This is a genomic window from Brevibacillus fluminis (assembly GCF_003710825.1).
Classification (GTDB): domain Bacteria; phylum Bacillota; class Bacilli; order Brevibacillales; family Brevibacillaceae; genus Brevibacillus_D; species Brevibacillus_D fluminis.
Genome location: NZ_RHHQ01000028.1, coordinates 57,672 through 173,014, shown reverse-complemented (window position 1 = coordinate 173,014; position 115,343 = coordinate 57,672). Strand labels below are relative to the sequence as shown.

Sequence of the window (115,343 nt, the reverse complement as noted above, 5' to 3'; positions counted from 1 at the left end):
TGCTTGACGGCCTCAGCCAAAAACGCGGTGGCGCGGCTGTCATCCTTCATTGAAGCCGAGCGGTCGATAACGAACACGACCGTTTCCGCCTTCACCGGATGGACGAGCTGTGTGCCCGCCACCGCCAAAATCAGCAGGCAAAACATCGCGGTACGCACGCCAGCGATCCATATCCGCCTTGCCTGTGCCATCCGCTTCTGCTGCCGCCACCAGTGATAGACCATGTACAGCGCAGGTAACAGAAGCAGCAAAAGATACGGTTGTTGAAAGCTAATACCCACGCTGATACACCCTCCATTCCGCAAAAACCACCAGCAGCGCCAATGCAGCCAGCCAAGTGGCCAGCTCCCGGCTGCCAGCCGTCGTGGCGGCCGACTGTGCCGCTTCGCCCTTTTGCTCGCCAGAGGAAGCGGAAGCCACGCTCATCGTCCGCGGAGTAATATCCGATTCTGCCAAGGCTGGACGTACAGAGAAATAGCGAGCCTGCTTGGCTCCGCCCACTTCCTCTTCCAACCGGTACAGCCCCGCTTGATGCGGCACTTGCAACAACCACGAGCTTCCCACTGCAGCGACCTTCTCTGCGCTTCCATCTGGCAGTACTAGCGTCCGCGACGATGCGCCCGGTGTTAGCGGGATCGTCACCGCTTCCCCCGGCTGGACGCCGGTAATCGGCGACGACTGCTTTGGCAGCAGCCACGAAAGCGCGTTTTGCATAAAGATCGGAAAAGCAGGGCGCAGCGGAAAATCGGAGTCATGCAAGTCAAAGGAAACGATGACCGCACGCTGGTTGTTGATGGTTCCGCTGCGCACGAGGTCGATTTCGCCCGACTTCACCAAGCTGTGCATGCCCGGCATCTCGCCCAGTGCCGTAGCCTGGGCCACGTGCACATCTTTCCAATCGACATACTTGAGAAGCGATTCGTCTGTCGCTGCCTGCACTTCATACGTAAGCTCCCGCTCGCCGATGACCGGTAGCCACGCCGTCTTGCGCTGCGGACCGATCAGCATGACGTTGCCCGGAGGCAGCACATCAGGCACCACCCTGTCGAATATCCATAGATCGGCTGCCCCGTCCGCCTTGGTCGGCTGCTTGTCCATCGTCTCGACCGATAATAAGGCCCCCGTCTTCAGCACCTGGCTCAAAAAGCGGTTGCCCTCCGGTGACACGAGTACAGCTCTCGCCTTTTGCGCCGCAAACGGGACGCTCCATGCCTCATTGTCCTGCGTCAGGCCATCGCCATCCACGTTAATGACCGCACGATACGCTGGGCCGGGCGGTAGGGAGTGGAATTGAAGCGAACGGCTGTCATTCGACTCCACGCTGAAATCGCTTGTCTCGACCAGCTTGCCCTCCCCATCATAGATGGTCGCCTTGCCCGTTTTTGCTTTATTTCCATAGTTGTCGATGCGGAGCAGCCCGTCGGTTCCTTGTTCACCGGGCTGTGTGACAAACGCTCCGATCGCGCTGTTTTCATCGGTGCGGCCCACCTGTACAAAGCGAAACGAGCTGCCGGCTGTGCCCGCATCCATTCCCGCGATCCGCTCGGCCCCACCGTCACCATACCAGATGATCCCGCTGCCCGCTTCGGTTGCCGCGATAGCCTGCGACAGCGAAAGCGCCGCGCGCAAATCGGACGTACCCAGTGTGGCTGTGAGCGAATCTAGTTTGCTCAGCAGCGCCGACTTGTCGCTGCTTTTGGATAACAGAACCTGCGGCTCGCGACCGGCGGCCATCAAGGTCACCGTCTGCTTGGCACCCATATTTTCGATCAATTTTCTCGCTCCGGCCTTTGCGAGCTCGATCCGCGTCGCATCGCCTTCGCGAGTCAGCATGCTTGCCGACACATCGATGACCAGTACCGTGTGGTCGTTGACCGCCCCCTCAGCCGGAATCGCCGGCCGGATCAGCGCCAGCACTAGCAATAGCGCTGCCAAGAGCTGCAAAAAGAGCAGCAGGCTGCGTCGCAGCTTTTGCCACGGCCGCGTTACCTCCCAGTTTTGCAGCGTCTTTTGCCAGAGCAGCGTGCTCGACACTTCCTGATCCTCGTACTTGCGCTTGAGCAGATACAGGGCAAGAATCACCGGGATGATCGCCAAAAATCCCAGGTTGCCTAAAGCCATCCACTGCATGATCACCGCTTCCTCCCCTCTATCGAATCAAGCCCGCCTGCCGGAAAATCCCGAACACGATCTGCTCGGGCGACTGCTCCGCTTCTACGCTGACATACGCGATGCCGCGCCCGAACGCATAGGCGGACAACTGCGCTTGATAGGCGCTCAATGTTTTCGCGTACTCCTCGATCATCACCGGAGAAAATGCAATCTCCTTGGCACTCCCTGTCTCGCTGTCGAGCAGCCGAAGCTCCCCTTGGTATGCGGGATTCCGCTCTTCCTCCGCCAGCACCTGCACCAAAGTCACTTCCTGTTTCGCCGCTTGCACGAATGCGACACCGCTCTCATACCCGTTTTCATAGAGAAAATCGGAAAGAATGATCGAGAGGCCCGGTTTGCCCGACACGGCCTGACCGGAGCGCAACGCTGCGTTCAAATCGCCCGCCCCCCCCGGCTCGATCGATTCGAGGAACGTAAACAGCTGCGCCGCCTTCGCTTTGCCCTGCAATCGCGTCATTGCCCCCCGGATCGACTGGTCAAACGCATACACTGATACGTAATCAAGGTGGCACAACGACAAATACCCGAGCGCTGCTGCAAGCTGCTTCGAACGGTGCAGCTTGCTCGGATGCCCGTAGCCCATAGAGCGGCTGCAATCGAGATAGATCGAGATGTGCAGCTCCTGCTCGTCCAAAAACCGCTTGACGAACAGCTTCCCCGACCGTCCATACGCATTCCAGTCAAGCTGCCGCAAATCGTCTCCCGGCGCATACGCCCGATAGTCGGCGAACTCGAGCGAGCTGCCGAGCTGCTTGGAGCGACGCTTTCCAGCATGCGCACCGCTCGCCAGACGGCGGGTCGTCATCTGCATCCGTTCGAGCCGTTGAAGCCAGGCGGAATCCAGAAGCCCGCTCATGACCGTTCCTTCCCGAGCGCATCGAGGATATCGCGGATGATCTGGTCCGGACGCACCCCGCCCGCTTCCCCTTCGAAATTGAGGAAAATCCGGTGGCGCAGCGCAGGCAACGCGACTGCATCGATGTCTTCATACGCCACGTTGTACCTTCCTGCGAGGAACGCCCGCACCTTCGCCAGCGACACCAATGCTTGCACGCCGCGCGGACCCGCTCCTGCGCGCACATACTGCTTCACCAGAGTGATCGCTGCCTCGCCCGGATGCGTCGCCACCAGCAGTCGGACCGCATACCGCAGCACCGGGTCCGCGACCAAAATGTCGCGCGCATTCTTTTGGATCTCGATGATTTCCGCGCCGCTCGCCACTTTTTCCACCAGTGTATTCGGTGCCATCGTCGTGCGCAGCACGATTTCGCGCAGCTCCTCCTCGGTCGGGAACGGCACTTCGATTTTGATCAGGAAGCGGTCCATCTGCGCCTCCGGCAGCGGATACGTCCCTTCCTGCTCCAGTGGGTTTTGCGTCGCCAGCACGAAAAACGGCTGTGGCAGCTCGCGCGTCACGCCCCCGGCAGACACCGTGCGCTCCTGCATCGCCTCAAGCATCGCGCTCTGTGTTTTCGGAGTCGCCCGGTTGACCTCATCGGCGAGGACCACTTGGGCAAAAACGGGACCCGGCTGAAACGAAAAGTACTGCTTCCCCGTTTCATCGACCCGCAAAATATTTGTACCCGTAATGTCCGCCGGCATCAGATCCGGTGTGAACTGAATACGTGAAAACGAAAGCTCGAACGCTTGCGCCATCGTTTTGACGAGCAATGTTTTACCAAGGCCCGGCACCCCTTCAAGCAAGGCATGCCCGCCGGCAAAAACCGCCCACAGCATCTGTTCGATTACATCCTTTTGCCCGACCAGGACTTTGCCGATCTCCTGCCGCACCCGCTCAACCCGGTCGAGACACTGCTCCACTGTCTGCTCCATGTTCACATCTCCCTACGGTTCAATGTTGCTGAAATAATCTTTGACGATATCTTGATAGTCGCCGGGTATGCTCCCTTTTTCCATGCTCTCCCGGGCAAACTGTGCATACTGCTGGTAAACCTCCTGGTAAGGTCGGGCTGTGCCAGCCGATACTTGTGTACTGCCGCTCTGACGCGTATCGGATGGACCTTCTCCAAGCGGCCCGCCTACCGTTTCCGTCGGTCCGCCCTGGGTTGCGATGCGCTCGGACGGGACCGAAACGAGCTCATGATTGCCGTCGCCAAGCCCGGCCCCGCTGCCTTTTCCGCTGCCGGAGCCTTGACCGTTTCCATTCCCTTGCCCTGCGCCTTGGCCATTGCCGTTTCCTTGGCCATTTCCTTGGCCGTTACCTTGCCCTTGCCCATTTCCATTGCCTTGCCCCTGCCCTGCACCTTGGCCGTTTGCCTGACTGTCTGATGGATTGCTCCCCGAACCCTGTGTTGCTGTCCCACTTTGTCCGGAGGGACTCGCTTGCCCGCTTGGCTGTCCGGTTGAAGTGCCGCTCTGCCCCGCCATCGCAGGAACTGCTGCTTGGCCGGTTCCACCCGCTGATGCGGCACCAGTTGCCCCGCCGCCTGCCTGTGCATTCGCGGCCGCCGCCAGTAATTGCTGCGACTGCTGCAACGCTGCCATCGTCTGAGCCGCAAATTGCATTGCCTGCTGCGATTGTTCGATTTGCTGCATCGCTTCCTTCATCGCTTGGCTGAGCTGCTCGGCCGCTTTCGGATTATTGGAGTCGCTCGCTTGCTTCAACAGCTCCATCATTTTTTTCAGTTCCTTCTGATCCGCGGCTGCGGCTGTTTTCGCCAGCGCTTCCGCTTCTTTTTGCAGCTCGCGGGCGAGCTTTGCCGCTTCATCCGGCTTCATTCCTTGCACGCCGTTCATGCCTTGCGCAAGCCGTTGCAGCAGCTCTTGCTTGGCGCCCTGTGCCTGCTTCCATTTCTCCAGTTGTTTTTCGGCGGCACGCAGTGCGTTCAGTCTGTCAGCGGTATCATTCGCCGAAGCCAGCTTGCGTTTGGCCTCGTCCATGATGTCAGCCGCCTTTTTCTTCTGCTCCGCACTCAATGATTTTTCGTTCGCGAGGGATTTTGTCAGCTCATCCAGCTGCTTTTTCGCTTCCGCCAGCTGCGCTTGCCCCTGCAGCTTTTGTGCGATCACCTGGTCCATGCCGTTCGGCCAGCAAAACAGTGTGAGCCAGCTCGCCAGCACCGCCGATAAACCGATCCATTTTATCCGGGAAAACCGGAACACCGCGATGCCGGAAAGCACCTGCGGCAGCACACCGCGCAGCCGAGACAGCGCATCTTCCCGCTGCCGCACTGCCAGCATCGAGGTTTGTGCCCGATTTTCCAGCGCGGTAACCGTCCGCTCTGCCAGCCCGTGCCGATCTGCTTCTTTGGCAGCCGCGACCAGCGTCGGCTTTTTCCGCAGCGTCCAGATCAGCCCGATCAAGAGCCCCAGCACCGGAAAGCTAACGGCTGCCCATTTGTAGTAAAAAATCGGCAGAAAGCGCGCAAAGAGGAGCAACAGCACGCCCGCCCCTAATCCGATGATGAGGGCGCCAGCCAGCCGCAAAACCAGCTTTTGGCGAAGCAATTTCCTTTGAATCGGCCCAAGCAGTGTCAACATCTCGTCATCTTGCCGTTTCAACATGATCGGAAGGCTCCTTTACGCGCGTTTGCCCAGACGCGGACGCACCGGTTTGACATAATAAATCGCCAGTCCAAGGAATATCACCGTCAACACTAGCAAAAATGCGCAATAGATCCAGTACGGGTCGACCGTCAGCTGCCCGTATTTCGCCATAGATCCCCCGCGGAATATGCGGATCGGCCCTTCTTCAAAAATGTTCAGCATACCGAAAAACGGATTAAGGCTGTTCAGGAAATCTGGCCAAGCCGAAGTGACCTGCGAGCTGCTCGCTCCCGAATTGCGCAGCTGGTAGCGGATGAACTGACGCACCACCTCGCCGATGACGGCGGTACCAGCGGTATAACCAAAGGCGATCGCATAGGTCAGCACCGTCGCAACCCCCGTCCGCTTGATCAGCGTGGACAGCAATACGCCGACACTGCCGAAGCCAAGCATTGTCACCAAGTAAAACCCGAATACTTTTACAAGCTGCTCCGGCGAGATTCCGCCGTACAGGAAAACGATTGTGTAGAGCGGCAGCGAGGCCACGATCAAAAACATCATAAAGCCGAGCGACGCCAGCCATTTGCCCAAAATCAGCTTGGTCGCGCTAACATTTGTCGTCAGCATGATCGGCAGCGTCTGCCTTTCTCGTTCGCCGGAAATGACGCCAGCCGTCAGCCCTGGAACGACGAAGCAGATCATTGCCAGCTGGAACATTGACAGCATCATGAACAGCTCTCTCGTCTGGTCGGGGCGATAGTATGTCCCACTCCCGGTGACCAGGAAGATCATCGTCAGCGAAATGCCGCCCAGCGCAAGCAAGTATAAAAAGATAATCCAGGGCGAACGCTTCGTCCTCATCCGCAGCTTCAGCTCATTGACCAGAACCGGGTTACGCAATCGACGGATGACATTCATGAGCCCACCCCCTTCGTAATTTCCAAAAAGATTTCTTCCAGATCGCCTTGCGCTTCATTGAACGCAGCGACCGGAAAATCGTTGACCGTTAAGTCGCGCAAAAGCTTCGCCTGATCGGCATCGTCCCCGCTAAATCCGACGACAACCCAGTTGCCTTCGCGCGTCACTCCAGCAACCGTTGGCACCTCGCGCAGACGGGCCATCGCCTCGTCGACGCGATCCAGGAGCCGGATGCGCAGCACCCGTTTCTCTTGCATGCGGGCGTAAATCTCCTCCACCTTGCCGAATGCTACCAGATTGCCCTCTTCGATCACTCCGATCACATCACACATTTCCGCTAGCTCCGGCAGGATGTGCGAGCTGATGATGATCGTTTTGCCCATATCTCGCAGCTCTTTTAAAATTTCACGGAGCTCGATCCGCGCTCGCGGGTCAAGACCGGAAGCCGGTTCGTCCAAAATCAGTACCTCCGGGTTATGGACCAGGCAGCGTGCGAGGCCAAGCCGCTGCTTCATCCCCCGCGACAGGGAATCGACATAGGCGTCGCGCTTGTGGCTCAAATTGACCAGTTCGAGCAGCTGCGGAATGATCGCCTTGCGCTCCTCGGGCGGAATATCGTAATTGGCGCCATAAAAGTCGAGATATTCTTCCGCGGTCAAATAATCGTACACGCCGAAAAAGTCCGGCATATAGCCGATCAGCTTTCGCACCTCGCGTGGGTGCTTGATGACGTCAAAGCCACCGACATATGCCTTGCCGCTCGTCGGCTCAAGGAGTGTTGCCAGAATCGACATCGTCGTCGATTTACCGGCGCCGTTCGGTCCAACGAATCCGAATACCGTGCCTTTTTCGATCGACAAGGACACACCTTTGAGCGCCTCCATCTTGCCGTATCGCTTCGTTAATTGTTCGATTTGAATCATGGTTTCACCAGCTTTCCTTCCACACCGACCACAGGTGTGCCGATATGACGGTATTCGTCTCGGGAATGGGAGAATTTCACCCGCAGCACGCCATCCGGTGAGAGGAACGTGCCGATTTTGGCGCTTTCCAGCTTGTTGTCGGCAAACGCCTGATCAAAAGGAACGAACGTCTTCGTCTGCCAGTTGTACACTTGCTTGTCAAACAAGGTCTTGTCTTCTGACCATGTATAGATGTAGAGCTTGGATACCTGCAGCTGCTGGTTTTCCTCCTGCAGATGGAATTCGAAGGTGATATCCCCCGCTCTCATCTGGTAGCCGTTATCCAGCTCATCTGTTTCAGCCGTGCTTTCCGTCATAATGGCTTGGAACGTTCCGGCCGGATAAAAGACGGTCCCATCTGGCGACGGCTTGATGGAAAGCGGTGAAGTGACCAGCGTCAAATGCTCCTTGCGAACGGTTTCCCGCTTCATTTCTACATCGTTGATCGGCATGTCGCTCCAGCCCATCAGCATCACACCGTTGGAGTTGTCGAGCGCATTCTGTCTGCCTTGATCCAAAATGTCGAGCATCATCCATTCCCTGCTGTCTTCGGCGTTACTGTTGTTTTGCACCGCTTGCGGGATCAGATTGTTTTTGCTGGAATACAGCCGGCGTCCTGGCGCGATTTGCGCCTGCGCATTGAAGGAAAGATCGACCTTCACGCTTGCTCCGGCCGCCAAATCCTCAATCGGCTGGATCGTCTGTCCCGCGATGATTTTCACATCGTGCAGCGGGTACTGGGTCCGGTTCGTCACGGTCCCGCTCAGCTTGCCGTCACGATAGGACAGGTCGGAGACGAATGAACCTGCATTCGGTATGCTGGTCATCATCCCCAGCTTGCGGACCGACCAGAACTCCACATCCCGAAACTGTGCTGTTGTATGATCATTTTGGGCCGAAATCCATACTTTCGGCTCCACTTCGTTACCGCGCCCATTGATGATCGGCCACACGCGCCCGCTTCCCTTCACCTCTGCCTCATAGTCAGCGCTGCGCGGCACGAAAGCCGACGCCACCTCAATCCCTTTCGCCTGCCCCGCTTGGGTAAATTGTAGGTAGCCTGTGCTGTGTAACACCACACCCGAACCGCGCTGGGCCGCACCATACGCAAAAATGCCGACGCCCGCCACAACCGCAAAGGCCGGAACAATTCCCCACATATAGCTCTGCTTCCGCTTTTTCCGCAAAACGTAGTAGAAGACCGGGCCGACGAGCAAAGCGTACAGTCCAAAATAGAGCGCCAGCCACGGCACTTCCGGAAGCTTCAGCGCCGGAATTCGGTCGGAAGCATTGTCGAGCGCCCAAATGTCGTTTGCCGGGTTGTTCATATGCGCATACAAGCTGCTGCCAAACGCTTTAGTCAGCAAATCAGCCCAATACCGGCTATTGCCCGACCAGCTTGCCACCGGCTCCTGTGCCAAGTCGTAGGCCACATACAACACTTTCCCCTGTCCAACCGAGCGGACTGCCGTCACAGGAACGGTGCCTTCCGCAGCGAGCAGCCTTCCTTCTTTCACTGTACCCATGCTCACGGTCAGCGGACTGGGCAGCTGCACTGGTTGCTCTTTTTCCACTGTCACGCCAGAGAGCTTGCTCACGCTCCCTACTCCGGTCACGGCGACCGGCGACAGCTCAGCCAAAGCGCCCGCCGACTTGGCATAGGTTGCACCGCCCGCAAGAATCAACATTCCGCCGTTTTGCGTCCATTCTTTAATCGCCTGAATCTGCTTTTCATTTAAAGAATCCAAGGCGAAATCATTTACGATCAGCATGTTGAGCATGCCAAGCTGCGCCTCTGCCTGCGGTACTTGCTCCGCTTTCATCGGCAGAACGCGCACCTGCTCGGAAAACTTATTTTTCGGCATCGTGCCCAAAAAATTGGCCGTATCCGGGTCGGATGCCAATACCCCGATCAACAAGGAGTCCTGACTATACCGTCTCCCACCGATCGTCGTTTTGGCGACGGTCTCCCCGTTTTGCTGCACGGCTACATAGCTGTTCGGCCCGATCTCTGTGCCAGGCACAAGGATCGTCACCTGCTTTGTCGCACCTTTTGCCACGGAAACCGGCTGATAATAAGCAGCCGAGAATAAATCGCTGCCATTTCCGGTCGCGATCACCACATTCCCTTCCACGTCGGTGCCGCCACCATTCATCACGGTCACCTGCACCGGAATCGTGTCGGACTCCCGATAATCGCCCCCAATGCCTGCCGTGACGCTGAGCTGAATCGCCTGCTCGGCGAATGCTCGCGGTAGCAGCGGGTCGAGCAAGCACGCGACAAGCATGGCGAACATGAGCAGCCGACTGACTGCTGACTGCCATTTATTCGACTTTTCTGCCATCATTGCAAACATACCTCCACCAACCAAATGTCAGATACTTTCTATCACACTCATAAGCTAAGACGAATCTTCTAGGAAAAAGATACAGTTTTGCTAGAGTTTTGCTTGGTAGCCGTGTTCCCGATTCTTGCGCTGGGCAGCTTTTGGCAAAAGAAAAAAGCCGACTCGTCAATTGAGTGGCTCATTTCAGCTTTGCTAAGATCGCCCAGCGGCGCTCCTGCCGTTTTTTGTATCGCGGCAGCCCGCGGTACACCTCCACAGCCTCGGCGAATGCACGTTTCGCTTCCGCCTGCTGCTGCAGCAGCACATAGAGGAGACCCATTTTGTAGATGACTTCCACCGACGACGAATGCAGCTTTTTACATTCCTCAAGGTAGGCCATCGCCTTGTTCACATCGGTTGCGGCGAATGCCTCGCTGAGATACAGATACGGCTCGCCGTATTTGACCCGCGGATTTTTGTCCAGGGCTTGCAAAATCAGTGCTTCCCCTGCTTCCCGTGCCCCTGTCTTGATAAGGCAAATGCCCAGATCGCAGAGGAATTCCGCCGAGTCGCTCATCACGTTCCGGATTTCTTGCAAATAGGGTAACGCCTCTTGGTAACGGCGCTTCTCCATATAGATTCGGGCGACCTCCAGCTTGGCGGAGGTGTCGTGCGGGCTCAGACGCAAATCCTGCTTCAGGCGGGAGAGTCGACGAGACATCTGGATTGGCCGGAACAGATTGGGCAGCAGGCGGACAAAGCGCAGATCGAGCAAATAAAGCACAATGAGCAGCACGAGGATGGCGAGGATCGGGCTGCCGGTAATGTACCAAAGAAGTGAAAAAAGCGCGAATTTAGCCAAAGAAAATTCCCCTTTTCCAGTAAATAACTTTTTGTATGATAGCACATTGGTGTGGGAATTGATAATTTTTCGTCAGAAGCGAAATAAAAACAAGCCGACACCTGTCCAAGGCGTCAGCTTGTTTTCCTGTTATCCTGCCTTACACCAGCAGGTTTCCTTTTTCCATGATCTTTTTGTCATCCAGATACACGTCTGGACTTTTCACGACGCAGTCAATATGTACGCCTGCTGCGATCGTGCCACCAAACGTGTTATTGCTGCCGAACGCGACGTGGATCGTGCCGTACACTTTTTCATCCTCCAGCACGACGCCGGTGATGCGCGCTTTGTCATTGGTGCCGATGCCGAACTCGCCCAGCATGCGGCCATCGCCAGTGCCCAGAATTTGCAGCAGCTTGTCACCGTCTGCACCTGTAGTCGCCACGATGCGGCCCTCTTTAACGGTCAAAAGCACGGGCTCATCCACTTTACCGATGCCAGAGATGGAACCATCGATGAAGATTTCCCCTTCAGCCGAGCCTTCGACCGGTGCAATGAACGCTTCCCCGGACGGCAGGTTGCCGGATTCACCTGGGTTGAGGTAGACACCTGTGCTCGGTACGCCCGGACGGCTCTCAATGGAGAAGGAGAACGATTTTCCGTCTTTTTCGATGCGCACACGCTGTGCGTCCGAGAGCAGCTGGGTCACTTTTTCCGTCAATGCTTTTACTTTTGTATAGTCGGCGGCAACTGCGCCCTCAAGGAACATGTCCTCCGTGATGCCCGGCATGGTGGCGAGGCGCACCCCTGCGGCGGCGGCTTCTTTACGCGCCTTCGTATGGGTGAGCGAATGTTCGGTGATGCAGATGACCACATCAGCGTTTTTCATCGCTTCGCTTACGGCTGTCGGCGGCTCTTGCCCGGATTTTTCACGTTCCTGCATGACCATGAGCATCGCTTCTGCGCCCAGCTCTCGACCTGCTTGCCATACCGCTTCACCAAGCGTCTTCTTCACATCATCTGCTACCACGAGGAAGCGCTCTCCTTGTTTCAATCCGAGGCATTGGACGAGAAGTCCTTTACTGACTGTGGTTACTGACACGTTCATCATTCCTTTGTGTGTTAGATCATTTCCGAAACGATTTTGGCCATGATGGCATTCGACAATATGACGGGCAGACCAGTCAAATCGGCAACCAATTGACGCGCCTCTTCCGTATAGCCCATGCAATCGAGGAGGATAAGGTCGACCTCACCCTTCAATTGGCTGGCGGCCGTCTGATACGCTTGCGGGTCATGCTTATATGGTGAAGCAACAGCGAACACCGGGTCAAGTCCATGCGGCGAATATTTATCGCGGAGAGCATCCACTTGCTCCGGCAGCGGGACGATAACGCCGAGTTTGCGCCCTTTTGCCATCGTCGCGACGACAGGCGGAATCACATGGTCCGGCTCGATGAGAAACGATTGCTCGGCGCGCAGGCCGGGGAACACACCTGTGCACAAAAGCAAAATGTTCGTGATGCCCCGCTCTTCGAAATCGTTGATCTTGCGCTGCAAAATCGGCTGGATCCGCTCGCGCGCCATCACCGCCGACTCGCCGGACACCAGCCGGGACGTCAGCACATAGTCGCCCGGCCCCGGCGACAGATTCGCATTGATCTCAGCCAACGCCATGCCGTCCAGTACGCCTGCCTGCACCAACTCAGCGCGGCCTTCGAGATACTTCTCCACAATCGGCGCGACGTCTGTGCGCGGCGCTTGCCCAATCGTAATCATGCCTACTTGTCTCATGCCCCATTCATCCCCCATGACGCTTATGCCTTTTCGCGTAAGCGCAGCTTTCGTTTCCGATTTCGCGAAAATTTTTTGTGTATTCAGCTCAGGAAAAGAGCAGGGAGAATCATGCCTCTCCCTGTCTTTTGGCAATTCGTTTTCTTACCCTTACACGTTGCCCATGGTTTGCAAAACTTTCATCGAGCCGTAGAGGGCTGTAATGTGCGCGTACTCGGCCTCATCGTAAAACTTGGTGACGCCATTGGTGTATTCTTTCGCCACTTCGACCGCGAATTTGACCGCAAGCGCGATGTCGGTTTCATGGCTTGCCCCGGTGCCGCAGCCCGGAACAGCTGATTGCGCAGTGATCGCGACGCCGACAACCGGTGCATCGGTGGCGACCGACGGCTGCAAAATGCTGTTAATATGGAACAGGTCATTGCCGTACGGCGTAATGTCCTGCATGGTGATCGGGAACGTCACTGGCAAAGCGCCTGTTGTCATTTCCATGACGCGCAGCAAATCTTCACTGACGCGCAGGATGTACCCTTCCTTCACGGTCGGGGAGATCGCGATGCCCTTGTGGTTGATCACGCGGTTGCCTTTTGTCGTATCGATGGAGAGGATTGCTTCCATCTCCGGAATGACCTCATGCTTGTTCATTGTCAAAATGCCAACCGGCGAGCCCATGAAATCGACCGGCTCATGCGGTTGTGTCGGCGCATCCGGGCAAATGTGCGTGCTTACGATCACATCGCCTGCCAGCACATCGCCGTTTTTTTGCATGTCCGCAAGCTTGAGTGCGCTCGCGACCGCTGCTACTGCTCCGTCCGCATCGGATACCATTCCGATCCGACTCGGACGGGCACCGATCCCGCCCAAGCGTCCGATGATTCCAAAGGTTGGCGCGTTTCCGCCTGTTGATTTGCCGTTTTTGCCTGGGATAACGATTTTGACGAAATCGGTTTTGCCTTGCTCGCCTGTGACGGTTTGTACCGTAACGGTTACTTGCGGATATTCTACAAACAATGCTTTGATGGTTTCCCCATTCACATACGCACTGTCCATGGTTTCAAATACAGTAATGGTTTGTTTCAACGACATGATTTGGTTCCTCCCTATGTTTACGCGAAGATGTATGGCAAGATTTGTTTCCCTACAGCGGCTTCCACTGAGGTCATCAGCTCGCGGTTACGCATGGTGGCGCTCAAGATCAGATTTTCTTTTGGCACATGGATGACAGCCAGGTGTTGCCCTTTTTCAATGGCGGCGGAAACGACTGGTCTCGCCGTTTTGGCATCAAGCGTCATGATCAGATCCGGGAAAGTTCCCAGACGCTGACCGTTTTGCTCGAGCGTCATATATTCGTTCCAGAACGTCATCTCGTGCCCCGCGATGACGACGCGGCCGACATCGAAGCCGCCTGTGGTTTCCAGTGTGAACTCGTCGACGGTGCCTGCCGTGACGATCCGTCCGCCAAGCTTTTGGCAAACGGCCTCGATCGCTGATTCGCCTTTGGAGCTGAGCAATGCGCGCCCGACCTCAATCGCTTGACTGATCGCGCCAGGCGCCCCGTTTTCGCGGGCATAGCCGACCGTAATCGGATTGCGCGCCACGACGACCAGTCCGCCTGCTTCCACGGACACCTTCCGTACCAGCGCTGCCGCCTGCTGCAGCTGAGCACTGATGCTCACCTCGTGGTAGCGCTCGTCTTTCCCGCCGACTGCGGCTTGGTGCGAAACGTAGCCATCGCACTCATGCAGGTTCATCGCCCCCATCACGCCGGTCGGATGTGCACGGCCGTTGCATGGAACATCGATGACGGGCAATCCGGTCACAGCTGCCTGGAACCAGCCGTTTACCGTCGTGCCAGCGCCGTTTTCATTGGTGATGATGCCGCGGATCGGCTGTGAGACGAGCTTTTCCAACAGCTGCAGCGCACGCACATAATGCATCGGCTTGGTGAATTGCTCTTTCGCAGCTGGCGCGCCGACCAGTGCGACGGTCGCCAGCAGATCGTGATCATCCATCTCCTCTGCGGTATACAGCTGCGGTGCGCCGACTTCAAGCGCAAGCCGCCCTGTTTCCAGACCTTCCTCGATCCAGCCGCCTCCTCCGCCGCCGAGTACGGCGCCTCCGAAGACAGCTGCCTCCATCATTTCTTTGGTCAACGTAATTTTAGCCATAGCCGTTTCTCCTCCAGGTTGTCTTTATTTCTTCGCGAATTTGAACACGGAGCTGAAGAAACTATAGATTGCATCACCGGCGATAAAGCCAGCGGCGAGAATGCTGAGCGTGCTTTCCGCGTCTTTGCCTTTCACCTTCAGGGCAATGGTGCGGATCAAGATACCAGCGAGGACGGCCCAGCCCGCATTCGGGTTGAGGATCAACAGACCGGTGGCGAACATGACGCCCAGCTGGCGGTTCGCCCCACCGATGAACTGCAGAATCGCGCCTGGAATCGCCCACAACAACAACTGCTTGGCAATCTCAGGGGAAGCGCCTGCCTCGAGGGTCGATGCATAAACCTTATCGACCGGTGGCACCAGGTTTTGTGCAAAGAATCCTTTATACGTGAACAAAACGGTCAACAGCGCTACACCGAATGCGATCATACCGGTGATGTACTGCTCTTTGCGCCCTTGCAGCTCCATCTCGCGGTCGCGGCCGTTGCCGCGCAGGATGTAACCGGTTTTCAAATCGTAGCCCATATCGGCAAAAGCAGGTCCTGTTGCTGCGCTAAAGCCGACAAGCAAACCGAGTGCGACCGGTGGGAAGCCGATCATCATGCCGACGATCAAGGTGATCAAGGCGACTGCGAATGCCGGGAACCAGCCGGAGTGCATCGCGGCAATCCCAACGATCAGTTCATGCACATAAGCGGCAAATGCGGCAAAAATCAGGAAACCGATAAACATGCCAACCGACATCTGTGTGATGATCCCGCCTGCGATCGCCACGATCAAGGCAACGATCAGGTAAGCGATGAAGCCGAGTCCGAGCACGCGGGACGTAGTTTTATCATCTTGCGTATACGTTTCCTCGACTGCGCCCGCAGCCGCCGGTTTTTTCTTTTTGAATATTACGAAAGCGACCTGGAACAAGGCGACAACCCCTGCACCGATCATGAAACCGTGTGGGATGAACAGTGTGTTCACGTCCACAGAGAAAAGCGTAACGGAATATTGGCGGAGCAAAAGCCCGATGCCGAACATCGCCAGCGCGAAAATGTTTCCGATGAAGGCAACCCCGAAAGCTGACATCGAAATGCCGAAATAAGAGCCGATCAAACCGATAACGGTCCCGATCCCGAGCAGCGCGCCGCGCTTGCCGCCCTTATCGCCCGCGATGATCGCTTCCGCCGTCGCTACACCTGGAGCCCATGTGCCCGATGCGGGGAATACTTTGGAATCAAACAGCTTGTACAGCAAAGCAGAGTCGACGAACATAGCGAGCGCGGCCCCGATCAACATCGGTACGATCAACTCCGGTCTGCCCATCGCAAACGGAATCCCGATTGGAATCAGCAAGCTGTTCGCTGCACCGAACGTCGCGGAAGAAATTGCGGTTTGTACAAGGTTTTGGCGGTGGACCGACTTGAATTTCATCAGAGCGGCGATTGGAATGCGCGCGATCAGCATCGCTGCCAATGCCCCAATGATCGATGTGCTCGGCGTAACCCCGAGCGAGGTAATCAGCTGCATCCCGATGATTGCCCCGAATACCGACAGGACAATGTTCAAGATGAGTGAGAACGGTTCAAAAACGGACGGATGTTTTTCTTTTGGTGTTTTGTCTTTTGCCATAGGTTGCTCCCCCATTTACATAATTTGCTGTACGATTTGATGAATGCTATCGATTGACTTCCGGAGCGCATCTACCATCTCCGGCACTTTTTCATCCGACATTCGGTACTTGGGGCCGGCGATCGTCAATGAAGCGACCGGCTTCCCGCTACTGTCAAAAATCGGCATGGCCACACCGAATGTGTCCTCCGTGTACTCACCGAGAGAATACGCCCATCCTGCTTTTTTTATTGTCTCTAGGTTTTGCAGAAGGGATTCCCGGTTCGCGATCGTATTGGGCGTTTTTGGCTGTAAGCCTTTTTCCAAAATCGCCTTGATCACATCGATCGGCATGTAGGCCATGATCACCTTATTGGATGCTCCGGCATACAGCGGCGTCCGGCTTCCTACGTTCAAGGCATACTTGATGCTCTGATTACTTTCCACGATCTCGGTACAAATGCCGTCTGAACCGTCCAGCCATGTAAGAAAAATCGATTCACCGGTTTTGTCTGAGAGCGCCTTCATAACTGGGTAGATGATATCGGTGATGTTGAGCTGGTCGCGGATAATCCCCCCGTATTCCAGCACCTTCAGGCCCAGTCGATACTTCTTGGTCTCAGGTTCTTGCGTCAAGAGACCGTGCCGTGTAAACGTAACCAACATGCGGTACGCAACGGTATGGCTCATCTCCATCTCGGCGGCTAACTCACGCACGCCCCACTGCGGGCGCTCCCGCGTGAAATATTGCAAGAGCTTCAACGCTTGATCCAGAGTCTTTAACATAAGACCGCTTCCCCTGTTCCGAATAAAGAACCAGTGGTTCTATATATACGCATGCTGCAACGCCCCCAATCGAAATTTACGTTTCTTTGTTTATATTCTGTGTATTTACACTTTAACAAAAACGAGCCGCTTCCCCCTATGGAAAGCGACCCAAAAGATCGTGCCCCTTTTTGGGCACGTTCACAAACAGCTGATCATATCAAGGTTTCACGGCTTACATAATCGAATGAACGTCTGCGCCTCGCGTTTTCCATGCACGCATGGCCACATCCAGGCGGAATCGCACCTCCGCATCATTCAGATCGGTTTGGAGAATCTCGCTGATCCGCTCCAGCCGATATAGCACGGAATTGCGGTGGATGAACAGCTCCTCCGCCACCCGCTTCGTATTGCCCCCCGATCGGAGAAACGCTCCCAGCGTCGCAAAAAGCTCGGTGCCGTACTCCTTGTCGTAGGCAACCACCGGTTCAATCAGCATGGAGGTCAAGGATGCAAGCACCGGATGGTCCGATACGTCCAACAGCAGATCCTCCACCAGTACCTCGTGGAAATGGATCACTTCCTGCTTGGGCAGCGTATGCTGGCCGATCGCGATTGCCTTTTGCGCCTCCTTGCAGCTTTCCGGGACGTCAGCAAGCTGTTCGCGCGTGCCGCCGATCCCGACAGACAGCTGAAAATGGGTGCCGATCTCCTCCGTCTTTTGTGTCAACTCCGCCAGCAGATGGCTGACCTCCTCCTTCTGCTTCTCCGCGTCGCTTTGGGCGGTGGCGCACAGGACGATGAGCGAGTCATTGATGATTACACCTTTTCGCGCATATGCGCCCAGCTTGTTGATCCTTTGTAAATAGTGGTTGTACAGCTTCGTTATCTCCTCGCCTTTGCTGTGGATGCGCATCACGATCACATATTGGTTCGTACCTGCGGGGATGCCGAGCTGCTTGGCACGATAGCGAAGCAAATCTTCCTGATGAGCGGAGCCGGAAAACAGCTCGACCAAAAACGATTCCTGCTCGCGCTCCCGATGCAGCTGCTGCGATTGCCGGATGGTAAACTCGATCGCCAGCACCGTAATCGCATGATCGAGGCACATTTGCTCAAAATGCTCGGAATCGGCCAGCGCCCGCGTGATCGCCAGGTAGCCGGTCACTCTGCTGCCCACCTGGATCGGCCGTTTTTCCACGATCGCTGCCGACACAAAGCGCGCCGTGCAGCTCTCGACTTCCTCATCTTGATTCAACACAGCCGCCTCGCACGAGAGCAGATGTCCGACCAGCACTACCAGCTCCGTCGTCCGCCGATTGAGCACCATGTTGGTGAACTGCTGATTGACCTCCCGCACTTCGCGGAGCATGTATGCCTGCCGCTGTAAAATCTTGTCCATCACCGTGTGCGTCATATCGATAAACGGCACCTCAAGCGGAATGTCAAATAGCGGAATGTTGTACAAATTGCTTTTTTGCAGCGCTTCCCCCGGTACTTCCTGCAAGACGCGCCGCGTTTTGATCCCGACCGCCGATCCGCCCACACGGTGCATTTCGTCGAGCAGGCGGCACAGCATCATCGGCTCGTGACGAAACGAATAGCCCGTTGTCAAAATCAGCTCGTTGGGGCGCAGCCATCCGGTCAAATCCGGCATTTCCATGCTGTCGATGTAATAAATCTCATTCGTTAAGCCCGCGTGGCCCGCCATCACCTTTGCGCCTTTAAAGACAGGCAGCTGCAGCAGCCGCTCTACGGTAAAAGGGGTATTTTCCATGTGTTCACCTCTTGTCTCGCGCTTCTGTCACCAGGTTGCGGCTGCGCTTCTCTTCCGCATACCTTCCGATAAACGTGCCTGCGACCATGCAGAAGCCGCCGACCCAGCCTAGAATAGACAGCTCCTCTCCGCCGAGCGCCACGCCGAACAGCGCCGCGAACAGAGGCTCCGTCCCGAGCAGCACCCCTGCCCTGGTCGGTGAGGTACGCCGGATAAAGGAAAGCTGGACATAGAACGCATAGATGGTGCAAAACAACGCCAAATAGAGCAATGCTACCCACAGTGTGCCCGTATGCGGCAGCAGATTTTCCATCTGGTAGGAAAAGAATGAGACCACTCCCGCCATCACCGCCACGCTGCCTAGCTGTACGACGTTCAATGCAGCGGAATCGACCTGCCGTCCGCGCGTCAGGCGCTGTGTCATAATCATGAAGCATGCGCGTGTAACGGCTGCCGCGAGGATCAAGACGTCGCCTATGTTGAATTGATAGCCTTGCTTGAGCGTCAATAGCCCCGTCCCCAAAACGGACAGCAGCACAGCGCCAAGCAGAAGCATACTGGGAAAACGCTTCTGGATGATGCCCTCGATCAGAGGCACGAGCACGACGCACAAGCTGATGATGAACCCCGCATTCGTCGCGGACGTGTACATGACCCCAAGCGTCTCCAGCACGAATATACCAAAGAGAAACGACCCGAATATCGTACCAATCCGCCACGTTTCCCGGGAAGCTTGACGTAATTGCCGCCAGGAAATCGGAATGAGCAAAAGGCAGCTGATCGAAAACCGGACAAACAAAAAGAGAAAAAGCGGATAGACGGCCAGCGCCTGCTTGGAAACGAGAAAGCTCGACCCCCAGAAAATCGCGACCAAAAGCACAGCCCCGTCAGCAAGCCATTGCGATTGGGGAAATTTGGCCGGATTTAAAACGGCTGGTTGGCTCATGTTCGCGCACCTCCTTCCATCATGTGGCTGATCAGGCGGATCGATTGCTTCGTGAGGGTCTGGTCGTCAATAATGACGGGCATGGTGGGGGAAAAAGCCTGAATCAAAGGGGCGACATAGCTGGAGCAAACGATGCATGCCGTCTGGCTCAACAGGAAGGGCAGTGTTTCCGGCGCTTCCCCGGCTCCTTCAACCAGCTCCACGTGATCCAGCCCTGATTGGATAATTGATTTGCGGATGTTGCCGGTTCCCTCCCATGTTGCGCAAGCGATGCCCACGCGGCTTCCTTTCGGCAAGCCTTGCAGCCGTTTCATGGCAAGAATGTTCGATTCCAGCAGACACGCCGCAACAGGCAGCCGCTTTTCCAGCGCAAGCTGTCCCAAGTATTCCTCCACCTCTTCCACATGCAAAAACGTGGTGACAATCAGATCGTAATCGCCGCTGCGGAAGCTCGCTTCCTGTGCAGACAGGTCACGCAGCACGCACGGCTTCACCACATAGCCTGTTTCCGTAGCCAGCTCGCTTGCCAGCTCCGCTGCCTGTGATGGAGTGCATTCAACAAACAACAAGACAGGTCGCATTCCCCGCTCTGCGCATCGCACCTGATGGCGAGCGAGCAACGCGAAGGCGAATTCCGAAATGTTGATCCCTTGCGCATCCAGCGCCAAGATCGTTTGATTGAGCAGCTCATCTTGCATCGCGTGGAACTTATCGGCGGCATCGGGAGCGACGAACATTCCGATGCCGCATCGGCTGCCGACAAAGCCATCCTGCTCAAGCTCTGTGTAGGCCTTTTGTACGGTATTGCGGTTGATCCGCAAAAACCCCGCCAGCTCACGGACGCTCGGCAGCTGGTCATTCGGCTGATACAAGCCTTGCTGGATCAAGCTTTTCAGCTGTTCCTTCAGCTGCACATGGATCGGCAGCGACAATTTTTCATCGATGGTAAAGCGCAAGCGGACCGGCCTCCCTCTTCTGTATGTATCAATCATCAATATGTGTGCGAGTTGCATAGTGTCTTATGACAGTATGACACTTCTTCGGAATGTTGGTCAACGAAAAAAAGAGCAACAGACATCGTCTGCCGCTCCTTTGTAATGTGTACGTTTCGTTGCTTACAGCGTGAGTCCGCCGTCAACCGCAATAATCGAGCCAGTCATGTAGCTGGACCCTGGCGAAGCGAGGAATACCACTACATTGGCGATTTCCTCGGAATCAGCCATGCGTCCGATGCGAGGGAATTGAATCTCCGGCACTTGGCCTGTTTCCTGAATCGTTTTCTCCAGGCCTGCCACCAGATTGGTCTGTACGCCTCCAGGGCAGACCGCATTGACGCGGATGCCTTTTTTCACATACTCCATCGCTGCCGATTTGGTGATCCCGACGACCGCATGCTTCGTCGCCGAATAAACCGCCAGACTATGCTCACTCTTCAGACCTGCCGTAGATGCGGTGTTGATGATGTTGCCCGAGCCTTGCTGCTCCATCACCTTGATCACGTATTTCAAGCCGAGGAATACCCCTTTCAAATTGACAGAGACGACACGGTCGAACTCTTCCTCCGGAATGTCCGCTAGCAAATACGGCTTTTGGATAATCCCGGCGTTGTTGAAGAACACATCGATGCGTCCATAGGTTTTGACCGCTTGGTTGACGTAGTTTTGCACATCCGCGCTATCAGCGACATTGGCCCGAACAAAAATGCCTTCGCCACCCTTTTCACGGACCATCGTGAGCGTCTCTTCGCCCGTCTGCTCATTAAAGTCAACGAGCACCATCTTCATGCCCATCTCCGCCAGCTTCAGGCTAGTTGCGCGCCCCATGCCGCTGCCCGCTCCGGTTACCAGCGCGACTTGGATCGGTTGTGTTTGTGTTGCTGTCATATTCAATCACTCCTTATGGCTGTCTTTGTATTGGTCCAGATTGGCGACCATCTTTTTATACAAGGAAAGAAGCTGTGCGTATTCGTCGTCGGAAAAGCCGGTCCACAGCGCATCGGTCAATGTGGCGTATTTCTCATTGACGACCGTCAGGACATCGCTGCCTTGTGGCGTCAGATGCAGCATCGTAACCCGCCTGTCATGCTCCGGCACAATCCGCTCGATGTACGACTTTGCCACCAGCTTGTTCGTCAAGTTCGTCACGGCGGGCAAGCTGATTTCAAGCCGTTCGGCCAGCTCAGAGCTTTTTTTGGCGCCCTCTGCCTCCAGAATTTGCAAAATGTATACTTGTGAACCGGATAGATCGCTGTCCAAAATTTTGCCGTAGGCCACTACAAATTTGTAGGACATAACTGACAGCAGCTTGGCTAGCTCTTCTTTCTCCTTCATAATGGCGTATCACCTCTTCATAATTCACAATATTAATAGTTAATATTTTTAACATTTTGAGTATACCTCTCCTTCGCGCATACGTCAATCACTTGCCAGCGGAAGATCTGCATAAAAAAAAGAAGCCTGACATTCGCATCAGACTTCTTCGTTTCGCGGCAAGCGCATGGGCTTATCCCACGTTTTCGATTTTCTTCACAGCTGGAGCAGGCTCCCACGCTTCGAGATCCAGACCCGGAATGCTGTCGCTGTAAAAGACCGGATCTTTGCCCGCTTTTTTCTGACGCTGATAATCGTGCAGCGCAGCAAACGCGACTTTGGACAGCAGGAAGATCGCGATCAGGTTGACGATTACCATCAGGCCCATAAACAGGTCGGCCAAGTCCCAAACCAGCTGCACTTTCGCCACTGCCCCGAACATCACCATGGCCAACACACAAACACGGTACAGCATGAGCCATGTTTTGTTCGTTTTCAAAAACTCGATGTTCGTTTCACCGTAATAGTAGTTCCCGATCAGCGTGCTGAAAGCAAACAGGAACACCATGATGGCAAGGAACGCGGATGCCCAGGAACCGATATGGGTACTGAGCGCCGCTTGGGACAGCTCGATGCCGCTCAAGCCTTGCTGTTTGTACGCTCCGGAAAGCAAGATGATGAACGCCGTGCTCGTACAAATTACCAGCGTGTCGGTCAATACGCCGAACGCTTGAATCAGACCTTGCTTCACTGGATGGCTTGTCGTCGCGGTTGCTGCCGCGTTTGGCGCGCTACCCATACCCGCTTCATTCGAGAACAGGCCGCGCTTCACCCCGTTCATCAGAGCCGCGCCGAGCGTACCGCCTGCGAATTGCTCGAAGCCGAACGCATTTTTGACAATCAACGCGATGACTTCCGGCATTTTGGTTATGTTCATCAGCATGATAAACATGGCCATGCCGATGTACAGAACTGCCAGCACGATGACGATGTACTCCGACCATTTGGCAATGCGTTTTACCCCACCAAAAATGATGCCGGCGAACGCGACCGTCATGATCAGCCCCATAATCAGGCGGTCGGAGCCGAACGAATTTTCGAATGCGATCGCCATGGTGTTGGACTGAACTGCATTAAAGACGAGACCGAACGACAAGGTGATCAACACCGCAAAAAGGGCGCCCATCCATCTTTTATTCAACCCTTTTTCCATATAATAGGCCGGGCCGCCACGGAAGCCGCCATTGTCCTTCACCTTATAAATTTGCGCCAGCGTGCTCTCCACAAAACTCGACGCGGAACCGATAATGGCAATCAGCCACATCCAGAAGACAGAACCCGGGCCGCCCAAGGCAATCGCGATGGCGATCCCGGTGATGTTGCCCGTGCCGACGCGTGCGGCCATGGAAATACAGAACGCCTGGAACGGCGATATGCCGCCTGCCGTACCTTTTTTCCCTTCGCGGATCGCGTCCAGCATGTCCCGGATCATACGGATTTGCAAAAATCTGCCCTTGAACGTAAAAACCAGACCAAGTACAACAAGCATGAAGATGAGGACATAAGACCAAATGAAATCGTTGATAGCGCCTGTTGCATCCAGTAAAAATTGTTGCATACTGTCACCTCGTAGAAAAGATTTTTGGTTAGAAAAGGTGTGAGAAAAACACCTGCGTCAAAAGATGCTGATATCCCATTCCCGTGCCATTTCCTTTAGCAGGGAGACACCTGCGACGCTGTTCCCGCACGCATCGATGGCGGGTCCAAAAATGCCGATGCCGCATCCATCAGGAAAAGACGCATGGCTTCTGCGGTTGGCGGGAACCAGTGTCATGATGCCACCGGAAACGCCGCTTTTGGCTGGAAGCCCGACATTCGCCGCGAATTTGCCGGAAGCGTCGTACATGCCGCATGTCAGCATCAGCGCTTTGGCCAGTCTCACGATTTCCTTCGGGAAAACCTGTTTGCGGGACATCGGATGAAAGCCGTCGAGCGCCAGGACCAATCCAATCATGGCGATCTGCTCCGTGTTGACCTGGATCGAGCACTGCTTCAAGTACACTTCCAGTGCCTCCTCTACCTCGCACGCCAGGTAGCCGGTATCTTTCAAATAATGAGCCAACGCTCGGTTTCGGTGCGCGTTCATCCATTCGGACTGGAACACTTCTTCATCCACTGCCGGCCTTGCACCTGTTACTTTTTGGAATATTCCGTACAAATAATCCAGTTTTTGTTCCGATGAGTCTCCCGGCAGCAACGAAGAGACGGTAATCGCTCCCGCATTGATCATCGGATTGAATGGCTTGCCCGGCTTGTGCATTTCCAAGCGTATGATGGAATTGAACGCATCGCCAGTCGGCTCGACATCCACCCGGTCCAAAACGTATGGGATGCCCCAATGGCAGCAGGCGGCGATAAAGCCGACCACTTTGGCAATGCTTTGCATCGTAAAGGGCACTTGCCAGTCTCCTGCGGTCATCATCGTGCCTCTCGGTTCAATGATGCAGATGCCCAGCTGCATCGGATCCACCTTGGCCAATGCAGGGATATAGCTGGCAACTTTTCCTAAAGAGGCCATCGTACGATGTTCGGCGACCCACCGCTGTAATACATCCACCTTGGGCAGACCAGGAACACCCTCATCCATTACAGCTTCTTGAATCAAGCTCTTCCCCCCAAACCTTGTGAGTGAGTTTATCTTTTTCCAAATAATTGAAAGCGCTTCCAGACGGCGTAAAACACATATATTGAACACAATACATCCACCCTACAAAATAAAACAAAATCCAACAGATAGTTTCAAACGCACACATAATATTTTTTCTCCTCTTGCTCCTGATCAGTGTTACAGATAAGAATAGAGAAGAATGAAACAAAACGGGATGTGGAATGATTGCGCATTGATACATACACAAAAAGAGATGTCTACATCGTCGCCCTCATGCTAATCATCGTCCCTTTGGCGGGGGAATGGAAATTCTATCTGGTGAATGAGACATTTCGGATCAGCTTCGGCGCCCCCACCTTTTTCTTCTTTTTGCTGTTGCTCCAACGTGTGCCGGCCGTATTGCCCGGATTTTTGACCGGAATTGCCGTGGTCTTCTTCCGCATGCTCTTTGAAGGCACGACCCAAAGCCATTTTGATTGGGCCGCCTCCGCTTTGGAGCATTACTCCAGCTTCGTCTATTATTTTACTTATTCTGTTTTGTTTACCCTGATCAAAATGGAACGGTTCCACAATCGAACGCTCGTCATCGGGGGCATCGGCATGGTCATTGAGGTGGCGGCCAACCTGATCGAGCTCCTTTCACAATATGTGTTCTTCCCTACTGTCATCACGTGGGGAGCGCTGCAAGAAATGTTCATGGTCGCGCTCTCGCACAGCTTTGTCGTGCTGAGCTTCCTGAATATGATCAAGCTGTATGAGGCGCAATCGAGGGAAAAACAAACGCGAAAGCAAAATGAGCACATGCTGATGCTCATCTCCAATCTGTATGAGGAATCGCTTCACCTGAAAAAAACGCTGCAAAGCGCAGAGACCATTACGGTCAAATCGTTTGAGCTGTATCAAGGCTTGCAATCGATTGAACAGGAGCAGCGCTTCGCCAAACAGGCGCTGATCATCGCCGGAGAAGTCCATGAGATCAAAAAGGACAACCAGCGTATTTTTGCCGGGCTGCGCAAACTGATTTCCGATGAGAATCTGACCGATTACATGGACATTCACCAGCTTGCCGACATCGTCATCCGCTCCAACGAAAAATACGCTGCCTTGTTAGGAAAAACCATTCATTTTGCCGTCTCAATCGAAGGCGAGCATCCGCACTACCATGTGTTCACCATGCTGTCTCTGATCAACAACATGGTCGCCAATGCGGTGGAAGCTATCCAGGACGACGGCGTTATTTCCATTTACGTAACCAGAGAAGACGAGCAAGTGATGCTTAAAATCAGCGACAACGGCCCGGGTGTTTTGCCGCGACGCCGGAGGCTCATTTTCAAGCCTGGCTTTACGACCAAATACAACCATGCCGGCGCTCCTTCCACTGGCATCGGCCTGTCCTATGTGAAGGAAGTGGTCGAAGAACAACAGGGAGAGGTCGCCCTCTTGGATGAGGCTGACGGTGCGGGAGCGGCATTTCTCATACGGTTGCCGATCGAATCGATAAGGGAGAAAGGGTGAGACGATGCGATTTTTTGTCGTGGATGACGATGAAGTCGTTCGGATGATGCTGACAGAAATCATCGAAGACTGTGATTTGGGGGAGGTCGTGGGCGAAGCCTGTGACGGTTCCATGATCGACGGGCCGATGTTGACGATGCGCAACGTCGATATCTTGCTCATCGACTTGCTGATGCCGCAGCGTGACGGCATCGAAACCATCCGCTCGCTGAAACCGTCCTTTAAAGGAAAGATCATCATGATCTCGCAGGTGGAAACGAAAGAACTGATCGCACAGGCCTATTCGCTCGGCAGCGAATATTACATTATCAAGCCTGTGAATCGCATCGAGGTAGTGTCGATCATCCAAAAAGTGATCGAGAAAGCCCGCTTGGAAAAATCGATTCAAGACATACACAAGTCGCTCTTCCCGGTGCTCCAGCATGATCAATCCCCGCTGCATCAGTCCCTCTCGCCTGCCAAGAAAGGGCTGCGGGATGCAGGACAATTTGTTTTAACCGAATTAGGAATTGCAGGCGACAGTGGGAGCAACGATCTTTTGGACATTGTGGACTACCTGCATGAGTATGAGCAGCGGCACACATTCAAGAACGGCTTTCCCGCCCTCAAGGACATGTTCGAGCATATCGCTCATGCGCGGCTGGACGCATCGCCGGATGACCCGAACGTGACGAAAGTAGTGAAGGCGTCCGAGCAGCGGGTACGGCGGGTGATCTATCAGTCGCTCACCCACTTGGCTTCACTCGGCCTCAGCGATCTGACGAATTGGAAGTTCGAAAATTACGCATCGCAGTTTTTTGAATTCACCTATGTATGGAAGAAGATGACCGAGCTAAAAAATGGCGGCTCGTCCTCGACCTCGGATATCCGGATCAACATGAAAAAGTTCATCCAGGCACTCTATTCCGAGGCGAAGCGAATTCAGTCGGAAACATAGCCCTGCGACTCCCCTGCCATTCAACCTTAATCAAGAACGGAGACACCTTTTATGGACAAAGATCACATTCTCACAGAGGCTGAACGCTTCGTCAAGGACATCCTGAAAAACGATAGCAGCGGCCATGACTGTTGGCATATTTACCGCGTGTCCCGTACGGCGAAAACAATTGCCGCCATGGAGCAAGCTGATTCGTTCGTCTGCGAGCTGGCCGCGCTGCTGCACGATGTAGCCGATGAAAAAATAAGCCAATCCGAAGAAATCGGACTGGCTCTGGTCAAAAACTGGCTGGCTGATCAGCAGGTACCGCTGGAAACCTCCGCCCACATCGTCGAGATTATCTCCACGATGTCGTTCAAAGGCGGAAATCGCCCGCCCATGCGCACGCTCGAAGGCAAAATCGTGCAGGACGCCGACCGCCTCGATGCGATCGGCGCAATCGGCATCGCCCGCGTGTTCGCCTATTCCGGCGCAAAAGGCCGTGCCATGCATGATCCCGCACTGCCTGTGCGCGAGCAGATGACGCAGGAAGAATACCGCAGCGGCAATGACACGGCGATCAACCATTTTTATGAAAAGCTGCTCAAGCTTAAAGACTTGATGAATACCGACTACGGTAAACAGCTGGCTTGGGAGCGCCACGCTTTCATGCTGGCATACCTCGACCACTTTTACGCTGAATGGGAAGGCAAATCATCCATCCGGTAGACCGGCACCCAGCCGCGCACGCTGTTGATCAGCCACACCTGTGTCGCACGGGTAAGGTCATCCATCGTCAGCACGCGCTCGGCAATCGCCCCTTGCGCCAAAAGCTCCGCACGCAGTGTTCCGGCAAGCAAGCCGGACGTGATCGGCGGCGTAAGCTTCTCCCCGTCGATCTCTACGACGAGATTGCCGATGGTAAATTCCGTTAGCTCCCCTCTCTCATTCCATAGAAGCACATCGAAAGCATCGGGATACTCGTTTTTATGTACCTGATAGATGGAGCGTTCGGTCGTCTTATGGTAGAAAAACGGATTGGCGGAAGCAATGGGGCGGCTTGCGACCGCAAATGACTGCGGCACGATCGGCTGCTCAGCAAGCGGCACGCCCTCGAGCGCAATTGTCCCTTGCTGCGAAACCAGTAGCCGGACGCGCATGTTCTCGTTCGTCTTGCGCGCATACGCTTGAAGCTCTGCATCCAGCTGTACCCGATCGAGCGGAATGCCGAAATAGGCGGCAGACTCTTGCAGGCGCTCGAGATGCCAATCAAGCAGATCGTACTCCCCGCCTACCAACTTCATCGTTTCCAACAGGCTGAATGACGGCATATCCGTAGTCAAAATCGCCGATTTGGCGACCACCTCATCATATTCATCCTCTGCTTGCGAATCCCAGGTGATTCCTCCGCCGACACCGTATTCGGCCGCCCCCGTCTTTGCATCGATCAAAACGGTGCGTATCGCCACGTTGAATACCGCTTCTTTTTGCGGTGTGATGTAACCGATGGTACCGCAGTACACTTCGCGCGGCGAATCCTCCAGCTGCTCAATCAGCTTCATCGTACTTACCTTCGGTGCTCCGGTTATCGAGCCGCACGGAAAGAGCGCCGTAAACACTTCCTCAATCGTCGTCTCATCACGTGTCGTCGCCTCGACTGTCGAGGTCATTTGATATACGGTGCGATACCGTTCGATCTCGAACAAACGTGGTACGTGCACCGAGCCAATTTCTGCAATGGTGCCCAGATCGTTGCGCAGGAGGTCGACGATCATCACGTTTTCCGCCTTGTTTTTTTCCGATTGGGCCAGCCACTCCGCATTCGCCCGATCTTCCGCTACGAACCGCCCCCGCTTGACCGTCCCTTTCATCGGCTTGGTCGTAAGCGTGTTCCCCTGCCAACGGAAAAACAGCTCGGGCGACGCCGATAAGATCCGATAGCGTCCCACCTGCAAATATGCCGAATAATGCCCGTGCTGGCGTTTGCGCAAATCGTGGTAAAAGGACTGCGCATCGCCGGAAAAGCTGCCGCGCAGCCGAATCGTGTAGTTCGTCTGGTACGTTTCGCCTCTGGCGATCGCCTCCCGAATCGCCGTGATGCATGCCTTGTAGCGCTCCCGGTCCACGGTCGGCTGCCAATCGGACATCTGATAGGAGCCCTGTTGCTCCGCATCCGCTGCGGCAGGCTCCTCAGGCTTGTCAAACAAGCCGAACCAAGCAAGCGGCATCGCATAATCGCAGTGCACGCGAAAAGCAGGGTCGAACGCGGGTGCCGCCTCATACGACAAATATCCCGCCGCATAAAGCCCCGCTTCCACGCCCTGCTGAAGCTCCTTCAATAATGGTTTTACCTCATCCACCTGATTGGCGACGAGAATTTTGACCGGATTGCGAAAAACCATCGGTCTGGGTTTGCCGTCCGCGTCGTGAAAATCAAGCTGCATCAGCATTTGCGCGGATTCCGACAACTCCTCTGGTGTTATCATGAACATACCTCCAGCTTCCTTACTGCCCTAATCGTGACATAGACAAGCGGGAGATGGCAAGAGCCGCGCTGCTACACGGCTTTTTTCCGCTGCCGATACAGCCACACGCCTGCTACGATCAACAAAAAGGCGATCAGCACGTACACGCCATACTTTTTTATACCGTGGTGCACAAGAACCCAGCGCTCCCCCAAAAAATACCCTAGCAAAACGAAGGTCATTGTCCAGATAAATGCGCCGGTATAGGCGAACACCATGAATTTACGGAAATCCATTTGGGAAATCGCAGCCACATAGGCCGTCAAATGGCGTACGCCAGGAATATAAAACCCAATGATCAACAGGATGTTTCCATACCGCTCGAACATCCGGTGGGTGCTATTGATTTTTTCTTCCGTGATATGTATTTTCGGACCGAATTTTTTTAGAAAAGGCAGCCCCAGCTTGTACCCGATGGCATAGCTGACAGTAATGCCAGACGCCGATCCGAAGAAGGAGAACAAGATGACAAGCGGTAAGCTCAATGTCCCCTGGTATGCTGCAAAGCCCGCATACGTCAAGAGCGTCTCGTCGGGGATCGGCAGCCCGACAATCCCGAGGGAGAGTGCGATTAAAATGCCTACATACCCGTAGTGGGTGATCAGTCCGCTAAGATGATGTTCCATCATTATCACCGTTCCTCGCATTTTTTCAACAGGCCATGCGCCGGGGCGCCAAGTATACGTCGAAAAAACACCCTTCATCAGCCTCTTGTTCTGAAGAAGGGTGTTGCTATTTCATCTATTTATATTCCCCAAGAATACCTGACACAACTAGTTTAATTCAAAACGCGCCCCGCTGCAACAAAGTGCTGATCCCACCAGCCGGTCAGTGTGCTGTAACGAACGCCGCCTTGGCCGTAGGTGTGCAAAATCTTGTTGTTTCCAGCATAAATGCCGACGTGCCCAATTCGATTGATCGAGTTTTTGTTATATTTCATCGTTGCTCTCGTCGAGAAGAAGATCAGGTCCCCCACCTTCAGTTGGCTGCGGGAGATGTGCTTCACTTTTTTGTATTGGGAACGGGCGCCCCCTCTTCCCAAATCGATTCCAGCACCCTCGCGGAATGCCCACATGGTGAATTCGGAGCAATCCATCGTGCTTTTGTCCGAACGGCTCGAAGCATATTTATAGGGTGTTCCCATGTATTTTTCGCCAGCTTTGATTACTTTGGCACCTGCGCTGCTTTTCGCCGCAGTCACGCTTACGGAGGCATCTGCCCCGGACTTAACGGAATCAAGCGATGCTGCATTAGCTTGTCCACCAAAAGCTAATGATGTACACATCAGCAGCGCAAAGACCGATCCCATTTTCCATCCTGGTTTTTTCATATTTTCATCCTCCTTGGAAGTTATCAGGTGTTTCTTACAGTGTTTATCTTACTTGGGAAATCTGAGAACACACTGATAGAAAGATGAGGGATGGATAAGAATTTTCTGATAGAAATATGAGAATGAGTATGGTTGGTGGAAACGAGGGGATTTTGGCAAGAAAGCTACGCGTAAGCGTAGCCATGCCTACTGGGGTCGGGGAGAACGGCCCGGCAAAAAAACGGGAAACTGCGCCCCAAAGCCACACGCTGCGCGGCGGGTGTATCTCAGGAAGTAGATGTGGCGCAAAGCGTTTCCCGTTTTTTCGTCGGACCTGGCTGGCATGTCTAAAGCTTCCGCTCCGCTTTCTTGCCAAAATCCCTGGGTTTCCCCTTCTCTCAGAAAAAGAACGGGAGGGGATGGAAAGATTCGGATGGTATTGCTTTGGGGTCTCCATAATAAAAAATCCTCTCCTTCGTTCGTCGGGAGAGGGTTTTTTCGTTGCTTTTATTTTCTCGTCTTTTCTTTAATCACTTGCAACTGCTCCATGTTTAAACGCATGTCGTTGACGATTTCAGTCATTTCCTGTTTGATGCTTCTTTCGACTTCCTGGATGTTTTGTAGGTGGACCTGCGCTTTTTGTTGGCTTTCTTTGATGTCGTCCAGTTCGTTGCCGAGCTGCAGGGTGTCGTGGGCGACTTGCTTGACGCCGTCGGCGATGGTCAGGATGCTTGTGGAGTTGGTCGTGATGTTGTCCCGCACCGTGTTCATCGTCTCTTCAAACGATGTGAACGACGCGAAGCTACGGTTGATCGTTTCGTCGATTGCTTTCAGCTGTGCCGTAATATTGCCTGCGGATTGCTCCGTCCCATTTGCCAGCTTGGTGACTTCCTGCGCCACTACTGCAAAACCTTTGCCGTGCTCTCCGGCGCGGGCAGCTTCGATCGATGCATTCAAGGCGAGAATTTTGGTCTGGTTCGAGATGGCGGAGATCGTTCGGCTCATTTCGTTCACGACATTGGTCATCGTGATCAGCTCTTCCATCAAGACGCGGGTCGCCTGGATGTTTTGGCTCATCTGATCGTTTTTTTGCTGAATGTCCGTGAATTCCTTCGATGTCGCGGCGAGCTGCTGGCTGTATTGATTCAGCTCTTGGAACTTGCTGTGATAGGCGCCGACGAATTCCTCGAGCCGCTCGTAGTTGTCTAGCGAGGTAGCCTTCAGCCCTTCGATATTGCTCAGGTTGTTTTCGACGCTGTTCGAGACGAACGTCGCCGATTGGCTCACGTCCTGGAGGGTGGACTGCATGTTGGTCAAAAAGACGGGCAGCTCGTCCTCCACCGTATTGACCGAAGAGGTCGCAACTGACAACGAATCGATGATCTCCAAAATCTCGGACGCTGACGGCCGGTCCGCCTGATTCTCCCCGATATAGGAATACCGGATAACCTGGTTTTCATCGATGATGTATGTACTCGGGATCGCGATGCGGAAAGAGTCCCATTTGATCGGCGTAAACACTTCGTAGGCTTTGATGACGTCCCGTGTTTCGTCGGAAAGGATCGGGAACTTGATCCCGTTTTCTTCCACATAGCTTTTCACATTGGCCAGCTTCTGGCCGACAATTGCGATCAGATTGATCCCTTTTTGCAAAAACCTTTCGTAATACTCGTTTAATTCAGGCATTTGCTTGCGGCAGTTCGGGCACCATGTCCCGCGCAGAAACACGATCACGAGCGGTTTGCCCTTGTATTCCTCCAGCGTTTTGATGCCTTGCGTTGAATCCAGGCGAAAGGGAGCTGCTAATTTCCCGATCGTCAAACCTTTTTTGGCCATGCGGAACACCCCTGTTGCAGTCTCATCGTATTTACGCTTGTCTTGATGGTACTATTCCTTCCTCTGTTCGTCCAGAGCTGAAGGGTTGTGCAACGGGGACGCATCAGGCTGTCAGGAGGGATGAATCTCCTTCACCCGCCCTACTTGTCCATCCGTAAGCCTCACTTTGATGCCATGGGGGTGTGTGCTCGAATTGGTTAGGATGTCCTTGACGATGCCGCGCGTCAGCTTTCCCGTACGCTGGTCCTGCTTCAGCACAATGCTAACCGAGAGCCCTGGCTTGATGTCATTGCGATTTTGTCCATTCATGTGTTCGCACTCCCTGCTATGGTATAATAAAGGAATCACCACCATAATCGTTACGGAGGAATCCATGCTTACATTCGAAGAAAAACAAGCGATCATCGCTTCATTCCCGGAATTGCAGGAAAAGAAGGTATCACTGGGCCGGTTGAATTATCAATATGAAGAGAGTCTCCATGAGAAAAAGAATGTCGTCTACCATCTTCACCCGAACGGCAACGGCTTCGTTTACGCCGGCCACTTGAAAGGGTATCAAAAGGACGACAAAGGCATGGTCAACATCCGCGACTACTCCGCCGATGACCTGCGCACCTTGATTGAAAAAGTGATCCACATGCTCTCCCAGCCGCCTTATGTGCCGCCTGCGAAAGAAGTGGGGGGAGCGGATGCGGAAGAGCCGCAAGAAGAGACATGGCGCAACAAGGAAGGCCACACTCTCCTGTTGGTCCGTGAAAACGAGCTGTGGAATCTGTATGACGGCGCTCATCTTGAATCCGCATTCGAATCGTATAAGGAAGCCGCGCTTTATTTGCATGAGGAAGGCTTCCGCCACGTGGAATAAGAAAAACTAAGGAAAAAGACCGCGTATCCGATGTTCATTCGGATTGCGGTCTTATTTGTTCTAGCTGCCGTCGACTATTCCTGTTTTTGAATCGGGTTATAGTTGGTGAGCGGCGCCAGCATTTTGCTGTCACTAACCATCGGGGACGCACACAATGGGCAAGCCGGCAGATGCTCGAATGTAAAATTAGCACGCATCCAACCGTTACAACCCTCTTTCGTGCAAGACCAGATCGGCGTATTTTCCTTCGGAACTTCCTCTATCGACTTCTTACCATTAAACATGAAGACCCCCCTTTGATTATGTCTGACCAAAAGAAGAACTGCCCTTTACTTGCTTGTATCGGGCAGCTTGGTTTTTGTCTTACAGTTTTGTTACGTTTTCAGCTTGTGGGCCGCGGTTGCCTTGAACTACGTCAAATTGAACGCGTTGGCCTTCATCCAAAGTTTTGAAACCGTCGCCTTTGATAGCGGAGAAGTGTACGAATACGTCGCTGCCGCCTTCAACTTCGATGAAACCGAAACCTTTTTCAGCATTGAACCATTTAACTGTACCTGTTTGCATGAACAAATACCTCCAACATTTTAATGTAACATGATCATTTTATTCCATGAAAATAAAATTCACATATTGTAAAAGGTACAATCCGATCTAATGTCAACCCTTTACAATATGTGAATCAAAGCGTTGGCTATAGTTGAACTTTACCACAGCTGGAAGTGAAAAGCAAGTTGGCGTGACCCTCTACCGAAAACTGGCAGCAGACGCGATTCTCAGCCGCTTTCACCGCCGTTACAGCGGGGTGTTCCTAATTTTGCCCATACGCTCCACTGCCTTTCTTTTCTTGCCGGAGTCCCTATCCTTCCCTACAATAGGAGACACAGGTCTGTTGGCCAAAAACAAAGGAGCATTCAGATGAACAAAAAAGAAATGGAAGAACAGGTGATTCAAAATTATCAGCGCGATGAAGGCATGATGATCCTGATTTTCGCACAATGGTGTGTCAACAACGGGCTCGACCCGCAGGAGCTCTATTGCAGAGCCTATCCTACCCAACACGTAAACCCGCTGTTGAAGCAAATGACAGAGCTCACCGTGCCGATTGAAGAATCGGAAGAAATCCCTGACGCCACCCTGCTGGGCGTGCTGTCTATTTTCGGCAATGACGATCTGGCTTTTGTCGTAAGTGAAGAAATCGAGAAACGCCCAGTGCAAAAGCCTTAATCGAACCATACCTCCCGAAGAAGCTTGATTCCGGGCTCAATTTTATCCGTATCAATTCCACCGAACCCGATCAGGAATTCTTTGCGTTCCTCCTGATTGGGTCCAAACCAGGTGTACGCCGCGGAGGCGAGGTTGATGCCCGCCTGCCTTGCGCTGCCCAGCAAGTCAGCTTCTGTGCGCGGGCTTTTGGCTCGAAGCAGCAGATGGAACCCCGCGTCCCTCCCGATGATTTCCACCCTCTCTCCCAAATGCTTCTGGATCGCTGCGATGAGCACATCGTGTTTTTTCCGGTACACATTCCGCATTTTGCGGACATGCTTTTCAAAATGCCCTTTCTCCATGAACAGCTGCATTACTTTCTGATTCAACGGTGACGAGGACTGCTCGAACAAAAGCTGGCGATACAGCAGCCGATACCGCTCCAGTAAAAAGCGCGGCAGCACCATGTAGCAGATGCACATCGCCGGCGCTACCACCTGCCCGAATCCCCCGAGATAAACGACCGGTGCATCCGGCACAAGCCCCTGCAAAGACGGAATTGGCCTGCCATGATAGCGGAATTCTCCGTCATAATCATCCTCGATGATCAGTCCCGCTGTTTCCTTCGCCCACTCCAACAGCTTCAATCGTTGGGAAATCGGCATGATCATCCCTCTTGGGTATTGGTGGGAAGGAGAGACGCAAGCGACCCGCACTCCTTTTTGATACAGCTCCTCGATTGAGATGCCGTCATCTTCAAGCGATATCGGCACCACCTCCAGTCCATGATGGGCAAAGGTGGAGCGGTGCAGCGGATAGCTGGGATTTTCGATGCCGATTCGAGCGTGCTCCTCCTTGAGCAGCAACGACAAAAACGACAGCAGCACATATTGATCGGCGGCGATGACGATCTGATCAGGGACGCACTCGACTCCGCGAAACTGGCGCAAATAGCGGGCAAGCTCCTGCCGCAGTCCGCTTTCCCCCTGGGGATCGCCATAAAACAGCAGGTCCTGCTGCTCCCGCTGGATTGTTTGATTCACAAGCCGCCTCCACGTCTGGAACGGAAACACGCTGAAATCATTTTTGGACAAATGGAAGTTATATTCGTACGCGCCTTTTGGCAGCAGTGGAGGCGCTGTTACCGCTTCCGGCTTACCTTTGCCCAATTGCGCATAAGGCTCGGGCATCTTTTGCACGAAATACCCTTGCCTTGGCCTGCTTCCGATAAAGCCTTCCGCCACCAGCTGCTGATACGCCGTCTCGACCGGTGTTGTGCTCAGCGAGAGCAAATCGGCAAGCTTACGGACAGAAGGCAGCCGCGTCTGCTCAGAAAGTCGGCCCGTGGCGATTTCCGTTTTGAAAAATCGATAGAGCTGTACGTAATGAGGGGTATCATCATCTCCCTCCAAAACTGGCACAATCAACACGCCTGGCTCCTCCTCTTCTGTCCTTTCAATTTATTATAAACTGCTCATTTTCCAACAGTCACCATTTCATTATAGTAAGGATACATTATTCAGGAGGTTTTCCCTATGTCAAACGTGCCACACGAAACAGATCGTCCCGTGCGTTTTCTCGAAGGCGCGCGCGTCTATTTGCGCCCGCTCAATCAGGAAGATAGCGAATTGTACTACCGCACCTTGTATCACCCGGAGGTCAGGCGCTTAACTGGAACGCAAAAGCATTTCACCAAGGAACAAATCTCACGCTATATCGACGGGAAATCGCAAGACTCTTCCTGTGTCCTGCTGCTGATCGCACTCTGCGAGGATGACACGGTCATCGGTGACATTGCGCTGCAGGACATCGACGGCATGAACCGAACTTCAAACATCCGGATTGCCATCAGCGAGCAATTCCAGGGCAAAGGGTACGGCACGGAAGCGATGAAGCTGATGCTCGATTACGGCTTCGGTATTCTCAACCTGCACCGCATCGAACTGAACGTCTTTTCCTACAATGCACGCGCACAGCATGTTTATGAAAAAGTGGGATTCGTGAAGGAAGGCTTGCAGCGCGAAGCCCTGTTCTACAACCACCAGTACCACGATTCCATCCTCATGAGCATCTTGGAGCACGAATACCGCGCGAAATATGTGCAGGCGCCCTAGAGGCGCCTTCTGTCGTTGTAAAAACATTCCAGATTTATTACCATAATAAAAAAACACTCATTTGCAAAAGGAGGTGACCCGACGATGATTCTCTTGATTGCACACTCCCCCGAAGTACGCGCATTCTAGCTATTTTGGGGGATATCCATGAAAAATGGACTTACGAAGCCATTTATCTTGCTGACGAGCGGCGTCTATGTAGAAAGCACTGCAAAAACAATCACCTATTTCGGCACGATTTCGCTAGTGATGTCGCTAAGTGACAATCCGTTCCATGTCGGCATCCTGACGATGCTCGAAACAATCGCGATGATCGCCTGCAGTGCCATCGCGGGCATCCTAGCTGACCGCTTTGACCGCAAAACCATCATCCTCACCTCGTTTCTCGCCAGCGGCTTGTGCACAACCGCCCTCTACTTTGCCCATGCGCTGTGGCAGATTTATTTGCTGGAGCTGTTCAATGGGATCGCCTTTGCCATGTATCTGCCGGCCAGGAAGGCATTACAGCCATCCTTGGTGGCAGAGGTGCACTTCGTCGATGCCAACAGCTTCGATTCGATGCTGCGCAATATCACACTCATCGCAAGGCCGCCGATCGCCGCCTTCCTCATTGCGTTGCTGGGAGCCAACCATGCATTTCTAATTGCCGGCGCTCTGACAATCGCTGCGACAATGATCGTCTGGTTCGTACGCACGCCTACGCGAACAAAGCAACCTCACAAACCATCGGAAAGCGATACCTCCACTGGTTGGCAAGAATTGCTCGTAGGCTGGAAAACGATCCGGCAGGATGCTGCGCTCACGTACCTGGTAATCGTCTCGATGCTGGTAACGTTTGTTTTTGCAATGCAAGGCACACTCCTATTCATCCATGTAAAACAAAACCTGAGTCATTACGGTCAGACCGAAGCGATTGTCGGCTACCTGTTTTCCGCAATTGGCGCGGGCGGATTGGCCGGTGCGCTACTTGTTCGCGCCTGCCTTCGCTATATCCGCATACTGCCGCTGTTTCTGCTGACGTTATTGATAGACGGCATGCTGGTGATTGTGTTCGCTTTTAGTACGAATCTCTACGTGGTCGTATCGCTTTGGCTCATCTTCGGCATTACAGCGACGATGAATACGATTGTAACCGACACGATCATTCAGCAGACGGTCCAACCATCGCTGCGCGGGCGCGTATACGGTATCTTCAGCACCGTGAACGAACCAATCAGCTTGTTGTCCACAGGTATCGGCACGAGCATGGCCGGCATCATTGGCGCCAAATTGGTGTTCGCCTCGGTCGGCGCCCTGGAAACCTTCGTGGCTGCCGCCGGTCGCATGCTACACTCTCGCTCGCCGCGTAAACGCGTCCCTGTTGACGACAAGCTGTGAGTTCAGCCCAAAAGAAAGAAGCATGCCGCTGCACCAGCATGCTTCTTTTTCCTTTTCCGTCTATTTCGTAGGGCGACGTTGGCATGAATGCCGTCAATTGGAATAAATACGGGCAAACTACAAAATCTAAAAGCATAGTGACACCACTCTCTTCTTTCGGGAGATAACTCGATGAGGCTTTTCTATAAACGGATTCGCAAATCAGCCATTCAGCAGCTCCTGCACGGAGGGGACAATGAGCACATCAGTCCCGATCTGTCCGAGAACCGCCAGAGACTGCAGACGATATTTCATGATATACCCGACCTGATCACTTCCACTTTTGTGATCAGTGGAATTAACGTCACTGCCCTGCTGGTCTATTTAAATGGGATCGTCGACAACGACATCATCAACAACAACATCCTTCATCCTTTGTTGTTCAAAACCCATTCGTTCACCGAGCTGTCTGACTTGGAACTGCCAGTAGGCTTGAAACAAACTGCCTCCACCTGGGCAGCCATCAAGGAATCCATCCTCTTTGGGAAAAGCGTGCTGTTCGTCGATGGCGCACCCTATTGCCTGATACTCAATACGCCAGGATGGCCGCAGCGATCCAATACAGAGCCGCAAACGGAGTCTGCATTAAAAGGTTCCCATCTCGGGTTCATCGAATCGAGCGGGTATAACATCTCGCTGCTTCGCCTTTTCATTCCCGATCAGGATTTAAAAATAAAAGATATGGTCGTTGGCTGGCGAAGCAAAACAAAAGTATCGCTGCTGTATCTAGAAGATGTAGTAAATCCGGAAACGTTGAAGAGACTCGAGGAGCGCATCCAACATATCAATATTGATGCCATTATTACGACAGGGGAATTGGAAGAGTTAATCGCTGACAATCGGATTACACCGTTTCCCCAGTTCTTATCGACGGAACGCCCGGATACGGCTGCCTCCCAAATCCTTCAGGGACGAATCGTGATGGTCGTTGATCACTCCCCAGGCGTATTGGTGGGCCCGGTGACATTGTCATCCTTCTTTCAAAGCATCGATGACTACAACCTGCGTTGGATCGTCGCATCCTTCATCCGTGCGATGCGATATGCCGGTTTCTTTGTCTCAATTTTTTTACCTGCCCTGTACATTGCAGCGCTCACGTTTCACTACGATATTATTCCGCTCGATTTGATCCTTTCGATTGGCGAATCTCGCGAAAGGGTGCCGATCCCTCCGTTTGTGGAGGCGATCCTCATGGAGCTTGCTTTGGAAATGCTGCGAGAGGCCGGACTGCGCTTGCCTTCCAAAATTGGCCAGACGGTTGGTATTGTCGGCGGCATCGTCATCGGACAAGCGGCTGTATCAGCGGGCATTGTCAGCAACATCATGGTCATCGTGGTAGCGACAACCGCAATCGCTTCCTTTATCTTGCCGAATGCCGACCTGTCGGCAGCTGTGAGAATCCTCCGCTTTCCTATGATGATTGCCGCGTACATGTTCGGTCTCGTTGGCATTGTCGTCGGGTTGATGGTTTTGATCCTCCATCTCATTTCGCTGGAATCGTTGGGAACGCCATACGGAAGTCCCTTTGCGCCCGTTCGCTTCTCTGATTGGAAAGACGCGATCATCCGCTTGCCGATTCAGTGGATGACGAAGCGGCCGGTCGCCAATCGCCCCCAGCAAACCACTCGGCAGGGCAATAATCGTAGAAAAGATGATTCCAAATGAAAAAATACGAGATCACTTATTTGCAGTACGTGTTTTTTATCGTGCAGTCCCAGATTGGCGTCGGGATTCTCACGATGCCTTCGGACTTGGCGGAAGTAGCAAGTACGGACGGCTGGATTTCCATTGTGCTGGGCTGGCTGATTGCGATGGCAGTGAGCGTGATGATCATCCAAATCATGAAACGCAATCCTGAAGAGACGATCTTTGGCCTCCTTCCCCGTTATTTCGGTAAATGGCTAGGTACAGCTTTTTCCCTTGTGTTCATTCTGTTTGCACTCTTCTCCTACGTCAATTCCGTTTTTGTAGAGGTTCATGTTACCCAGACCTGGGTGCTGCCGCAGACAGCAAACTATTATCTTGTGATGTTATTTTCGATTCCCGCTTACATGCTCGCTGCGAGTGGAATCAGGATGCTTGGGCGCTTTGCCGAATTCATCAGCTATTTCATGATCTGGATGCTGTTTCTGTTTTTCTTTGCGTTAAAACAGGGACACCTCATCCACCTGCTGCCCATCTTGAAGGAAGGCTGGCTGCCCGTTTTCAAGGCTGTCCCGAAAACCATCCTGTCGTTTTTAGGATTCGAGTTTGCCTTTATCCTGTACCCTTATTTGCAAAAAAAGGAACGGGCCACGCGCGGAATCATTATCGCGAACACCATCTCCATGCTGGTTTTTCTGTTGATCACGCTGGTCTGCTACATCCGATTCAGCCCTGACCAGGTTGTCACCTATATTTGGCCAACGCTGAATCTTTTCGAGACACTCGAGTTTTCTTTTGTGGAACGAATTGAAATCATCTTTTCAGCGTTTTATTTGTTTGTCATCGCTTCCAGCGGTATTCCTTACTTGTTCATCGCTGTATTGGGCATCAACCAGCTTCTGCGCAAACAAGATCATCGCCCACCGCTTCTCGTCCTTACCGTTGCTTTCATTTTACTGAGCTTCGCCTTTAACCCTACGTTTCACCAAGTTAGCCAGCTGCAAAAATGGGGCTCTCAATTCGGCACGATCATGGCTTATTTTTTCCCTGTCTTTTTATGGCTGTATGTCGTAGCCATCGATCCAACACGTTGGAGGCAAAACAAATGAACATTCGACTTCTCGCAATCCTTCTCCCGTTTACGCTACTGCTGTCAGGTTGCCTTGGACAAATGAAGCTGGATGAAATAACCTTGCTTTTGACGTATGGGATCGATTTGGCGAAAGATGGGAGTTTGGATATTTATACCGCTGCCCCGGTATTCAGCAGAGAGGCAAAGAAGAAAACGGAGATTATGCATGTTCACTCCAAATCCCTCCGTGAAGGCAGAGACCACCTTGAGGACGAGGCGATTGGTGTCGTCGCGACAGGAAAGATACAAAACATCATTTTTTCAAAAAAACTGCTCCAGCAGAAAAGCATTTTTGAGCTGCTGGATGTTGTGTTCCGCGATCCCAAAAGCTCGCTCAAGGCCGATCTTGTCTTGGTAGACACCCCGATTAAACAAGTGATAGCGATAAATGTAGCAGATAAGCCGCGTTTATCGGTTTATTTGCGTGAGTTAGTACAATCGGCTCATACAAGCGAGTCATCCGTCCTTACCTCTGTCCGTACGCTTTACCATCAATATTACGAAAAGGGCATCACACCGTATTTGACAGAAATGAAATTAATTGAAAACAGACTGAACATCGCGGGCACTTCCCTGTTAACCAAGAAAGGCTTTTATGCCGACACACTCAATCCAAAAGAAAGCACCTACTTGCTGATCTTGCAGCGGGATATCCAACATCCGGTTTCCATGAACATTGAGCTTCCCCAACATTTGTTCAAGAAAAAGGGACAGCTCAGGAATAGCATCAGCTTTTTGATCGATTACACCCGTTTCACCTATAAAACCTCTTATCTTGATGGGCACTTCCAATTTGATCTCCATTTCAATTTCCGGATTGTCATCAATGAGGTTCTGGTCAATGCCAATCCACTGAAAGACCAAAAACGTTTGGAACAGGCGCTTGCTGATCAAATCAAGAAAGAGATGGACGCGCTTGTGACAAAACTGCAAAAACAGCATCTGGACCCAATCGGGCTCGGCATTTATGCTCGTGCATTTTCCTACAACGAGTGGAAACAAGTGCAACATGACTGGGGATTGGCCTTTTCCAAAGCGAAGGTGAACATCAATCCTACCGTCAGCATCATCAGTATCGGTTCGCTCAAAAATGCGGGGATCAAGGCAAATATAAAATAGGCACTGCGGGGCATAAACGTAAGCGAAAAGAAGACCGACCTATGGGTTCGGCCGGTCTTCAAGTCTCTGATTTTCTCGGGGGTTGTTTATTTCGATGTCAATCCGCCGTCTACAACGACAGCGCTTCCCGTCATCGCCGACGACTCATCGGCCGCCAGGAAAACGGCCACATTGGCGATTTCGATCGGCTGGATGGTTCTGCCGATCGGCTGGAACTCACTGATGCTTTTGAGCACCTCATCCCGGCCGCCAAACAAATCGGCATGCGCATCGTTAAAGGCCGTATCCACCCATCCCGGACAAATACAGTTCACCCGCACATTGTCTGCTGCGAAATCAAGCGCCATTTGCTTGGTCAGCATATGGATGGCGCCCTTGGAGGCCACATACGCGGAAAGCCGCGGCTCTGCAGCAAAGCTGTTGGCAGACGCCATGTTGACGACGGAGCCGCCTCCCGCTTCGATCATTTCCGGCACGCAGTATTTGGACGTAAGGAACATCGACTTCACATTGACCTCCATCGTGCGGTCCCACACCTCTTCATCCAGCTCTACGACCGAGCCTGGCACATTGATCGCGGCGTTGTTGCACAGAACGGACGGCACCCCGTACGTTTCTTTTGTGAACCGGATCAGCTCCTGCACCTGGTCCGCCTTGGACACATCGGCCTGGAAAAAGACGGCCTCTCCCCCATTACCCACGATCTGTGCGACGACCTCGGCGCCAGCCGTGCTGATATCCGTCGCAACCACGCGCGCGCCCTCCTCGGCATACCGCATAGCAATCGCGGCCCCGATCCCTTTCGCTGCTCCTGTTACAATCGCAATTTTATTTTGCAAACGCATGCTGTTGTCCTCCTTTTTATAGTTCCTTGATTACAGGCGCCACTTTCTTGTAGCCGTTTGATTTCACATAGCCGACCACGACGCCGACCAGTACCCAGCCGATTCCCACCATGAACGTCATCTTGTCAAAGCCGGACCAGACATAGCCCGTGATAAGCAGCCCGATGAACGGGGTGAGCGCATATGTGAGGAAGCCTTTCACTCCACGCATACGCTTTTTACCGTAAAAATAGACGATGATCGTGGCGTTCAGCATCATGAAAGCGGTGATTGCGCCGAACGTCACGAATTTGTACAGCGTCTCAATCGACAGGCTGAACGTTACGACGATGGAAAGCAGCGCACAAAACAGTGTCGCATTAACCGGCGTCTGGAATTTGGGGTGAATCTTGGCCAGCACTTGCGCAAACGGCAGCAGATTTTCGCGGCTCATCGAGTAGAGCACACGAGCGGTGGCCGACTGCACGTTAAGCGTCACGGCGATTCCGACAGCGATCACGTTGATCAAAATCAAAATCGTGTAAAACACAGGCCCGCCCGCTTCCTTGGCGATCTCGAAAAAGCCCATATCCGGGTTCAGCGTTTCATACTGCGGATGAATCAATGCCGCCATGTACACTTGGATCAAAAACAGCAGGCCGCTGAACAAAATCGAGAAAACTGTCGCCTTGCCGACCGTCTTCACCGGATCGCGCGCCTCCTCAGCGAGCGTGCTGATACCGTCAAAGCCGAGAAAGCCGAGTACGGCGATGGATGTCGCAGTCGCGATGAAACCAAAATCGACGTGGTCCGCCTGAAACAGTGGTGCCAGGCTGAAGCCGCCCATGCCATGCCCGTCGATCAGCACAAATTTGACAGCGATGCCCAAAAAGACGACCAAAGTGACGATTTGCATCCAGAACATGACCAAATTGGCCCGGGCTGTCATCGTGATGCCCCGTACATTGATCAATGTGTTGCACACAACGAAAATGAGCGTCCAGACAAACGCGGGCACTTGCGGCAAAACGCCTGCCATCCACACACCCGCAAACGCATACAAGAGTGCGGGACACAAAATGTAGTCGGCCAGGATCAGCCAACCGGCGATGAAGCCGACATGCGGGTTCAGCCCGCGGCTCACATACGAATAGACAGACCCGGCGTATGGAAACTCCTTGCTCATGTGGCTGTAGCTGAAAGCGGTGAACATCAGGGCGATGACACCGATGACATACACGAGCGGCACCATCCCGAAGCTTTGCTGCGCTACTGCCCCGTATACTTGCATCGGTGCGAGCGGCGCCATGAACACCATGCCGTAGATGACCAGGTCCTTGAATGTCAGCGTTCGTCTCAATTCTTGTTTGTACTGGCTGTTTTGCAAGCCGAACCCCTCCCCTGTACTAGAAAAACGTAAGTAGTCCTCGTTTTTATAGTAGACTTGTTTCAGAAAATTTTGAAATAGATTCCGTCGAAACAAGAGAGGATTTGTCAATACGAGTCGGGATTGACAGGCTGAAGGAAAGAAAAAAGCAGCGGAAGCCACTGCCTTACGTTACAACCATTTTTGCAGGTTGTGCCAATATGAGACGATCTCGTGTGTCTTGTCTTCTGCGATGAGCGCTTTTTTCTCGCCGTGCACCTGATCGAAAAAAATGTCGCTGCCTTCGATGCGGCTGATTTGTTTCATGTTGACCAAAAACGAGCGATGCGTCAAATAAAAGTAGCTGTCCTGTAAATAGCTTTCGTACACCTTGATCGGGATTTTGCTTTCAAGTGCTTCATGGCGGGTGTGCACCAAAATCGTCCGGTTGATCGATTCGATGTACAGAATGTCGGCGGGCGTCTTCTGGATAATTTCGTCGCTGATGATCGGGACATAGAGACCGCCCGCTTGCATGAAGGCTTGGTAGGCGATATGGTTGCGCAGCTTGTCGATCGCCTGCCTGAGTCTGCGGGCGGTATACGGCTTCTCTACGATGTCGACGATGCCGAGATCATAGGTGACGCTGGCGTGCGGGGCCATTCCGGTGACGAGTATCGTGGGGAGATGGACACCTCGCAGCTTGAGGATCGAATAGCTTTCCAAGCCTCCCCGGCCTGTCCCCAGATTGAGGTCGATAATCATCGCGTCCAGATCGGACCGCAGCGTCGCTTCTGCGATTAGCTCATCGCCCGTGCTGACCTTGGCGGCAATCCGGACGTTTTCCAAAGGAGCCAGATACCCTTCGAGCAGCTCCTGCTGAAGCTCATCATCCTCGGCTATCAAAACGTTGATTTGCTGCTTGTGCATGCTTCCCCACTACCTCCTTTTCGTCGTTGAAACGCCCCTGCCGTTTTTTTCAACCTTGCCTCTCCGAAATGGAGAGCAGGACAGCGAAGCATGTCCGCCCTTTTGCAGAGGTCACGTTGATTTCCCCGGCGTATTTGCTAACAACCTCGCGCACAATGCTCAGTCCATATCCGCGCGCTTGCCCTTCCTCGGTCTGTTTTGTTGTATAGCCTCCCAGCATCATCTTTTGCAATTCGCCTGCCTGAATGGTGCCCCCGGTATTTTCCACCGTGAACTGATACGTCTGGCCGACTTTTTTCAAGGTAAGCCAAATGCACCGTTCTTCTTCCTCCAGTCCACCGCACGCGGCATCGATCGCATTATCGAGCAGATTGGATAAAATTTTGATCATGTCAGAGGAAAGCACCCCATCAAAGGTTTCCTCCGGCGGCACCTGGAACTCCAGCTCGACCTGCTGCCTTCGCGCCTTTTCCACTTTCGAGTGCAGCAGTACGAGCAAAGCAGGATTCGCGACTTGTGCCGAGAGGGTCACGACTTTAACATCGCTTTGCAACCCCTTCAAATATTCCTGAGCACGCGCATATTTTTTCAGTTCCAAGAGGCCGAACAATACTTGCAAATGGTTGGCGAAATCATGCCGGATCGATTGAATCGATGTCAATATGGAGCGGAACTCGCGCTGGAACGTTTGCTCTGAATCACCGACAACCCGCAGCGTCTCCCGCTGATACCAGCGGCGAATAACGGTATAGCTGACCACCATCAAAATCAGGATCAGCAAGTTGGCGGAAATGTGAAAAATGCTATTTTTCAACGCATTCTGTTCGATCTGCTGCAGCAGCTCAACACCCGTATCAATACCGATGATTCCGACCAGTTGTCCGTTCGCATTCATGAGCGGAGCGCCTGCAGTCATGTAGTTGCCGTATTTGGGGTCGTGGATAATGCTCGTATGAAAAGTCGCGCCATGGTACGCAGGCTCTGCTTCCTCCCGCGTGAGCGTGCATGGCTCGCCGATATAGGTTTGGGCGGCAAGCTCGGGTGAAATGCCAAGTATCATGACCCGGCTCTTGCCCTGATCGTCCATGGTGACGATGTACACATGCTTGGCCCCGATCTTTTTGCGATAGTCGTTCAGAAACCGGTTCAGTTTGACGAAATCCTCGCTCTCGGAAGTCGGCTTCTGCAAGAACCGCTCAAAGCTGGCCACATCTACTTCACTGGCGATGTCGGCCGCCATTTTCATGCTTTGCGTGGCAATGGAGATCTCTACCGTCCGAATCGTACTGTCATAGGTCAGCAAAATGTTTGCGGACATGAAGCACAAACTCAAAATAATGGCGACAATCAAGATGATTCTGATTCGTTTGTTGGTCCGGGTAGAAATAGCTTTCATCATACACACGTTACCTTTCTTGTTACACAGCCTTTGCCTTAGCGATTTTTCTCATTTTATCATGAATCTGAGGGGAAAGGGCGCACGGAAGTTACGATTGTGGAGGGACGGGGATTTTCCAAAAAAAAGCGTCACTGCGCTCTGACAATGCCTGCTGGGGATCGGGGAGAACGGCTCCGCGCAAAAAGGGTAACCGCGCCCCAAAGTCACACGCTGCGCGGCGGAAGCATCTCATGGAAGTATGTGTGGCGCGAAAGACGTTTCCCTTTTTCCACTCCGCCTGGCGGGCATTGCCAAGGCTGCGTGCCGCTTTTTTTCGGAAAATCCCTTTGCTGCGGGGGTAACTTCGTACCTCAAAATATCTCACTTAGAAATCGGAGAATATGACTTGATTTGTAGCAACATCTTAGTACAATGGTTTTATGACTACTCAAAAACCATTGAATAATGAGCACAGGGTCAAAATGTTTCAAGCATTAGCTGATGAGACAAGATTGGAGATCATACGAGTTCTATACGCCAATAAAAAGGAGATGAATTGCGGAGAAGTTGGGGACATTTGCAATACTTCGAAGTCGAATACTTCGTATCATTTGCGTACTTTACGGGAGGCGAAACTGATTAAGGTACGAAAAGAAGCTCAAACGAAGTATACGAGTATCGACATGGAGACCTTTGAATCTTACTTGCCGGGATTTCTTGATACGTTGTAGAAAGAAATTCTTTTTTTCTTCATTAGTTAAAAAGTTTTTGAACAACGAAACTAATAACGATAGGAGAAGATGAATCTCATGATTCGATTAGCAGCTTTATTTTTTCTCATTATGTTTGTTATTGGTACGGATACATTTTTGATTTCTCCACTCATCCCCACTCTTCAGAAATTGTTTCATATCCCGACCGAATATGCCGGTTGGATGGTCGGTGCATATGCGTTGGGATATGCCATTTTTGCTCTAATAGCCGGACCGCTTTCCGATGGATGGGATCGCAAAAAAGTAATGGTTTCCGGCATGGTTTGCTTCTCGGTTTCAACCATTTTATGCGGCTTTGCGACAGGATTTTGGACGATGTTTTTATTCCGATTTTTAGCCGGAGTCAGCGCAGCATTCACAGCGCCGCAAGTCTGGGCCTCTATTCCTGCTCTGTTCCCTGCAGCAAAGACCGCCAAAGTTTCTGGAATCGTAATGGCAGGCTTGGCTGCTTCCCAAGCGTTCGGCATACCGATTGGAGGTCTTCTTGCTGCAACCCATTGGTCTTATCCTTTTTTTACAATCGGTGCGTGCTCGTTGTTGGTGGCGATATTCATCCCCTATGCTTTGCCCGAAATGAAACCGAATCAAGACCAAAGAACCAAGCTTCCGATATTTAAAAGATACGTCCCGCTATTGACAAGCCGAATCGCGAGAAGAGCTTTTCTAGCTCATTTCTTATTTCAATGTGGATTTTTTGCTGCCTTTTCTTTCATTGGAAAATGGATGACGGACCGCTTTCATCTTTCGGTTGATCAAGTGGGGTATGTCATGTTTTTTCTTGGCCTAGGGAATTTAGTGGGAAGCTTTAGCGGTGCTTATGTGATCAAAATGTTGAATCGTTTCAATACGATGGTTGTGGGCATTCTCGTCTCTGTTGCATGTTTTATTACTTTGCCTCTCCTGCCATCGGTTGCGTCCTTCGAAGGGATATACTTTTTCATATTCGCAAACATGGGTATCGTCTTTCCACTCATAATGGGAATGCTGAATTCATTAAATCCGACAATTCGTGGTACGATCTCTAGCTTGGCCAATTCGATCATGTACGCTGCGACAACACTCGGCTCTTGGTTCGCCGGCTTGATTTATGCGACATATAACGGTTTTTCCGCCGTAGGCATATTTGCGGCTATATGCTTTGCCGGTTCGTTGTTCTCTTTTATAGCAAGTGGTATTTTGACTAATCACGCTAAAGCAAAAAACGATCATGCATCATAAATGTTCGATATTATTCTCCTGTCGGTGTGGTTCGTGAGCATGGCGAACAGCTTCGTGGTATTGACATTTCCACTTTGATTGAAAAATTGGAGAAGGGCGAATTATAAGCCCCTTTTCACGATCATTTCCGAATACCCCCAAAAAATAAAAAGGATGAAGCCCACATAACAGCCCCATCCTTTTTTCGCTGATTTCAATGAAACGATTGCCAGAAATCGCCCTCAGTATCGATGATATCCATGATTTGCGCAAACGGAATCCGGAAGGTTGGGAAGCCTGCGGCATAGGGCCCGATTTCGTACGGCGCAAAATAAAGATATAGCGCGTCTTGTTTGACATAGAATGGTTGGTCCGGTTTGATGCCCTTGTAGCTACCTGGGAAGACGTAGGAGTACTGCGGGTCGTTCTTGATCAAATTCCCGACGATCTCGCTCAGTACCTTCACATAATTGCTGTTTGGTTTGAAGAGGTCTTTGAGCTGATACATTCTTCCTTTTACCAGATCGATGTGCGCGTATGTCTGCGTCGGCATACCATGTGCAGCGCCAAAGGGGAAATTGTAACCGACCAGCAACATCTCAAGCAGCTGCTTGCGGAAAAACTCGACCGAGAAGTCTCCCGAATAGCTGTAGTCCAGCTGTTCGTTGGCGGGAATCGGCTTCACCTGCGACATGTCCTTGAGCCGATCGTTTATTTTGTTTTGCGCGTCCTTGTTGGCCATGCCCTCGACCCGCGGATAGTAGACGATGTAGTCTTTGTTCGGGTTAAACAGCTCTTCCCTGACACGGTATTGATCGGTCAGCGGGATCACCGTATTTTGCCGCCAGACGGGGTTGCCGGTGCGCGTATAGTACGAGACGCGCTGGTTGATCAGCGCTTTGACCAGATCGTTTTCTTGGGTCAGCGTGCCGCTTCCCTCCAGCATGGGGAAAAACCGGTCAATTTGCCCTCCGCGGTTGATGAAAAACGTATGACGGTCATCATTGGCGGATGCTTTGCCGTCCTGGTATTCCATCACTTCATTGTAAAGAAAATCGGTAAATATTTTGCCGTCCGTATCTGCAATAGCGAATTTGGAGCCGAGGTAAGGCCGCTGCGGATCTCTCGCCTTGCCGACAGCCACCCTGTTTTCCTTCAGCGAATGGATATCGTTGTACTCTCCCGGAATGAGGAACGTTCCTTTTTTATCAATCAAGCCGTATTGATTGTTCTCCGCAAAATCTTTCGCCGCATTGACGATGGCCCTCCCCTTCTCGAAAGGCTGCGCGGTCAAGTAACGAGGGGGGATCACGACGTTTCCGTTTTCATCCACATACCCGTACGGACCATTTTCTGTCTCCTGAAAAGCGAGGAGACCGTCTCCCGATTGCCCGACATTGGCATACGAGAATGTGTGCAGTCGTTCGCCGTTGCGGCCAATCAGAATGAATTCATTCGGCCTTGCCTGCACGACTGCACGCCCTTCATGGAAGTCAGTCCCGCTTTGGTACGTGGCGGGAATCACTTCCTTGCCTTCCCGGTCTAAATAACCGTAATGGCTCGTGCCCTGGGGATCGACTTGCGAAAACAACGCCCGGCCCTCCTGATACATGCCAATGAAGCTGTACGGCTTGTCGGTCAAAATCTCACCTTTATCATTGATCACATGGAAGCCAGCGGCGTCGACGACAGCGGCGCGGTCTTGTGAAAACCGTGTGATGGTATCATATTTCGGCACAATCACGTACTTGTTGTCTTTATCAATCAACCCGTTTTTATCCAGGAGCGTGACGATCGCCAGGCCATTTTCCTGAAAATCGTCGGCGTAATCATAGCGCGGATCGATAACCAGCTGTCCTTTATCATTGATATAACCCCATTTCGTCCCCCGATCGGTTTTGACCGACGCCGGAAACAGGTTCACCGTTTGCCTGACCAATTCAATGCGCACCTGCTGAAGCAATTCCAGCCAAGATTCACGCGATGGACCGGCTTCTTTTAATCGCCATCCGGATTCAATCGATTTTACCGCTTGCTGCGGCATATTCGCCTTGAGTTGGGCTTCGGCGAGATAATACCAGTAATAAGGAGCACCACCACGGTGAAAATCATGAGGGTACCGGTGGCTGCCGATTAGATTGGCGACCAATTGCCAGCCTGACTCATCTACCTTCAGTCCCATAATGTACGTGTTGCCTTCCAAGTGGTATGTACCCACTATCTCCTGCATCCCATCGCCGTCCACATCTTCCAGACGGACGCATACGCGACGAGCCCAGTCGTCCTCCCGGCATATTTCTGCTGTCGGCGGCAGATGCTTGCGAACCACCTCAAGCAATTTCTGTTCATCCCACATCTGCAAAACACTCCAAACCGTTTTTTTCACAGCATATGTTCGTGCCTGCAAAAGGTGCCCAGCTGCTGGCGTCGATTGGCCCTCACCACCTTCGGTAACGCCCAAAACCACGCTTCCGCCAGTCCGCTACGCCATTCCCGTGAGCCGTAAAACCAGGTTGCCGCGTATTGAATGAACGACGGGTTCGACGAATCCGGAATTTTGCTGCTCGGGCCAAACGGCTGTCGCGCTTCTACACTCGTTATTTTTTAGTTAGAGTCTGGAAAAATGCAGATTTTCCAGGCGAGAATTGCTACACTGAAGAAAGGCTCGTCATCCAAAATCAGGATGTGCACGTCAATTTTTCCAAAGGGAGTTGATGGGGAATGAGATCATACACGACCGCCCGTTTCCACATAAAGCTTGGAGAACAACAAAAAACAGGAGGAAGCGTGTAACCAGGCTTCTTCCTGCAAACCAGGAGGAACGACATTGGATAAAAAAACGGCATTGCTAGTCATTGATACGCAAATCGGAATCATCGACGGCCCGAAAGCGGGCCCGGTCCATAAAGCAGCGGCGCTTGTCTCCACCATCCGTTCCCTGATCGAACAGGCGCGGACGCGCTCCGTCCCTGTCCTCTATGTCCAAGACGTGGATGTCGCTCCCCTAGACGCGCTCGAATTCCAGATTCACCCTGAGCTCGCGCCGCTTGCGGGTGAGGTCGTCGTGGTGAAAAAAGCGACCGATGCGTTTGTTCACACCAACCTCCACGATGTGCTGCAGACGATGGAGATCAACCATCTGGTGATCGTCGGCTGCAAAACGGAATATTGCATCGATTCGGCCGTTCGGCGGGCCACAACACTCGGGTATGACGTGACACTCGTGCGCGACGGGCATTCGACCACAGACAGCGAAGCGCTTCAAGCCGAACAAATCGTGGCTCATCATAACGCATGCCTGCATGGCCTGTATAACATCGACAATTTCGTGATCGTCCGCGATTCCGGCGAAACCGTGTTCGAGCCTATCCACGACACGTACCGGTAAAGCGCCGTCCAAAAGAAAACAGCCACCCGTTATGCATTCGGGTGGCTGTTTGTTGTTTATGCTGCTTTGCGGCTATTGGTTTGATAGCTTTGCAGATACACTTTTCCTTTTGCGCTGTCATACTTGCCTTCCCACTTGGAGATGACCACTGTAGCCAGCGCGTTGCCGATAACATTCACGACGGTGCGCGCCATGTCGAGAATACGGTCGATACCCGCGATGAATGCAAGGCCTTCGAGCGGAATACCGACAGAACCCAACGTCGCCAGCAAGACTACGAACGAAACGCCTGGTACGCCCGCAATCCCTTTGGAGGTAACCATCAGCACCAGCATCAGTGTGATCTGGCTGCCGATCGACAGGTGAACGCCGTACATCTGCGCGATGAAAATCGCAGCTAGCGCTTGGTACAGTGTCGATCCGTCCAGGTTAAATGAATACCCGGTCGGCACAACAAAAGATGTGATTGCCTTTGGACAGCCGAACTTCTCCATCTTTTCGATGATTTTCGGCAAAACGGTCTCCGAGCTCGCTGTGGAGTATGCCAGCAAAATCTCGTCCTTGAGGATGCGGATGATCGCGAAAATGCTTGTCCCCACCATTTTTGCAATACCGCCCATAACGAGAACGATGAACACGAACATCGTGCCATACACCAGCAAAACCAGCTTTCCTAATGGAACCAAAGAGCTCAAACCGAATTTGGAAACGGTTACGCCAATCAAGGCAAAAACACCGAATGGCGCGAATTTCATGATTTGGTTCGTTACCCAGAACATCGTCTCGGCAACCCCTTCAAAGAAGGCCAGAACCGGTTTCCCCCGCTCCCCGATCGCCGCTACGCCGAGGCCGAACAGGACGGAGAAGAAAATGACCGCCAGCATGTCGCCTTTGACTAACGATTCAAAAATGTTTTTCGGTACGATGTTAACGAATGTATCAATAAAGCTGTGGTGTGTGGCAGTTTCCGCCGTTTCCACATAGGAGTGTATATCCGTTTTCGCCAGGTGGCTCATGTCGACGCCGACACCCGGCTGAAAAATATTCGATGCTAGCAATCCCACAACAATCGCAATGGTCGTGACAATTTCAAAATACAGAATCGTTTTCCCGCCGATTTTCCCGAGCTGCTTCATGTCTCCGACGCTGGCAACCCCAATGACCAGTGAAGCGACGACGATCGGAACCACGATCATTTTGATCAAACGAATAAAAATATCGCCGATTGGCTGTAAATACTGTTCAACAGATGGATTTCCAAAAAAGAGTGCACCAACAAGAATACCAAGTGCCAGACCGATCAAAATCTGGACGGCTAATCCGTATTTTTTCATAAGGTCCCCTTTCTTTGCTTTTGCGCAAGTATGGTGATATTGTCTAAATGTAAGCGGATACCTATAAAAAACTACATAAATCTATATTTCGTTAAAGAATAATCTGCAAATTCCAAGATTTTTCTACGATTTCTTCGAAAAGAGTGTATGCAATGAGAGAAACCTTCTACATGTTTTTGCTAATGCTGGTCGTCGTCCCGCTAGCTGGCGAGTGGAAATTTTACCCGTTTACCAATGATTTTCGGGTCAGCTTCGGCACAACCGCATTCTTTTTCTTTTTGCTGTGGCTGCCCCGCATCCCGGCTTATTTGTCCGGACTGGCCGTCGGGATTGCGGTAGTGCTCTTCCGGTTTGGATTGGACTGGTTTTATGCTGCCGAAGGCTTTTCCGCGTCCAGCTCGTTGCTCTCTTTAGTCCCCGTCTTCTTTTTCTACCTATCGTTCGGCTGCTTCTATTCGCTGTTTCGCATCAACCGCTTCCATCATCGCCCGTTGCTGGTGGGTCTCTTGGGAACGGGCGTGGAGATTTTGGGCAACATCATCGAGCTGCTATTGCGCGAGCCAGCGAGCGACATCTTCACCATCGCAACGCTCGGTAAAATCACGGCGTTTGCCATCCTGCGCAGCTTCTTCGTGCTCAGCTTTTTCGCCTTGATTGAGCTGAGGCAATCACAGCGGTTGGAGGCCCAGCAGCGCAAGCGCCACGCCCACATCCTGATGCTCGTGTCAGATTTGTACGAGGAATCCATTTTGCTGAAAAAAAATCTGCGCCACTCGGAAGAAATCACGAGAAATTGCTATGATTTTTATCGTAAACTAAAGGAGCATCCGCTGGGCCAGTCCGAGGCGTTCGCGCAGACTGCGCTCCATATCGCCGGTCAGGTGCATGAAATCAAAAAGGACAACCAGCGGATTTATGCCGGTCTGTCCAAAATGATCTCCAATGAAAATGCGACGGACGAAATGCCGCTTGCCGAGCTTGGGCGCATCGCCGTGCGAGCCAACCTCAAATACGCCCGCCTGGTGGGCAAGGAGATTGAGATTGACTGGCGCTGCGATTTGCCCGAGACGCCTTTTCCGATTTATACGACGCTCTCCTTGCTGAACAATCTGGTGACGAATGCCATCGAGGCCATTCCCGAAAGCGGCCGCATCGCCATTGTAATCCGTCAGGAAGGCAGCTGGGTGATTTTGCAAGTCACTGACAACGGCCCGGGAATCAAGGCAAAAGATCCGCAGGTGCTGTTCACGCCCGGCTTCACAACCAAATTCGACTTGACCGGCCAGCCGTCCACCGGGATTGGGCTTACGTATGTGAAAGAAGTTGTGGACAGCCTGAATGGGCATGTGACAGTCGACTCCGTTCCCGGCGAGACGACCTTTACGGTCAAGCTACCGATGCAGCAAATCATCTGCAAACCTACGTAGCAGCCTGCAAGGATCGGCGATTTAACGAAGAAAAGGGGGTGATTCCCATGCGTTTTTTTATTACGGATGACGATCCTGCTGTCCGTACAATGCTCACCCATATTATCGAAGATACTGACCTCGGGACGATTGCGGGAGAAGCGGAGGACGGTTCCTTTGTGAATGAATCTCTGCTTGCGCTCAAGCAGGTGGACATTTTGCTGATCGATCTCTTGATGCCGATTCAGGATGGCATCGAAACCATCCGCCAGATCGCCCCGTTTTTCGCGGGAAAAATTATTATGATCTCGCAAATCGAATCGAAAGAGATGATTGCCGAAGCTTACTCGCTCGGGATTGAATATTACATCACCAAGCCGATCAACCGCCTGGAGGTGATCACCGTAATCCAAAAGGTGAGCGAGCGAATTCGTCTGCAGCGGTCTGTGGAGGACATTCAACGGTCGCTTAGCGCGTTGAATTTGGGCAAATCGCTTGAGACCAAACCGGCTATCCCCGCAGAAAAATCCATTCGCACGGCAGGCAAGCATGTTTTAAGCGAGCTTGGCATGATCGGCGAAAGCGGCAGCAAAGACTTACTCGACATGCTCGAATACATCGCGAGCCCCGAAGCAGCTGCCATTTATGAAAAGCAGTTTCCGGCACTGAAAGAACTGTATCAGTGCGTGGCAGTCAAAAAATTGGGGGAAGACGCGACGAGCGCAGCCTTGCAAAAGGAAGTAAAGGCATCGGAGCAGCGAATCCGACGGGCCATCTCGCAGGCGCTCTCCCACTTGGCTTCTCTCGGATTGACCGACTACGCCAATCCGATTTTTGAAAACTATGCGTCCAAATTCTTTGATTTCACCGAGGTGCGCAAAAAAATGCTGGAGCTGGAAAACCAGACGGACACCTCCTCTTCTACAGCCAAAATCAACCCGAAAAAGTTCGTTTACGTCTTATATCTGGAAGCAAAGCGGCTGCTAAATCAGCTGTAGACCAAAGAAAAAAAGAGCGCCCCGCGCCATCATTGGCGTAAAGGTGCTCTTTTTGCTCGTAACGGGTGTGTTACTTGTAAGGCTATGCCCGATCTTGCCCGTCCCCCAACCAGACCGATTCGGCCGGGAACAGGCCTTCGTATTTGACTAACGTATACGGCTCCACCAACATGTCCATCACCACTGACCGCCATTTGGCAAAATGCGCGGTCTCCCGATGCTTCTGCTGATCTTCCGCCGTTCGATATACCTCGACCAAAACGAAGCGGGACGGATCGTCCTGCTGCCGCAAGGCATCAAAGCGGGCGACTCCCGGCTCCTGGATGCTGTTGCGCGCGTTTTCCAGTGTCGCCTCTCTGAATGCCTCGATGTGCTCTTCCTTCACATGAAAATAGACATGGACCATAAGCATTACGGTTTCCCCCTCGTCGATCAGGTGCAGTGCGTGCGTAAAGAAAAAGCGGGCGGCGGATTTGCTCCATCGCTCGCTTATCTTTTTGGCTGTTTAGAAGCGCTCGTTGATGACTTGCTGTGCGAGCGGAAGGCGCTCGGTTGGGCGAGCTGCTTTCGCGGCTTTTCCGATCGGCAGCATCAATGTTGGTACATAACGTTCCGGAATGTTGAATTCTTGGATCAGTGCAGCTGGATTGTATCCGCCCATCGGTACGGAATCGTAGCCTTTCGCTTTTGCCGCGAGCATCAATTGCATGGCAGCGTAAGAAGCATTGCGGATCGCTTCATCGCGGGCAAGCTGCGGGTTGTTGGCATACGCGCCTTCGATTTGCTTAACCATCATGTCGCGGATTTCCGGCGTTGCGCTTGCGTAGACTTCAGGCGCAACCAGGTTCGCTTGCAAATCGCCCAGCACGATCACGACAGCAGACGCGTCAACGACTTGCTGTTGGTTGTATGCGATCGGCAGCAGCTTTTGCTTGTTTGCTTCGTCTTGAATGACGAGGAAACGCCAATGCTGCAGGTTCCAAGAGGATGGGGCGCTGGCAGCGAGGGACAGGATTTCTTGCAGGTCGGCTTCCGGAATTTTTACCCCCGACTCGTATTGGCGAACGGAATGACGTTCCTTGATTACTTCAATCGCAGTCTGGTTTTGGCTGGTTTGTGTCATGGCAAATCCACTCCTTTTTATCTCGTGAGCCTATTATACCCGACTCACTTACAATTGTTAAGTGCCTTTCTAATGTTCCTTTCATCAAATTCGCACATTACAGCACACGCAACTTCTGCTCCGCAATAATCGAATACAAATCGGATTGAACCAACTCAACGTCTGCAATGACCAGTTGCAGCCCGGTTGCATCCTTGGGTAGCTGCTCAACAATCTGCAAGGAAAACGTATTGGTTCCGGCAGCGAATGTATCGGGCAACGAAGCATCGGTGAAGGTGTAGATCCGCTTTTTGTCATCCATAAGCAAAAAACGTCTGTTCCTGCTTTCCTTTCCTTCTCGCTGACTTGTTACCGTCAGTGTCAGCTCTCGCTTGTCCGCCGTCACCAGCAGTTTTGTCGGCGCATAGATTCGGCCGTCGATAGTAACGGAGCCTTGCAGCTGCCGATCTTCTTCCTCCATCATGACCGGGGCATTCAGCACCTCTGCAGCGGGCGGTGTTTTCTCTAAAACAAAGTTTGCATTATCGAGGTGAATTTCATCCGGGATTGTTCCTTCCGGGATCATCTCCGCTTTTTTTACCGTACACGCATAGCGATAAACGCTCTCGTTGTACACTTCTCTGGCCCCTTCCTCCCACAAGAAATCGCTCAGCGTCACTGCTTTGCCTCCAAGCATCACCCGCGGTGCAAGCCGTTTTGACACGGGAGAGTAACTCTTTCCAATGATATCTTTGCTGTGAAACACGAGATAAAACTTTCCGTTTTGCCAGCCATAGCCTTCCAACGTCACATCCAGATCAAACGGCCGGTTTGGGAAGCTGTATTTCACCGCATGTGTTTCGTTAACCGGATAATAGCTGCTGCTCCCGCTTTTTTCGTCGCCAGATGGCCCTCCGGAACATGCAGACAGCAACAAGCAAATGCCGAGGAGCATAGCGGCAACTTTGGAAACACGATGATTCATCCAATCATTCCTTTATTAATAATTTTATCAATCAATCATATATTTTTTATTAGTTTCAATGAAAATGATCCGTACTCCTGCTACGAAGTTCCTGGGTGGAACCTCCCAATTTCGTTACATGCTCCCAATTCTGCAACTCCTAATGTTATTCTAATAATTGCTCGATACAATTACTTCACGCCTCATCACTATAAAAATAAATGGAGAATAGCGATGATTACCGATTCCAAGATTCTCAAAGCGATTTTCTTCATTCAGCTGGTTTCCTCATTCTTAGTGGTGGTCGGTCACTTTACAGCTGATGTGCTTGACTTTACCAGTCCGTTTTGGGTCCTTGCGCTGAATCAACTAAGCCGGTATGGCACCGTGCTGTTGACGATCGTGAGCGGCTATCTCACGGCTTTTTCATTCGAGAAGAAAAACCCGACCTGGCGCCAGTTTTTCACGGGCAAGCTGATTTACATCTACATCCCGTTTCTGCTCTCAGGCGTGTTGTATCACTATCTGCTACACAATGGCATGCCGCATACCCGTGAGGATTTCATCAACATCCTGCTCGGGAAAACCGGGGCCCATCTGTATTTCATTTTCATGATTTGCCAGTATTACGTGTTTGCGTACGTGTTCCGCAATTGGATCACCAAGAAAAACATTCCTTATCTCATTTGGGTGTTCATGATTGTCCAGTACGTATACATCAATTACTTGCACCAAGGCTGGCTGGGCTTGACGACGCGGCACATGCTGCCGTCGTGGATCTTCACGTTCTACCTGGGGCATATGATTTACTGGTACCGCGAATCGATCCTCCCCTTGCTTCGCAAAAAACAGGCCGTTTTGATCCTGTTCACGGGTATTTCCACATCGAGCGCCGCCTATTTCGTGATGTCGAGCAAGCTGTTCGTTGCGGTCCATCTCGTTTTCGTCTTTGCCTGTGTGGTGACGTTTTTGGTCATGATGGTATTTTTGCTGGAGCTGGTCGATGTGATCAAGATCCGATTCCACAAGGGGCTCACCTATTACATTTACTTGTTTCACTCCGCCTGTCTCATTTTGCTGAATGAATGGGTGAAGGGGCAGTATGGCGATCTGGCGTGGCTGTTTACGAACAAATGGTACTCGCTGCTTTACCTTGCTGTTGTTTATTTCTGCACCGGGCTGTTTTCCATTCTGGTCGCCCGTCTGTTTCAAAACATTGAGGCGTTTGTCAAAAATCGGGCCAAGCTTCAGCAGGATGCAGCTTAGCAAAGCGAAAAGAGGGACAGAAGAGCAACTGAATGTTTGCTCCTCTGTCCCTTTTCTTTTTATTCGCCATTATTGAGATCAGCTTTTGACCAAATATTCACTCCGTGATGTAAAGAGATGGTACCCTGCCGCGAGGAACGCTTGTGCCATCGGAACGTTATCGATATCCGTATCCGTTCGGATGACCACGGCACCACTGTCGAGCAAAATCCGCGTGCCATGATATAGCAGCGCATGGACATACCCTTTCCCCCGCTGTTCCGGCACCACGCCGATGTAGCCGATCGTGGCGAACCCAGGGGTCTGTGTCGGCATGATCAGCCCGACCAGCTCGCCACCGGGCGTATAGGCAAGCTGCCACCAGTTTGGCTCATAGGTCATGTGCTGCAGCTCGGTAAAAAACGAATTGGCTTGTTCAAGAGCGCCTAACCGCTCGCGCTCCTCGCGAATGTATTGGTCAAACGTCCCCTCCGATACCCGCATGACTGCCTGGACGAATGCATCCTGGCCCACGTCCGCAAGCGAACGGTACTGCAGCTCGCCAGCCCTTTGCGCGGCTGTACTCCCGGAAGCGGGTTCACCCACCTGCACAGCGGAGTTCCATTCGAACCGGTTGGTTTTGCGCTCGACCTGAAAACCGAGATGACTAAGCAACGCCTGTCGCCGTTCAGGATGATGCTGCCATTGGGGCGACACAGCCGGCGTATCCAACACATGACCGACCTGCTCCCCTCCTAGGCTGCGGACAAGCGCCACTACCTCATGCACCAATGCGGAGCCGATCGCCAAATAATCCTCCCGCTCCCACGGTAAGTCGAGCAGAACGAAATCAAGCGGCTTTCCGACCGATGGCAACGTCCAGCTCGCAATACGTCCGATGAGCTGGCCCGCTTCCTCCGCGACAAAACACCAATCAATGCGCATCGATCCTGCCGCCAGCATCTGCTCCAGATAGCGCTGACAGCCTGCCACATGCTCAGGTGCACACCCGATTGCGGCAAACTTTTCCCATTCCTCTTGTTTGATAGGGCGAACAATGAATGATGTCATGACTTTCCTTCTTTCCTAGTGGAATATGATTCGCTATGAATCGGATGAACATCATTATCACTCCCTTTTTCATGGATTTCGTAACTTACAAAATAAATTACAATAGTTACATGCATGATACCATATTTTGTATGGTTAACGAAGCTCTATTTTACAACAGCTTGCGAAATTTTCCCTGACCGTTCTCCCTTTTCCTTACAAAACCGTAAGGCAACTGTAAGGAAAACCACTGGAACAAATCCCCATAATTACTGTATATTTTACAAAGCAACTATTTGGAAAAGGAGACAAATTTCGTGCCTGCTACTGCGCTGTATACCACACTCGAATCTTGGGCAGCCCGCGGGTTGTCCGTCGTTTTGTTTGACGGCGATTGCCTGTTCTGCAATCGCTGGGTCCGTCTGATCATGGAGCGCGACAAGGAAGGCCGGTTCCGCTTCGCGCCGCTTCAGTCGCCGCTCGGCCAATCCGTTATCCAGCATTTTTTCCTGCCCGGACAAGCGCCGGACTCCGTTCTTCTGGTTGAGTCCAGTTATTGCTACAGCCAGTCGGATGCCGTGCTGAAAATTTGCCGGAGACTGGGCGGCTCATGGCGGGCGCTCAGCTTCCTCTGGATCGTCCCGCGATCCATCCGGGATGTTGGTTATCGATGGTTTGAACACAGAAGACATGCTTTCGCGGGAAAAAAGGCTGCGGACGAATGCCCGCTGCTGCCTGAAGAGCTGCGCAGCCGTTTTTTGTATGACAAGGAGGAATAGCATATGAGTGCAATCGCGCTGTGGAAGCGCATCACTATGACCTCGTTTCGCCTGTTCATCGCAGTCAACTACTTGATTTATGGTGGGGTCAAAATTTTTCCCGGGCAGTTTTCCTCCGGGCCATTCGTCTTCGATTCCAGCAAAGATTCGGCGATGAGTCTGGCCTGGCATTTTTTCGGCTATTCACCGCTGTACAACCTGTTTATCGCCTGCGGTGAACTCGCTGTGGCGATCCTGCTCGTCATCCCCCGCACAGCAACGTTGGGAGCGGCCTGCTGCCTGCCCATTGCGCTCAATATCATGGTGATTGACTACGCCTTTGGCATTCCAGCGCTCGACATCGCCGCTGTGCTTGCTGGCATGTGCATGTGGCTTTTGTTTGCGGAGCGGGCCAAGCTGTTCGGTGCTTTTTTCGCCAGCGATCAGCCCATTCCTGTGCAAGCGAAAAGGAGGACATTGGCATGACGTTGGGGCAATGGGCATTGCTGCTACTGATCTATGGCTGCTGTACCGTTTATTATGTACGCCGGGAACGGCAAAGGAGACGATAAAAGCAGCTGCCGGTAATCGGACAGCTGCTCTTTTTTGCGTGCTGAAGCCTTATCGTTTTGTCTCCCGCTCCAATTCGTCGGCGATCCGAATCAGCCGCCTCGCACCGTCGCGCAGGAGCTGTTCGTTGATGTACGAGTAGCTTAGGCGTATCCAGGAATCCGCGCGTTTCGCCGGGTCACAGATGGAGCCGGGGACGAACGAGACGGACTGCTCAATGCTTTTCGCCAAAAGCGCATCCAGCGAGAGCGTATCCGGAAGCTCGACCCAGAGGTTGAGACCGCCGGCGGGGCTGTGCCACTTCCAATCCGTCTTGGCCAGCTCCTCCTCCAGTATATTTTTACGTATGTGGAGCGCAATGCGCAGCTTTTCAATGTGCTGCTGCAGCCGCTTCGACGTGAAATAATAGTGGAAGACCTTCTGGTTCAATAGCGGGGTGCCGTTGTCCGCCAACGATTTGACCGCGAACAGGTGGTTCATCAGCACAGGGCGGCAGCAAATGGCAGCGATCCGCAAACCGGGTGCGATGTATTTACTGAAGCTGCGGATATAGATGACATAGCCCTCCGTCCCATAGGTAAACAAGGGCGCGGGCGGCTCCTGCTGAAAATACATGTCATGAAACGGGTCATCCTCGACCAGGAAGCAACGATTCTCCTCCGCCATCTCCACAAGCCTTTTGCGCTGCGCGGCGGGGACGGTATATCCCGTCGGGTTGTGAAACGTCGGGTTCAGGTAAAACAGGCGCGGCTTGAACTGCTTCATTACTTGTTCCAGCTGATCCAAGTCATAGCCATGCGGATGGATATCGATCGGGATAATCTGCGCGCCTTGCTGTCGGAAAATATCGATTGCTGCACTATAGGTCGGGCGTTCGATCAATACGGTATCGAGCGGCTGCACCAGCATGTGCGCCACCAGTGAAATTGCCTGTTGGGAGCCCGACGTGATCATAATGTCTTCAGGCGGCAGATGGAAACGGTGCCGATCCGTAAAGTAACAGGACAATGTCTCGAGCAGCTCCTCATCCCCCTGCACCGTCGAATAGGAGCTAAGCACCTTCGGATACAGGTCGAAAATCTCCTTTACATATTCGGAAAAATAGCGGTTCGGCAGCAGATTGGGATCGATCAGGGCGTAGGAAAACTGGTAGGTGGCGGGCACCCGATGAATTTCGGACAGATGGCTTTTTTGAATATAGGACGACACGATCGGCGAATCGATGTCGCGAAACGGCAACCGGTTGCCGGGGTGTACGTAATAGCCCGATTTATCCTTTACATACACGAGCCGCGCGTCCTTTAGCAGCTGATACGCCTTGAAGACAGTCAACCGGTGAACCTCCAGCTCGGCGGCAAGCTCGCGCACGGACGGGAGCTTCTCGTCATCCTTCCATTCACCCCGCTGGATACGCGTGCAGATGTATTCATAAACTTGCTCAAACAGCGGCTTGCTGCCCGCGCCGGATAAGAAAACCTTAGTCATCACAGACTCCCCCTCCCCCCTTATCATACCTCATCTCCGCTCAATCTGTTCTGTCATCAACGATCTGTTCTGTCCCCGCCTTCTTATAATCGATACCAAGGAGGCGTTACCATGGTCATTTTGAATTACCTCATTATGTGCTTAATTTTCGGAACCACGTTTTTGGCGATCAAAGTCGGGATCGATGCGGGAGCCCCGCCGTTCTTTTCAGCGGGACTGCGCTTTTTTCTGGCAGGCGTACTGCTGTTAGCGTGGATGATCATGAAAAAGAAAGCGCGGCTTTCGCTGCTTTTGCAAAAGGAAATGCTGTTGACGGGAATCGGCCTCACATTCGGCACGTTCGCGACTCTCTACTGGGCTGAACAGCATGTATCATCGGGAACTGCTGCAATCTTGTCCGCTACGGGGCCGATGATGATTTTGCTTTTGCAGGCAACCGCCCTGCGCGAACGCGTCGCCCGCAATGCCGTCGTCGGCTGCCTGATCGGCCTTTGCGGGGTGACTCTCATCGTGCTCCCGCAAGTGTCCATGAAAGCGAGCATGCTGTGGCTGTTCGGATGCCTGGCGATTTTGCTCGGCGAATTGTTTTACTCATCGGGTGCTCTGTATTCCAAGCGGGTCATCCGCCGCTTCTCCGATACATCGCCAATTGCCCTCAACGCGGCCCAAATGATGTATGGCGGCGCTCTGCTGCTTCTTCTCTCCCTGTTCACCGAACCGCTTCATGTGCAGACGCTGCAAGCGATGTTCACCGGGAAGGCGCTCGCATCGCTCTTGTATCTGGTCGTGTTCGGCTCCATGGTCGCCCACACCATCTTTTATTGGCTGGTTGCCAAAACCAATCCGGTTTTCCCCTCCACCTGGTTGTATATCTCCCCGATCATCGCGATGGTGCTGGGGATGATCCTCTATCATGAAACCGTGACATGGTTCATGGCAACGGGTGCTGTCATCACGATTATCGGCATCGTGTTCGTCAATCTGGAAGGGCTGCGGCAGACGTTCCAGAAGCCGTTGAAGGCAAGAGATCTGCAAAACTAGCTTCACTGCGGCAAAAGCCGCTCGCACTGGCACATTTGCCTCGTCGCGAGCGGCTTTATTTACTTTCGATCGAGCGAGGCGGCCGGTGACTCATCATCGAGCCCGTTTGCCACTGCGATCAGCTCGGCGCAGAGCGTATCGCTTGCAGCACCGTCGCCTAGTGCATTTAGATAAACTTGGAGGTCAGCCGGTGTTTGCTGGCCGTTTTTGATTTTGTGCAAGATGATCAATGTTTTGGTCGCATACACGTCATACGCATCAGCTGAGGCTCCACTCCGGATCAAGCCGAGTGGATCATGTGCGCAAAGCATGCTCCTCACCCGCAGCGCATCCTGCCTGAACTTGATTTTGCAAGCCTGGCTCATACACACCGTCCTCTCTTTCGTTGTGCTTTTATCTTAGCACAGCTTTGCGCTCGACAGCGGTAACGAAAAAAACCAGCCCCCACGTTGAGGCCGGTTTGATCTTCGGTCGGCGTGCTTTCGCCAGCAACTGTCAAGGTTACGCGTCTGCTCCCGCTACCCCCGGCAGTCCAAACGCCTCTGCAAGCAGCCGGTACGAGCGGAGCTTGGCAGCGAAATCGTGCGTGATCGTGACAATCATGAACTCATCCGCTTCATACTCCTCGCTCATCTGCACAATCCGCTGCTTCACCTGCTCCTTGGTGCCGATGATCATCCGCTTGCGGTTTTCCCGTGCACGCAGTTTGTCATGCTCCGTATACGGATAGGCCATCGCTTCCTCCACAGTCGGCACACCTCCACGACGGCCCATGCCTTTTTCACGCAGCAGGATGCTTAGATCGAGACTCGATGCGAGACGGTTCGCCTCCTCCTCCGTTTCCGCGCAAAAAGCGAAAACAGCGACCATCGTGCGTGGGACGGCTCCGAGCACGGACGGACGGAAGCTGCGCCGATACGTGCGCATCACATCTGTCCCACCGAACCCGTTGATGAAGTGGGCAAAAGCAAAAGCCGCTCCCCGCTGTGCCGCCAGCCCGCCGCTTTCATCGCTTGAACCCAGCAGCCATAATTCCGGTGCCGTCTCGATCAATGGCATTGCGCGCAATCCAGAATACGGATGGTCTTCGCCGATGGAATCATGCAAATAATCGATAAGGTCATCCAGCTGGTCCGGGTACTGGTCGATGCCGCCATGTACCTTGCCCTCCTGCAAAGCCCGCGTCGACAAGGGCATCCCGCCCGGCGCACGCCCCAAGCCGAGATCGATTCGGTTGGGGTACAGCGCTTCGAGCAAACGAAAGTTTTCCGCCACCTTGTAGGCGCTGTAATGCGGCAGCATCACGCCGCCGGAGCCGACGCGAATGCGGCTTGTTTTGGCGGCCAAATGGGAGATGAGCACCTCGGGGCTTGTGCCGGCCAGATGTGCGGCGTGATGGTGCTCCGATACCCAGAATCGATGGTAGCCCCATTTGTCCAGCTCTGCTGCGAGACGTGCCGTCTGCTGCAGCGCTTCCACGGCTGTGCTGCCTTCCGCGATCGGCGATTGATCCAATGCGCTCAGTGTGATCATGAACGTTTCGTCCCCTCCGCTCCGTTGCGACCTGCTGCAACGCTTTTATCTTCTCTTTATTATGTGCGTAAGCTGCGAGAAGACAATGGGGAGCTGCACTTCGCTGCAGTTCGGCGTAGGGGGGGCTGCTGTTACCCAATTTTCCAATAAGCCGTGTGAATCCTGGCGATTTGGTCGATCTGCTCCTTTTGATGCGGGAGCAGCTGATTGATGCGCGGCATGTTGGCCAGGCTGACCAGGAACGGATCTGGCACCCCGCTGTCTTCGCCGCGCAGCGCCTCGATCACGCGCAAGGTGCAAAATGGCACGTAAGCTGTACTGTAACCTCCTTCATGGCATGCCACCACCCTACCTTGGCAAACCCGATCTGCCAGTTGCTTCACAATCGATGCCATGCGGTGAAAACCGTCCGCCGTCACCATCATGCGTGCCAGCGGATCGTAATTGTTGGCATCCTGCCCTGCCGAAATGAGAATCAGCTCCGGCTGAAACTGCTCGGCGATCGGCACGATCAGCTTTTCAAACGCATACAGGTAGCCGGCGTCTGAAGTGCCTGCGTAGAGCGGGATGTTAAGCGTCGTCCCCATTCCCTCCCCTTCGCCGGTATGCTCCATGTACCCACGGTCATTGGGGAAGTTGTTTTCCTGATGCAGCGAGACGAACAGCGTATCGGGATCGGCATAGAACGCATCCTCGGTCCCGTTCCCGTGATGCACATCCCAGTCAAGCACCATGATTCGTTTCAAGCCATATGTTCGTCGGGCATGATGAGCAGCGATCACAACATTGTTGAAGATGCAGTAGCCTGCGCCGGAGTCGGCCTGCGCATGATGGCCGGGCGGTCTGGTCAAGGCATACGCATTGTCCACCTGCCCCTGCATTACGGCATCCACAGCGGTGATTGCCCCCCCTGCCGACAACAAGGCGATTTCATACGATCCAGGACCAAATGGCGTGAAGCCTCCCGCATCACCACCGCCGCTGTCACTTAGCCGCTTGATCCGCTCGACATAAGCAGGCGTATGGAACGACTCGACTTCCTCAAGGGTGGCAGAGCGCGGCTCCATTACCGTAAGCTTGCGGATGAACTTACTTCGCTCCAGCAAATTTTTCACCCGCCGCTTGCTATCCGGGCTTTCTGCTGTTCCATCCGGCTGTAAAAATTCACCCGGAGGTAAAAAGAGCACGCTCGAACCAGTATCGTGCCAGAAATAACGTTCGTCGTAAATGAATGCAGTTTTTTGTCCCATGCCAAAACCCCTCCTACGATTGGATCACCGGCATCACTTTGCCAGCTTGATGTCTGCTGCCGCCACTCCTGCCTCGTCTTCTTCATCCCGATAGTTCTCCAATTGCTCGAACAGCTGGTCCACATGCGCCTGCTTCGCTGTAAGCAAAGACACTCCCACGAACAAAATCAAATTGTAGAACAGCCCGACCATTCCCGCCGACCAGTCTCCGGCCCATGCCGTCAACCACGGTAGGGAGCCATGGAACAAGACCGTAACCATCCCGATCAGCGTCCCCGAGAAAGCCCCTGCGGTTGTGGCGCGGCGCCAGTACAGACCGAGGAGGATCGGCACCGCAACCTGTGCGATGCAGTCGTACACATACAGGATGAGCGCTACAAGCCGCGAGATTTCCATGGTCGACACGAGGATCGCGATCACCCCGACGACCAGCGTCAGCATACGGGAATATTTGAAAATCCTCTCCTCCGGCAGCTTGAAGAGTCCGAGGAAATTGCGCCCGATCATCACCGCGGCCGTCATCGTCGCAGCGCTGATCGTCGACATGCTGGCCGCCAGCGCAAAAATCCCCATCAACCCGACAGCGACCGGCCCGCCAAAATGATCGGCAATCCAGAACGCTCCCGCTTGCGCATCTTGCGGAAATCCGTTGACCAGCTTCGCCCCGAGGCCGAGCCACAGCAGCAAAATCGTAAACAATGCGCCGATCAGCGGCACGAACAGCACGGACTTTTTCGACTCCTTCACGCCTTTTGACATGTACAGCCGAATAAAGATACCGGGCATCATCATGCCGCCGAGCGCTCCCGTGATGATCGCCGAGCTCCAACCGCCATAGCCGACCTGCTCATTGATGACCAAAAGCTGTGGCGCCTGCTCGGCCAGCTGCGTGAACATCGCGCCGATGCCGCCATACGCTTTGTTCAGCAAATAAATCATCGTGATGCTGCCGACCACCGTGAAAAACAAGCCTTGGACCAAATCCCCGATGATCGTGGCGCGGGAGCCGCCCAGCCAGCAATAGACGATGACGAACAAGCTGATCACCGTCATGCCGAGATTGAATGGCAGCGTATTGTAAGTCGCCGCATTGAACAAGTACCCCAGCGTTTTGATTTCGACGACCAGCCACGGGCTCCAGAACACGAACGTCGTGATCGCGATGAACAATCCCAGCCATTTGCTGTTGTAACGCAAGGCGACGAGGTCTGCATTTGTCTGCAAATTGTGCAGCTTGCCCCATATCCACACCGGCCGCACCATGATGTACATCGTCACCATTGTCCCGACCGAGTAGACCGCCAAATACTGCGCGAACATCCCGATCGTCGCCGAATCGCCGAAAAAACCGGTGTACATCGAGCCGACATACCAGGAACCGATGAAGCCGAATACGCTGAGAAACCAAGGGAACGACCGCCCCCCAACCGCGAACTCCTCCATGTTTCCCTGTTTTTTGTGAAAAATTTTAATGATGATGGCATTCAATAAAATAAATCCCGCGATAATCCCAATCGCAATGGCAGCATTCATCTTACAGCTCCCCCCTCTTTTCTTCCGTTTTGTACCACACGATGAGAGCAAGCGAGATGGCCACGATCACGAGGATGATCCAAAACTGGACGAACGGCATCCCCAGCACCCATGGCTCAATCCGATTGATAAGGCGAAACACAGGCGGGAAGACCAATGTCCCCAGCATGACCCAGCAAAAAGCAAAGAAGAGCAGCGTTACGGTCCCTCTTTTCATGATTGCACCCCCTGTAAAATCATTTCACTACCCTTACATAGCAATCGACATGCCAAAAAAACGGATTGAAAATAGCGGTAATTTTCAGATAAAATGAACAAAAACAGGAATTTTATCATCGCTTCATTTCCAACCAACAAAAGACGGTGCAAGCCACACCCTCAAAATATCAAAATGATGACCGAGATCATCATGATGATTTTCATCCTCTTTTTTCTTGATTTTTTCAATGGGAGGCAGGTACATGCTCGAACACATCCGCTTGAATCATGATTGGCTACTTCACCCGTTGAAACAGCATGGCCCACTCCTCTTCAGCCATCCGCAGCTGCGCTTGATCGAGGCGGTCCTGGAACCCGATGCTGTCGATTCTCTCACCAAGCTGATCCGGGAGCAGCTCGACACCCTTACGTCCAAAGGCGTGATTGAACTGGATGCCCCTCCCCTTCGCTTCCTCCTCATCAAAGACAAGACAAAATCGCTCCTTGCCGTATCCATGCGCGATCAGGCCGCCCAGGCTCCACCTCCCCCAGAGCCGGTGCAGACGTTTGACTTTGCGGAGGAAACCCTGGCGGACAATACGCAGTTCGTCGCCAATTCACAGGCGATGATCAACATTCTCGACATCATCAAGAAAGTATCTTACGTCAACTCCACGATCCTGCTGCTCGGCGAATCAGGCGTGGGCAAAGGCGCGATCGCCAAGCTGATTCACAGCTACAGCAGCCGTGCCGATGAACGTTTCGTCTCGATCAATTGCGGCGCCATCCCCGAGGCGCTGATGGAAGCTGAGCTGTTCGGCTATGCCCACGGCAGCTTTACCGGCGGACAAAAGGGCGGCAAAGCAGGGCTGTTCGAAGCGGCAAACTGCGGTACGATTTTTCTGGATGAGATCGGGGAGCTGCCGCCCAATCTGCAGGTGAAACTGCTGCATGTCTTACAGGAGAGCCAAATCCGCCGCATCGGTTCAGCCGCCGACACGTCGATCAATGTGCGGGTCATCGCCGCGACCAATCAAAACTTGAAGGAGCTCGTCGCGCAAAAGAAATTCCGCAACGACTTGTACTATCGACTGAATGTCGTGCCGATCGAAATTCCCTCGCTCTGTGAGCGGCGGGAAGACATCGAAGGGTTGGCCCGCTATTTCTTGAAAAAGTACAACAACAAGCACCGCGCCAGCAAAACGATCCACCCCGACGTCATCCAGGCATTCCTCAACTACCACTGGCCGGGCAATGTCCGCGAGCTGGAAAACATGCTGGAACGGCTTGTGGTGACGGTTGAGCGCACAGAGATTCAGCTTGCGCACTTGCCTGCGGCATTCCAGTCTATTGCAGCCGTCCCGAGCGAGCTACAGTCGCCAGGCGATGAGCTTATCCCTTTGAAGGAAGCCATTTGGCAGCTGGAAAAAAAGCTGATCACCCAGGCCTATCTCAAGCATAAAAGCACATACAAGGCCGCGCTGGCCTTAGGCATCGACCAATCAACCGTAGCCAAGAAGCTGAAGCAATTCCGTCAAAGAAAAGGTGATTTATGATGAGTACGCTCACGCTGGCGCTTGCCCAACTGCGCGTCACACCAGGCGACAAAGAGTCCAACCTCGAGCGGGCGCTTGAGACCATCCATTCCTGCATCGACAAAGAGGTCGACTACGTGCTTTTTCCCGAGCAATTCCTGACCGGCTATTTCGTGGATAACCGCATCCGCGAGCTGGCGGAGCCTGTCGACGGGCCTAGCATCCACACGATCTCGCAAGCGGCGAAAAAAGCTGGCATTGGTGTCATTTTTGGCTTTCCCGAGCGGGAGGGCGAGCGGATCTACAATTCCGCCGCCTTTATCGAGAAAACCGGCGAATGCCTTGGCGTGTACCGCAAAACCCACCTGTTCGGCCCCGAGGTTGAGGTATTTACGCAAGGCGAAGCCTGTCCCATCTTTCCGATCGCTCAGGGCAATATCGGGTTAATGATGACGTTCGATATGGCGTTTCCGGAGGTTTCGCGTCTGTATGCCTTGCAAGGCGCCCACGTCGTCATGGTGCTCAACGCCCATATCGTCCCCTACCAGCCGTATCAAGAAATATTCCTGCGCGCCCGCGCATTGGAAAACCAGTTCTTCATCGCTGCCGTCAACAAAGTCGGACTCGAGAAAAACACCCTCTTCTTTGGCGAAAGCACGATCGTCTCCCCCGACGGTGTACATTTGTACAAGGCGGGCAATGACGAAGAAATCGGCGTGATCACGATCGATCTGGGCGATGTCAGAGCGTTCCGCGAAACCAAGCCGATGAAATACATGGAAAAGCGGCGGCAAGAATTTTATCAGCGGTTTTCGCAGTTTTGAGCCATGCGGGAAAAGCCTCTCCCTCACCTGGACTTTAGGTGAATGGAGAGGCTTTTTTGCGAACGGAGGACATTTTCACTTAATACCCTATTATTCAGTGCTGACTTATCGGAATTGTATGTTTAGAATGTGACCTAGAAAATAGTACCATCCCGTTCATTTCCTGAACAGTATCAAAAAAAGATGGCATTCGGAATGGGTCGCGGTAAGAAAAATACGGAAAAGGATGAAGAACGATGAGAACACTCAACATTTTAACAGTTTGTGGTTCCGGCACCGTCAGCTCGACCATGGTCGCACAAAAACTGAAGGAAGCGCTGGCCGCTGACGGAATCACCATCACAACAACGGAAGTAAAACCGACACAGGTACTCGGACATGTAGAGCAAGGCAGCTATGATTTCGTCGTCAATACGACACCTGTCCCTGACAACATCCCGATTCCCGTGATCAATGGCGTCGGTTTCTTAACGGGATTGGAGGAGGAAGAGTTCCTAGAAGAAGTTCACCAGCTGATTTCCCGGATTCGCGCAGCCGAAGCCAACTAAGACATTTCGCTGAGAGGAGTTTATCTCGATGTTTTTGCAAACGTTAAAGGATGTTTTTGATACGTTTGGCGTTCCCATATTCGTCCCTGTCGTCATTATCATCATTTCGCTCGTTATGAAAGTGGAAGTGAAAAAAGCGCTGTATTCCGCTCTGTACGCAGGTATCGGGCTATTTGGTTTCAATCTTTTGACAAATGCCTTCATTCCGATCATCATGCCTGTCGTACAAAACATGGTGAAAAGCACGGGTGTCAGTCTCCCCGTCTTCGACATCGGCTGGCAAGCGACCGCTATCGTGGCCTACTCCACCAAAGTGGGGATGATTTTCCTCGGCCTGGCGCTTGTCCTGCAAATCTTCCTGTTTGCCGTTCGCTGGACGAACATTTTCCAGCCGGGCGACCTGTGGAACAACTACTCGTACATGGTCTGGGGATCGATGGTGTATCTGATTACGAACAACATGTTCCTCGCAATCGCGTGCATGATCGTGCTCAACCTCTACATCCTACTCTTTTCTGAATTGTTTGCCAAAAGATGGTCCACCTATCCCGCGTGTCACGATCGTCCAGCTTCACCATGTTGGCAGCGTGCCCTTTGCCATCGGTGTCAACTGGGTGCTGAACAAGCTTGGTGCAGGCAAAATCAATCTGAGTCCGGAAGCACCGCAAAAACGGCTGGGCATCTTCGGAGAACCGATCTCTCTTGGCCTGATTCTCGGACTCTTGCTCGGTTTGCTTGGCAATCTAAAAAACTTGGGTACGCTCGCAGCTTGGGGCCAAATCGCGACCGTCGGGATTGCGACGAGCGCCATCATGGTGATCTTCCCGAAAGTGTCCAGCATTTTTGCTCAAGCGTTCTTGCCATTGACGGAAACAGCAAAGAAAAATCTGAAAAAGTCGAATAGCAAGTCGGGAGACAAAACGCGCGAATGGTATTTGGGCGTTAACGACGCAATGGGCTATGGCGAAACGGCGACGCTGACTTCCGGCATTTTGCTGATTCCGATCATGGTGATTTTGGCGCTGATTTTGCCTGGCAACCAGGCTCTGCCGCTCGTCGACCTGATCGCGCTGCCGTTTATGATCCAGGCGACAGTCGCCATCACCAACGGGAACATTTTCAAATCTGTCATCATCGGTGCGATTTGGTTCAGCCTTGTCCTGTATGCGGCCACGTACACCGCTCCGATTTTCACAGAGGTGGCAAAAGGCGTCGGCGTTACGATTCCGGCCGAAACCTTGCTGATCACTAGCTTCGGGATTTTGACGTCCCCGGTGACCGCGCTTATTTTCTTGGCGTTCCTTTCCCAGTCGTGGATTTGGATCGGACTCGTCCTGGCGATTTATGCGGTCTCCTACTTCCTGTTCAAGCGCAACAAAGAAACGATCGTCAATTATTTGGAGACGAGCGCAACAGCAGCAGATGGTACCGCGCAAGCAAGCACGCCGGATAAGCAGGTCGGGTAAAAGGAGGAAAACGGATGAGCGTACTTTTGATCGCCCCCTATCCCGAGCAGCGCCGTCGCGAATTGGAACAGCTGCTGGGCCCGGTTCACTATTACCCGTGGACTGAGCTCGGCCGCGCCCGCACTGGTACTGAACTGCTCGAACTGCTGCAGCGTATCGACGCACGCGCCGTCATTGTGGAGCTCGATGAGGTGACAGAGGAGGTCATTGCTGACCATCCTCTCGACTTCATCGGCGTGTGCCGCGCAACTCCTGTCAATGTAGCCGTACAGGCTGCATCCAAACGCGCGATCCCCGTCTTCCGCACGATCGGTCGCAACGTGCAGGCTGTCGTCGAGTTGGTCATTGGCACGATCATCACCATGCTGCGCCATGTCCGCCAATCGGAAACGTGGCTAAAGGGCGAAAACTGGATCGACCAGTTCGGACCGTATCTACAGTTTCAAGGAAGCGAGTTGCATGGCAAAAAAGTCGGTGTCATCGGCCTTGGCGCTGTTGGCAAACGCATCGCCAAGCTGCTCGAAGCCTTCTCCTGCGAGATTGTTTACTATGACCCTTATGTGGAGCAAAGCGAGGTTCCAGCGTATCAAGCTCTCCCGCTGGAAGACTTGCTTGCCAAGAGCGATATCGTCACCGTTCACCTGCCATCACTCCCCGAAACGCATGGCCTGCTGTCCCTCACGCTCCTCGCACACCTGCAGCCGCATGCGCTGTTCGTTAATACATCGCGCTCGTCTGTCGTCGACAACGACGCACTGTACGAGCTGCTCAGCAACAAGCAGATCGCGGGCGCGATTCTCGACGTGTTCGATGCTGAGCCGCCCGGTCCGCGCGAACACGCCTTGATCCAGCTCGACAACGTGCTAGCGACCCCGCACATCGCAGGCGCCTCCCACGATGTCTATCATCATCATGCAGCGATCATGAACGAGCAGATTATAGCGTGGCTCAAGCAAAGCCAGGTAGAGACAGCCGAGCCTATTTCATAAAGCATGTACATGATCAAGTCAGGAGGTTGATTCCCATTTTCCGGCCAGAATTTGTCGTCTTGCAAGCGTTGTTGAGCGGGAGCATCGCTTAATCGATAACTGAAAAAGGAAAACCAGCCCGTTCCGTGATTCATGGGCTGGTTTTTTTGGCTTTTGTGCAGGTACCGGGATTTTCGAAAAAAAGTTACACGCCGCTGTTGACCGGACCCTCTGGGGGATTGACTGCACGGCTCCGCAGAAAAACGGAACCGCGCCCAAAAGCCACACGCTGCGCGGCGGGTGTATCTCATGGATGATGTTGGGCGCGAAAGACGTTCCGTTTTTCTGCTCCGCCTCGGTTGGCCCTGTCAAAGGCTTGCGTTTCACTTTTTTTCGAAAATCCCTTGGCTGCAGTGGTAACTATACTCGAATCCTTCTTTACATATCACGCAAAACAGGTGGCACTTCTTTATATCCTTTCGATTTGACAGCGCCGAGAATGACGCCGATGATCAGCCAACTGGTCCCGACAGCAAACGTCATCCAATCGAAGCCGGACCAGACGTAGAAGATGATCAAGAAGCCGATCATTGGAAGTAGCAAATAATTCACGAAGCCTTTGGCGTCGCGGCGGCCTTTTTTCAGGTAGAAGTGCACGAATACGGTCAGGTTCAGCACCATGAAGGATGTGAGTGCACCAAAATTGATCAGCTGCACGATGTTTTCGATCGAGACTAGCAACGCGACGACAAACGAGACGAGGCCGACAAAGATTGTTGCGTTAAAAGGTGTTTTGTAAACTGGATGGATTTTGCCCAAGATGCCGGAGAACGGAAGCAGCTTGTCGCGGCTCATCGAGTAGATGATCCGGGAGATCGCCGATTGGATCGCGAGCGCATTGGCGATACCGACTGCCGCTACGCCGATCAGAATGAACGCGTAATAAAGGAAATCGCCGCCCACTTCGCGGGCGATGTCGAAAAAGGCCATATCCGGGTCGAGTCCTGCGTAATCCGGATGCGCCAGCGCAGCGAGGTATGTTTGCACCATGAAGATCGTGCCGATGATCACCAATGCGCCGACGGTGGCTTTTCCGACGGTTTTTTGCGGATTTTTCACTTCCTCCGACAAAGTGCTGATTACATCGAAGCCAAGGAAGCCGAGCACAGCGATGGATGCGGCGCTTGCGATGAAATGGAAATCGATTTTGTCAGGCTGGAAGATTGGTGCCAGCGAGAAACCGCCGGCTCCGTGCCCGTCGATGAAAACGTACTTGAAGGCAAAGCCGAGGAAGATCACGAGGATCGCCAGTTCCAGGATGAGGAAGATCGTGTTAGCTCTTGCGGTTAGACTGACGCCCCGGGCGGTTATGAACGTATTGATGGCAAGAAAGATGAAAATGATGACAAAGGTCGGGACACCCGGCAAAATGCTGCCCAGCCACATTGCCGAAAAAGCGGTCAGCAACGCTGGCGCCATAATGTAATCCACCGCAATAAGCCATCCGGTCACGAATCCGATGTGCGGATTGAGCCCTCGCTGCACATACGAATAAACCGAGCCTGCGATGGGAAACTCCTTACTCATCTGGCTGTAGCTCATGGCGGTGAACACCATCGCGAAGACCCCGACCAAATAAACCAGCGGAGCCATCCCGAAGCTTTCCTGCGCGATCAAGCCGTACACCTGAATTGGCGCAATCGGCAGCATGGTGATCAGGCCGTAAATGATCAGGTCCTTCAAAGTGAGGCTGCGCTTCAGTTCTTGCTTGTAGCCCAGATTGGTGCCTTGCTCATTTTCCGTCGTTTGAATCGCCACATCAGACATGAACATCCCCCGTTCCTTCATTTTTTAGACAAAAGCCCCCCAAGGAGGAGTGGCGCTCACTCCAGTGTAAGCGCCACGTATTTCAATTCCATATACTCTTCAAGCCCTTGATGCCCGCCCACACGGCCGATCCCGCTTTCCTTCACGCCGCCAAACGGTGTCTGCGGATTGGCAAGCGAGGTGCCGTTGATCGCCAAATTTCCTACCTGAAGCCCTGCGATCATGCGGAACATCCGCGCCGCATCTCGCGTGTAGACATAACCCGCCAAGCCGTATGGCGTGTCGTTGCAGCGCCGCAGCACATCCGCTTCATCGGTGAATGTGAGGACGGGTGCAACCGGTCCAAAAATCTCGCGCCGGGTCAGCTCCATGTCGGCATGCACGCCGTCAAGCAAGGTCGGTGCGTAAAAATAACCGTCCTGATAACCGTCCTCCATGATCCGGTAGCCTCCGGTCACGACCTTGGCTCCTTTTTCCACCGCATCGTTAACCAGCGTCTCCACTTTATCCAGATAGGACGGATCGATCATCGGGCCGATGTGACAGCCCGGCTCAGTTCCGTGTGCCACCTTCAGCGCCTTGATTCGCTCCGCCAGCTTTTCGACCAATGCCTGATGAATATCCTCGTGGGCATAGATCAAGTTGATGCCGTTGCAGACCTGCCCGCAGTTTTCAAACTTGTTACCCATGATGCCATCCACGGCTTTGTCGAGATCGGCATCGGGAAATACGACCACCGGGGCGTTGCCACCTAGCTCCAGCGTCAAGCGCTGCACGTTTTCAGCCGCCTGCCGCATCAAAATCTTGCCGACAGCCGTAGAGCCCGTGAAGGCGATTTTTCGCACGCGCGGGTCAGCCTGCAGCGTGCTGCCGATCTCTGCCGGATCGCCAGTGACCAGATTGGCGACGCCTGCTGGCAGTCCTGTCGCCAAGAGATGGCTCACCAGCGCAACCGCGATCATCGGTGTCTGCTCAGCGGGCTTCAACACAAAGCTGCAGCCTGCGGCGAGCGCGGGCGCCACCTTCATCGCGAGGATCGCAGCCGGAAAGTTGGCTGGCGTAATCAAGCCGACAACCCCGATCGCCTCGCGGAACACCAGCAGCTGCTGCCCTGGTCGCGATGCCGGAATGATTTCGCCGTAGGCACGTTTGCCCTCCTCCGCATACCAGCGGATATAAACGGCAACGCCCTCGATCTCGCCGCGCGCTTCATCAAGCGGCTTCCCCTGCTCCAGCGAAAGCAGCTGCGCGAGCGCCTCCTTATCGGCGAGCACACGCTCCGCCCAATCGAGCAGATAGCTTGCGCGCTGCCCGGCCGTCCGTTTAGACCACGCCGGAAACGCCTGTGCCGCTGCATCGATCGCCCGGCGGGTCAGCTCCTCACCGCCATCCGGGACGATCCCGATCACCTCGCCTGTCGCCGGGTTGATTACCTCGCTAGTTGCCGCCAGCTGAACTTTTTCGCCATTGATGAATGAAAAATTGTACTTGTCCCCGTACATCCGCTTCCCCTCGCCTCTCATTCCTTTCTATGAATCCGCTTACTAGATAAACTCGAAGTATTTCTTTCTCTCCCAATCGGTGACTTCCAGGAAGTAGTCGTTCAGTTCATTTTTCGCTGCCGTCAAATAATGCTCGACCACCTCGGTCCCTAAAAGCTGACGGGCAATTTCGCTTTGTTCCAGCTGGTTGATCGCTTCCGCCAGATTGGCTGGGAGACGTTTGACACCGGGTGCGCGCGAAGCATCCCCTGTCGTTGGCGCAGCGATGTCGATCTGGTGCTCGATGCCGTACAGTCCGGAAGCCAGCATTGCGGTCAGCACCAAGTAATGGTTCACGTCAGAGCCAGGGATTCGGTTTTCGATCCGGCACGACTTGCCTTTTCCATCCACGCGGAAGGAGGTCGTCCGGTTGTCCTCGCCCCATGTCAGCGTGTTCGGAGCGCCGCCTGTGTTGGCCAGCCGCTTGTACGAATTGATGTAAGGGGCATAAAACAGCATCAGCTCTGGAGCGAGCGCCATCATGCCGCCGAGAAAATAGCGGCCGGTATCTGACAAACGGTACGGATGGTCTGCATCGTAAAACAAGTTGGTGCCGTGTTCGTTCCACAGGCTGATATGGGTATGTCCGCTACTACCGGAATCGTTCGTGTCATGCTTTGCCATGAAGGTGACCATCAGGTTGTTTTGCGCGGCAATCTCTTTGATCGCGTTTTTGTAAAGGGCGGTGCGGTCAGCCATTTCCAGTGCCTCGGCATATTTCACGTTGATCTCGATCTGCCCGTTACCCCACTCGCCTTTGACCGCTTCCAGTGGAATCCCGATCGCCTCCAGATGACGTGCCACCTGCCCCAGAAACCAATCGTCAACATTCAACCGATAGATGGAATAATCGATCGGGTACGAGAACAGCGGCTGCAGATTGCTGAACTGTTTCGCCCGCGCCGAATCTACCGTCTCTTTGAAAATGTAAAACTCCATTTCCGATGCTGCGAACGCCCTATAGCCCAGTGCCTCTGCTTTTTTCAGCTGCTTTTTGAGCATGTGGCGCGGAGCGATGCTCACTTCAGTGCCGTCCTTGTTGTAAATGTCGCCGAGCACAATCGCATTTTTGGGAATCCACGGATAATCGCGCAGCGTGCCAAGGTCAGGAACCACCTTGATGTCATGCAGTCCCGTATCGAAATTACAAAACGCGTAATTTTCTGCAAATTTTAAGCTAACATCCCAAATGAAGTTGATTGCGCACGTATGGATGCCGTCCTGCCCGTCTTCCAAAAAGAACCGCGCTGGCATCTTTTTGCCGAACAGCTTCCCCTGCATGTCGACGCCGGCCACGGTGATCATGTCGATCTCGCCGTTTTGGACCCGGTCTTTCAGTTGCTCTACGTCAATTTTCCCCATCCCGTTCATTCCCTCCGTTCTGCCAAGGATTGCAGGCTTAGTGAATGGTCCAGCCGCCGTCGACAACCAGCGTGGTACCCGTAATGTAATCGGCATCGTCCGTTGCGAGGAACACAACCGCATTGGCGACATCCTGCGGCTTGCCTACGCGCTTGGCAGGTACCCGATCGAGAATCCACTGCTTGACTTCCGGGATCGCCAGCCCTTTTTCTGTAAACGGCGTCTGCACCACGCCGGGAGCTACGGCATTTACGGTGATGCCGTGGGAGGAGAGCTCCAATGCAGTCGCTTTGGTCAGCATGTGCAGGCCGCCTTTGGACGAGTTGTAATGCGGCTGGCAGCTGCCGCTGCTGGAGACGACCCGATGCGCTTCCACCGACGTGATGTTGATGATTCGCCCGCCTTGGCCAGCCTTGATCATTTCTTTGGCAACCGCCTGCGAGCAGAGGAACGGCGCTTTTAAATTCACATTGTGCACCCGATCCCATTCCTCTTCGCCCAGCTCAAGAAACGGCGTGAAGGCAACGATTCCCGCGTTGTTGACCAAAATGTCGATTTTGCCCAGCTCACGGATCGTTTGCGCGACCATGTTTTCCACTTCTTCCTTCTTGGTTACATCCACCTTGACGACCATCGCCTTGCTGCCTTCTGACGCGAGTGCGATCGTCTCGTGTGCGCCTGCTTCGTTCATGTCCGCCACGACGACGGTCGCGCCCTCCTCAAACATGCGCAGTGCAATCGCGCGCCCATTCCCCGAACCTGCTCCTGTTACAATCGCCACTTTATTTTTCAGTTTCATGCAAAATCATCCTTTCGTCGATGTTGGTGATAAACCGATTCAAAATCCGTTGGTACAAATAAAGCGAATCAATGTCGACAAATTCGTCGGGGCCATGATGATTGGCGCCGATCGGACCGAATTCGATGGCAGGTATCGCATGACGGGCATAGTAGCGCGTGTCGGCTGAACCATCCTGACCGAACAACCGGACCGATGATCCTGTAAACTCGCTCGTCGTCTGCTGAAGCAGCCGCACAAATCGATCGTTCTCATCCGTCTGCACCGGTGCGCCCTGCTGCAGCACCGTTACCGACGCATCGGATGCAGTCTGGCGGATTTGGTCGAGGATACGGTCGGCATCCTGATTGGGCAAATAACGGATATCCAGATAAAAAGCGCAATGATCGGGCACCTGATTGATCGCCCCGCCGCCTGCCACTTTGGCTAAGTTGAAGGAAGGATTTGGAAAAAACGTGCTGCTCGCCTGCAAAAACTCCAGCTGCTCAATCCGCTTGTATGTCTCAAACGCGTGTGTGATCGCGTTTTTGCCCAGCCACGGACGGCTTCCATGTGCGGCAATGCCGCTCGTCTCTAGCAAGAGCTGCAAGACGCCTTTTGCCTGCACAGCGATTTGGAGATTGGTCGGTTCGCCGCAGATGACGAAATCGCCGCGCGCTCCCTCCTCCACCAAAAAGCCTGTGCCATGCGCGCCGCCGGTCTCTTCATCGGGGACAAGCTGCAGTATGATCTGGCAGGATGCATTCTGTTTGGCCGCCTCCGCGGTAGCGACCATCATTGCCGCGACTGCTCCCAGCATGTCGTAGCTGCCACGACCGAACAGCTTGCCCGCTTCTACGCGCGGGATGAAGTCGGACTCTTCTCCCGGCACCACATCCAGATGCCCATTGAGGATCAGTGTTTTGCCGCTGTCAGGCTGCCCCGCGGTCGCAACGACGCTTTTCAGCCCCTTGTTTTCCACGACCTTGACGCTAAGACCTTGCTTCAGCAACCAGTTCGCGCAATATTCTGCCGATTTGTTGATCGCTTCCCGGCTCGTGTTTTTCATGCGAATGAGATCGCTGGCTAGCGGGATGAGGAATTTCTCCATCACACCCACCTCCTTTGCTTTCTTGTCGTCCCAAAAACGACATCCTCTCCTTTGGGAGACGTTGCGGAGATGTTTGTGCAAAAGTTGTGCCAAGTTTAGCAGCACGTCGAATTACCGCAATAGAGCCGGATGCCGCTGTATTCTTTTCGGGATGGCAAATGGGAAAAGACCCCAAAAGAAAATGGGATAAACAGGTCAAAATTATCCCATTCATCCCGTTTATCCAGTTCCATTCCGTACTTGTTGGAACCCGCTTGGGGTTAATCGGCACCCCGCTCGTCCCGCCGCGACTTCCACATAACCGGCGTCGCGCAATTTATCGATCGTTTTTCTCACTTCATTCTCGGAAATCATCAGCCCTTTTTCTTTGACTGCCGTCACGATCGCCCGCCTACCGGCATTTTTGCCCGCCGCCTTTGCATGATGAATGATTTCTAAAACCAGCTGCTCGACGCGGATTCCGGCCGCCTGAACGGGCACTATCTGCTCGATCGCCCATTCATGAGGTACATCGACTGCCGCCGATTCGTTCGTATACATTGGTAAATCCTCAACCGTCAGATGGCCATCATTCATGAAGGCGATGTATTCCATCGTGTTCTCCAGCTCCCGCACATTGCCTGGCCAATCGTAGCGCCGCAGCGCTTCGTGGATTGGTTCCAGTCCCTCCTGATTGGCCCCGCGCCGTTCAAGAAAATAGGCGGCAAGCAGCGGGATGTCCTCACGACGCTCCCGCAGCGGCGGCACCTCGAGCTGCAAAATTTTCAAGCGGTAATACAAATCGTCGCGGAATTTGCCTTCAGCGACCATGCGCGCCAGATTGCGGTTGGTCGCTGCGATGATTCGGACATCGACCGGCAACAGCCGCGTCCCCCCTACCTTGAGCACCTCCTTTTGCTGCAGCACGCGCAGGAGCCTGCTCTGCATGTTGGGCGATATGTCGCCGATTTCGTCCAAAAAAATCGTGCCCTTGTGCGCCTGCTCGAACAAGCCTGGCTTGCCGCCCTTTTTCGCTCCCGTAAAGGCGCCTTCCTCATAGCCAAACAGCTCGCTTTCGAGTAAATTGTCCGGCAATGCACTGCAATTGACCGCCACGAACGGATAGTCGGCACGCTGTGAGACACGATGGATCGCATGAGCGAACAGCTCCTTGCCTGTCCCGCTTTCGCCCAAAATCAGCACGCTCAAGTCGCTCTTCGCCATTTTTTCGGCGCGCGCAACCACCTTTATCATGTTTTGCGAGACGGTGATCAAGTCGCCAAAGGAATGGCGTGCTTCATAGCCTTTGGCCTGAAGCCGCAGCTTGAGTTCCAGCTCCTCCACCTTTTTCGCTGCCCGCAGTGTCAGCACGCCGCCGGTCACATGACCGTTTTCGATGATGTGCTGGCGATTCATCAAAATTTTCTGCTTTTTGATGTGAACGAGGCAGTCTTTCCACTCCTCCACAAACGTCATCGGGTCTACACCCTCCCGATGCAGAAGTCCTTCGACCGTGAATTTTTGCGCGTCCTCGGATGTGCAGCCGAAAATCGTTTCTGCCGTCCGGTTGAATAAAGTAATCGTGCCGTCATGATCGTAGGCGATCACGCCGTCCTGCACCATGTTGAGCGTCCGCTGCAAAATCGTTTTCATGTGCAAAAGACCCTGAAGCGTAAACTGGATGCCTTGGCTGCGGGTCACGATCTTGTCGGCGTAGCGTGAGAGCATCGTGCGGGTTTCATTGTTCAGCAGCTGGAACTGGGTCAAAATGTCGACCAAGGTGCTGACATCCACGACCCGTTCATCGATGTCGATCACCTGCTGTATGAATGGCGGCACGAGCTCTGGCTCTCCTGGTGTGATCGCCACCGTTGACTCTTCCCATGTAGCTGCTCCCGGAAAATAGGGAAACAGCTCGATGTGACCGGCCCCTAATTCGCGCAGCAAGGCAATGGTTTCTTCCGCCGAGTCCCTTTCATCATTGACCACAAGCAACTTGCTTCCCGATGGGATCGCCATCACCTTTTCCAGGCTTTTGCGCAAAAGCGTCCGCCTGATGACAAATATGACCGTGCCCGTCTTGATGCGCGGTGCGATGTGGCGCGTGAAGATTGTATGCGTGCTGATCAGCACCATATGGAAGTCATCCCTGTTTTCCATCCATTCATGCATGGAAAAACCGATGAACGTAATCAATTCGCCCAAAATCGCATTCAATTGGCCTGCGATGGCGCCCGCGGTCTTCTTGGAGCCCGCTATGATCGCCACTTTTCTCATACAGTCGCCGATGGGAATCACCTCCCTGTCCAAAAGTTAACCTCCTTACATTATCGTTCTTTTTCAGACTTTTCGAAAGTATTTTTCGACATCTCCGTCTTATGACAACCCCAGCGCATGACAATTATTGGCATTATTCTTGCTTTTCTTTACCAACATCATGATTTTGTAAAAGGGGTGTCGAGCATGTCACGCAAGCAGCTGTTTCGTTTTTCTTTTTTCGGCAAAAATCTGACTTTGTCGAGTGTCACTATTTTGCTGATGGGCATCGTCCTCAGTCTGACCAGCTATTATGTGCAGCAATCGTTTTTGATGCGAAACCTGGATGGACAAGCCAAAGGATTCGCCTCTTATGCCAAAGGGGAATTGGCTGCGGCTGATGTCAAAGCCGCGCTCACCGACCATGACCCCACGTCTCCCCTTCAGGCAAAACTGACGTCTCAGTTGGACCGGATGTCCAAGGATAACCCCAACATCGCCCAAGGCTATCTGTTTGGCGCCGAGATGACCGACGACAACAAAAACTTGACCGTTGCCATCCCGACCCATGTGCAGGAAGCCGGTTACAAGCTCGGCGTGATGTTCGAGCAGGTGCCGCAGTGGGTGAGTGCCTACAAGCAAATGATGGTGACGAAGGAAGCCGTGAACACCGGGACGTACACCGACTCATACGGGACCTGGATCTCGATCCTCCAACCCGTCATGGATGAAAACAATCAGGTCATCGCCGTTTTCGGCATCGACATCGACGCCAGCATCATGACGCACAGTCGCAACGATCTGCTGTTCTGGCTGACTGGCATCTTTCTGCTGTCGTTCGGCTGCGTCTTCCTTTTGCAATTTTCGTTTTTGCGCCGCTTCCTGCGTCCGCTGCGGGCGATTTTTGCAGCCGTCGGAAAAATGAACGACGGTCACCTGGACGTAGAGGTGGAGGTTTTCTCCAAAGATGAGCTTGGGCAACTGGCGACCCGGTTGAACAATGTCATCGTTCAGTGGCGCACGATCATTAAAAGCGTGCAGCAGCACGCGTTTCAGGCAGCAGCATCGGCCAGCGAGCTTGCCGCCAGCGTAGAAGAGAGCTCTGGCGCGATCCACAAAATGTCGGGCACCATTCAGGAGCTGGCTGGCAGCACAGATACGCAGTCGCAATCAGCGAATGAAAACGCCCGCGCCATGACCGAAATGTCGATCGGCATCCAGCGAATTGCGGAAAGCTCTGCGCAGGTGGCGGAATCGTCGCAGGAGATGGCAGATGAAGCGGAGCAAGGCAACGGCTCGATTCATAGGGTCATGGAGCAAATGAATGCGATCAGCCAGTCGGTAACGCTCTCCCGTTCTGTCGTCGCCTCGCTATCCGGCAGGTCACAGGAAATTGGCAGCATCGTCAATGTCATTACAGACATCGCCGCCCAAACCAACCTGCTCGCTCTCAATGCTGCCATCGAAGCGGCGCGAGCTGGCGAGCAAGGCAAAGGCTTCGCGGTTGTCGCCGATGAAGTGCGTAAGCTGGCGGAGCAATCGGCCCGCTCTACGGCGCAAATCACCAGCCTGATTCAGGAAATCCAGACGGATACCAGTAAAGCCGTGCTGGCGATGGCTGCTGGCGCCGAGGTGGTTGAAACGGGCATGCACGTCGCGCGCGAGGCTGGTGATGCATTCCGGCACATTCTGGAGACGACCCAGCATGTCGCCTGGCAGGTACAGGATGTATCGGCGGTCTCCGAGCAGATGTCGGCCAGCTCGGAGCAAGTTTCTGCCACAGTCACCCAGCTGGCGACGATTTCCAAAGAGTCGGCTGACCGCCTGTCGCTCGTGGCTCGTTCGACCCGGGAGCAGCTGGATTCACTGGAGAAAATGTCGGATTCCGCGCGGTTGCTTGATGAGATGGCGGCGGAGTTGCGGGTGATTGTGATGCGGTTTACGGTTTGATTTTTTGGCTGTTGTGGAGGGAACGGGATTTTTGGAAAAAGCTCCACGGCCGCTGTTGACCGGACCCGCAAGGGGATTCACTGCACGGCACCGCAGAAAAACAGAACCGCGCCCCAAAGCCACACGCTGCGCGGCGGGTGTATCTCAATGATGATATGTGGCGCGAAAGACGTTCTGTTTTTCTGCTGCGCCTCGGTTGGCCCTGTCAAAGGCTTGCGTTCCGCTTTTTCCAAAAATCCCTTGGCTGCAGCATGTAAAAAAAGCATCCCATCCACAAAAAATAAGTGGATTGGGATGCTTTTTTGCTTGCTCTTCTAATTCCCCTTTGGCCTTACGCTATCGATCACTTCTTTGCTGTCAAATAGGCCTTTCAGTTTGTCTCCTTGCGTTTTTAGCGCGATTCCGTCGATGTGACGGCGGTCCATCATCATGGAGTCGGATTTGTATTTGAGGTACGGTTGCGGTCCGACGCCGCACAGGACGGGGAAGCCTGCTTTGACCAAGTATTTGTATTTGTCGCTGTCGGTGTCGACACGGCTGCCGTATGGGTAAATATAAATCAGGGTATCGCCTACAAGCGGTTTGACTTCTTTTTTCCACCGCTCCGTGTCCTCGACAAGGCTTTTGTAGCTGATCTTATGGGCGTCGCGGTGGCCGTATCCGTGGGAGGCGAAGCTCCAGCCGGTCTCCTTCATTCGGTTGATTACCTTGATCGCGTCGGCTTTTTCGGCTTCGTAGGCAGGGGATGTCAGCTCGTTCGTGCGGTAGCCAAGCACGCCCTGATAGCCGGTCAGCGCGATCGTCCCTTTGGCGCCATCAATGGAAAAGTCGGGATGCTCGCTTACGAACGTGTCCAAGATCGGCACGATTTCGTTGTCGTATGCGATGTGTTTTTCCCCTTTCGGTGTAAGCGAATAGGTCGCTACCCTCCCTTTATCATCGAGGATCAGCTTATAGACATTGCCATTTTGCAGCATGTAGTCGTAATAGTTCATATCATCCACGGACAGCACCAGCGGCTTTTTGTTTTTTGGCAGCATGAGCTGTTTTTTGACCAGCTCCTTTTGCCCGTTCACCGTTTTTAGCTCATACAGCTGATCCATACTGATCAGTACGTACTGGTTTTTGTACAGGTCCGCTAAAATATGGTCGAACTCTTTCACTGTGACGAACCAATCGTCATAGCCTTTTGTCATGCTGTCATTGTCGAAGGCGAGCTCGGGATAGGCGATCAGCGGGTGAAAAAAGATGTGCTCCACCGGCCCTTTATACGCGACCCAATCGCCCTTTTGTGCCTCTGTTTGCGTAGGCTTCGCCTCTTTTTCCGTTTCTTGTTTCGGCTCTGTGATCTGTGCTGCAGGATTTTTTACTTGTGCCGCAACAGCCGGCTGTACAGTGTTTGCAGTCCCGCTGGTCCCCTCTTGGTTCAATCCGACACATCCTGCAAGCAATGCGGGCAGCAGCAACAATCCGCCGACGTGTTTCACCATTTTCTTCATTTCGAATTCCTTCCCTCTGCCTCATAATGACAACTCTCACTATTTGACGAACGATTGGGAAGGTTATTACAGATTGTCGAATGATATTTTTATGTGAATAATTTCCCATAAAGGTAAAACACTACCTTCATCTACAAGCGAGGAGGTATGTGAAGAAATGAATGGGGTGGAAGAGCTGCAAGCCGCATTTCGGGACACTTCCGATTTCGTCTCGCACCCGATTCAGATTGGCGATGACTGTGTCACATTGCTATATCTCAACAGCTTGGTCGACCAAACCTTTGCAAATGAACATATCGGTCAAAACATACATCCACTACCCGGGGAAGGCGGTCCGATTCTTACGCCCCTGCCCGATCTGCAAGAGGCGATCACGGCGATTCTGTCCGGGAATATCGTCGTGTTTTTCGAGAATTCTTCCGCCGCTTACGTGTCAAATGGGGGCGGAAGCGAGAACCGCACCATCCAGGCAGCCGAAAACGAGAGCATCATCCGCGGCCCGCGCGACAGCTTTGTCGAATCCCTCCACGTCAACCTGTCGCTCATTCGGCGCAGATTTCCGGACATCGGCTTAAAAGTCCAGACGAGCATACTCGGCAGGCGAAGCAAAACAAAAGTGGCGCTGGTGTTCGTCGACGACATCGTCAATCCGACGATTCTTCAGGAGGTGCAATCACGACTCGCCACCGTCGATATCGACGAGGTGCTGGACTGCGGAACGATCGAGCAATGGATCCAGGACAGCTGGTACTCCCCATTCCCGCAGGCGCAATATACGGAGCTGCCTGTGCGCGTTGTGAGCGCCATCGGCGAGGGTCGAGTCGCGATTTTCGTGGACGGCAGCCCCAGCGTGCTGATCGTCCCCATGACATTTTCGATGCTGTTTCAAGCTCCTGACGACTATTTTGAGCGCTGGCTGATCGGTTCAGCAATCCGCACAATCCGTTTTCTCGGGGCTGTTATCGCGTTGATCCTTCCTTCACTCTACATCGCACTCGTCTCCTTCCACCCCGGCATGATCCCAACGCAGCTGACGCTAAGCATTGCGGCGACCAGAGCCCAAGTGCCTTTTCCAAGCATTTTAGAAGCGCTCATGATGGAAACCACGCTGGAAATGCTGCGCGAGGCAGGCATGCGTCTCCCCAAGGTGATGGGACAGACCATCGGCATCGTTGGCGGTTTAGTAATTGGCCAATCAGCGGTTGAAGCGGGCATCGTCAGTCCCGTCATGGTCATTGTCGTCGGCATCACCGCCATCTCTTCCTTTTTGGTTCCAGCCTATAACGGTGCGATCGCCTTGCGTCTCCTCCGCTTTCCGCTGATGATCCTCGCCGGCACACTGGGGTTATTTGGGGTGATTCTGGGCATTCTCACGGTCGCTGCCCATCTGATCTCGCTCAAATCTTTTGGCATCAATTATTTCTCGCCGTTCGCCCCTTACCGGCCGAGCGATTGGAAGGACATCATCATCCGGGCGCCGCTCACCAACCAAAAGGAACGACCTGAGATTTTGCATCCGCTCGACCGCGTACGGATGAATCTCCGTAAACGTAAGAAAGGATGGTAACAAGTGATTAAAGACAGGCTTACCGCTCCACAAGTGACCGTCGTGCTGTTCGGCGCGGTGGTCGGCGTCGGGGTGCTCTCGCTCCCGCGGCTCGTCGCCAGCAAGGCAGGCGTCGACAGCTGGATCGATATTTTGCTGGCAGGCTTGATCGCAATCTTGATCGTCAGCGTGATTAGCTTCATCGGGACGCGCTATCCTGAGCAAAGCTTGATCTACTATGGCCCCCTTCTATTCGGGAAGTGGCTGGGAACGTTGGTACTGGTCATTTTTCTCTTATATTTCCTGCTGTTCGTCGGAATGGTTGTCCGTGTCTCGGCAGATGTGACCAAGCTGTTCCTCCTTGATTTGACACCGATGGAGGTCATCGTCATCGGGCTTTTGTCGCTCAGCACCTATGTGGTGCAGCATGGGATCAACGCGATCGCGCGATTTAACGAGCTGTTTCAGCCGCTCTCCCTATTTCTGTTGCTGCTTGTGCTGACGCAAACGCTGCGCGACGCCGATTTCGGACGTCTAATGCCCGTGCTGGGAGATGGCTTAGGACCTGTGCTGAGCGGCTTGCCCACGACGTCATTCTCGTTTCTTGGCTTTGAGATGCTGCTGTTCATTTTGCCATTCATGGAAAAGCCGAAGCGATCCCGCACCGCAGCCATCGTCTCCCTGCTGTTCGTCACTGGTCTTTACACAATCGTTACAGTCATTTGCATCGCCGTCATGGGAGCTCCAGAGGTGACGCTGCTGCTGTACCCAACCTTGACCGTGATCAAAAACATCGAGGTGCCAGGCGCCTTCATCGAACGCCTCGATTCCATCATGATGCTGGTCTGGATTCCGTTCACCGTCACGACCATCATGCTGTACCATTACTGCGCCAGCCTGATTGCCTCGCAGATGTTCAAGCTGCAGGAACAGCGCGTGATCAGCATGCTGTTTTTCCCTGTCGTTTTTTTGATCGCAGTTTTGCCGCGCAATGACTTTGAGGTGAGCAGCCTCAGTGATGTCATCAGCTGGGTTGGGATGGCGATGACCATCTTCACACCGCTAGCCATGTCGGTTGTCTACCTTTTGAAAAACAGGAGGGCCAAATCATGAAGCTGTGGTCGCTGCCTTGTCTGTGCATCATCATCGCCTCCCTTCTGCTCGCAGGCTGCTGGGATCGTGTTGAGATACAAGACCGACTCTTTGTCATGGGCGTCGGAATCGACAAGCTGCCGAGTAAGGAAAAAAAGAAGCCCCGATACCGGCTAACCGTTCAATTGACGGAAGCACAGGCTCTTTCAGGAAAGGTGAAGAACCCAAACATTGCACCGAACTGGAACATCAGCACGGCTGGGGAGTCGATTTTTGAATGCATCCGGTTAATGACCACCCGAATTGCGCGCAAGCCGTTTTATGAGCACCTCCAGGTGGTTGTAATCGGCGAAGAATTGGCCCGGGAAGGCATCGAAAAGCCACTCGACGTCTTCTTACGGGATCAGGAAATGCGGCGCAAGATCAAGCTGGTAATCGCCAAAGGGGAAGCAAAGGATGTGATAGAGGTAAAGCCGCGGCTCATGCCCGTCCCCGCCCGCTACATCAGCATCATGACAGAGGAAGCGCAGGTGAAGTCGACACGCATCCCCCTTATGTCCACAGTCGGCGAGTTCGCAAGCAACCTCCACGCCGGCTCAGACAGTATGATACCTCGCATCGAACCTCACACTCGGGAAGTAAAATTGGACGGAGGTGCCTTATTCAAACAAGATAAAATGGTCGGATGGCTCAGCGGTGAGGAAGTTAAATCACATCGATGGATCGTAGGCACGAAAAGCGCAGGAAACGAAGTGATCTTTCTCCAAAACCAGAAGTATTCCACTTTCGAGGTCAAATCAAGCAGAGCCACCATCCACGCCGTGATTCGGAATAACCGGCCTGTCTTTCACATCCGCATCCAGATCGAGGGGCATATCGCAGAGGACGGATTCGACCATAACCCTACTTTGCAGAAAATCAGAGAAAAGGAACAATTGCTCAGCAAAAAGATTAAACAAGATGTGGAGATCGTCATCCACAAGGTTCAACGGGAGTTCCAAACTGATATATTCAAATTCGGGGAGCAACTTCGCCGGCACCACTACAAATACTGGAAGGCGCATCAGAAAGATTGGCCGCAAGTTTTCAAAGAGGCGGAGGTAGAGGTGCAAGTCGATACGTCAATTCGCCGCATCGGGCAAACTAAATAAACAGAAAATGGGACACCAGCACAATCCCCGACGCGATCATGCAGACGTTCCCGCCGCTTCTCGCCCATGCCGCATCCGTTGTCAGCTGTCTGCTCTTGTAAGCCGGATACGTGCGAAAGCGCAGCAGCAGTCCCATTATGAGTAATAGGAGTGTGAGATAATAGGATGTGAGCGACTCTACGAATCCGATGATGAGAGAAAAGTTCAAGTGGTCCACCTCACTTTTTTCCCTAGTATGAACGGATTCGGGTTCACTATTCCAACATCATCCAGATTGCCGATAAGCCCTGGTCCTCTACATCCCGGAATAGCTGACGCGAGATCGGTCATGTGGGAATCCCTCGGAAGTGACAAAACCGTCAGGAACCTTCCTGACGGCTGCATACCTCGATTAGAGGCCCTTTACTTCCCCGCTGTTTGCACAGCTGCACGGCAGTCGCATGTTGCAATGTGATCGTTGACCATGCCTACCGCTTGCATGAATGCGTAGCAGATGGTGGAGCCGACGAATTTGAAGCCGCGCTTCTTCAAATCTTTACTCATTTTGTCGCTGATCGGGGTGGAGGCAGGCACCTCGCTCATGCTTTGAAAATCATTGATAAGCGGGCTTCCTCCCACAAACGACCAGATGTAGTCGCGAAACGAACCGAACTCCTCCTGCACCCGCAAATAAGCGCGAGCGTTTTCGATCACTGCATTGACCTTGAGGCGGTTGCGAACGATCCCTTCGTTTTGCAGCAGCTCCTCAACTTTCCGCTCGTCATAGGCGACGATCGTCTCGGCATCGAAATTGTCAAACGCTTTGCGGTAGTTCTCCCGTTTTTTGAGGATCGTATACCAGCTGAGCCCTGCCTGGGCACCTTCCAGATTCAAATATTCGAACAGCAGCCGGTCATCGTAAACAGGCACCCCCCACTCCTTATCGTGGTAATCCATATACAGCGGGTCCTGCGTCACCCATCCGCATCGGTTCATTTCGATTCCCCCTATAACGAAAAATAACGAACGTACATTCCCTTTCATCATATCGTTTTTTTCCAGCTTGTTCAAGATCTTCCCCTCGCAACTGGGACAAAATTGAAACGGATCAGCCCCGTACGAGCCGATCCGCTTTCCCAAAAACGATGGTTTCTCCCTTTATGAAGACAGCTTCTGCTGCCTGTTTCGGTTGAGTCTGTGAATGACCTGAAAAAACAACAATATGCTGGTCAGACCGATCGTGCCGAAAAAGATGCCCATTATGACCGACGATACGACCGTTCCAGCCGTGATACAAACAGATGCGATGATTCGCGCCCCCTGGAAAACCAGTGAATTGACCGCCATGTACGAACTCCTGGCATCATCGGGAATGAGCTGGGCGAGGTACGCTTGCCGTACCGGCCAAAACATGATCTCCCCTGTCGTCGCAAAAAACATCGCTACCAACAAAACGAGCGGCGCACTGCTCCATCCCATAAAAACATAGGCGATCGTATACATAATGAGTCCGGCAAAAAGTACATTCGTATCGCGAAACCGCCTCATCAGCGCGCCGATCAGCAGCGTGGCGGAAACGACCAGAAAGGTGTTTTCCGCCTGTAGGAAACCGAGCATTTTCACGCCGTCCAGCGAGAACCCAAGACCGTCCCACAGCTGAATCTGCTGGTCGGGTAGCTCTCGCTCCAGACGGATACCGATATAATTCGTCAGCTGGAATTCCAACGAAAAAAACAAGAGCGTGGCGAGCGTAAAGATCATGAAGGTTGTGTCGCTGCTGACACGCTTGTAGCGGGCAAACAAGTCTTTCAACACGTTGACTCCCCCGCCGCCTTTTTCCGGCCGGACGTACGTATCGGTGATCCAGCACGCAATAAGTATGAATGATGCCAGTGATAGCGCCGCCGACAGCAGCAAAAGCAGCGTAAAATGCTCCTTGAATAAAAAGCCGCCGACCACTCCGCCGATGACCTGCGACAGGTTGCGAAACCAATACAAAAAGTTGTAGACCGATTTACGGTTTTCGACTGTGGTGACATCGATTACCATGGCCTCGGAGACAGGTTCGCTCACGCCGCTGCATGCAGACAAAATAATGACAGCAATAAGCGTGATCAAGCTGGATTGAAACCACGGGGTATTTACGAGAAGCACGGCTGCCACCGCAGCCAAGCGGACTGCGGCGCTTAAGACCATAATCGTTTTCCGCCCGATCAAATCCGCATAGTAGCTGCCGTACAGCCCTGTCCCGAACCCTGCTATGACCGTAGCAATCATGACGATCCCCGTCACCTGCGCGCCGAAATGATCGGCAAAATAAATGCCCATAAACGGAAGATAAAGCATACTGCACAGACTGTTGATGAAGACATCGTACATGCGTATTTTTACGTTTCGATGATAATGTTTAAAGGCCATGAATACGTTCCCTTCGTGAGCGGGTATTGCCTTCCGCAATGTGTGATGACGCGTTTGCAAATAGCGACAGACAATGTATGATCGGTTGTATGTTCACCAGAAAGAGGTCTTTGATATGGATACCGACTATTTTGACAGCTTTCTCGAAACTGCGCGGCAAAAAAGCATTTCGAAAGCGAGTGAAAAGCTGAATCTTTCCCCTCCTGCCCTGAGTAAACAAATCAAGCGGCTGGAGAGCTACTATGGCACTGCATTGTTTTACCGGTCTACATCCGGCGTCGAGTTGACTCCTAGCGGTGAGCTCTTAGCGGAGCGGATTCAGCCGTTACTGCATGAACTCGCACAGATTCAACGCGAGATGCAAGCATGCCGACAAAAGCGGCGCATCCGGCTCGGCACCTTGCCCAGCTTGGCCGCCCATTACTTGCCGAAGCGAATATTGGCATTGGAATCTGCCGCGATTGAGATTGAACTTACCGTTCGCCCCACATCAACTGAAATTTTCGCCCTGTTAAAAGAAGAAAAACTGGATGCGGCGGTGATTGAGCGCATCCCCGTCCACAAATCGCTGCGGGTTGTCGATCTATTCGAGGAACACTTTTACGCCGTCACTCGAACGTCCGACCCGCTGGTAAAAGCCACCACCGTGTCTCTAAGTCAACTTGCCGAGGTGCCGCTGGTGATGTATCCCCCCAATTGCAGTGTGCGAAAAACGGTTGGCTTGATCATGGCAGCACACGGTCATGTCCCTGCCATCAAAATGGAAGTCGGCTTTGGTGATTTTTTGCTCGGCTTTGTGGCCGCTGGCGCAGGGATGGCGATCGTGCCCGAACTCGTCGCCTTGCACCTGCCCCACGCCGATTTGCAGGCCATACCGATCAAGGAAGAAGCGGCAAAGCGGACGATTTCACTGATCTCGCATTCCGCTTCCAATGAAAAAGCCCTGCTTCGCTATTTTGCCTGAGCAGGGCCTTTTCTCTCGTCATTCGTCATTCGGCAGACGCTTCACGCTCCTCACGCGGCTGTTCATCGATGCCGAACAGTCGCAATGACACATACGGATACGACTTGTACCGCAAAGCGATTTCGCGTTCAAACAACGTCATCCGCTCGATCGTGCGGTTATTCGCCAAGGCGCCGCCATCAAGCAGTCGAAACGGCAACCTCGCGAACAAAGACAGTACCTGCCGCTTCGCATCTTCCACATCGCTCGTCACAAAGCAATCGCTCACCATCCCTTGGTGCACGGGCTGGTCAAACACTTGAAAGTACGTGTTTTTGAACGCCCCTACGACAGATGTTTGCGGCAGCGCCTGCTGAATTTGCTCCGCCGCCGATGTGCCCCACGGGAGGATGAAATCGGTGAAATCCTCTGTGAATGGATTGGTCACATCGACCAGGATTTTTTCCGCCAGCTGCTCGCGGTTGGCTTCCGCCAGTGGCAGCAAATGCCTCAGCCACAACGTGTGGATGATGATCCTGTTATCTAGCGCTTTTTCATAGGAGCAAGCCTCGACATGTGACAAACCCTCTTCTTTTTCAATCAATGCGGCCAGCTTTTGCGGATCGCGCGTTCCCCAGCGCAAACGGCCGACATGAGGCGCAAGTGTCTTTACCAGCGCCTTGCCCATCCTTCCTGTTCCCAAAACACTTACAAGATTCTCCATCACTGCTTCCCCCTCTCGGTACATCGAGTATAGTACGGGGGTCCGCACGGGAGAATGTCGACTATGTTCTATGCTTTAAACCATTGGTTCAGGCTAGGGCTCAAGCCGGGTGAGCGCACCAAACATTTGCGAGGCGGTCGTGAAGCAAATATAGGCGAGCAGCTCAGCGATCTCCTGCTCATCGAAAGCCTCGCGCAGCACATCGAATACGGCATCATCGATTCGCTGATGACCTTCTAGCACGATGCCAGCAAATGCGACGGCGAGTGATTCCCGCGGATCGATGTGCACATCCGCAGGCTTCCCTTTTGCCATGCAGTATTCGCAGCCATTGCCGAAAGCCAGCGTCCGGCGCACCTGCTCCTTCAGCTCTGCCGACAGCCTGCCGCCAGAAAACGTAACCCCCAATGCGTTCCACCCTGCCAAAATCGCTTCGTTATGACCCAAAAGACGTTGGAAGGGCGTCGCTCCATTTGCGGAAAATGAAATGCGTGCCATAAGAATACCTCCGTAAAAAAGAGTGTAGAAAAAGCTGTATATCTATGATATTTGTAAAACAAGAGCGTTCACACTCCGTTCGAAACGTAATTTACACATCTGCATTCCGTTTGAAACGAAATCAACTCACGGAGGTTTACATATGGATCAAACCGACATCAAGATTTTATCTGAGCTGCAATTGGACAGCAGGATGTCCATCCGCGAGCTGGCCAAGCGGATTAACCTGTCCGCTCCATCCGTGGCGGAGCGGGTGCGGAAGCTGGAGGACCAGGGAATCATCGAAGGCTACACAATCAAGGTCAACCGCAAGAAAATGGGCTTCCCGATCGAATGCTTCGTCATGCTCACGATGAAAAACGGCGAATACGAGCGCTTCAGCCGCTTCATCGCCAGCTATCCTGACAGCGAGTTTTGCTACCGGATTGCGGGGGACGCCTGCTTTATCGTGAAGCTTTCCGCCCGTTCCATGGAACAGATTGAAGCCTTCATCAACACCGTGACTCCCTTCGCCGCCACCAAAACGCAATTTGTTTTTTCGCAGGTCGATGTCGATAACAGCGTGATGAAAGCAGTAAGCGAGCTTGAATAACGTTTTATATACTTTTTCATTTACAATGTATAACTAATTGGATATGATTGGAAAAAACGCCTTTCAAGGAGGCTCTATCCAATGAAAAACTACCTCATTTTCGGTGCAAGCAAAGGCTTGGGCGACGCTTTCGTGAAGGGACTGCCGGAAGCGGGCGACAACGTGTGGATCGTATCGCGCAGCCGCCCAAAAAGCTTGGAGATTCTTGACGGCGTCAACCGCTTCTGGATCGAGGCCGACCTGTCCCTGCCTTCCTCCCCCAAATTGATCGCTGACGCGCTCGCAGGCCGAACGATCGATGTGTTTCTGTACAATGTAGGCATCTGGGAAAGCAGCGGATTTGCAGCCGGATACGATTTCGAGCAGGATGACCCCGAAGAGATTGCCCGCATCATTCACGTGAACATGACTTCAACCATCACCTGCATCCAAAAGGTCTTGCCCAACCTGAAGCAATCGACCAATCCAAAAATCATCCTGATCGGCTCGACCGCCGGACTGGACAACACGAACAATCCGCAGGTATCATTCGTCGCATCCAAGTTCGGCCTACGAGGAATCGGCCATTCCGTTCGTGAGCATGTCCGGCCGTTTGGCATCGGCGTCACGTGCATCCATCCCGGCGAGCTCGCCGCTACCATCCCTTATGAGGAAGGTGCTCAAAAAGCGATCGACACGTACGGAGGCACGCGCATTCCTGTTCAAGATATCGTTGCGCTGGTCAAGTGTGTCACGACCCTTTCGCGCGTCTCTTGCGTGAAAGAAATCTCGATCCCGGCGATGACCGATTTGAACGCTTGATGATTCACTAAGAAAAAAGAACCAGCCATCCTGCCTTGTTGCAGGTGACTGGTTCTTGCCCGTTTAGTGCACATGAAGCAGCTTATCCGGGTTCACGACAATATAAATCGCTGCAATGCTGCCTTCCTCAACAAGAAATGAAACGACAGAAGACGGTTTGCCATCCTCATAGGTGACGATTCCCGGCTGATTGTTAACAACCGCCACTTTGAAGGAAAAACCGGACGTGGCTTTCGCCATAATTCCAGCCAAAAAGAGGGCGATCCGTTCCGCACCCACGATGGGGCGAACGGCTGCCGTGACCTTGCCGCCGCCATCCGAGAACAGCGTTGAATCAGCCGCCAAAACGCTCATTAGCTTCCCGATATTCCCGCTTTGCAACGCCTCAACGAACTGATCGATCACGCGGCTGGCTTCCCCAGCAAGCCGTTTCCCGTCTGACTGCTCCGCACCTTCACCCTGTGCCAACATCGCATGCTTACCGCCGATGCTCCGCTTGGCCCGATGAAAAATCTGGCGGCAATTGGTGCTCGTTTTTCCCACGATCTCCGCGATCTCATCGTAGTCATACTGCAATACCTCGCGCAGCAAAAAGACCGCGCGCTCCACCCACGACAGCTGCTGGAGCAACAGTAGATAAGCAGTCGTGATCGACTCCTTCGCCAAATAGCTTTGCATCGGGTCCCCAGCATCTCGCCCGTCGGTCACGATCGGTTCGGGCAGCCACGGCCCGACATACACCTCGCGCTTCTTGCTCGACGAACGCAGCCGGTCGATGCAACGGTTCGTGACTATTTTGCAAAGGTATGCCCGCATGTTGCTGATCGGTTCGGTCTCGATGTTTCTAAGCGTAAGGAACACCTCATGCACGATATCTTCCGCATCCATCGCGCTCCCTAGCATTCGATACGCAAGCGAGAACAACAGCGGCTTAAACTCGTTATAAAATTGCTCAGTCGTTTCCATTGGTCTCCCCTCTTTTGCATGATTGCTCGAATCGCTACTCCGAGGTCAAAAAACCCGCGCCCGCCCTGGCTTGCCCGCGTTCTCGAATAATCGCCTGGGCCGCCCGTCTGATGCTGGCTGCTGCGGCATCAGCGAGCATTTCGCCATTGGGAACCCAGTCCCCTGCTACGTAGAGACCATCGATTTCCGGAACGCAGGACTAACGATCAAGATAAGTTCCAAGAATGGATAAAAAGCAGACCCATGATTGTTGTTGATCCGTCCACTGGGAAAAACTTCATAATGATCCTTGACCATTACGTCACGTAACGGTTTATAGTGAAGGTACCGGTGAAAAGCTAGCGACCCAGAAAGGGGCTGATTATGAAGCAACAGTGGAAAGTCGGAGAACTTGCGAAAATGGCGGGAATTACGATACGAACTTTGCGTTTTTACGATCAGATCGGCTTGTTTTCGCCATCCGGCTATTCGCAATCCGGATACAGACTCTACACGGAAAAGGACATTTCACGACTTCAGCAAATCTTGTCCTTGAAGGAATTGGGGCTATCGCTGGAGCAGATTAAAGCCGTATTGGACGGAGATCAACTCAGCCTGTCAGACATTGTTACCATCCAAATCGACAGCCTGAAAGAAAGTATCCGCATGCAACAGAAACTCTTGCACGAGCTTGAGAATGTATCGAGTCGGATGCAAAGGAACGAACCGTTTACCGTAGAGCAGTTCATGAACATCATACGGACGATGAGAATGAAACATGAGAAATTTTTCGCCGAGAGAAAATCGAGTATGGATCTCCACCTCGACCGACTTGGTGAATATTTAGACGAGCATCCGGAAGAACCCGGACAAGGAGGTTTTGACTGTGAGTGAAAGATCTGCCAAGCATTCCACGTTTGTCATCGAAAAGAACTATAAGCATTCCCCTGCCCGTGTTTTCGCTGCATGGGCGGGTCAAGCAGCGAAAGCCAGCTGGTTTCCGAAAGCCGACGAGTTTGACTTCCGCGTCGGTGGACGGGAGTTCAATCGCGGTGGCCCGCCTGGAGGACCCGTTTACATATTCGATGCCTGCTATCAGGAGATCGTTCAGAATAGCCGAATTGTATACTCATACACACTGGACGTGGAAGACAAGCGGATGTCTGTCTCAGTGACGACGGTAGAATTCGAGTCTGTGGAAGACGGCACGCGCTTGATCTATACCGAGCAGGGTGTTTTTCTGGACGGTCTCGATACGCCGGAACAGCGTGAGCACGGAACAAATGTGATGTTGGATCGACTCGGAGAGGTTCTGGACAGCCAATGACAGATGCTGCGTTTGAATCGAATACCCGGGCCGATTTGAAGGAATGGATTGGGCTTGCCGTGCTTTCATTGCCTGCCTTGCTCGTTTCGATAGACTTGTCCGTCATGATTCTCGCGCTTCCTCACATAAGCGTCTCTCTCGGCGCTGACAGTACAGAGCAACTCTGGATCATGGACATATACGGCTTCATGCTTTCGGGGTTTCTGATCACGATGGGCTCGCTCGGAGATCGGCTAGGCCGCCGTAAGCTGCTGATGATTGGCGCGGCGGCATTCGGTTTGGCTTCATTGTTGGCCGCTTATTCCAACACCTCCGGAATGCTGATTGCAGCACGGGCTTTGCTCGGCATTGCCGGGGCGACGGTATCGCCTTCATCCCTGGCGTTAATCAGCAACATGTTCCGCAATCACAAGCAGCGTTCCCTCGCCATAGGCATATGGTTCATGTGCTCCATGGGAGGCATGGCGATTGGCCCTGTGGTTGGCGGGACGATGCTGGAGCATTTTTCATGGGGGTCGATTTTTTTACTCGGCGTTCCCGTCATGGCGCTGCTGTTGTTGACTGCGCCCCATCTTCTGCCCGAATATCGGGATCCCGCACCCGGTCGTTTGGATATGACTAGCGTCATGCTGTCGATGTGCACCATTCTAGCGACAATTTACGGGCTTAAGGAAATCGCAAAGCAAGGTCTACAAACCTTGCCGCTCATTGCCATCGCCGCTGGAGTTGCTTTCGGGACGTTATTCGTAAGGCGGCAGAAACGGTTGGACAGTCCGCTAATGGACTTGCGCCTATTCGCCAATCCCGCCTTCAGCACGGCGCTGGGCGGCTTGTTCGGCATAACGTTGACAGGCGCCTCCATGATTTTTATCGCACAGCATCTTCAATTCGTGGAAGGACTATCGCCGCTCGGGGCAGCAATATGCATGCTTCCGGGAGTGATAGCGTCGATGGCGGGCATGTTTTTGTCGCCGATCATTGCGCGGCGGATCCGACCGTCGCTCCTTATCGGGGCAGGCCTTACCGTCTCAGCCATTGGTTGTATTCTACTGTCCCAAGTAGAGGGGGGATCCGGACTCTCTACCCTGATCGTCGGTTATATCTTTTTTAATGTGGGAGCAGCCCCGTTTGCGAGCTTGTCCAGCGATCTCATTATCGGCTCGGCTCCGCCAACGAAAGCGGGTTCGGCGGCGTCATTGCTGCAGACGAGTGGTGAATTCGCATTCGCACTTGGTATCGCCGTATTAGGCAGCATCGGGACGTACGTGTACCGCACGCAAATTGCCAGCTTCATACCAAGCGATGTTACGACGTTAACAGCAGGAGCCTCCCGCGAAAGTCTGGCTGGGGCTGTCTCGGCAGCAAAAGCTTTGCCCGATCCAATTGGTGCAACACTTCTTCATGGCGCCCAAATCGCATTTACCGACGGCATGCATGCTGTTGTGACCGTTAGCGGCGGGCTCATGCTCGCTATCGCCATACTTACCATGATTAAGCTTCGGCATATCCCCCCTATTGGGCAGAAAACACCAGGTGAGTTGTAATTAGGGTTTGTCTCCAAAAAACCAATTGCCGCTACTTTTCATTTGGTATAGAATTTTCTGCAACATACACAATGGGTGGGATCATCAATGGTACATTTTTCGCTTTTTGTCCTGATGGCGACGATTCTCGTCATCTTGCCTGGCCCAGATACCGGCTTGACGACCCAAAACACGATCATGCACGGTAAAAAAGGCGGGTTCCAGACGATGCTGGGAATTTCGTGCGGGCTTGTCATTCATACGGCAGCTGCCGTTCTCGGCTTATCTGCCATCCTTGTAAAATCCGCTGTCCTGTTCTCCATCTTCAAATACGCGGGCGCCGTCTATTTACTGTACCTCGGCATTAAATCGCTCTGGGCACTGAAAAACAAAGCCGCCCAGGAGCCGGACGAAACCGGCGTGCACAAGCACCAGGGCAAATCGAGCTTCCGCCAAGGATTTCTCACGAATTTGCTCAATCCCAAAGTTGCTGTTTTCTTCCTGACATTCCTTCCCCAATTCGTCGACACTCATAGCAACACGCTATGGCAATTCCTGCTGATGGGCGTGACGTATACCGCCATCACGATCGCATGGTTTGTGTTCTACGTGCTCTTGATTAATACGCTGAGCGTTTGGATGAAAAAGCCGGCCGTTCAGCGTGCGATCCAGGGTATAAGCGGTTTGGTGCTGGTCGGCTTCGGCATTCGACTTGCGTTGGAAAAACGGCCGTAAGACTGTCAAAAACCACCAAACAATCGGTGGTTTTTTTCTTTTTCGGAAGGTTGCTACAGCAACATTCATACGTTCTATAACTTGATCATCAATGACCTGCTTGGCGTAAGCTCCCTCTCGTCATCCTCGCCACGTCAACATGCATGGTGCTCGGAATGGTGTTCTTTATGTCGTTTTACGGAATGGTCACCGCATACATGAATCACGGACTTCCCACGGAGTCGCTTGTACGAAGCTATGGATTGACCTTTCTCAAAAATTTCGTATTTGCCTTCCCTCTGCAATTGATCGTCATGGGGTCGATCATTCGTTTCGTATTCGTGAAGTTCGTCAAACCAAGCTTGTCCCTGAAAACAGCATAAGGGAAAGCCGGTCACTTCTTTCGGCTTTCCCTCTATCTTATTTATGTCTCTGGGTGCGTACCAATTGGCAGTACGACCGTAAACACGGTGCCTTCCCCCGGCGTGCTCGCTACCTCGATCCGTCCCTGATGCATCTCGACGATTTTTTTCACGATTGACAGGCCGAGCCCGCTGCCCCCCAGGCGATGGTTCCGGGATTTGTCCACTTTGTAAAACCGTTCGAAAATATGCTCGAGTTCCTCCGCCGCAATCCCGATGCCGCTATCGGAGATGCGGACGACGGCTTCGTCATCTCGCCGATGAAGCTGGACGCCGATCGTGCCTGCGTGTGGCGTGAACTTGATGCTGTTGTGCAAAAGATTGACCCACACTTGGCTCAGTAAATCTTCATCCGCCACGATCGTGAAGTCCGCAAGCGAAGCGGCCATTTCAAGGTCTTTTTCCAGCCATTGCGGTTCACACGTCAGTACGATACTACGCAGCTGCTTGTCGAGCCGGAACGCTTTCTTTTCAAACGGATGATGCTCCGATTCGAGCGAGGTCAGCTTTAGCAAGTTATCGCTCAGCTTTGACAGGCGCATGCTCTCCGCCTCGATGATGCCAAGATAGTGAGCGCGTTCTTCCGGGCCGAGCCGGTCGTTTTGCAGCGCCCGCGCGAATCCGCTGATCGAGGTGAGCGGCGATTGGATCTCGTGCGAGACGTTGGAGATGAACTCCTGGCGCATTTGCTCCATCTGCCCCAGCTCGACAGCCATGTTGTTGATGCTGTGGGCGAGCGCATTGATCGGGTGATCTTCATTGCCCTGAATGTTCAGGTTGATATTGTAGTCCCCTTTGGAAATGCGCCGGATCGCATCAAGCAGCATGTGGATGCCGCGCATCCGTTTGGGATGAAACAAGCGGCCGATGATACCTGCCACCGCACCAAGCAGAAAAATGCCGACCAAACCGGTAAGAACTTGCCGGAAATATTCCGCCATTTGAATATCGAACTTGCGGTACACATAATCGGTCAAATAATAAGCGGCCCACCAGCTGGCGCATAAGGCGGCGATGGTGCCGATGAACCCGAGCACATGGCGGACGATATGCCAAAACTTTTTCAAGCGAGCACCTCCAGGCGATACCCCAGCCCGCGGATCGTTTTGATCCGAAACGAATGGCGTTCCTCGGGAAATCGTTCGCGCAACCGCTTGATGTGCACATCCACGGTGCGCTCGTCGCCTTCGTAATCATAGCCCCAAATTTGCTCAATCAGCAGCTCGCGGGACAACGTCTTGCCAGGATAGCTGGCTAGCTTGAACAGCAGATCGAATTCTTTTAACGGTAGCGTCATGCTTTTGCCCTCGCAAAAGACTTCGTATGTTTTGCGGTCCAAGGTCAGCTGGCCGATCTGCACCGTCTGGGAGATTGAGATACGGTAGCGTTTGAGCAGCGCCTTCACTCGCACCACTAGCTCCGCCGGCTCAAACGGCTTTACAAGGTAGTCGTCGGTGCCCAGCTCGAAGCCTTTCACCTTTTGGGTTGTCTCCCCTTTTGCCGTCAGCATGAGCAGCGGCAAATCGTAAAACTCGCGCAGCTCCCGGCACAGCGTCCAACCATCCATATTCGGCATCATGATATCGAAAATCACCATGTCGACCTTGACCGATTCCAGCAGGGCGAGCGCCTCGACGCCATCGCCCGCTTCATATACGTCAAAGCCTTCATTGCGCAAAAATAACGCGACCAACTCGCGGATATTGATGTCATCATCCACTACCAACAGTTTCGTCATAGCCTCTCGCCTCCTTTACGCATGCTCCTTCATCCGCAGCTGCTGCGTTGCGAACTCATGGTACATCGCATGGGTGGAAAACAGCTCTTCATGCGTGCCGCTCCCTGTAATTTTCCCTTTTTCCATAAACAAAATTTGGTCGGCATCTACGATGGTCGAAAGCCGGTGAGCAATGACCAGCGTCGTGCGCCCTTTCATCAAATTCTTCAATGCTTTCTGCACGACAATCTCCGATTTGCTGTCCAGGCTGGAGGTGGCTTCATCAAGCATCAAGATTTTCGGGTCGCGCAGCAATGCCCGCGCGATGGCAATCCGTTGGCGCTGTCCGCCCGACAGCTTGATTCCCCGTTCGCCCACTTCTGTCTCGTATTTATTCGGAAGATCCTCGATAAATCCTTTGGCATACGCCATCTCGACCGCGCGCTCCAGCTCGTAATCGGTAATCGGACGGTCAACGCCGTAGCAGATGTTTTCACGGATGGTTCCTGCGATGATCGGGCTCTCCTGTGAGACATAGCCGATCTGCCTGCGCCAAGATTCCAGCGAAAAGTCGCTAATCTCATCCGCACCCAGCCTGATTGCACCGCCGCTTGGCTGATAATACCGCTCTAAGAGGGAAAACAGCGTCGTCTTGCCGCTGCCGCTCGGTCCCACGACCGCCGTCACTTTCCCTGGCTGGGCGGTGAAGCTGACATCGCGCAAAATCGGCTCGCCATTTTCATAGGCAAATGTGGCATGCTCGACATGGATCGGCTGCTTGGCTTGTTGCACCTCATGTCCTTTTGTGTAATCTTCTGCCTCGACCGCGAGAATGTCGACGATGCGCTCCGTCGCACCCAACGTTTTTTGCAGCTGTGTGAAAAACATCGTCAGCTGGCCCATCGGCATGATGATTTGGATCAGGTACAAAATGAACGCCACCAACCCTCCAGCTGTCAGCGCGCCGCTTGATACGCGCATCCCGCCGTAGCCGATGATCACCACGAGCAGCATCATCAGCACAAATGAAACGATCGGCGCGATCATCGCCTGGATTTTGGACTCTTTCAGCCCGAAGTGCAGGAGTGCTGCAATCCCTTTTTTCCCGTTGCCATATTCCCGTTCTTCGGCATTCGATGACTTGACCAAGCGGATTTCGGAAAGCACCTGTGTCAGCACAGCGGAGAGCTTGGCCGTTTCATCCTGAAGTCCCCGCGCGATTAGGCGCATCCGCCGTCCCAGCGGGAACAAGATGCCGAGAGCCACTGGCACTGCCGTCAGCATGATTAAGGTCATACGCCAGTCAAGGTAAAACAGCACCACGATCGATCCCGTGATTGAAATGACACCGCTGAGAAAGTTGGACAAATGCTCAGTGATCAGCTGTTTGACCAGCCCTGTGTCATTGGTCATCCGGCTGATCGTCTCGCCTGTTTGGTGGTTGTCATAGTAGCTCACCGGCAAGGACAGCAGCTTTTTCCACAGCCGGTCCCGCAGCCTTGCCACGATGTTTTGGCCGACATGGTTGAGCATGTAGGTCGATAGCCCAAGCGCGATCGCCTGTGCGAGAAAAGCCGCTGCTAACAGGACAATTTGCGAGGCACTGATTGTAGAGATGGAAAAGCTGTCGACCAATCTGCTGGTACCAAGCGGAATCGCTAGGCCAACCAGCGTCGTCGCCACGCTCATGAACAACGCGATGCCTAGCAGCAGCTTGGAAGGGCGCGTTTCTTTGATCAGATGGTAAAAAGCTTGCCAGCCTCCTGCTTGTCTCGTTTCGGTTTGCTTCATCTGTCGTATCTCTCCTTTTCGTTTTGTATCGTTGGCCCGAGGGCTCATTGCTGTTTTTTGTTTGCATGGAAAAGATACGATAGTTTTATGAACTGAATATGAATTTTGGGGGTGAGTGCAGAAGCCGGGATTTTTGCCAAAAAGCTGCGTGAAAGGCATGTCGATGCCTGCTGGGGGATTGACTGGACGGCTCCGCGGAAAAAAAGGGAAACCGCGCCCAAAAGCCACACGCTGCGCGGCGGGTGTATCTCAAGGATGCTGTTGGACGCGAATAGCGTTTCCCTTTTTTTCCGCTCCGCCTGGTAGGCATCGCCAAAGCTTTCACTCCGCTTTCTGGTAAAAATCCCTCCGCTGCAGTGGTAGGTGAGAATGGGTAAAACTTTAAAAACAAAAAACAGTGCCTCGTTTATACTTTGGCACTGTCTTTTTGATCTTGGGCGTAGCGTGGAAGCTTGATTGTGAAGACCGTGCCTTTTCCCGGTTCGCTCTGCACTTCGATTTCGCCGCCTGAGCGTTTGATGATTTTATGGCTGATGGCGAGGCCGAGGCCGCTGCCGGAAGCGGTGCGGTTTCTTGATTTGTCGCCTTTGTAAAAGCGATCGAAAATGTGTGGTACATCTTCGGGAGCGATCCCGCTGCCTGTGTCGGCGACTGTCACGATGATCATTTTGTCGGCGCGTATGGATACGGTGATGGTGCCGTGCGGCTCGGTGAATTTGATGCTGTTGGCGATCAGGTTGATCCAGACAAGATTGAGCAAAGACGGGTCGGCGACGATCTGGATTTCTGGCAAATGGAGCTCTACATTCAACTGCTTCTCGCGCCATTGCTGTTCCAGCAGCAGCACGACCTGCCGGATTTGCTCGTCAAGGCGGTACTGCTTCGGCTCGAACAAGCCTGTCTCCTTCTCAAGAGAAGCAAGGACAAGCAGCTGCTTGCTGAGTGAGGCTAAGCGTCTGCTCTCCTCCTCGATAATGCCGAGGTAGACCTCCTGCTGCGCCGCGTCGACTTCACCCGTTCGAATCGCTTGGGTGAAACCTTGGATGGACGTAAGCGGCGACTGGATTTCGTGCGAAACGTTGGAGACGAACTCCTGCCGCATCTCATCCAGCTGCTTGAGAGCTGTCGTCATCTTCTCGAAATGCGTGGCCAGCGTGCCAATCTCATCCTTGCGTGAAATATCCAACCCGATCGCATAATCGCCGCCTGCGATTTTTTCCGTCGCCCGCGTCAGCTTTTTGATCGGCCAAACAAGGTAGCGGGTAAACACGAGAATGAAGAGGATGCTCAGCACGAAAGTGGCGATCAAAAGCACGGTCAGCATGATCTGCACCTCACCGAACTGCCCTTCCGTATTCGGACGCAAAAACATCGCATACGTCTTGTGATCGGCCCGGATCGGCAGGCCGATGCTGTTCGTCAGCGTGTTTTCAAAAAAGCCGGTCACCATCAGCCCATGCTTTTCCTCTGTAATCCCGCGATACATCCCCCCGGCCAATACGCGCTGTACATGCTCCGGTGCAATCGTCTTATCACGGAATGGCGCGCCGAAAAAAGTGCCTTTTCCATTCTCATCGACCAGATAAATCTGATAGTTGATGCCGCCGATCCGTTGAAAAAATTCGTTCAGCCCAAGCGTGCCTTTCTCCTGATACAAATCTACGATGTCCTCGCCGATTCGCGTCAGCTTCTGTTCATTGAAGGCTTTCAAGTTTTGCTGATAATACGCATTGGCGATGAAAAACCCAAGCAGGCTGCTAAGAAACACAATCCCGACAAATGTTATGACAAGCCGGACATAGAGTGATTTCATGGCGAGACGACCTCGAGCTTGTAGCCAAGGCCCCGCACCGTCGCGATGGTGAAGTCGCCATACGGATCAAAGCGCTCTCGCAGCCGCTTGATGTGGACATCGATCGTGCGGCTGCCCCCGGCATAATCTGCGCCCCAAATCTGCTCCAAAAGCTGCTCCCGCGTAAAAATCCGGTCGGGGAAGCTGGCGAGCTGCGCTAACAGTTCGAACTCTTTCAAAGGCAGATGCATCTGCTCTTCCCCCACACGCACGACATAGCTGTTGCGGTCGATCACCGTCCCATTGATCGATATGACGTTGCGGCTGACCATCTGGTAGCGACGCAGCAGCGCCTTGATCCGAAACAGCAGCTCGGCTGGCTCGAACGGCTTTGTCACATAATCGTCCGTACCTGCCAGAAAGCCTTTTTCTTTATCCTTCACGGTTCCTTTCGCCGTCAGCAAAATAACCGGAATGTCGTAATACTCGCGAATCTCCTGGCACAGCTCCCAGCCGCCCTTGCCAGGCAGCATGACGTCGACGACTGCCAGATGAATCTGTTCCTCCATCAGCAAACGCGTCGCCTCCTCTCCATCAGCAGCTGCCTGCACCCGATACCCTTCCTTTGTCAGGAAAAAACGGAGCAGTTCACGGATGTGGGGATCATCGTCCACCACTAGGATGCTGATTCTCATCGAATACCCTCCCTCGATCGCACATCTCATGCTGACACGTGTTTTCGTAAAATGGCGTTAAGCCGCTTCTGTCTTCTTCCTTTCAAGGTTACCAAATGAATGAAGGCCAAGGCAATCTTGCCCGCACGCGGGTTGCGGCGCTTCTGCTACAGAAGGATAAGGCCCGAATATGAACGGACGATGAACAGGAGATGACAACCTTGCCGATATGCGGGATTTCATACACCGGAAATCATGTCCAGGCTTCGACTGTTCGAGCGGATACGGAATAAACACTTTTCGGTACTTCATCACGATTTCGCCCTCGGGAGAAATCAAAACCGCCGTGTTGCTGTAAAGCAAAACATGGGGATGTCCCAAAAGTCTGAAAAAGACTGAGGGACATCCTTCTTTTACGATGGAGTATCGGAAAAACTTTTTCCGTTCTAAATCCCTTGATCTTTCCATTTCCCCACATCATTTTGAACCTTATGGTAAGATATAGAAAAATAAACCAAGCATCCCTACTAAAGTCCTACTTCGATACCGGAAAATGTAGATCATCTCGGAAAGGTTGTGTTTTATGTTTAAACGTACGCCAAAACGGATGGCAGCAGGAGCACTAATCGTTTGCATGCTCCTGAGCGGCTTGCCTGTCCATGCTTCCGACAGCTTGCAAAAACGGGAAACAGAGTCTGCCAAAATTCAATCAGTCAACCGCTCCATGTTCGCAACCGAAGCCTCCCATCGCAAATTATCCAGCCTTCCCGCTTCTGCCCACTTAGTCATTATCAAGTGCTCGGGCCCGATTCAAGAGGAATGGAAGGAGTCACTTGAACAAGCAGGGGCAACACTCGGAGATTACCTGCCTGAATATTCCTATCTGGCAAAAGTAAAAGATTCTTCCGATTTGGACAAACTGACGGAATTATCATTTGTTGAGAGCGTACGTCCTTTCCATCCCGCCTACAAGCTCTCCCCGGAACTCCTCCAAGCGCTCGACCAAAATGAAAAAGTGGAAGTCACTGCGGTAGGATTTGACCGCAAAAAAGACCTGACTCGCTCAGTGAAACGATTTTCCCCTGCCCAAGCAACGAAAGGGTTTGCGCAATTATCGGTAAAAGGCACTGATTTGGAGGATCTGCTTCTTTCTGATGATATCGTCGCTGTCCTTCCCAAAGAGCACTGGGTATTTTCCAATGACCGTGCTGCAGGTATTATTCAATCTAATACCCTTGCCTCAACGGGCTATACGGGAAAAAATCAAATCATCGGTATTGCCGACTCCGGTTTAGATCGAGGAAGTACGACGAACATTCATCCTGATTTTGTTGGCCAAGTGAAAAAGCTCATCCCGGTTGGGCGGGCCAATAACGCAAGCGATCCGGATGGCCACGGTACCCACGTCGCAGGCTCTGTGGTGGGAACGGGCAAAGCTTCCAATGGCAAAGTAAAAGGAATGGCACCGGATGCCAAGCTAGTCTTCCATTCGATGAGTGACAGCGAAGGTGAATTGACTGGTGATTTCAATCAATTTTTAACAGAAGCTTATAACGCAGGGGCGCGTATCCACTCCGACTCATGGGGGACTGATGACAGAGGAGTGTATGGATACAGCTCCGCCATCGTTGATCAGTTTATCTGGGATCATAAAGACATGTCGGTTCTGGTTGCGGGAGGAAATAGCGGAAGAAATGGCAAACGGACGATAGGAAGTCCCGCTACTGCCAAAAACGTGATCTCGGTCGGAGCATCCGAAAATAATCGTCCCGATTTGGTATCATACGGGATTACCGATGCTGACAACCCGAACGAAATCGCTGAATTCAGCAGTCGCGGCCCAACCGCTGATGGACGTATCAAGCCTGATGTCGTAGCGCCGGGAACATGGATTTTATCTACGCGCTCCGCTCTCGCCCCTGATGATTCATTTTGGTCTCCCATGAACCAATATTACGCCTATATGGGCGGAACCAGCATGGCAACACCGATTCTGGCAGGCGGAGTCGCGCAAGTCCGACAGTTTTTAAATGAACAGGGCGTCAGCTCGCCGAGTTCAGCATTGATCAAGTCGATGATTGTGAATGGCTCAGACGATCTGGGATTAGATTTGATTGTTCAAGGTTTTGGGCGCGCGAATCTAGCAGCGGCCATCGGTTCTGATTATAAAGATGAGACATCTGGCCTTAAAACCGGTCAAAGTACATCCTATACCATTACTGTTAACAATCCATCCAAGCCATTTTCCACAACGCTGGTTTGGACAGATTACCCGAGCTACCCGAACGCAGGGAAAACTCTTGTCAACGATTTGGATTTGACGCTTACCAGCCCAAGCGGCAAAACATACGCAGCTGGAGATCACCTGAACAACGTAGAGAATCTTTACTTTTCGGCACCCGAAAAAGGTACCTATACCGTTAAGGTCACCGGGTATAACGTTCCAAAAGGTTCACAACCGTACGCGATCACAACGAACGGCAAACTCTCTTCTTCTGATAGTGAAGTTCGTGTGACAGGCATCAGCCTTGACAAATCTACACTCGAACTGACAAAAGGCGGGTCTACCGGCAAGCTGACTGCCACCGTCAAGCCTTCCAGTGCAACAAATAAAACGGTTACTTGGAGCTCCAGCAAAACATCTGTTGCGACCGTTAACGCTACTGGAACCGTTACACCTGTCGGAGAAGGTCAAGCGACGATTACGGCCACAACCGTGGATGGCGGCTTTACCGCCAGCGCTAAAGTGAAAGTATCGGCTGGCTCAACAAACGACAATCAAATCGCATGGGGCGAGGTGCAAACCGCGAAATACTCCCCTTTGCTGGATACCATTCTGGCTTTCCAAGATGAGCTGAGCCAAGGCGGTTTCAATCTTACCAGCAAGCAAGTGACAACTAAAAGAGATGATGCTGACTTTGTCATCAACCAATATGGCGCTATCGGAGCACGAGCGATTCTTGAATTGCCGAACCAGGACTTGCAAGAACCGACCGTTAAAAATCTCACCGGATTCGATACGTCTCTACGCGGCGTAGCGGACGGGAAAATGTACTTGATGAAAATTCGTGATAACGTCTATGCCAAAGTAAGAGTTGATCGAATCTCTTCTTCCCTAGCCACTCTCTCTTATGTTCTGGAAAAAGACGGTGGAAGCGGTGGCGATCCCGACCAGCTTGTTTCACTGGAGCCCTCCCAAAGCACCTTGTTTTTAGCTCCTGATCAAACGGCTACCCTTACGATTCAAGCCGTTTATGCTGATGGCTCGAAAGAAGACATTGGTGACAAGGCAACATGGTCTGTAGAAGACGATACAATTGCAAGTGTGGAAAATGGAGAAGTGACAGCAACTTCTTTGGGTACGACGACCATTACGGTTGAGTATGAGGGTTTGTCAGTGGATATCCCAGTAAAAGTTACAGATATGATCGTTTCCAAATTGAAGCCGAGTAAAACCTCGGCTACCCTCCCCAACGGAAAAAGTACAAAAATAATCGTAAAGGCTGTCTACACAGACAATACCACCGAGGATATCACGGATCTGGCAGATTGGGTTTCCAGCAACACCAAGGTTGCCGAGGTTTCCAAAGGGGTAGTCAAGGCCATATCGAAAGGGAAAACAACAATAACTGTGACCTATGGCGGAAAAACGATTAACATCAAGGTGACCGTTAAATAAATTGTATGAAAAAACAGTCAGGGGGAAATCGCCCTGACTGTTCTTTTTTTCTGCTGACCTTGCCTCGCTTATTCAGCCTTCGCCCGTTTCTTTTCCATGTTCACCCGCCCCGAAAAAAACGTCGCGCCGCCGCCCATGTCCGAAATCCGGTCTGGCGTTAACGAGTTGACCAACTGTTTGGTCCCTGGCAGATCCGCCCATAACCCTTGGCTCACGACCACGCCAGGCAGCACATTGTCGCCTACGGCCGCGACGAGCTCGCTTTCGCCCCGCTGGTTCCAGATCCTCACGACGTCGCCGGTGGCAATGCCCGCCCGTTCGGCATCCTCGCTGTTCATGTGCAAGCGTGCTACTTTTTCCAGCTGAATATGCTTGGCGTTATTGGAAAACGTCGAGTTCAAGAAGTTGTGGTTCGGCGCCGGAATAAACAGGAACGGATAATTCCCTTCCTCCACCAATGGCGTGTAGGTCGGCAGCGGCGGGTGGCCGTCCCGTTCCATCGCAGCGGAGTATAGCTCGATTTTGCCACTCGGCGTTTCCAGCGCATTGAGGAAAAAGGACTCACGCTGCGCCTTGATGTACGGCTGTTGCTTGAGCGCTTCATACGTAACGTCCGTTATATAGCTGTTGCCGTGACCGCTCAGCGCCTGCGTAATCAATTCCTCGTCGCTGTCGCGGAACGCATGCTCCTCAAAGCCCAACGCCTGCGCCAACAGGCGGAACACCTCGGAGTTCGACTTGCTCTCACCGTACGCTTCGACGACTGGCTGGTGCAGCTGGATGTAGTGGTGCCAATAAGATGTGTAAAAATCAAGGTTTTCGAACGCCGATGTGGCAGGCAAAACAATATCGGCGTAAGCTGCCGTCTCCGTCAAAAACAGATCATGGACGACCGTAAACAAATCGTCCCGCATCAGCCCGCGTCGGACCTTATTGCCCTCCGGCGCGATGACCGCCGGATTGCAGCTGTAGACGAACATCGAGCGAATCGGCGGGTCGAGGGTTAACAGCGCTTCCCCAATCTGGTTCATGTTGATCAGGCGCGTTCCTTTGTTTTCAAGCAGTTCCGGCCGCTGCAGCGCTGCCGAATTGAATGCGAGAAACCGGCTGTTCCCTTTAATCGCGCCACCGCCCTTGACGAGCCACTGCCCTGTCAATGCTGGCAAACAGGCGATCGTGCGTACGATCATCCCGCCGTTGTCGTGATGCTGCAGACCGTTGCCGATGCGGATGAACGCCGGTGATGTCTGCCCATACATGCGAGCCAACCGGTAAATGTCCTCGACCGGCACACCTGTGATGGCTGAGACTTTGTGAGGATCGTACTGCTTCACATGCTCGCGCAGCTCCTTGTGGCCGACCGTGTATTGCACAAGGAACTCGTTGTCGACCATCCCTTCCGCGAACAAAATGTGCATCAGCCCGAGCGCCAGCGCTGCATCGGTCCCCGGCAAAATCGGGATGAACCAATCTGCCCATCGCCCCGTCTGGTTTTTGTGCACATCGATGACCACGATTTGCGCGCCGTTCTTGCGCGCCTTTTCAGCCAGCGCCACCTGGTGCATGTTGGTGCTGACCGCATTGACGCCCCACATCACAAAGAGCTTGGCGTGCACCGTATCCTCTGGGTCTGTGCCGATGGAGGCGCCCATCGTGTAGCTGTACCCTTTCGTTCCGGCCGATTGGCACACCGTCCGATCCAGCCTACTGGCACCGAGCCGGTTGAAAAAGCGGCGATCCATGCCTTCCGCCGTCAGTCTGCCCATATTCCCGTAAAAGCTGTACGGAATAATGCTTTCCGGTCCATGCAGAGCGATCAGTTCCTTCCAACGATTGGAAATCGTCTGAATCGCTTCCTCCCAGCTGATCCGCTCGAACTTGCCTTCCCCTTTGGCGCCGACGCGCTTCAACGGATGTGTCAGACGTTTTTCATCGTAAATGCGGGCGGTCATATTGCGCACCTTGTTGCAGATTGCGCCTTGTGTCACCGGGTGATCCGGGTCCCCCTCGATACGGACGATTTTGCCATCCTGCTTGTGTACCAACAGCCCGCATTGGTCCGGACAATCAAGCGAGCATACAGAGCGAAAAATTCCATCGGTTTGATTGACTGCTGAAAGTGACATGCGTTTTCCTCTCCCTCCTGCCAGTCCCGTTCTCTTCTGTCTGAAAATCTATACATTTTATGCTACACTGCCGCCATCAAAAAATCCATCTTCCAAGATGTCCTCCGCTATAAGCCTTGCTCATTTTTCCAGATGATTTTTCATGTGAATTTCAGAAACGATTACTACCATGAGACTATCTTCACGACTGGAGGTATGCACGATGAAAAAGCAAAAACGATCCAAATGGTTTAAGTGGAAAGTCGGAGGAGGCGTCGTCTTTTCATTGGCTCTTCTGATGCAAACGGCCAAGGCTGATCCTGCTTTTGAAAAAGCCCATGAAGCCGCCTTGCAAGCTGCCGACCAAGGGGATGAGCCAGAAGAAACCGCTTCGGCTGACCCAGTCATCGACGAATGGAAAGCAGAAGGCGAGGCCGCTCCAGAGCATAAGGGGAATGAAGGAACCATCGCCAACGCATTGCCGAGCGAACAGCCCAGCGTTGCCGCCCCTTCATCCGAAACTGCAAAAACGAGCGTGGAGAATTCGGCTCAAACGGAGGCTTCGCCTTTACCCAATAAAACGCATTCGACAGAGATACATAGTAGCGCTCAGCCGAAAGCAAACGTCGCATCCAAAACAGCTTCCGCTCCAAAAACCGCTTCTGCACAAAGTACGTCAAAAGCCGCTGCACCTTCGCAACCTAAAAATGAGACGCCTGTTCCTAGCCAACACCAGTCTACACCTACTGCCGCACAACAACCTTCGGCACCCCCCGTTGAATCGGTTCCAGCCACACCGGAGCCTGCCGTCGAAAACAACAGCCTGGCAAATGCGCCATCATCCGAAAGCGTGGAACAGCCAGTGGTGCCTGACAGCAGCAATACGGACAGCCAAAGCGATGTGGAAGAACAGCCCAAGAAGTCTCATACCAAATCCCATCATTCGTGATTCCTGCATACTGGAGGGATAAACGATGGCACCGTTTCGCGAATGTTTCTTCCGTGCGATGAACACGGATATACAGGTCAGCTTAGGCACCGACGTATCGCTGCAAGAAGACGTAACGAACTGGTTTTCTCGGATAGAAAGACGGTTCAGCCGTTTCCTGCCTGACAGCGAACTCTCTCGGATCAACAAGCTGTCTGGAAAGACAACACTTATTTCGGCTGCGATGGCAGAGGTTCTGGCGCTCGCAGAGATGTACCGGCACAAGACGGACGGAATCTTCCATTTCATGCTCCTCGACGCATTGCAGCATGCAGGGTATTCACGTTCCTTTGAGCAGCTTGCTCCTATGCGGGACATCCTGGCAGAGCCCCCGGTTCCGCATGACTCCCAGATTTACCTGAATGCAGCTATGCGGTCAGTAAAGCTCAGTCCCGGGACGCACATCGATTTGGGGGGAATCGTAAAAGGCTGGTCGGTTGACCGTTTGAGCGATTGGTTGAAGCGTGAGATGCACGTGACAAGAGGACTTCTCAACGCAGGCGGGGATCTGTTCGTATGGGGCGGATTCGATGAGGATGAGCCATGGCTCGTGGGAATCGCTGATCCCTACAACAAAGAGGTAGAAATCGCCCAAATCGCGCTAGCCGACGGAGCGGTCGCCACCTCAAGTGTGTTGGGAAGACGTTGGCAGACAAAACACGGGGATATGCACCACCTGATTGATCCGCGCACACTACGCCCGAGCAAAAGCGAGATCGTGCAGTGCACAATTGTCGGAAGCCATGTTACCGAATGCGAGGTCTGGGCAAAGGTTGCCTGTATCGTTGGTCTCTCAGCCTTTCTCCCCTTGTTGAGACGCCATCTCCCCCACTGTGACGCCTTGCTGGTCACTCAAACAGGCGAGCTGCACTTCGCAGGCGACCGCAATCGTTTTGAAGAGCGCTGGCATGGGGCAGCAGTTGATTTCATTCACGACACCATTGTACAGGAAGGATGGATACACCATGGTTGAGATCATTACCAATTTGCCGGTCTGGCAATCGATCCGCATATTGGGCATCACCGCTTACATTTTGCTGTTTTTCGGCGTTAGCCTGGGGATGCTGTACAGCATGCCGATTTGGAAAGGAAAAGCGAAAGCCACGCTCTACAAGGTTCACTCCTACGCCACCATTACAGGGACGTTCAGCGCGATTCTTCACGCCATGCTCTTAATTGTGGACACGTACATGCCGTTTTCTTGGAAGGAAGTTTTGGTTCCTTTTGCCGCTGAAAACGATCCGCTCTGGAACGGCTTAGGTTCACTCGCATTGTATGGCACGCTTGTGATCATCCTGACAACAGACCTACGCGCCAAATTGAACAAAACGCTGTGGCGCATCATCCACATCGGCTCGTACCCTACTTTTGTCATGGCCATGATCCATGGGATCGAAGTGGGATCGGATTCCCAATCCCCCCTTATGTATTTGCTGTATGTCAGCACGTTTGGCATACTGTTGGTATTACTCATCGTTCGGATGGTGATCGGGAGGAAAAAAGCCGGTGCATATCTTGCTGATCGAGGATGATTTGAAGCTAGGTCCGCTCCTGCACTATAAGCTTAGCCAGGAATATCATACGGTCGATTGGGTCAGCGACACGGAT

Annotated in this window: 106 protein-coding genes and 1 pseudogene (2 of these 107 cut by a window edge); 42 read left to right on the top strand and 65 right to left on the bottom strand. The window is 53.0% G+C overall.

Translation table 11 applies throughout. The annotated features are described in order from the left end of the window. The 22 genes from EDM56_RS29370 to EDM56_RS29265 all read right to left on the bottom strand — a co-directional run. On the bottom strand, window positions 1-281 hold the start of the coding sequence (locus tag EDM56_RS29370) for a VWA domain-containing protein (protein WP_122921479.1). Its footprint begins 2,608 nt before the window's first position; only the first 281 of its 2,889 coding nucleotides appear in the window; its start codon is at window positions 279-281; its stop codon lies beyond the left edge, outside the window. Then, window positions 271-2,130 carry a vWA domain-containing protein gene (locus EDM56_RS29365; RefSeq protein ID WP_122921478.1) on the bottom strand — a complete coding sequence of 620 codons (1,860 nt, stop codon included), beginning with the start codon at window positions 2,128-2,130 and terminating at the stop codon, window positions 271-273. The genes EDM56_RS29370 and EDM56_RS29365 overlap by 11 nt, the downstream gene beginning before the upstream one ends. A 19-nt stretch (window positions 2,131-2,149) precedes the next feature. Beyond that, window positions 2,150-3,028: a DUF58 domain-containing protein gene (locus EDM56_RS29360; RefSeq protein WP_122921477.1), complete on the bottom strand. Its 879-nt coding sequence runs from the start codon at window positions 3,026-3,028 to the stop codon at window positions 2,150-2,152. Beyond that, window positions 3,025-4,005 (bottom strand): AAA family ATPase, encoded by a 981-nt coding sequence (locus tag EDM56_RS29355; protein ID WP_122921476.1) that lies wholly within the window; start codon window positions 4,003-4,005, stop codon window positions 3,025-3,027. The genes EDM56_RS29360 and EDM56_RS29355 overlap by 4 nt, the downstream gene beginning before the upstream one ends. A 12-nt stretch (window positions 4,006-4,017) precedes the next feature. Continuing rightward, the gene (locus EDM56_RS29350) at window positions 4,018-5,697 is read right to left on the bottom strand and encodes a hypothetical protein (protein WP_122921475.1); all 1,680 of its coding nucleotides are present in this window, start codon (window positions 5,695-5,697) and stop codon (window positions 4,018-4,020) included. Between the two features lie 15 nt (window positions 5,698-5,712). Next, window positions 5,713-6,597, bottom strand: a complete 885-nt coding sequence (locus EDM56_RS29345; protein WP_122921474.1) for an ABC transporter permease — start codon at window positions 6,595-6,597, stop codon at window positions 5,713-5,715. Next, window positions 6,594-7,520 carry an ABC transporter ATP-binding protein gene (locus tag EDM56_RS29340; protein ID WP_122921473.1) on the bottom strand — a complete coding sequence of 309 codons (927 nt, stop codon included), beginning with the start codon at window positions 7,518-7,520 and terminating at the stop codon, window positions 6,594-6,596. Before EDM56_RS29340 ends, EDM56_RS29345 begins: the two co-directional genes overlap by 4 nt. Next, complete coding sequence (locus tag EDM56_RS29335; protein ID WP_246009585.1) at window positions 7,517-9,907, bottom strand: DUF7408 domain-containing protein; 2,391 nt, start codon at window positions 9,905-9,907, stop codon at window positions 7,517-7,519. Before EDM56_RS29335 ends, EDM56_RS29340 begins: the two co-directional genes overlap by 4 nt. A gap of 178 nt (window positions 9,908-10,085) precedes the next feature. Then, on the bottom strand, window positions 10,086-10,748 hold the full coding sequence (locus EDM56_RS29330; RefSeq protein ID WP_122921472.1) for a tetratricopeptide repeat protein: 663 nt from the start codon (window positions 10,746-10,748) through the stop codon (window positions 10,086-10,088). A 139-nt stretch (window positions 10,749-10,887) separates the two neighbouring features. Further along, complete coding sequence (locus EDM56_RS29325) at window positions 10,888-11,835, bottom strand: aminopeptidase (protein WP_122921471.1); 948 nt, start codon at window positions 11,833-11,835, stop codon at window positions 10,888-10,890. A 14-nt stretch (window positions 11,836-11,849) separates the two neighbouring features. Next, complete coding sequence (locus tag EDM56_RS29320) at window positions 11,850-12,521, bottom strand: AroM family protein (RefSeq protein WP_183192645.1); 672 nt, start codon at window positions 12,519-12,521, stop codon at window positions 11,850-11,852. A 150-nt stretch (window positions 12,522-12,671) separates the two neighbouring features. Continuing rightward, entirely contained in the window at window positions 12,672-13,607 is a 936-nt protein-coding gene (locus tag EDM56_RS29315) for a DUF1177 domain-containing protein (protein WP_122921470.1), read from the bottom strand. 20 nt (window positions 13,608-13,627) lie between these two features. Further along, on the bottom strand, window positions 13,628-14,689 hold the full coding sequence (locus EDM56_RS29310) for an S-methyl thiohydantoin desulfurase family protein (RefSeq protein WP_122921469.1): 1,062 nt from the start codon (window positions 14,687-14,689) through the stop codon (window positions 13,628-13,630). 24 nt (window positions 14,690-14,713) lie between these two features. After that, window positions 14,714-16,309, bottom strand: a complete 1,596-nt coding sequence (locus EDM56_RS29305) for an OPT/YSL family transporter (RefSeq protein ID WP_122921468.1) — start codon at window positions 16,307-16,309, stop codon at window positions 14,714-14,716. A 15-nt stretch (window positions 16,310-16,324) separates the two neighbouring features. Further along, window positions 16,325-17,074, bottom strand: a complete 750-nt coding sequence (locus tag EDM56_RS29300) for an IclR family transcriptional regulator (RefSeq protein WP_122921467.1) — start codon at window positions 17,072-17,074, stop codon at window positions 16,325-16,327. Window positions 17,075-17,288: 214 nt separating this feature from the next. Beyond that, entirely contained in the window at window positions 17,289-18,830 is a 1,542-nt protein-coding gene (locus EDM56_RS29295; RefSeq protein WP_122921466.1) for a PucR family transcriptional regulator, read from the bottom strand. Between the two features lie 4 nt (window positions 18,831-18,834). Beyond that, entirely contained in the window at window positions 18,835-19,776 is a 942-nt protein-coding gene (locus tag EDM56_RS29290) for a DMT family transporter (protein WP_122921465.1), read from the bottom strand. After that, window positions 19,773-20,732: a GntR family transcriptional regulator gene (locus tag EDM56_RS29285; protein ID WP_183192644.1), complete on the bottom strand. Its 960-nt coding sequence runs from the start codon at window positions 20,730-20,732 to the stop codon at window positions 19,773-19,775. The genes EDM56_RS29290 and EDM56_RS29285 overlap by 4 nt, the downstream gene beginning before the upstream one ends. A 159-nt stretch (window positions 20,733-20,891) precedes the next feature. Next, on the bottom strand, window positions 20,892-21,659 hold the full coding sequence (locus EDM56_RS29280) for an SDR family NAD(P)-dependent oxidoreductase (protein ID WP_122921463.1): 768 nt from the start codon (window positions 21,657-21,659) through the stop codon (window positions 20,892-20,894). 6 nt (window positions 21,660-21,665) lie between these two features. After that, window positions 21,666-22,106, bottom strand: coding sequence for a MarR family winged helix-turn-helix transcriptional regulator (locus tag EDM56_RS29275; RefSeq protein ID WP_246009584.1), 441 nt, complete (start codon window positions 22,104-22,106; stop codon window positions 21,666-21,668). 172 nt (window positions 22,107-22,278) lie between these two features. Continuing rightward, a complete protein-coding gene (locus EDM56_RS29270; protein ID WP_122921462.1) occupies window positions 22,279-23,703 on the bottom strand; it encodes an alanine/glycine:cation symporter family protein in 1,425 nt (474 codons plus the stop codon). A gap of 57 nt (window positions 23,704-23,760) precedes the next feature. Next, a complete protein-coding gene (locus tag EDM56_RS29265; protein WP_183192643.1) occupies window positions 23,761-24,750 on the bottom strand; it encodes a glutaminase in 990 nt (329 codons plus the stop codon). A 276-nt stretch (window positions 24,751-25,026) separates the two neighbouring features. On the opposite strand from EDM56_RS29265, the gene EDM56_RS29260 reads away from it, so the two are divergent. From EDM56_RS29260 to EDM56_RS29250, 3 genes are read left to right on the top strand one after another with little or no spacing between them, the layout of a single operon-like run. Beyond that, complete coding sequence (locus tag EDM56_RS29260) at window positions 25,027-26,268, top strand: sensor histidine kinase (protein ID WP_183192648.1); 1,242 nt, start codon at window positions 25,027-25,029, stop codon at window positions 26,266-26,268. A gap of 4 nt (window positions 26,269-26,272) precedes the next feature. After that, complete coding sequence (locus EDM56_RS29255) at window positions 26,273-27,205, top strand: response regulator (protein ID WP_122921461.1); 933 nt, start codon at window positions 26,273-26,275, stop codon at window positions 27,203-27,205. Between the two features lie 51 nt (window positions 27,206-27,256). After that, window positions 27,257-27,913 (top strand): HD domain-containing protein, encoded by a 657-nt coding sequence (locus EDM56_RS29250; RefSeq protein WP_122921460.1) that lies wholly within the window; start codon window positions 27,257-27,259, stop codon window positions 27,911-27,913. Here the strand turns inward: EDM56_RS29250 and pabB are convergent. The 5 genes from pabB to EDM56_RS29225 form a co-directional block, all read right to left on the bottom strand. Further along, window positions 27,877-29,670 (bottom strand): aminodeoxychorismate synthase component I, encoded by a 1,794-nt coding sequence (gene pabB, locus EDM56_RS29245; protein ID WP_122921501.1) that lies wholly within the window; start codon window positions 29,668-29,670, stop codon window positions 27,877-27,879. The genes EDM56_RS29250 and pabB overlap by 37 nt on opposite strands. Before the next feature lie 71 nt (window positions 29,671-29,741). Next, entirely contained in the window at window positions 29,742-30,335 is a 594-nt protein-coding gene (locus EDM56_RS29240; protein WP_122921500.1) for a DedA family protein, read from the bottom strand. Between the two features lie 152 nt (window positions 30,336-30,487). Beyond that, a complete protein-coding gene (locus EDM56_RS29235; RefSeq protein WP_246009583.1) occupies window positions 30,488-31,039 on the bottom strand; it encodes a C40 family peptidase in 552 nt (183 codons plus the stop codon). Between the two features lie 486 nt (window positions 31,040-31,525). Continuing rightward, window positions 31,526-32,854 (bottom strand): redoxin domain-containing protein, encoded by a 1,329-nt coding sequence (locus EDM56_RS29230; RefSeq protein ID WP_122921459.1) that lies wholly within the window; start codon window positions 32,852-32,854, stop codon window positions 31,526-31,528. Window positions 32,855-32,965: 111 nt separating this feature from the next. After that, complete coding sequence (locus tag EDM56_RS29225) at window positions 32,966-33,163, bottom strand: YwbE family protein (RefSeq protein ID WP_122921458.1); 198 nt, start codon at window positions 33,161-33,163, stop codon at window positions 32,966-32,968. A 64-nt stretch (window positions 33,164-33,227) separates the two neighbouring features. Here EDM56_RS29225 and EDM56_RS29220 point away from each other — a divergent pair, with 64 nt between their 5' ends. Next, entirely contained in the window at window positions 33,228-33,719 is a 492-nt protein-coding gene (locus tag EDM56_RS29220) for a hypothetical protein (protein WP_122921457.1), read from the top strand. 74 nt (window positions 33,720-33,793) lie between these two features. Here EDM56_RS29220 and EDM56_RS29215 read toward each other — a convergent pair whose 3' ends face one another. Continuing rightward, window positions 33,794-34,003, bottom strand: coding sequence for a cold-shock protein (locus EDM56_RS29215; protein WP_122921456.1), 210 nt, complete (start codon window positions 34,001-34,003; stop codon window positions 33,794-33,796). A 79-nt stretch (window positions 34,004-34,082) separates the two neighbouring features. Next, window positions 34,083-34,283: a cold-shock protein gene (locus EDM56_RS29210; RefSeq protein WP_122921455.1), complete on the bottom strand. Its 201-nt coding sequence runs from the start codon at window positions 34,281-34,283 to the stop codon at window positions 34,083-34,085. Between the two features lie 351 nt (window positions 34,284-34,634). Between EDM56_RS29210 and EDM56_RS29205 the strand changes: the two genes are divergently transcribed. Next, window positions 34,635-34,943 carry a hypothetical protein gene (locus tag EDM56_RS29205; RefSeq protein WP_122921454.1) on the top strand — a complete coding sequence of 103 codons (309 nt, stop codon included), beginning with the start codon at window positions 34,635-34,637 and terminating at the stop codon, window positions 34,941-34,943. Here EDM56_RS29205 and pdxR read toward each other — a convergent pair. After that, window positions 34,940-36,352 (bottom strand): MocR-like pyridoxine biosynthesis transcription factor PdxR, encoded by a 1,413-nt coding sequence (pdxR, locus tag EDM56_RS29200; RefSeq protein ID WP_122921453.1) that lies wholly within the window; start codon window positions 36,350-36,352, stop codon window positions 34,940-34,942. The two genes, EDM56_RS29205 and pdxR, sit on opposite strands and share 4 nt — an antisense overlap. Window positions 36,353-36,457: 105 nt before the next feature. Here pdxR and EDM56_RS29195 point away from each other — a divergent pair, with 105 nt between their 5' ends. The 5 genes from EDM56_RS29195 to EDM56_RS29175 all read left to right on the top strand — a co-directional run bounded on the left by EDM56_RS29195 (window position 36,458) and on the right by EDM56_RS29175 (window position 42,347). Next, entirely contained in the window at window positions 36,458-37,036 is a 579-nt protein-coding gene (locus tag EDM56_RS29195) for a GNAT family N-acetyltransferase (RefSeq protein ID WP_122921452.1), read from the top strand. 147 nt (window positions 37,037-37,183) lie between these two features. Beyond that, a complete protein-coding gene (locus tag EDM56_RS29190; RefSeq protein WP_122921451.1) occupies window positions 37,184-38,413 on the top strand; it encodes an MFS transporter in 1,230 nt (409 codons plus the stop codon). Window positions 38,414-38,584: 171 nt separating this feature from the next. Further along, window positions 38,585-40,117, top strand: a complete 1,533-nt coding sequence (locus EDM56_RS29185; protein WP_122921450.1) for a spore germination protein — start codon at window positions 38,585-38,587, stop codon at window positions 40,115-40,117. Next, a complete protein-coding gene (locus EDM56_RS29180; protein ID WP_122921449.1) occupies window positions 40,114-41,205 on the top strand; it encodes a GerAB/ArcD/ProY family transporter in 1,092 nt (363 codons plus the stop codon). The genes EDM56_RS29185 and EDM56_RS29180 overlap by 4 nt, the downstream gene beginning before the upstream one ends. Next, on the top strand, window positions 41,202-42,347 hold the full coding sequence (locus tag EDM56_RS29175) for a Ger(x)C family spore germination protein (RefSeq protein WP_183192642.1): 1,146 nt from the start codon (window positions 41,202-41,204) through the stop codon (window positions 42,345-42,347). Before EDM56_RS29180 ends, EDM56_RS29175 begins: the two co-directional genes overlap by 4 nt. A gap of 86 nt (window positions 42,348-42,433) precedes the next feature. On the opposite strand, the gene EDM56_RS29170 is transcribed toward EDM56_RS29175, so the two are convergent. The 4 genes from EDM56_RS29170 to EDM56_RS29155 all read right to left on the bottom strand — a co-directional run bounded on the left by EDM56_RS29170 (window position 42,434) and on the right by EDM56_RS29155 (window position 46,866). After that, complete coding sequence (locus EDM56_RS29170) at window positions 42,434-43,192, bottom strand: SDR family NAD(P)-dependent oxidoreductase (protein ID WP_122921447.1); 759 nt, start codon at window positions 43,190-43,192, stop codon at window positions 42,434-42,436. 16 nt (window positions 43,193-43,208) lie between these two features. Further along, complete coding sequence (locus EDM56_RS29165; RefSeq protein WP_246009582.1) at window positions 43,209-44,558, bottom strand: APC family permease; 1,350 nt, start codon at window positions 44,556-44,558, stop codon at window positions 43,209-43,211. 171 nt (window positions 44,559-44,729) lie between these two features. Beyond that, window positions 44,730-45,467, bottom strand: a complete 738-nt coding sequence (locus EDM56_RS29160) for a LytR/AlgR family response regulator transcription factor (RefSeq protein WP_122921446.1) — start codon at window positions 45,465-45,467, stop codon at window positions 44,730-44,732. Between the two features lie 49 nt (window positions 45,468-45,516). Then, on the bottom strand, window positions 45,517-46,866 hold the full coding sequence (locus EDM56_RS29155; protein ID WP_122921445.1) for a sensor histidine kinase: 1,350 nt from the start codon (window positions 46,864-46,866) through the stop codon (window positions 45,517-45,519). Between the two features lie 419 nt (window positions 46,867-47,285). Here EDM56_RS29155 and EDM56_RS29150 point away from each other — a divergent pair, with 419 nt between their 5' ends. Further along, window positions 47,286-47,576 carry an ArsR/SmtB family transcription factor gene (locus tag EDM56_RS29150; RefSeq protein ID WP_025850810.1) on the top strand — a complete coding sequence of 97 codons (291 nt, stop codon included), beginning with the start codon at window positions 47,286-47,288 and terminating at the stop codon, window positions 47,574-47,576. Between the two features lie 78 nt (window positions 47,577-47,654). After that, window positions 47,655-48,836: an MFS transporter gene (locus EDM56_RS29145; RefSeq protein WP_122921444.1), complete on the top strand. Its 1,182-nt coding sequence runs from the start codon at window positions 47,655-47,657 to the stop codon at window positions 48,834-48,836. A 193-nt stretch (window positions 48,837-49,029) separates the two neighbouring features. Here EDM56_RS29145 and EDM56_RS29140 read toward each other — a convergent pair whose 3' ends face one another. Continuing rightward, window positions 49,030-51,171, bottom strand: coding sequence for a WG repeat-containing protein (locus tag EDM56_RS29140; protein ID WP_122921497.1), 2,142 nt, complete (start codon window positions 51,169-51,171; stop codon window positions 49,030-49,032). Between the two features lie 471 nt (window positions 51,172-51,642). Here EDM56_RS29140 and EDM56_RS29135 point away from each other — a divergent pair, with 471 nt between their 5' ends. Then, complete coding sequence (locus EDM56_RS29135; protein ID WP_122921443.1) at window positions 51,643-52,203, top strand: cysteine hydrolase family protein; 561 nt, start codon at window positions 51,643-51,645, stop codon at window positions 52,201-52,203. Between the two features lie 56 nt (window positions 52,204-52,259). Here EDM56_RS29135 and EDM56_RS29130 read toward each other — a convergent pair whose 3' ends face one another. Beyond that, window positions 52,260-53,537 carry a cation:dicarboxylate symporter family transporter gene (locus EDM56_RS29130; RefSeq protein WP_122921442.1) on the bottom strand — a complete coding sequence of 426 codons (1,278 nt, stop codon included), beginning with the start codon at window positions 53,535-53,537 and terminating at the stop codon, window positions 52,260-52,262. 152 nt (window positions 53,538-53,689) lie between these two features. Here EDM56_RS29130 and EDM56_RS29125 point away from each other — a divergent pair, with 152 nt between their 5' ends. Beyond that, window positions 53,690-54,964 (top strand): sensor histidine kinase, encoded by a 1,275-nt coding sequence (locus tag EDM56_RS29125; protein ID WP_122921441.1) that lies wholly within the window; start codon window positions 53,690-53,692, stop codon window positions 54,962-54,964. 47 nt (window positions 54,965-55,011) lie between these two features. Then, a complete protein-coding gene (locus tag EDM56_RS29120; protein ID WP_122921440.1) occupies window positions 55,012-55,941 on the top strand; it encodes a response regulator in 930 nt (309 codons plus the stop codon). An 82-nt stretch (window positions 55,942-56,023) separates the two neighbouring features. On the opposite strand, the gene EDM56_RS29115 is transcribed toward EDM56_RS29120, so the two are convergent. The 3 genes from EDM56_RS29115 to EDM56_RS29105 form a co-directional block, all read right to left on the bottom strand. After that, window positions 56,024-56,353 carry a putative quinol monooxygenase gene (locus tag EDM56_RS29115; RefSeq protein ID WP_122921439.1) on the bottom strand — a complete coding sequence of 110 codons (330 nt, stop codon included), beginning with the start codon at window positions 56,351-56,353 and terminating at the stop codon, window positions 56,024-56,026. A gap of 93 nt (window positions 56,354-56,446) precedes the next feature. Continuing rightward, window positions 56,447-57,064, bottom strand: coding sequence for a nitroreductase family protein (locus EDM56_RS29110; protein ID WP_122921438.1), 618 nt, complete (start codon window positions 57,062-57,064; stop codon window positions 56,447-56,449). Window positions 57,065-57,161: 97 nt separating this feature from the next. Beyond that, the gene (locus tag EDM56_RS29105) at window positions 57,162-58,028 is read right to left on the bottom strand and encodes a DUF4352 domain-containing protein (protein WP_122921437.1); all 867 of its coding nucleotides are present in this window, start codon (window positions 58,026-58,028) and stop codon (window positions 57,162-57,164) included. 213 nt (window positions 58,029-58,241) lie between these two features. On the opposite strand from EDM56_RS29105, the gene EDM56_RS29100 reads away from it, so the two are divergent. After that, complete coding sequence (locus tag EDM56_RS29100) at window positions 58,242-59,273, top strand: acyltransferase family protein (protein WP_122921436.1); 1,032 nt, start codon at window positions 58,242-58,244, stop codon at window positions 59,271-59,273. Window positions 59,274-59,351: 78 nt separating this feature from the next. On the opposite strand, the gene EDM56_RS29095 is transcribed toward EDM56_RS29100, so the two are convergent. Then, window positions 59,352-60,323: a GNAT family N-acetyltransferase gene (locus EDM56_RS29095; protein WP_122921435.1), complete on the bottom strand. Its 972-nt coding sequence runs from the start codon at window positions 60,321-60,323 to the stop codon at window positions 59,352-59,354. A 296-nt stretch (window positions 60,324-60,619) separates the two neighbouring features. Between EDM56_RS29095 and EDM56_RS29090 the strand changes: the two genes are divergently transcribed. Together EDM56_RS29090 and EDM56_RS29085 are read left to right on the top strand one after the other, a co-directional pair. Next, entirely contained in the window at window positions 60,620-61,081 is a 462-nt protein-coding gene (locus tag EDM56_RS29090) for a thiol-disulfide oxidoreductase DCC family protein (protein WP_183192641.1), read from the top strand. A 3-nt stretch (window positions 61,082-61,084) separates the two neighbouring features. Then, window positions 61,085-61,546 carry a hypothetical protein gene (locus EDM56_RS29085; protein ID WP_122921433.1) on the top strand — a complete coding sequence of 154 codons (462 nt, stop codon included), beginning with the start codon at window positions 61,085-61,087 and terminating at the stop codon, window positions 61,544-61,546. 135 nt (window positions 61,547-61,681) lie between these two features. On the opposite strand, the gene EDM56_RS29080 is transcribed toward EDM56_RS29085, so the two are convergent. Beyond that, window positions 61,682-63,115, bottom strand: a complete 1,434-nt coding sequence (locus tag EDM56_RS29080) for an aminotransferase-like domain-containing protein (protein ID WP_122921432.1) — start codon at window positions 63,113-63,115, stop codon at window positions 61,682-61,684. Window positions 63,116-63,226: 111 nt separating this feature from the next. Here EDM56_RS29080 and EDM56_RS29075 point away from each other — a divergent pair, with 111 nt between their 5' ends. Then, entirely contained in the window at window positions 63,227-64,156 is a 930-nt protein-coding gene (locus EDM56_RS29075) for a DMT family transporter (protein ID WP_122921431.1), read from the top strand. A gap of 59 nt (window positions 64,157-64,215) precedes the next feature. Here the strand turns inward: EDM56_RS29075 and EDM56_RS29070 are convergent, their stop codons facing one another. The 5 genes from EDM56_RS29070 to EDM56_RS29050 all read right to left on the bottom strand — a co-directional run bounded on the left by EDM56_RS29070 (window position 64,216) and on the right by EDM56_RS29050 (window position 68,689). Then, window positions 64,216-64,521, bottom strand: coding sequence for a hypothetical protein (locus tag EDM56_RS29070; protein ID WP_122921430.1), 306 nt, complete (start codon window positions 64,519-64,521; stop codon window positions 64,216-64,218). 136 nt (window positions 64,522-64,657) lie between these two features. Then, window positions 64,658-65,689 carry an LLM class flavin-dependent oxidoreductase gene (locus EDM56_RS29065; RefSeq protein ID WP_122921429.1) on the bottom strand — a complete coding sequence of 344 codons (1,032 nt, stop codon included), beginning with the start codon at window positions 65,687-65,689 and terminating at the stop codon, window positions 64,658-64,660. A 131-nt stretch (window positions 65,690-65,820) separates the two neighbouring features. After that, window positions 65,821-66,939: a class II histone deacetylase gene (locus EDM56_RS29060; RefSeq protein WP_122921428.1), complete on the bottom strand. Its 1,119-nt coding sequence runs from the start codon at window positions 66,937-66,939 to the stop codon at window positions 65,821-65,823. Between the two features lie 33 nt (window positions 66,940-66,972). Continuing rightward, window positions 66,973-68,472, bottom strand: a complete 1,500-nt coding sequence (locus tag EDM56_RS29055; RefSeq protein WP_122921427.1) for a sodium:solute symporter family protein — start codon at window positions 68,470-68,472, stop codon at window positions 66,973-66,975. A 1-nt stretch (window position 68,473) separates the two neighbouring features. Further along, window positions 68,474-68,689 carry a hypothetical protein gene (locus EDM56_RS29050; protein ID WP_122921426.1) on the bottom strand — a complete coding sequence of 72 codons (216 nt, stop codon included), beginning with the start codon at window positions 68,687-68,689 and terminating at the stop codon, window positions 68,474-68,476. Window positions 68,690-68,933: 244 nt separating this feature from the next. On the opposite strand from EDM56_RS29050, the gene EDM56_RS29045 reads away from it, so the two are divergent. From EDM56_RS29045 to EDM56_RS29025, 6 genes and pseudogenes are all read left to right on the top strand, one after another. Beyond that, window positions 68,934-70,226 (top strand): sigma-54 interaction domain-containing protein, encoded by a 1,293-nt coding sequence (locus EDM56_RS29045; protein WP_183192640.1) that lies wholly within the window; start codon window positions 68,934-68,936, stop codon window positions 70,224-70,226. Beyond that, entirely contained in the window at window positions 70,226-71,029 is an 804-nt protein-coding gene (locus EDM56_RS29040) for a carbon-nitrogen hydrolase family protein (protein ID WP_183192639.1), read from the top strand. The genes EDM56_RS29045 and EDM56_RS29040 overlap by 1 nt, the downstream gene beginning before the upstream one ends. A 236-nt stretch (window positions 71,030-71,265) precedes the next feature. After that, window positions 71,266-71,577 carry a PTS sugar transporter subunit IIB gene (locus EDM56_RS29035; protein ID WP_122921423.1) on the top strand — a complete coding sequence of 104 codons (312 nt, stop codon included), beginning with the start codon at window positions 71,266-71,268 and terminating at the stop codon, window positions 71,575-71,577. A gap of 28 nt (window positions 71,578-71,605) precedes the next feature. Next, a pseudogene (locus EDM56_RS32150) lies at window positions 71,606-72,064 on the top strand (PTS transporter subunit IIC); the annotation flags it as partial. Between the two features lie 100 nt (window positions 72,065-72,164). Continuing rightward, window positions 72,165-73,043 (top strand): PTS transporter subunit IIC, encoded by an 879-nt coding sequence (locus EDM56_RS29030; protein WP_281275001.1) that lies wholly within the window; start codon window positions 72,165-72,167, stop codon window positions 73,041-73,043. A 14-nt stretch (window positions 73,044-73,057) separates the two neighbouring features. Further along, window positions 73,058-74,032 (top strand): NAD(P)-dependent oxidoreductase, encoded by a 975-nt coding sequence (locus EDM56_RS29025; protein WP_122921422.1) that lies wholly within the window; start codon window positions 73,058-73,060, stop codon window positions 74,030-74,032. A 417-nt stretch (window positions 74,033-74,449) separates the two neighbouring features. Here the strand turns inward: EDM56_RS29025 and EDM56_RS29020 are convergent, their stop codons facing one another. From EDM56_RS29020 to EDM56_RS28995, 6 genes are all read right to left on the bottom strand, one after another. Beyond that, a complete protein-coding gene (locus tag EDM56_RS29020) occupies window positions 74,450-75,838 on the bottom strand; it encodes an APC family permease (protein ID WP_122921496.1) in 1,389 nt (462 codons plus the stop codon). 56 nt (window positions 75,839-75,894) lie between these two features. Beyond that, the gene (locus EDM56_RS29015) at window positions 75,895-77,340 is read right to left on the bottom strand and encodes an NAD-dependent succinate-semialdehyde dehydrogenase (protein ID WP_122921421.1); all 1,446 of its coding nucleotides are present in this window, start codon (window positions 77,338-77,340) and stop codon (window positions 75,895-75,897) included. A gap of 42 nt (window positions 77,341-77,382) precedes the next feature. Continuing rightward, window positions 77,383-78,741, bottom strand: coding sequence for a glutamine synthetase family protein (locus EDM56_RS29010; protein WP_183192638.1), 1,359 nt, complete (start codon window positions 78,739-78,741; stop codon window positions 77,383-77,385). Between the two features lie 37 nt (window positions 78,742-78,778). Continuing rightward, the gene (locus EDM56_RS29005) at window positions 78,779-79,540 is read right to left on the bottom strand and encodes an SDR family NAD(P)-dependent oxidoreductase (RefSeq protein ID WP_122921419.1); all 762 of its coding nucleotides are present in this window, start codon (window positions 79,538-79,540) and stop codon (window positions 78,779-78,781) included. After that, a complete protein-coding gene (locus EDM56_RS29000) occupies window positions 79,524-80,630 on the bottom strand; it encodes a M20 family metallopeptidase (protein WP_122921418.1) in 1,107 nt (368 codons plus the stop codon). The genes EDM56_RS29005 and EDM56_RS29000 overlap by 17 nt, the downstream gene beginning before the upstream one ends. Before the next feature lie 219 nt (window positions 80,631-80,849). Then, window positions 80,850-82,919: a sigma-54 interaction domain-containing protein gene (locus EDM56_RS28995; protein WP_122921417.1), complete on the bottom strand. Its 2,070-nt coding sequence runs from the start codon at window positions 82,917-82,919 to the stop codon at window positions 80,850-80,852. Between the two features lie 153 nt (window positions 82,920-83,072). Between EDM56_RS28995 and EDM56_RS28990 the strand changes: the two genes are divergently transcribed. Beyond that, complete coding sequence (locus EDM56_RS28990; protein ID WP_183192637.1) at window positions 83,073-84,815, top strand: methyl-accepting chemotaxis protein; 1,743 nt, start codon at window positions 83,073-83,075, stop codon at window positions 84,813-84,815. Window positions 84,816-85,129: 314 nt separating this feature from the next. On the opposite strand, the gene EDM56_RS28980 is transcribed toward EDM56_RS28990, so the two are convergent. Then, window positions 85,130-86,314 carry a polysaccharide deacetylase family protein gene (locus EDM56_RS28980; RefSeq protein ID WP_122921414.1) on the bottom strand — a complete coding sequence of 395 codons (1,185 nt, stop codon included), beginning with the start codon at window positions 86,312-86,314 and terminating at the stop codon, window positions 85,130-85,132. 157 nt (window positions 86,315-86,471) lie between these two features. Between EDM56_RS28980 and EDM56_RS28975 the strand changes: the two genes are divergently transcribed. Genes EDM56_RS28975 through EDM56_RS28965 form a run of 3 tightly spaced genes read left to right on the top strand, consistent with a single transcriptional unit; the run spans window position 86,472 to window position 90,103 of the window. Next, window positions 86,472-87,881, top strand: coding sequence for a spore germination protein (locus tag EDM56_RS28975; RefSeq protein ID WP_122921413.1), 1,410 nt, complete (start codon window positions 86,472-86,474; stop codon window positions 87,879-87,881). A gap of 3 nt (window positions 87,882-87,884) precedes the next feature. Beyond that, complete coding sequence (locus EDM56_RS28970; protein ID WP_122921412.1) at window positions 87,885-88,973, top strand: GerAB/ArcD/ProY family transporter; 1,089 nt, start codon at window positions 87,885-87,887, stop codon at window positions 88,971-88,973. Beyond that, window positions 88,970-90,103 carry a Ger(x)C family spore germination protein gene (locus tag EDM56_RS28965; protein WP_122921411.1) on the top strand — a complete coding sequence of 378 codons (1,134 nt, stop codon included), beginning with the start codon at window positions 88,970-88,972 and terminating at the stop codon, window positions 90,101-90,103. The genes EDM56_RS28970 and EDM56_RS28965 overlap by 4 nt, the downstream gene beginning before the upstream one ends. Here the strand turns inward: EDM56_RS28965 and EDM56_RS28960 are convergent. From EDM56_RS28960 to EDM56_RS28950, 3 genes are all read right to left on the bottom strand, one after another. Beyond that, entirely contained in the window at window positions 90,096-90,311 is a 216-nt protein-coding gene (locus tag EDM56_RS28960) for a CLC_0170 family protein (protein WP_122921410.1), read from the bottom strand. The genes EDM56_RS28965 and EDM56_RS28960 overlap by 8 nt on opposite strands. A 194-nt stretch (window positions 90,312-90,505) precedes the next feature. Beyond that, window positions 90,506-91,078, bottom strand: coding sequence for a DNA-3-methyladenine glycosylase I (locus EDM56_RS28955; RefSeq protein WP_122921495.1), 573 nt, complete (start codon window positions 91,076-91,078; stop codon window positions 90,506-90,508). Window positions 91,079-91,240: 162 nt separating this feature from the next. Further along, on the bottom strand, window positions 91,241-92,500 hold the full coding sequence (locus EDM56_RS28950) for an MFS transporter (protein ID WP_122921409.1): 1,260 nt from the start codon (window positions 92,498-92,500) through the stop codon (window positions 91,241-91,243). A gap of 115 nt (window positions 92,501-92,615) precedes the next feature. Between EDM56_RS28950 and EDM56_RS28945 the strand changes: the two genes are divergently transcribed. Further along, window positions 92,616-93,464, top strand: coding sequence for a LysR family transcriptional regulator (locus tag EDM56_RS28945; RefSeq protein WP_183192636.1), 849 nt, complete (start codon window positions 92,616-92,618; stop codon window positions 93,462-93,464). 25 nt (window positions 93,465-93,489) lie between these two features. On the opposite strand, the gene EDM56_RS28940 is transcribed toward EDM56_RS28945, so the two are convergent. Together EDM56_RS28940 and EDM56_RS28935 are read right to left on the bottom strand one after the other, a co-directional pair. Then, entirely contained in the window at window positions 93,490-94,167 is a 678-nt protein-coding gene (locus EDM56_RS28940; RefSeq protein WP_122921407.1) for an NADPH-dependent F420 reductase, read from the bottom strand. A gap of 93 nt (window positions 94,168-94,260) precedes the next feature. Further along, window positions 94,261-94,665 (bottom strand): carboxymuconolactone decarboxylase family protein, encoded by a 405-nt coding sequence (locus tag EDM56_RS28935; protein ID WP_122921406.1) that lies wholly within the window; start codon window positions 94,663-94,665, stop codon window positions 94,261-94,263. Between the two features lie 142 nt (window positions 94,666-94,807). On the opposite strand from EDM56_RS28935, the gene EDM56_RS28930 reads away from it, so the two are divergent. Both EDM56_RS28930 and EDM56_RS28925 read left to right on the top strand, forming a co-directional pair. Next, window positions 94,808-95,257, top strand: a complete 450-nt coding sequence (locus tag EDM56_RS28930; protein WP_122921405.1) for an Lrp/AsnC family transcriptional regulator — start codon at window positions 94,808-94,810, stop codon at window positions 95,255-95,257. Window positions 95,258-95,338: 81 nt separating this feature from the next. Then, window positions 95,339-96,058, top strand: coding sequence for an SDR family NAD(P)-dependent oxidoreductase (locus tag EDM56_RS28925; RefSeq protein ID WP_122921404.1), 720 nt, complete (start codon window positions 95,339-95,341; stop codon window positions 96,056-96,058). A gap of 63 nt (window positions 96,059-96,121) precedes the next feature. Here the strand turns inward: EDM56_RS28925 and EDM56_RS28920 are convergent, their stop codons facing one another. After that, window positions 96,122-97,024 (bottom strand): RNA polymerase sigma-70 factor, encoded by a 903-nt coding sequence (locus EDM56_RS28920; RefSeq protein WP_122921403.1) that lies wholly within the window; start codon window positions 97,022-97,024, stop codon window positions 96,122-96,124. Window positions 97,025-97,387: 363 nt separating this feature from the next. On the opposite strand from EDM56_RS28920, the gene EDM56_RS28915 reads away from it, so the two are divergent. The 5 genes from EDM56_RS28915 to EDM56_RS28895 all read left to right on the top strand — a co-directional run bounded on the left by EDM56_RS28915 (window position 97,388) and on the right by EDM56_RS28895 (window position 100,950). Then, window positions 97,388-97,897 carry a MerR family transcriptional regulator gene (locus EDM56_RS28915; RefSeq protein WP_122921402.1) on the top strand — a complete coding sequence of 170 codons (510 nt, stop codon included), beginning with the start codon at window positions 97,388-97,390 and terminating at the stop codon, window positions 97,895-97,897. Further along, window positions 97,890-98,330: an SRPBCC family protein gene (locus tag EDM56_RS28910; RefSeq protein ID WP_122921401.1), complete on the top strand. Its 441-nt coding sequence runs from the start codon at window positions 97,890-97,892 to the stop codon at window positions 98,328-98,330. The genes EDM56_RS28915 and EDM56_RS28910 overlap by 8 nt, the downstream gene beginning before the upstream one ends. Beyond that, window positions 98,327-99,874, top strand: coding sequence for an MFS transporter (locus EDM56_RS28905; protein ID WP_122921400.1), 1,548 nt, complete (start codon window positions 98,327-98,329; stop codon window positions 99,872-99,874). The genes EDM56_RS28910 and EDM56_RS28905 overlap by 4 nt, the downstream gene beginning before the upstream one ends. Before the next feature lie 87 nt (window positions 99,875-99,961). Then, a complete protein-coding gene (locus tag EDM56_RS28900) occupies window positions 99,962-100,588 on the top strand; it encodes a LysE family translocator (protein WP_122921399.1) in 627 nt (208 codons plus the stop codon). Between the two features lie 122 nt (window positions 100,589-100,710). After that, window positions 100,711-100,950, top strand: coding sequence for a DUF2798 domain-containing protein (locus EDM56_RS28895; RefSeq protein ID WP_483995139.1), 240 nt, complete (start codon window positions 100,711-100,713; stop codon window positions 100,948-100,950). Window positions 100,951-100,991: 41 nt separating this feature from the next. On the opposite strand, the gene EDM56_RS28890 is transcribed toward EDM56_RS28895, so the two are convergent. The 5 genes from EDM56_RS28890 to EDM56_RS28865 all read right to left on the bottom strand — a co-directional run bounded on the left by EDM56_RS28890 (window position 100,992) and on the right by EDM56_RS28865 (window position 106,984). Continuing rightward, window positions 100,992-102,056 carry a sensor histidine kinase gene (locus EDM56_RS28890; protein WP_122921397.1) on the bottom strand — a complete coding sequence of 355 codons (1,065 nt, stop codon included), beginning with the start codon at window positions 102,054-102,056 and terminating at the stop codon, window positions 100,992-100,994. Beyond that, entirely contained in the window at window positions 102,053-102,727 is a 675-nt protein-coding gene (locus tag EDM56_RS28885; protein WP_122921396.1) for a response regulator transcription factor, read from the bottom strand. The genes EDM56_RS28890 and EDM56_RS28885 overlap by 4 nt, the downstream gene beginning before the upstream one ends. A gap of 15 nt (window positions 102,728-102,742) precedes the next feature. Next, window positions 102,743-104,497 carry an ABC transporter ATP-binding protein gene (locus EDM56_RS28880; RefSeq protein WP_122921395.1) on the bottom strand — a complete coding sequence of 585 codons (1,755 nt, stop codon included), beginning with the start codon at window positions 104,495-104,497 and terminating at the stop codon, window positions 102,743-102,745. Between the two features lie 406 nt (window positions 104,498-104,903). Beyond that, window positions 104,904-106,310, bottom strand: a complete 1,407-nt coding sequence (locus EDM56_RS28870; RefSeq protein ID WP_122921393.1) for a sensor histidine kinase — start codon at window positions 106,308-106,310, stop codon at window positions 104,904-104,906. After that, complete coding sequence (locus tag EDM56_RS28865) at window positions 106,307-106,984, bottom strand: response regulator transcription factor (protein WP_122921392.1); 678 nt, start codon at window positions 106,982-106,984, stop codon at window positions 106,307-106,309. The genes EDM56_RS28870 and EDM56_RS28865 overlap by 4 nt, the downstream gene beginning before the upstream one ends. Window positions 106,985-107,546: 562 nt before the next feature. Here EDM56_RS28865 and EDM56_RS28860 point away from each other — a divergent pair. Beyond that, a complete protein-coding gene (locus tag EDM56_RS28860) occupies window positions 107,547-110,642 on the top strand; it encodes a S8 family serine peptidase (RefSeq protein ID WP_122921391.1) in 3,096 nt (1,031 codons plus the stop codon). Window positions 110,643-110,710: 68 nt separating this feature from the next. Here EDM56_RS28860 and EDM56_RS28855 read toward each other — a convergent pair whose 3' ends face one another. After that, window positions 110,711-112,768, bottom strand: coding sequence for a molybdopterin-containing oxidoreductase family protein (locus EDM56_RS28855; protein ID WP_122921390.1), 2,058 nt, complete (start codon window positions 112,766-112,768; stop codon window positions 110,711-110,713). 202 nt (window positions 112,769-112,970) lie between these two features. Between EDM56_RS28855 and EDM56_RS28850 the strand changes: the two genes are divergently transcribed. The 4 genes in view from EDM56_RS28850 to EDM56_RS28835 are tightly spaced (at most 25 nt apart) and all read left to right on the top strand, a layout consistent with a single transcriptional unit that may run on beyond the window. Then, the gene (locus tag EDM56_RS28850; protein ID WP_122921389.1) at window positions 112,971-113,696 is read left to right on the top strand and encodes a hypothetical protein; all 726 of its coding nucleotides are present in this window, start codon (window positions 112,971-112,973) and stop codon (window positions 113,694-113,696) included. A 25-nt stretch (window positions 113,697-113,721) separates the two neighbouring features. Then, a complete protein-coding gene (locus tag EDM56_RS28845; RefSeq protein WP_122921388.1) occupies window positions 113,722-114,708 on the top strand; it encodes an FAD:protein FMN transferase in 987 nt (328 codons plus the stop codon). Next, window positions 114,701-115,267 (top strand): ferric reductase-like transmembrane domain-containing protein, encoded by a 567-nt coding sequence (locus tag EDM56_RS28840; protein ID WP_246009581.1) that lies wholly within the window; start codon window positions 114,701-114,703, stop codon window positions 115,265-115,267. Before EDM56_RS28845 ends, EDM56_RS28840 begins: the two co-directional genes overlap by 8 nt. Then, a protein-coding gene (locus EDM56_RS28835; protein ID WP_122921387.1) for a response regulator transcription factor crosses the window boundary here: on the top strand, window positions 115,242-115,343 show its 5' end (the start). The gene runs 594 nt beyond the window's last position; the window shows 102 of its 696 coding nt (coding positions 1-102); it begins with the start codon at window positions 115,242-115,244; its stop codon lies beyond the right edge, outside the window. The genes EDM56_RS28840 and EDM56_RS28835 overlap by 26 nt, the downstream gene beginning before the upstream one ends.

Coding starts and splice junctions, on each gene's coding strand:
- EDM56_RS29075 (WP_122921431.1), top strand. CDS start 63,227: ATGGTCATTTTGAATTACCTCATTATGTGCTTAATTTTCGGAACCACG.
- EDM56_RS29125 (WP_122921441.1), top strand. CDS start 53,690: ATGAGAGAAACCTTCTACATGTTTTTGCTAATGCTGGTCGTCGTCCCG.
- EDM56_RS29160 (WP_122921446.1), bottom strand. CDS start 45,467: ATGCACAAGCAGCAAATCAACGTTTTGATAGCCGAGGATGATGAGCTT.
- EDM56_RS29300 (WP_122921467.1), bottom strand. CDS start 17,074: ATGTTAAAGACTCTGGATCAAGCGTTGAAGCTCTTGCAATATTTCACG.
- EDM56_RS28925 (WP_122921404.1), top strand. CDS start 95,339: ATGAAAAACTACCTCATTTTCGGTGCAAGCAAAGGCTTGGGCGACGCT.
- EDM56_RS29000 (WP_122921418.1), bottom strand. CDS start 80,630: ATGGAGAAATTCCTCATCCCGCTAGCCAGCGATCTCATTCGCATGAAA.
- EDM56_RS28980 (WP_122921414.1), bottom strand. CDS start 86,314: ATGAAGAAAATGGTGAAACACGTCGGCGGATTGTTGCTGCTGCCCGCA.
- EDM56_RS28930 (WP_122921405.1), top strand. CDS start 94,808: ATGGATCAAACCGACATCAAGATTTTATCTGAGCTGCAATTGGACAGC.
- EDM56_RS29230 (WP_122921459.1), bottom strand. CDS start 32,854: ATGGCCAAAAAAGGTTTGACGATCGGGAAATTAGCAGCTCCCTTTCGC.
- EDM56_RS29015 (WP_122921421.1), bottom strand. CDS start 77,340: ATGTACGGGGACAAGTACAATTTTTCATTCATCAATGGCGAAAAAGTT.
- EDM56_RS29295 (WP_122921466.1), bottom strand. CDS start 18,830: ATGGAAAATACCCCTTTTACCGTAGAGCGGCTGCTGCAGCTGCCTGTC.
- EDM56_RS29145 (WP_122921444.1), top strand. CDS start 47,655: ATGATTCGATTAGCAGCTTTATTTTTTCTCATTATGTTTGTTATTGGT.
- EDM56_RS29095 (WP_122921435.1), bottom strand. CDS start 60,323: ATGACATCATTCATTGTTCGCCCTATCAAACAAGAGGAATGGGAAAAG.
- EDM56_RS29120 (WP_122921440.1), top strand. CDS start 55,012: ATGCGTTTTTTTATTACGGATGACGATCCTGCTGTCCGTACAATGCTC.
- EDM56_RS29080 (WP_122921432.1), bottom strand. CDS start 63,115: ATGACTAAGGTTTTCTTATCCGGCGCGGGCAGCAAGCCGCTGTTTGAG.
- EDM56_RS29180 (WP_122921449.1), top strand. CDS start 40,114: ATGAAAAAATACGAGATCACTTATTTGCAGTACGTGTTTTTTATCGTG.
- EDM56_RS29240 (WP_122921500.1), bottom strand. CDS start 30,335: ATGGAACATCATCTTAGCGGACTGATCACCCACTACGGGTATGTAGGC.
- EDM56_RS29290 (WP_122921465.1), bottom strand. CDS start 19,776: ATGAGCCAACCAGCCGTTTTAAATCCGGCCAAATTTCCCCAATCGCAA.
- EDM56_RS28900 (WP_122921399.1), top strand. CDS start 99,962: ATGGTACATTTTTCGCTTTTTGTCCTGATGGCGACGATTCTCGTCATC.
- EDM56_RS28975 (WP_122921413.1), top strand. CDS start 86,472: ATGAATGGGGTGGAAGAGCTGCAAGCCGCATTTCGGGACACTTCCGAT.
- EDM56_RS29060 (WP_122921428.1), bottom strand. CDS start 66,939: ATGGGACAAAAAACTGCATTCATTTACGACGAACGTTATTTCTGGCAC.
- EDM56_RS28945 (WP_183192636.1), top strand. CDS start 92,616: ATGGATACCGACTATTTTGACAGCTTTCTCGAAACTGCGCGGCAAAAA.
- EDM56_RS29130 (WP_122921442.1), bottom strand. CDS start 53,537: ATGAAAAAATACGGATTAGCCGTCCAGATTTTGATCGGTCTGGCACTT.
- EDM56_RS29150 (WP_025850810.1), top strand. CDS start 47,286: ATGACTACTCAAAAACCATTGAATAATGAGCACAGGGTCAAAATGTTT.
- EDM56_RS29325 (WP_122921471.1), bottom strand. CDS start 11,835: ATGAACGTGTCAGTAACCACAGTCAGTAAAGGACTTCTCGTCCAATGC.
- EDM56_RS29040 (WP_183192639.1), top strand. CDS start 70,226: ATGAGTACGCTCACGCTGGCGCTTGCCCAACTGCGCGTCACACCAGGC.
- EDM56_RS28915 (WP_122921402.1), top strand. CDS start 97,388: ATGAAGCAACAGTGGAAAGTCGGAGAACTTGCGAAAATGGCGGGAATT.
- EDM56_RS29220 (WP_122921457.1), top strand. CDS start 33,228: ATGCTTACATTCGAAGAAAAACAAGCGATCATCGCTTCATTCCCGGAA.
- EDM56_RS29310 (WP_122921469.1), bottom strand. CDS start 14,689: ATGGCTAAAATTACGTTGACCAAAGAAATGATGGAGGCAGCTGTCTTC.
- EDM56_RS29065 (WP_122921429.1), bottom strand. CDS start 65,689: ATGATCACACTGAGCGCATTGGATCAATCGCCGATCGCGGAAGGCAGC.
- EDM56_RS29035 (WP_122921423.1), top strand. CDS start 71,266: ATGAGAACACTCAACATTTTAACAGTTTGTGGTTCCGGCACCGTCAGC.
- EDM56_RS29335 (WP_246009585.1), bottom strand. CDS start 9,907: ATGATGGCAGAAAAGTCGAATAAATGGCAGTCAGCAGTCAGTCGGCTG.
- pabB (WP_122921501.1), bottom strand. CDS start 29,670: ATGATAACACCAGAGGAGTTGTCGGAATCCGCGCAAATGCTGATGCAG.
- EDM56_RS29345 (WP_122921474.1), bottom strand. CDS start 6,597: ATGAATGTCATCCGTCGATTGCGTAACCCGGTTCTGGTCAATGAGCTG.
- EDM56_RS29055 (WP_122921427.1), bottom strand. CDS start 68,472: ATGAATGCTGCCATTGCGATTGGGATTATCGCGGGATTTATTTTATTG.
- EDM56_RS29355 (WP_122921476.1), bottom strand. CDS start 4,005: ATGGAGCAGACAGTGGAGCAGTGTCTCGACCGGGTTGAGCGGGTGCGG.
- EDM56_RS29115 (WP_122921439.1), bottom strand. CDS start 56,353: ATGCTTATGGTCCATGTCTATTTTCATGTGAAGGAAGAGCACATCGAG.
- EDM56_RS29025 (WP_122921422.1), top strand. CDS start 73,058: ATGAGCGTACTTTTGATCGCCCCCTATCCCGAGCAGCGCCGTCGCGAA.
- EDM56_RS29185 (WP_122921450.1), top strand. CDS start 38,585: ATGAGGCTTTTCTATAAACGGATTCGCAAATCAGCCATTCAGCAGCTC.
- EDM56_RS29235 (WP_246009583.1), bottom strand. CDS start 31,039: ATGAAAAAACCAGGATGGAAAATGGGATCGGTCTTTGCGCTGCTGATG.
- EDM56_RS28880 (WP_122921395.1), bottom strand. CDS start 104,497: ATGAAGCAAACCGAAACGAGACAAGCAGGAGGCTGGCAAGCTTTTTAC.
- EDM56_RS28865 (WP_122921392.1), bottom strand. CDS start 106,984: ATGAGAATCAGCATCCTAGTGGTGGACGATGATCCCCACATCCGTGAA.
- EDM56_RS29340 (WP_122921473.1), bottom strand. CDS start 7,520: ATGATTCAAATCGAACAATTAACGAAGCGATACGGCAAGATGGAGGCG.
- EDM56_RS28940 (WP_122921407.1), bottom strand. CDS start 94,167: ATGGAGAATCTTGTAAGTGTTTTGGGAACAGGAAGGATGGGCAAGGCG.
- EDM56_RS29275 (WP_246009584.1), bottom strand. CDS start 22,106: ATGAAGGAGAAAGAAGAGCTAGCCAAGCTGCTGTCAGTTATGTCCTAC.
- EDM56_RS29215 (WP_122921456.1), bottom strand. CDS start 34,003: ATGTTTAATGGTAAGAAGTCGATAGAGGAAGTTCCGAAGGAAAATACG.
- EDM56_RS28990 (WP_183192637.1), top strand. CDS start 83,073: ATGTCACGCAAGCAGCTGTTTCGTTTTTCTTTTTTCGGCAAAAATCTG.
- EDM56_RS28860 (WP_122921391.1), top strand. CDS start 107,547: ATGTTTAAACGTACGCCAAAACGGATGGCAGCAGGAGCACTAATCGTT.
- EDM56_RS28850 (WP_122921389.1), top strand. CDS start 112,971: ATGAAAAAGCAAAAACGATCCAAATGGTTTAAGTGGAAAGTCGGAGGA.
- EDM56_RS29170 (WP_122921447.1), bottom strand. CDS start 43,192: ATGCGTTTGCAAAATAAAATTGCGATTGTAACAGGAGCAGCGAAAGGG.
- EDM56_RS29225 (WP_122921458.1), bottom strand. CDS start 33,163: ATGAATGGACAAAATCGCAATGACATCAAGCCAGGGCTCTCGGTTAGC.
- EDM56_RS29105 (WP_122921437.1), bottom strand. CDS start 58,028: ATGAATCATCGTGTTTCCAAAGTTGCCGCTATGCTCCTCGGCATTTGC.
- EDM56_RS28935 (WP_122921406.1), bottom strand. CDS start 94,665: ATGGCACGCATTTCATTTTCCGCAAATGGAGCGACGCCCTTCCAACGT.
- EDM56_RS29050 (WP_122921426.1), bottom strand. CDS start 68,689: ATGAAAAGAGGGACCGTAACGCTGCTCTTCTTTGCTTTTTGCTGGGTC.
- EDM56_RS29070 (WP_122921430.1), bottom strand. CDS start 64,521: ATGAGCCAGGCTTGCAAAATCAAGTTCAGGCAGGATGCGCTGCGGGTG.
- EDM56_RS28920 (WP_122921403.1), bottom strand. CDS start 97,024: ATGGAAACGACTGAGCAATTTTATAACGAGTTTAAGCCGCTGTTGTTC.
- EDM56_RS29320 (WP_183192645.1), bottom strand. CDS start 12,521: ATGAGACAAGTAGGCATGATTACGATTGGGCAAGCGCCGCGCACAGAC.
- EDM56_RS29315 (WP_122921470.1), bottom strand. CDS start 13,607: ATGTCGTTGAAACAAACCATTACTGTATTTGAAACCATGGACAGTGCG.
- EDM56_RS29045 (WP_183192640.1), top strand. CDS start 68,934: ATGCTCGAACACATCCGCTTGAATCATGATTGGCTACTTCACCCGTTG.
- EDM56_RS28870 (WP_122921393.1), bottom strand. CDS start 106,310: ATGAAATCACTCTATGTCCGGCTTGTCATAACATTTGTCGGGATTGTG.
- EDM56_RS28955 (WP_122921495.1), bottom strand. CDS start 91,078: ATGAACCGATGCGGATGGGTGACGCAGGACCCGCTGTATATGGATTAC.
- EDM56_RS28905 (WP_122921400.1), top strand. CDS start 98,327: ATGACAGATGCTGCGTTTGAATCGAATACCCGGGCCGATTTGAAGGAA.
- EDM56_RS28885 (WP_122921396.1), bottom strand. CDS start 102,727: ATGACGAAACTGTTGGTAGTGGATGATGACATCAATATCCGCGAGTTG.
- EDM56_RS29020 (WP_122921496.1), bottom strand. CDS start 75,838: ATGTCTGATGTGGCGATTCAAACGACGGAAAATGAGCAAGGCACCAAT.
- EDM56_RS29005 (WP_122921419.1), bottom strand. CDS start 79,540: ATGAAACTGAAAAATAAAGTGGCGATTGTAACAGGAGCAGGTTCGGGG.
- EDM56_RS28950 (WP_122921409.1), bottom strand. CDS start 92,500: ATGGCCTTTAAACATTATCATCGAAACGTAAAAATACGCATGTACGAT.
- EDM56_RS29175 (WP_183192642.1), top strand. CDS start 41,202: ATGAACATTCGACTTCTCGCAATCCTTCTCCCGTTTACGCTACTGCTG.
- EDM56_RS29205 (WP_122921454.1), top strand. CDS start 34,635: ATGAACAAAAAAGAAATGGAAGAACAGGTGATTCAAAATTATCAGCGC.
- EDM56_RS29010 (WP_183192638.1), bottom strand. CDS start 78,741: ATGGGGAAAATTGACGTAGAGCAACTGAAAGACCGGGTCCAAAACGGC.
- EDM56_RS29365 (WP_122921478.1), bottom strand. CDS start 2,130: ATGCAGTGGATGGCTTTAGGCAACCTGGGATTTTTGGCGATCATCCCG.
- EDM56_RS29255 (WP_122921461.1), top strand. CDS start 26,273: ATGCGATTTTTTGTCGTGGATGACGATGAAGTCGTTCGGATGATGCTG.
- EDM56_RS29195 (WP_122921452.1), top strand. CDS start 36,458: ATGTCAAACGTGCCACACGAAACAGATCGTCCCGTGCGTTTTCTCGAA.
- EDM56_RS29280 (WP_122921463.1), bottom strand. CDS start 21,659: ATGACAGCAACACAAACACAACCGATCCAAGTCGCGCTGGTAACCGGA.
- EDM56_RS29210 (WP_122921455.1), bottom strand. CDS start 34,283: ATGCAAACAGGTACAGTTAAATGGTTCAATGCTGAAAAAGGTTTCGGT.
- EDM56_RS28845 (WP_122921388.1), top strand. CDS start 113,722: ATGGCACCGTTTCGCGAATGTTTCTTCCGTGCGATGAACACGGATATA.
- EDM56_RS28855 (WP_122921390.1), bottom strand. CDS start 112,768: ATGTCACTTTCAGCAGTCAATCAAACCGATGGAATTTTTCGCTCTGTA.
- EDM56_RS28965 (WP_122921411.1), top strand. CDS start 88,970: ATGAAGCTGTGGTCGCTGCCTTGTCTGTGCATCATCATCGCCTCCCTT.
- EDM56_RS29270 (WP_122921462.1), bottom strand. CDS start 23,703: ATGCAACAATTTTTACTGGATGCAACAGGCGCTATCAACGATTTCATT.
- EDM56_RS29085 (WP_122921433.1), top strand. CDS start 61,085: ATGAGTGCAATCGCGCTGTGGAAGCGCATCACTATGACCTCGTTTCGC.
- EDM56_RS29110 (WP_122921438.1), bottom strand. CDS start 57,064: ATGACACAAACCAGCCAAAACCAGACTGCGATTGAAGTAATCAAGGAA.
- EDM56_RS29250 (WP_122921460.1), top strand. CDS start 27,257: ATGGACAAAGATCACATTCTCACAGAGGCTGAACGCTTCGTCAAGGAC.
- EDM56_RS29350 (WP_122921475.1), bottom strand. CDS start 5,697: ATGTTGAAACGGCAAGATGACGAGATGTTGACACTGCTTGGGCCGATT.
- EDM56_RS29305 (WP_122921468.1), bottom strand. CDS start 16,309: ATGGCAAAAGACAAAACACCAAAAGAAAAACATCCGTCCGTTTTTGAA.
- EDM56_RS29260 (WP_183192648.1), top strand. CDS start 25,027: ATGCTAATCATCGTCCCTTTGGCGGGGGAATGGAAATTCTATCTGGTG.
- EDM56_RS29100 (WP_122921436.1), top strand. CDS start 58,242: ATGATTACCGATTCCAAGATTCTCAAAGCGATTTTCTTCATTCAGCTG.
- EDM56_RS29155 (WP_122921445.1), bottom strand. CDS start 46,866: ATGATGAAAGCTATTTCTACCCGGACCAACAAACGAATCAGAATCATC.
- EDM56_RS29190 (WP_122921451.1), top strand. CDS start 37,184: ATGAAAAATGGACTTACGAAGCCATTTATCTTGCTGACGAGCGGCGTC.
- EDM56_RS28840 (WP_246009581.1), top strand. CDS start 114,701: ATGGTTGAGATCATTACCAATTTGCCGGTCTGGCAATCGATCCGCATA.
- EDM56_RS29360 (WP_122921477.1), bottom strand. CDS start 3,028: ATGAGCGGGCTTCTGGATTCCGCCTGGCTTCAACGGCTCGAACGGATG.
- EDM56_RS29140 (WP_122921497.1), bottom strand. CDS start 51,171: ATGTGGGATGAACAGAAATTGCTTGAGGTGGTTCGCAAGCATCTGCCG.